The organism is Chryseobacterium ginsenosidimutans (genome assembly GCF_039536845.1).
GTDB lineage: Bacteria > Bacteroidota > Bacteroidia > Flavobacteriales > Weeksellaceae > Chryseobacterium > Chryseobacterium ginsenosidimutans_B.
Genome location: NZ_BAAAZJ010000011.1, coordinates 291762 through 407104, shown reverse-complemented (window position 1 = coordinate 407104; position 115343 = coordinate 291762). Strand labels below are relative to the sequence as shown.

119 protein-coding genes and 2 tRNA genes (1 of these 121 only partly in view) are annotated in these 115343 nt (G+C 33.9%); 63 read left to right on the top strand and 58 right to left on the bottom strand.

Annotated elements, in window-relative coordinates; translation table 11 throughout:
• The 3 genes from ABD745_RS18275 to ABD745_RS18265 form a co-directional block, all read right to left on the bottom strand.
• Positions 1 to 1337, bottom strand: partial view of a porin family protein gene (locus ABD745_RS18275; RefSeq protein WP_344833493.1) — the 5' portion only. It extends 91 nt beyond the left edge of the window; 1337 of the gene's 1428 nt are visible here — the first part of the coding sequence; it begins with the start codon at positions 1335 to 1337; the stop codon falls past the left edge of the window.
• Positions 1330 to 1896: an RNA polymerase sigma factor gene (locus ABD745_RS18270; RefSeq protein ID WP_344833490.1), complete on the bottom strand. Its 567-nt coding sequence runs from the start codon at positions 1894 to 1896 to the stop codon at positions 1330 to 1332. The genes ABD745_RS18275 and ABD745_RS18270 overlap by 8 nt, the downstream gene beginning before the upstream one ends.
• A gap of 100 nt (positions 1897 to 1996) precedes the next feature.
• Positions 1997 to 2572, bottom strand: coding sequence for a DUF4840 domain-containing protein (locus ABD745_RS18265; protein WP_344833487.1), 576 nt, complete (start codon positions 2570 to 2572; stop codon positions 1997 to 1999).
• A 202-nt stretch (positions 2573 to 2774) separates the two neighbouring features.
• On the opposite strand from ABD745_RS18265, the gene ABD745_RS18260 reads away from it, so the two are divergent.
• The 6 genes from ABD745_RS18260 to ABD745_RS18235 all read left to right on the top strand — a co-directional run bounded on the left by ABD745_RS18260 (position 2775) and on the right by ABD745_RS18235 (position 6656).
• On the top strand, positions 2775 to 3284 hold the full coding sequence (locus tag ABD745_RS18260) for a hypothetical protein (protein WP_047399209.1): 510 nt from the start codon (positions 2775 to 2777) through the stop codon (positions 3282 to 3284).
• Positions 3281 to 3628, top strand: coding sequence for a tRNA-binding protein (locus ABD745_RS18255; RefSeq protein ID WP_344833483.1), 348 nt, complete (start codon positions 3281 to 3283; stop codon positions 3626 to 3628). The genes ABD745_RS18260 and ABD745_RS18255 overlap by 4 nt, the downstream gene beginning before the upstream one ends.
• Before the next feature lie 82 nt (positions 3629 to 3710).
• Positions 3711 to 4415 carry a 3'-5' exonuclease gene (locus ABD745_RS18250; RefSeq protein ID WP_344833480.1) on the top strand — a complete coding sequence of 235 codons (705 nt, stop codon included), beginning with the start codon at positions 3711 to 3713 and terminating at the stop codon, positions 4413 to 4415.
• 3 nt (positions 4416 to 4418) lie between these two features.
• Positions 4419 to 4745, top strand: coding sequence for an SUF system Fe-S cluster assembly protein (locus tag ABD745_RS18245; RefSeq protein WP_047398853.1), 327 nt, complete (start codon positions 4419 to 4421; stop codon positions 4743 to 4745).
• Between the two features lie 206 nt (positions 4746 to 4951).
• A complete protein-coding gene (locus tag ABD745_RS18240; RefSeq protein ID WP_344833475.1) occupies positions 4952 to 5341 on the top strand; it encodes a hypothetical protein in 390 nt (129 codons plus the stop codon).
• 13 nt (positions 5342 to 5354) lie between these two features.
• Positions 5355 to 6656 (top strand): C2 family cysteine protease, encoded by a 1302-nt coding sequence (locus ABD745_RS18235; RefSeq protein ID WP_344833472.1) that lies wholly within the window; start codon positions 5355 to 5357, stop codon positions 6654 to 6656.
• A 70-nt stretch (positions 6657 to 6726) separates the two neighbouring features.
• Here the strand turns inward: ABD745_RS18235 and ABD745_RS18230 are convergent, their stop codons facing one another.
• Both ABD745_RS18230 and ABD745_RS18225 read right to left on the bottom strand, forming a co-directional pair.
• The gene (locus ABD745_RS18230) at positions 6727 to 7563 is read right to left on the bottom strand and encodes a sulfurtransferase (protein WP_344833469.1); all 837 of its coding nucleotides are present in this window, start codon (positions 7561 to 7563) and stop codon (positions 6727 to 6729) included.
• Between the two features lie 161 nt (positions 7564 to 7724).
• Positions 7725 to 8573, bottom strand: coding sequence for a hydroxymethylglutaryl-CoA lyase (locus ABD745_RS18225; protein WP_344833466.1), 849 nt, complete (start codon positions 8571 to 8573; stop codon positions 7725 to 7727).
• A 187-nt stretch (positions 8574 to 8760) separates the two neighbouring features.
• Here ABD745_RS18225 and pepT point away from each other — a divergent pair, with 187 nt between their 5' ends.
• Positions 8761 to 10008 carry a peptidase T gene (gene pepT, locus ABD745_RS18220; RefSeq protein ID WP_344833463.1) on the top strand — a complete coding sequence of 416 codons (1248 nt, stop codon included), beginning with the start codon at positions 8761 to 8763 and terminating at the stop codon, positions 10006 to 10008.
• Positions 10009 to 10050: 42 nt separating this feature from the next.
• On the opposite strand, the gene ABD745_RS18215 is transcribed toward pepT, so the two are convergent.
• From ABD745_RS18215 to ABD745_RS18205, 3 genes are all read right to left on the bottom strand, one after another.
• Entirely contained in the window at positions 10051 to 11046 is a 996-nt protein-coding gene (locus ABD745_RS18215; RefSeq protein WP_344833460.1) for a hypothetical protein, read from the bottom strand.
• 1 nt (position 11047) lies between these two features.
• A complete protein-coding gene (thiL, locus tag ABD745_RS18210; RefSeq protein WP_344833457.1) occupies positions 11048 to 12109 on the bottom strand; it encodes a thiamine-phosphate kinase in 1062 nt (353 codons plus the stop codon).
• Positions 12110 to 12191: 82 nt separating this feature from the next.
• Positions 12192 to 12683 (bottom strand): acyl-CoA thioesterase, encoded by a 492-nt coding sequence (locus ABD745_RS18205; RefSeq protein ID WP_344833454.1) that lies wholly within the window; start codon positions 12681 to 12683, stop codon positions 12192 to 12194.
• Positions 12684 to 12797: 114 nt separating this feature from the next.
• On the opposite strand from ABD745_RS18205, the gene ABD745_RS18200 reads away from it, so the two are divergent.
• Genes ABD745_RS18200 through ABD745_RS18185 form a run of 4 tightly spaced genes read left to right on the top strand, consistent with a single transcriptional unit; the run spans position 12798 to position 16876 of the window.
• Complete coding sequence (locus ABD745_RS18200) at positions 12798 to 14003, top strand: BaiN/RdsA family NAD(P)/FAD-dependent oxidoreductase (RefSeq protein WP_344833451.1); 1206 nt, start codon at positions 12798 to 12800, stop codon at positions 14001 to 14003.
• 16 nt (positions 14004 to 14019) lie between these two features.
• Complete coding sequence (locus ABD745_RS18195; RefSeq protein ID WP_344833448.1) at positions 14020 to 15315, top strand: alpha/beta fold hydrolase; 1296 nt, start codon at positions 14020 to 14022, stop codon at positions 15313 to 15315.
• 8 nt (positions 15316 to 15323) lie between these two features.
• Positions 15324 to 15962, top strand: coding sequence for a DUF2306 domain-containing protein (locus tag ABD745_RS18190; protein ID WP_344833444.1), 639 nt, complete (start codon positions 15324 to 15326; stop codon positions 15960 to 15962).
• Positions 15959 to 16876, top strand: coding sequence for a YARHG domain-containing protein (locus tag ABD745_RS18185; protein ID WP_344833441.1), 918 nt, complete (start codon positions 15959 to 15961; stop codon positions 16874 to 16876). The genes ABD745_RS18190 and ABD745_RS18185 overlap by 4 nt, the downstream gene beginning before the upstream one ends.
• 10 nt (positions 16877 to 16886) lie before the next feature.
• On the opposite strand, the gene ABD745_RS18180 is transcribed toward ABD745_RS18185, so the two are convergent.
• The 3 genes from ABD745_RS18180 to ABD745_RS18170 form a co-directional block, all read right to left on the bottom strand.
• The gene (locus ABD745_RS18180; protein ID WP_344833438.1) at positions 16887 to 17285 is read right to left on the bottom strand and encodes a ribosomal maturation YjgA family protein; all 399 of its coding nucleotides are present in this window, start codon (positions 17283 to 17285) and stop codon (positions 16887 to 16889) included.
• Between the two features lie 84 nt (positions 17286 to 17369).
• Positions 17370 to 18026: a thioredoxin family protein gene (locus ABD745_RS18175; protein ID WP_344833435.1), complete on the bottom strand. Its 657-nt coding sequence runs from the start codon at positions 18024 to 18026 to the stop codon at positions 17370 to 17372.
• A gap of 13 nt (positions 18027 to 18039) precedes the next feature.
• A complete protein-coding gene (locus ABD745_RS18170) occupies positions 18040 to 18528 on the bottom strand; it encodes a TlpA family protein disulfide reductase (RefSeq protein ID WP_344833432.1) in 489 nt (162 codons plus the stop codon).
• Between the two features lie 161 nt (positions 18529 to 18689).
• Between ABD745_RS18170 and ABD745_RS18165 the strand changes: the two genes are divergently transcribed.
• A complete protein-coding gene (locus ABD745_RS18165) occupies positions 18690 to 19118 on the top strand; it encodes an energy transducer TonB (protein ID WP_052185951.1) in 429 nt (142 codons plus the stop codon).
• Positions 19119 to 19182: 64 nt separating this feature from the next.
• On the opposite strand, the gene mutS is transcribed toward ABD745_RS18165, so the two are convergent.
• The 4 genes from mutS to ABD745_RS18145 form a co-directional block, all read right to left on the bottom strand.
• Positions 19183 to 21780: a DNA mismatch repair protein MutS gene (mutS, locus tag ABD745_RS18160; protein ID WP_344833428.1), complete on the bottom strand. Its 2598-nt coding sequence runs from the start codon at positions 21778 to 21780 to the stop codon at positions 19183 to 19185.
• 131 nt (positions 21781 to 21911) lie between these two features.
• A complete protein-coding gene (locus ABD745_RS18155; protein WP_344833425.1) occupies positions 21912 to 22400 on the bottom strand; it encodes a hypothetical protein in 489 nt (162 codons plus the stop codon).
• A 51-nt stretch (positions 22401 to 22451) separates the two neighbouring features.
• Complete coding sequence (locus ABD745_RS18150) at positions 22452 to 23336, bottom strand: cupin-like domain-containing protein (RefSeq protein ID WP_344833422.1); 885 nt, start codon at positions 23334 to 23336, stop codon at positions 22452 to 22454.
• Positions 23337 to 23445: 109 nt separating this feature from the next.
• Complete coding sequence (locus ABD745_RS18145) at positions 23446 to 23610, bottom strand: hypothetical protein (protein WP_344833419.1); 165 nt, start codon at positions 23608 to 23610, stop codon at positions 23446 to 23448.
• Between the two features lie 110 nt (positions 23611 to 23720).
• Here ABD745_RS18145 and ABD745_RS18140 point away from each other — a divergent pair, with 110 nt between their 5' ends.
• From ABD745_RS18140 to ABD745_RS18095, 10 genes are all read left to right on the top strand, one after another.
• Complete coding sequence (locus ABD745_RS18140) at positions 23721 to 24617, top strand: bestrophin family protein (RefSeq protein ID WP_344833414.1); 897 nt, start codon at positions 23721 to 23723, stop codon at positions 24615 to 24617.
• Between the two features lie 47 nt (positions 24618 to 24664).
• Positions 24665 to 25195 carry an RNA methyltransferase gene (locus ABD745_RS18135; protein ID WP_344833411.1) on the top strand — a complete coding sequence of 177 codons (531 nt, stop codon included), beginning with the start codon at positions 24665 to 24667 and terminating at the stop codon, positions 25193 to 25195.
• A 185-nt stretch (positions 25196 to 25380) separates the two neighbouring features.
• Positions 25381 to 26028 (top strand): CBS domain-containing protein, encoded by a 648-nt coding sequence (locus ABD745_RS18130; protein WP_344833408.1) that lies wholly within the window; start codon positions 25381 to 25383, stop codon positions 26026 to 26028.
• A 6-nt stretch (positions 26029 to 26034) separates the two neighbouring features.
• A complete protein-coding gene (locus ABD745_RS18125) occupies positions 26035 to 26901 on the top strand; it encodes an NAD kinase (protein ID WP_344833405.1) in 867 nt (288 codons plus the stop codon).
• A gap of 70 nt (positions 26902 to 26971) precedes the next feature.
• Positions 26972 to 28042 carry a class II fructose-bisphosphate aldolase gene (fbaA, locus tag ABD745_RS18120; protein WP_344833401.1) on the top strand — a complete coding sequence of 357 codons (1071 nt, stop codon included), beginning with the start codon at positions 26972 to 26974 and terminating at the stop codon, positions 28040 to 28042.
• Between the two features lie 89 nt (positions 28043 to 28131).
• A complete protein-coding gene (gene accD, locus ABD745_RS18115) occupies positions 28132 to 28986 on the top strand; it encodes an acetyl-CoA carboxylase, carboxyltransferase subunit beta (RefSeq protein ID WP_344833398.1) in 855 nt (284 codons plus the stop codon).
• Positions 28987 to 29040: 54 nt separating this feature from the next.
• The gene (locus tag ABD745_RS18110; RefSeq protein WP_344833395.1) at positions 29041 to 29553 is read left to right on the top strand and encodes a DUF6973 domain-containing protein; all 513 of its coding nucleotides are present in this window, start codon (positions 29041 to 29043) and stop codon (positions 29551 to 29553) included.
• A gap of 185 nt (positions 29554 to 29738) precedes the next feature.
• Positions 29739 to 31142, top strand: a complete 1404-nt coding sequence (locus ABD745_RS18105; RefSeq protein WP_344833392.1) for a nucleoside recognition domain-containing protein — start codon at positions 29739 to 29741, stop codon at positions 31140 to 31142.
• Positions 31143 to 31151: 9 nt separating this feature from the next.
• Entirely contained in the window at positions 31152 to 31862 is a 711-nt protein-coding gene (locus ABD745_RS18100) for an ATP-grasp domain-containing protein (RefSeq protein WP_344833389.1), read from the top strand.
• 42 nt (positions 31863 to 31904) lie between these two features.
• Positions 31905 to 32297 carry a hypothetical protein gene (locus ABD745_RS18095; RefSeq protein WP_344833387.1) on the top strand — a complete coding sequence of 131 codons (393 nt, stop codon included), beginning with the start codon at positions 31905 to 31907 and terminating at the stop codon, positions 32295 to 32297.
• A 14-nt stretch (positions 32298 to 32311) separates the two neighbouring features.
• Here the strand turns inward: ABD745_RS18095 and ABD745_RS18090 are convergent, their stop codons facing one another.
• From ABD745_RS18090 to ABD745_RS18075, 4 genes are all read right to left on the bottom strand, one after another.
• A complete protein-coding gene (locus ABD745_RS18090; RefSeq protein WP_344833385.1) occupies positions 32312 to 33193 on the bottom strand; it encodes a ferric siderophore ABC transporter substrate-binding protein in 882 nt (293 codons plus the stop codon).
• A 34-nt stretch (positions 33194 to 33227) separates the two neighbouring features.
• A complete protein-coding gene (locus ABD745_RS18085; protein ID WP_344833382.1) occupies positions 33228 to 33626 on the bottom strand; it encodes an ExbD/TolR family protein in 399 nt (132 codons plus the stop codon).
• A gap of 9 nt (positions 33627 to 33635) precedes the next feature.
• Positions 33636 to 34340, bottom strand: coding sequence for a MotA/TolQ/ExbB proton channel family protein (locus ABD745_RS18080; RefSeq protein WP_047398886.1), 705 nt, complete (start codon positions 34338 to 34340; stop codon positions 33636 to 33638).
• A 176-nt stretch (positions 34341 to 34516) separates the two neighbouring features.
• Positions 34517 to 34978: a hypothetical protein gene (locus ABD745_RS18075; protein ID WP_344833379.1), complete on the bottom strand. Its 462-nt coding sequence runs from the start codon at positions 34976 to 34978 to the stop codon at positions 34517 to 34519.
• A gap of 276 nt (positions 34979 to 35254) precedes the next feature.
• On the opposite strand from ABD745_RS18075, the gene ABD745_RS18070 reads away from it, so the two are divergent.
• The 3 genes from ABD745_RS18070 to ABD745_RS18060 all read left to right on the top strand — a co-directional run bounded on the left by ABD745_RS18070 (position 35255) and on the right by ABD745_RS18060 (position 38192).
• Positions 35255 to 37051, top strand: a complete 1797-nt coding sequence (locus ABD745_RS18070) for a DUF885 domain-containing protein (protein ID WP_344833376.1) — start codon at positions 35255 to 35257, stop codon at positions 37049 to 37051.
• A gap of 91 nt (positions 37052 to 37142) precedes the next feature.
• On the top strand, positions 37143 to 37694 hold the full coding sequence (locus ABD745_RS18065; protein WP_344833373.1) for a hypothetical protein: 552 nt from the start codon (positions 37143 to 37145) through the stop codon (positions 37692 to 37694).
• A gap of 48 nt (positions 37695 to 37742) precedes the next feature.
• Positions 37743 to 38192 carry a DinB family protein gene (locus ABD745_RS18060; RefSeq protein WP_344834052.1) on the top strand — a complete coding sequence of 150 codons (450 nt, stop codon included), beginning with the start codon at positions 37743 to 37745 and terminating at the stop codon, positions 38190 to 38192.
• Positions 38193 to 38288: 96 nt separating this feature from the next.
• Here ABD745_RS18060 and ABD745_RS18055 read toward each other — a convergent pair whose 3' ends face one another.
• On the bottom strand, positions 38289 to 38909 hold the full coding sequence (locus ABD745_RS18055; protein WP_344833371.1) for an endonuclease III domain-containing protein: 621 nt from the start codon (positions 38907 to 38909) through the stop codon (positions 38289 to 38291).
• A 33-nt stretch (positions 38910 to 38942) separates the two neighbouring features.
• On the opposite strand from ABD745_RS18055, the gene bcp reads away from it, so the two are divergent.
• Positions 38943 to 39392, top strand: coding sequence for a thioredoxin-dependent thiol peroxidase (gene bcp, locus ABD745_RS18050; protein WP_344833369.1), 450 nt, complete (start codon positions 38943 to 38945; stop codon positions 39390 to 39392).
• A 142-nt stretch (positions 39393 to 39534) separates the two neighbouring features.
• Here the strand turns inward: bcp and ABD745_RS18045 are convergent, their stop codons facing one another.
• From ABD745_RS18045 to ABD745_RS18025, 5 genes are read right to left on the bottom strand one after another with little or no spacing between them, the layout of a single operon-like run.
• Positions 39535 to 40077, bottom strand: coding sequence for a GNAT family N-acetyltransferase (locus ABD745_RS18045; protein WP_344833367.1), 543 nt, complete (start codon positions 40075 to 40077; stop codon positions 39535 to 39537).
• Positions 40037 to 40711, bottom strand: coding sequence for a hypothetical protein (locus tag ABD745_RS18040; protein ID WP_344833365.1), 675 nt, complete (start codon positions 40709 to 40711; stop codon positions 40037 to 40039). The genes ABD745_RS18045 and ABD745_RS18040 overlap by 41 nt, the downstream gene beginning before the upstream one ends.
• Positions 40712 to 40744: 33 nt before the next feature.
• Entirely contained in the window at positions 40745 to 41830 is a 1086-nt protein-coding gene (locus ABD745_RS18035) for a mannose-1-phosphate guanylyltransferase (protein WP_344833362.1), read from the bottom strand.
• A 2-nt stretch (positions 41831 to 41832) separates the two neighbouring features.
• Complete coding sequence (locus ABD745_RS18030; RefSeq protein ID WP_344833360.1) at positions 41833 to 42423, bottom strand: SprT-like domain-containing protein; 591 nt, start codon at positions 42421 to 42423, stop codon at positions 41833 to 41835.
• Between the two features lies 1 nt (position 42424).
• The gene (locus ABD745_RS18025) at positions 42425 to 43747 is read right to left on the bottom strand and encodes a TolC family protein (protein ID WP_344833356.1); all 1323 of its coding nucleotides are present in this window, start codon (positions 43745 to 43747) and stop codon (positions 42425 to 42427) included.
• 97 nt (positions 43748 to 43844) lie between these two features.
• Here ABD745_RS18025 and ABD745_RS18020 point away from each other — a divergent pair, with 97 nt between their 5' ends.
• The 3 genes from ABD745_RS18020 to ABD745_RS18010 all read left to right on the top strand — a co-directional run bounded on the left by ABD745_RS18020 (position 43845) and on the right by ABD745_RS18010 (position 45315).
• On the top strand, positions 43845 to 45089 hold the full coding sequence (locus tag ABD745_RS18020) for a bifunctional folylpolyglutamate synthase/dihydrofolate synthase (protein ID WP_344833353.1): 1245 nt from the start codon (positions 43845 to 43847) through the stop codon (positions 45087 to 45089).
• A 41-nt stretch (positions 45090 to 45130) separates the two neighbouring features.
• A tRNA-Val gene (locus ABD745_RS18015) sits at positions 45131 to 45205 on the top strand.
• Positions 45206 to 45240: 35 nt separating this feature from the next.
• Positions 45241 to 45315: transfer RNA gene (locus tag ABD745_RS18010), tRNA-Val, on the top strand.
• A 65-nt stretch (positions 45316 to 45380) separates the two neighbouring features.
• On the opposite strand, the gene ABD745_RS18005 is transcribed toward ABD745_RS18010, so the two are convergent.
• Entirely contained in the window at positions 45381 to 45545 is a 165-nt protein-coding gene (locus tag ABD745_RS18005; RefSeq protein WP_344833351.1) for a hypothetical protein, read from the bottom strand.
• A 152-nt stretch (positions 45546 to 45697) separates the two neighbouring features.
• Between ABD745_RS18005 and ABD745_RS18000 the strand changes: the two genes are divergently transcribed.
• From ABD745_RS18000 to ABD745_RS17980, 5 genes are read left to right on the top strand one after another with little or no spacing between them, the layout of a single operon-like run.
• Positions 45698 to 46678, top strand: coding sequence for a hypothetical protein (locus ABD745_RS18000; RefSeq protein ID WP_344833349.1), 981 nt, complete (start codon positions 45698 to 45700; stop codon positions 46676 to 46678).
• Between the two features lie 53 nt (positions 46679 to 46731).
• Entirely contained in the window at positions 46732 to 47202 is a 471-nt protein-coding gene (locus tag ABD745_RS17995; RefSeq protein ID WP_344833347.1) for a DUF4280 domain-containing protein, read from the top strand.
• Positions 47202 to 50258 carry a hypothetical protein gene (locus tag ABD745_RS17990; RefSeq protein ID WP_344833344.1) on the top strand — a complete coding sequence of 1019 codons (3057 nt, stop codon included), beginning with the start codon at positions 47202 to 47204 and terminating at the stop codon, positions 50256 to 50258. The genes ABD745_RS17995 and ABD745_RS17990 overlap by 1 nt, the downstream gene beginning before the upstream one ends.
• Positions 50248 to 51225: a hypothetical protein gene (locus tag ABD745_RS17985; protein WP_344833341.1), complete on the top strand. Its 978-nt coding sequence runs from the start codon at positions 50248 to 50250 to the stop codon at positions 51223 to 51225. The genes ABD745_RS17990 and ABD745_RS17985 overlap by 11 nt, the downstream gene beginning before the upstream one ends.
• Complete coding sequence (locus ABD745_RS17980) at positions 51222 to 51647, top strand: DUF3592 domain-containing protein (protein WP_344833339.1); 426 nt, start codon at positions 51222 to 51224, stop codon at positions 51645 to 51647. The genes ABD745_RS17985 and ABD745_RS17980 overlap by 4 nt, the downstream gene beginning before the upstream one ends.
• 26 nt (positions 51648 to 51673) lie before the next feature.
• Here the strand turns inward: ABD745_RS17980 and ABD745_RS17975 are convergent, their stop codons facing one another.
• The 4 genes from ABD745_RS17975 to ABD745_RS17960 all read right to left on the bottom strand — a co-directional run bounded on the left by ABD745_RS17975 (position 51674) and on the right by ABD745_RS17960 (position 54522).
• Positions 51674 to 52648, bottom strand: coding sequence for a glycosyltransferase family 9 protein (locus ABD745_RS17975; RefSeq protein ID WP_344833336.1), 975 nt, complete (start codon positions 52646 to 52648; stop codon positions 51674 to 51676).
• Between the two features lie 2 nt (positions 52649 to 52650).
• Positions 52651 to 53070 carry a SufE family protein gene (locus tag ABD745_RS17970; RefSeq protein WP_047398906.1) on the bottom strand — a complete coding sequence of 140 codons (420 nt, stop codon included), beginning with the start codon at positions 53068 to 53070 and terminating at the stop codon, positions 52651 to 52653.
• A 130-nt stretch (positions 53071 to 53200) separates the two neighbouring features.
• Positions 53201 to 54298 (bottom strand): glycosyltransferase, encoded by a 1098-nt coding sequence (locus tag ABD745_RS17965; protein ID WP_344833331.1) that lies wholly within the window; start codon positions 54296 to 54298, stop codon positions 53201 to 53203.
• Positions 54298 to 54522, bottom strand: a complete 225-nt coding sequence (locus ABD745_RS17960; RefSeq protein ID WP_344833329.1) for a uroporphyrinogen decarboxylase — start codon at positions 54520 to 54522, stop codon at positions 54298 to 54300. Before ABD745_RS17960 ends, ABD745_RS17965 begins: the two co-directional genes overlap by 1 nt.
• A 152-nt stretch (positions 54523 to 54674) precedes the next feature.
• Between ABD745_RS17960 and ABD745_RS17955 the strand changes: the two genes are divergently transcribed.
• A complete protein-coding gene (locus ABD745_RS17955; protein ID WP_344833326.1) occupies positions 54675 to 57212 on the top strand; it encodes an ATP-dependent Clp protease ATP-binding subunit in 2538 nt (845 codons plus the stop codon).
• Between the two features lie 223 nt (positions 57213 to 57435).
• On the opposite strand, the gene ABD745_RS17950 is transcribed toward ABD745_RS17955, so the two are convergent.
• Positions 57436 to 57963 carry a hypothetical protein gene (locus ABD745_RS17950; RefSeq protein ID WP_344833323.1) on the bottom strand — a complete coding sequence of 176 codons (528 nt, stop codon included), beginning with the start codon at positions 57961 to 57963 and terminating at the stop codon, positions 57436 to 57438.
• 117 nt (positions 57964 to 58080) lie between these two features.
• Here ABD745_RS17950 and mnmA point away from each other — a divergent pair, with 117 nt between their 5' ends.
• Entirely contained in the window at positions 58081 to 59268 is a 1188-nt protein-coding gene (gene mnmA, locus ABD745_RS17945; RefSeq protein ID WP_344833320.1) for a tRNA 2-thiouridine(34) synthase MnmA, read from the top strand.
• Between the two features lie 80 nt (positions 59269 to 59348).
• Here mnmA and ABD745_RS17940 read toward each other — a convergent pair whose 3' ends face one another.
• Positions 59349 to 59759: a winged helix-turn-helix transcriptional regulator gene (locus tag ABD745_RS17940; protein WP_344833317.1), complete on the bottom strand. Its 411-nt coding sequence runs from the start codon at positions 59757 to 59759 to the stop codon at positions 59349 to 59351.
• Positions 59760 to 59875: 116 nt separating this feature from the next.
• Between ABD745_RS17940 and ABD745_RS17935 the strand changes: the two genes are divergently transcribed.
• From ABD745_RS17935 to ABD745_RS17920, 4 genes are all read left to right on the top strand, one after another.
• Positions 59876 to 60631 (top strand): SDR family NAD(P)-dependent oxidoreductase, encoded by a 756-nt coding sequence (locus tag ABD745_RS17935; protein ID WP_344833315.1) that lies wholly within the window; start codon positions 59876 to 59878, stop codon positions 60629 to 60631.
• 18 nt (positions 60632 to 60649) lie between these two features.
• Positions 60650 to 61420: an SDR family oxidoreductase gene (locus ABD745_RS17930; protein WP_344833312.1), complete on the top strand. Its 771-nt coding sequence runs from the start codon at positions 60650 to 60652 to the stop codon at positions 61418 to 61420.
• Positions 61421 to 61570: 150 nt separating this feature from the next.
• The gene (locus ABD745_RS17925; RefSeq protein ID WP_344833310.1) at positions 61571 to 61873 is read left to right on the top strand and encodes a hypothetical protein; all 303 of its coding nucleotides are present in this window, start codon (positions 61571 to 61573) and stop codon (positions 61871 to 61873) included.
• Positions 61874 to 61989: 116 nt separating this feature from the next.
• Positions 61990 to 62196 carry a hypothetical protein gene (locus ABD745_RS17920; protein ID WP_344833307.1) on the top strand — a complete coding sequence of 69 codons (207 nt, stop codon included), beginning with the start codon at positions 61990 to 61992 and terminating at the stop codon, positions 62194 to 62196.
• A gap of 59 nt (positions 62197 to 62255) precedes the next feature.
• Here ABD745_RS17920 and ABD745_RS17915 read toward each other — a convergent pair whose 3' ends face one another.
• Both ABD745_RS17915 and ABD745_RS17910 read right to left on the bottom strand, forming a co-directional pair.
• Positions 62256 to 62606 carry a hypothetical protein gene (locus ABD745_RS17915; protein WP_344833305.1) on the bottom strand — a complete coding sequence of 117 codons (351 nt, stop codon included), beginning with the start codon at positions 62604 to 62606 and terminating at the stop codon, positions 62256 to 62258.
• Between the two features lie 12 nt (positions 62607 to 62618).
• A complete protein-coding gene (locus tag ABD745_RS17910) occupies positions 62619 to 63359 on the bottom strand; it encodes a glycine-rich domain-containing protein (protein ID WP_344833303.1) in 741 nt (246 codons plus the stop codon).
• A gap of 114 nt (positions 63360 to 63473) precedes the next feature.
• On the opposite strand from ABD745_RS17910, the gene ABD745_RS17905 reads away from it, so the two are divergent.
• A complete protein-coding gene (locus ABD745_RS17905; RefSeq protein WP_344833301.1) occupies positions 63474 to 64370 on the top strand; it encodes a hypothetical protein in 897 nt (298 codons plus the stop codon).
• Between the two features lie 47 nt (positions 64371 to 64417).
• Here the strand turns inward: ABD745_RS17905 and ABD745_RS17900 are convergent, their stop codons facing one another.
• From ABD745_RS17900 to ABD745_RS17860, 9 genes are all read right to left on the bottom strand, one after another.
• Positions 64418 to 65161: a LytR/AlgR family response regulator transcription factor gene (locus tag ABD745_RS17900; RefSeq protein ID WP_344833298.1), complete on the bottom strand. Its 744-nt coding sequence runs from the start codon at positions 65159 to 65161 to the stop codon at positions 64418 to 64420.
• A 58-nt stretch (positions 65162 to 65219) separates the two neighbouring features.
• Complete coding sequence (locus ABD745_RS17895) at positions 65220 to 65495, bottom strand: 2TM domain-containing protein (protein WP_344833295.1); 276 nt, start codon at positions 65493 to 65495, stop codon at positions 65220 to 65222.
• Positions 65496 to 65527: 32 nt separating this feature from the next.
• Positions 65528 to 65821, bottom strand: coding sequence for a 2TM domain-containing protein (locus ABD745_RS17890; protein ID WP_344833293.1), 294 nt, complete (start codon positions 65819 to 65821; stop codon positions 65528 to 65530).
• 310 nt (positions 65822 to 66131) lie between these two features.
• Positions 66132 to 66701: a methyltransferase family protein gene (locus ABD745_RS17885; RefSeq protein ID WP_344833290.1), complete on the bottom strand. Its 570-nt coding sequence runs from the start codon at positions 66699 to 66701 to the stop codon at positions 66132 to 66134.
• 24 nt (positions 66702 to 66725) lie between these two features.
• Positions 66726 to 67031 (bottom strand): 2TM domain-containing protein, encoded by a 306-nt coding sequence (locus ABD745_RS17880; protein ID WP_344833287.1) that lies wholly within the window; start codon positions 67029 to 67031, stop codon positions 66726 to 66728.
• 5 nt (positions 67032 to 67036) lie between these two features.
• The gene (locus ABD745_RS17875; RefSeq protein ID WP_344833285.1) at positions 67037 to 68359 is read right to left on the bottom strand and encodes a 2TM domain-containing protein; all 1323 of its coding nucleotides are present in this window, start codon (positions 68357 to 68359) and stop codon (positions 67037 to 67039) included.
• A 137-nt stretch (positions 68360 to 68496) separates the two neighbouring features.
• On the bottom strand, positions 68497 to 69147 hold the full coding sequence (locus ABD745_RS17870) for a hypothetical protein (RefSeq protein ID WP_344833283.1): 651 nt from the start codon (positions 69145 to 69147) through the stop codon (positions 68497 to 68499).
• Positions 69148 to 69219: 72 nt separating this feature from the next.
• Complete coding sequence (locus ABD745_RS17865; RefSeq protein ID WP_344833280.1) at positions 69220 to 71457, bottom strand: TonB-dependent receptor; 2238 nt, start codon at positions 71455 to 71457, stop codon at positions 69220 to 69222.
• A gap of 298 nt (positions 71458 to 71755) precedes the next feature.
• Positions 71756 to 72658 (bottom strand): AraC family transcriptional regulator, encoded by a 903-nt coding sequence (locus tag ABD745_RS17860; RefSeq protein ID WP_344833277.1) that lies wholly within the window; start codon positions 72656 to 72658, stop codon positions 71756 to 71758.
• 145 nt (positions 72659 to 72803) lie between these two features.
• Here ABD745_RS17860 and ABD745_RS17855 point away from each other — a divergent pair, with 145 nt between their 5' ends.
• Positions 72804 to 73307 carry a superoxide dismutase family protein gene (locus tag ABD745_RS17855; protein WP_344833275.1) on the top strand — a complete coding sequence of 168 codons (504 nt, stop codon included), beginning with the start codon at positions 72804 to 72806 and terminating at the stop codon, positions 73305 to 73307.
• 69 nt (positions 73308 to 73376) lie between these two features.
• On the opposite strand, the gene ABD745_RS17850 is transcribed toward ABD745_RS17855, so the two are convergent.
• The gene (locus ABD745_RS17850) at positions 73377 to 75503 is read right to left on the bottom strand and encodes a carboxy terminal-processing peptidase (RefSeq protein WP_344833272.1); all 2127 of its coding nucleotides are present in this window, start codon (positions 75501 to 75503) and stop codon (positions 73377 to 73379) included.
• 147 nt (positions 75504 to 75650) lie between these two features.
• Between ABD745_RS17850 and surE the strand changes: the two genes are divergently transcribed.
• Positions 75651 to 76421 (top strand): 5'/3'-nucleotidase SurE, encoded by a 771-nt coding sequence (gene surE / locus ABD745_RS17845; RefSeq protein ID WP_344833269.1) that lies wholly within the window; start codon positions 75651 to 75653, stop codon positions 76419 to 76421.
• A gap of 79 nt (positions 76422 to 76500) precedes the next feature.
• Here surE and ABD745_RS17840 read toward each other — a convergent pair whose 3' ends face one another.
• From ABD745_RS17840 to ABD745_RS17830, 3 genes are read right to left on the bottom strand one after another with little or no spacing between them, the layout of a single operon-like run.
• Positions 76501 to 77904: a radical SAM protein gene (locus ABD745_RS17840; RefSeq protein ID WP_344833266.1), complete on the bottom strand. Its 1404-nt coding sequence runs from the start codon at positions 77902 to 77904 to the stop codon at positions 76501 to 76503.
• 9 nt (positions 77905 to 77913) lie between these two features.
• Positions 77914 to 78147 carry a hypothetical protein gene (locus ABD745_RS17835; RefSeq protein WP_344833263.1) on the bottom strand — a complete coding sequence of 78 codons (234 nt, stop codon included), beginning with the start codon at positions 78145 to 78147 and terminating at the stop codon, positions 77914 to 77916.
• On the bottom strand, positions 78125 to 78961 hold the full coding sequence (locus tag ABD745_RS17830; RefSeq protein ID WP_344833262.1) for a prolipoprotein diacylglyceryl transferase: 837 nt from the start codon (positions 78959 to 78961) through the stop codon (positions 78125 to 78127). The genes ABD745_RS17835 and ABD745_RS17830 overlap by 23 nt, the downstream gene beginning before the upstream one ends.
• Positions 78962 to 79080: 119 nt before the next feature.
• On the opposite strand from ABD745_RS17830, the gene ABD745_RS17825 reads away from it, so the two are divergent.
• Both ABD745_RS17825 and ABD745_RS17820 read left to right on the top strand, forming a co-directional pair.
• A complete protein-coding gene (locus ABD745_RS17825) occupies positions 79081 to 80121 on the top strand; it encodes a GMP reductase (protein ID WP_344833259.1) in 1041 nt (346 codons plus the stop codon).
• Between the two features lie 3 nt (positions 80122 to 80124).
• Positions 80125 to 80859 (top strand): DUF1835 domain-containing protein, encoded by a 735-nt coding sequence (locus ABD745_RS17820; protein ID WP_344833256.1) that lies wholly within the window; start codon positions 80125 to 80127, stop codon positions 80857 to 80859.
• Between the two features lie 21 nt (positions 80860 to 80880).
• On the opposite strand, the gene ABD745_RS17815 is transcribed toward ABD745_RS17820, so the two are convergent.
• The 5 genes from ABD745_RS17815 to ABD745_RS17795 all read right to left on the bottom strand — a co-directional run bounded on the left by ABD745_RS17815 (position 80881) and on the right by ABD745_RS17795 (position 86786).
• Positions 80881 to 82200 (bottom strand): DUF6056 family protein, encoded by a 1320-nt coding sequence (locus tag ABD745_RS17815; protein ID WP_344833253.1) that lies wholly within the window; start codon positions 82198 to 82200, stop codon positions 80881 to 80883.
• Positions 82201 to 82206: 6 nt separating this feature from the next.
• Positions 82207 to 82950, bottom strand: a complete 744-nt coding sequence (gene fabG / locus ABD745_RS17810; protein WP_344833250.1) for a 3-oxoacyl-[acyl-carrier-protein] reductase — start codon at positions 82948 to 82950, stop codon at positions 82207 to 82209.
• 186 nt (positions 82951 to 83136) lie between these two features.
• Positions 83137 to 84612, bottom strand: a complete 1476-nt coding sequence (locus ABD745_RS17805; RefSeq protein ID WP_344833247.1) for a WG repeat-containing protein — start codon at positions 84610 to 84612, stop codon at positions 83137 to 83139.
• A complete protein-coding gene (rsmI, locus tag ABD745_RS17800; RefSeq protein WP_047398936.1) occupies positions 84613 to 85287 on the bottom strand; it encodes a 16S rRNA (cytidine(1402)-2'-O)-methyltransferase in 675 nt (224 codons plus the stop codon). It lies immediately after the preceding gene.
• Between the two features lie 8 nt (positions 85288 to 85295).
• Complete coding sequence (locus ABD745_RS17795) at positions 85296 to 86786, bottom strand: hypothetical protein (protein ID WP_344833243.1); 1491 nt, start codon at positions 86784 to 86786, stop codon at positions 85296 to 85298.
• 61 nt (positions 86787 to 86847) lie between these two features.
• Between ABD745_RS17795 and ABD745_RS17790 the strand changes: the two genes are divergently transcribed.
• From ABD745_RS17790 to ABD745_RS17765, 6 genes are all read left to right on the top strand, one after another.
• The gene (locus ABD745_RS17790; protein ID WP_344833240.1) at positions 86848 to 87438 is read left to right on the top strand and encodes a thymidine kinase; all 591 of its coding nucleotides are present in this window, start codon (positions 86848 to 86850) and stop codon (positions 87436 to 87438) included.
• A 63-nt stretch (positions 87439 to 87501) separates the two neighbouring features.
• A complete protein-coding gene (locus ABD745_RS17785; RefSeq protein ID WP_344833237.1) occupies positions 87502 to 89949 on the top strand; it encodes a bifunctional UDP-N-acetylmuramoyl-tripeptide:D-alanyl-D-alanine ligase/alanine racemase in 2448 nt (815 codons plus the stop codon).
• 2 nt (positions 89950 to 89951) lie between these two features.
• Positions 89952 to 92111 (top strand): patatin-like phospholipase family protein, encoded by a 2160-nt coding sequence (locus ABD745_RS17780; protein WP_344833234.1) that lies wholly within the window; start codon positions 89952 to 89954, stop codon positions 92109 to 92111.
• 4 nt (positions 92112 to 92115) lie between these two features.
• Positions 92116 to 92532 (top strand): rRNA maturation RNase YbeY, encoded by a 417-nt coding sequence (gene ybeY, locus ABD745_RS17775; RefSeq protein WP_344833231.1) that lies wholly within the window; start codon positions 92116 to 92118, stop codon positions 92530 to 92532.
• Between the two features lie 161 nt (positions 92533 to 92693).
• On the top strand, positions 92694 to 94556 hold the full coding sequence (gene mnmG, locus ABD745_RS17770; protein ID WP_344833229.1) for a tRNA uridine-5-carboxymethylaminomethyl(34) synthesis enzyme MnmG: 1863 nt from the start codon (positions 92694 to 92696) through the stop codon (positions 94554 to 94556).
• Positions 94557 to 94669: 113 nt separating this feature from the next.
• Entirely contained in the window at positions 94670 to 95491 is an 822-nt protein-coding gene (locus tag ABD745_RS17765; protein WP_344833226.1) for a class I SAM-dependent methyltransferase, read from the top strand.
• Between the two features lie 574 nt (positions 95492 to 96065).
• On the opposite strand, the gene ABD745_RS17760 is transcribed toward ABD745_RS17765, so the two are convergent.
• Entirely contained in the window at positions 96066 to 97256 is a 1191-nt protein-coding gene (locus ABD745_RS17760) for a phosphoglycerate kinase (protein WP_344833223.1), read from the bottom strand.
• 556 nt (positions 97257 to 97812) lie between these two features.
• Between ABD745_RS17760 and rpiB the strand changes: the two genes are divergently transcribed.
• From rpiB to tsaB, 8 genes are all read left to right on the top strand, one after another.
• Entirely contained in the window at positions 97813 to 98247 is a 435-nt protein-coding gene (rpiB, locus tag ABD745_RS17755) for a ribose 5-phosphate isomerase B (protein ID WP_344833220.1), read from the top strand.
• Positions 98248 to 98585: 338 nt separating this feature from the next.
• Complete coding sequence (gene rnr, locus ABD745_RS17750; protein ID WP_344833217.1) at positions 98586 to 100739, top strand: ribonuclease R; 2154 nt, start codon at positions 98586 to 98588, stop codon at positions 100737 to 100739.
• A 199-nt stretch (positions 100740 to 100938) separates the two neighbouring features.
• Entirely contained in the window at positions 100939 to 101625 is a 687-nt protein-coding gene (locus ABD745_RS17745) for a LysE family translocator (RefSeq protein ID WP_344833214.1), read from the top strand.
• Positions 101622 to 102551, top strand: a complete 930-nt coding sequence (locus ABD745_RS17740; protein ID WP_344833211.1) for a S66 peptidase family protein — start codon at positions 101622 to 101624, stop codon at positions 102549 to 102551. The genes ABD745_RS17745 and ABD745_RS17740 overlap by 4 nt, the downstream gene beginning before the upstream one ends.
• A 2-nt stretch (positions 102552 to 102553) precedes the next feature.
• Positions 102554 to 103042 (top strand): hypothetical protein, encoded by a 489-nt coding sequence (locus tag ABD745_RS17735; RefSeq protein WP_344833209.1) that lies wholly within the window; start codon positions 102554 to 102556, stop codon positions 103040 to 103042.
• 25 nt (positions 103043 to 103067) lie between these two features.
• Entirely contained in the window at positions 103068 to 103439 is a 372-nt protein-coding gene (locus ABD745_RS17730) for a YraN family protein (protein ID WP_344833206.1), read from the top strand.
• 91 nt (positions 103440 to 103530) lie between these two features.
• A complete protein-coding gene (locus ABD745_RS17725; RefSeq protein WP_344833204.1) occupies positions 103531 to 104280 on the top strand; it encodes an SDR family NAD(P)-dependent oxidoreductase in 750 nt (249 codons plus the stop codon).
• A 137-nt stretch (positions 104281 to 104417) separates the two neighbouring features.
• On the top strand, positions 104418 to 105098 hold the full coding sequence (gene tsaB / locus ABD745_RS17720; RefSeq protein WP_344833201.1) for a tRNA (adenosine(37)-N6)-threonylcarbamoyltransferase complex dimerization subunit type 1 TsaB: 681 nt from the start codon (positions 104418 to 104420) through the stop codon (positions 105096 to 105098).
• 17 nt (positions 105099 to 105115) lie between these two features.
• Here the strand turns inward: tsaB and porW are convergent, their stop codons facing one another.
• The 4 genes from porW to ABD745_RS17700 all read right to left on the bottom strand — a co-directional run bounded on the left by porW (position 105116) and on the right by ABD745_RS17700 (position 109658).
• Positions 105116 to 107749, bottom strand: coding sequence for a type IX secretion system periplasmic lipoprotein PorW/SprE (gene porW, locus ABD745_RS17715; protein ID WP_344833197.1), 2634 nt, complete (start codon positions 107747 to 107749; stop codon positions 105116 to 105118).
• An 86-nt stretch (positions 107750 to 107835) separates the two neighbouring features.
• Positions 107836 to 108390 carry a Maf family protein gene (locus ABD745_RS17710; RefSeq protein WP_344833195.1) on the bottom strand — a complete coding sequence of 185 codons (555 nt, stop codon included), beginning with the start codon at positions 108388 to 108390 and terminating at the stop codon, positions 107836 to 107838.
• A gap of 10 nt (positions 108391 to 108400) precedes the next feature.
• On the bottom strand, positions 108401 to 108919 hold the full coding sequence (locus ABD745_RS17705; protein WP_344833192.1) for a KdsC family phosphatase: 519 nt from the start codon (positions 108917 to 108919) through the stop codon (positions 108401 to 108403).
• Positions 108909 to 109658: a Rossmann-like and DUF2520 domain-containing protein gene (locus tag ABD745_RS17700; protein ID WP_344833188.1), complete on the bottom strand. Its 750-nt coding sequence runs from the start codon at positions 109656 to 109658 to the stop codon at positions 108909 to 108911. The genes ABD745_RS17705 and ABD745_RS17700 overlap by 11 nt, the downstream gene beginning before the upstream one ends.
• A 194-nt stretch (positions 109659 to 109852) precedes the next feature.
• Here ABD745_RS17700 and ABD745_RS17695 point away from each other — a divergent pair, with 194 nt between their 5' ends.
• The 4 genes from ABD745_RS17695 to ABD745_RS17680 all read left to right on the top strand — a co-directional run bounded on the left by ABD745_RS17695 (position 109853) and on the right by ABD745_RS17680 (position 112710).
• A complete protein-coding gene (locus ABD745_RS17695) occupies positions 109853 to 110404 on the top strand; it encodes an RNA polymerase sigma factor (RefSeq protein ID WP_344833186.1) in 552 nt (183 codons plus the stop codon).
• A gap of 18 nt (positions 110405 to 110422) precedes the next feature.
• Entirely contained in the window at positions 110423 to 111046 is a 624-nt protein-coding gene (locus ABD745_RS17690; RefSeq protein ID WP_344833183.1) for a hypothetical protein, read from the top strand.
• Positions 111047 to 111051: 5 nt separating this feature from the next.
• The gene (locus ABD745_RS17685; protein WP_344833181.1) at positions 111052 to 111564 is read left to right on the top strand and encodes a hypothetical protein; all 513 of its coding nucleotides are present in this window, start codon (positions 111052 to 111054) and stop codon (positions 111562 to 111564) included.
• A 102-nt stretch (positions 111565 to 111666) separates the two neighbouring features.
• Positions 111667 to 112710 carry a hypothetical protein gene (locus ABD745_RS17680; RefSeq protein ID WP_344833178.1) on the top strand — a complete coding sequence of 348 codons (1044 nt, stop codon included), beginning with the start codon at positions 111667 to 111669 and terminating at the stop codon, positions 112708 to 112710.
• A gap of 42 nt (positions 112711 to 112752) precedes the next feature.
• Here ABD745_RS17680 and ABD745_RS17675 read toward each other — a convergent pair whose 3' ends face one another.
• Entirely contained in the window at positions 112753 to 115041 is a 2289-nt protein-coding gene (locus ABD745_RS17675) for a GH92 family glycosyl hydrolase (protein WP_344833175.1), read from the bottom strand.
• Positions 115042 to 115343 lie beyond the last annotated feature (302 nt).

Genomic DNA, 115343 nt, shown 5'->3' with positions numbered 1-115343 from the left:
TGATACCCAATTCCCGGCTCGGCGTAAATCCCAATGTTTTTAATTACTTTAAGCTGCAATCCGACTGCGGTATTTACCGAAACCTGAACAGGTTTTTCACGGATATCTTCCGTGGTTTCCTCCTTTACTACTCCATCCACGATATATTTTGTTTTAATATCTCCCGAAATGGCTTTTTCAACAACTCCTCCTCCCGTCACATAACCCATAAAAGCTCCTTTCTGAATGACATTATAATTAACCTGCACCGGAATTCCCACATAATGAATATTCTGCTCACTGCTGATAAAATAATCATTGCTTCCGGAAGTAAGTCCCGCCGAAAGTTTTGTGTAGTTAATTCCTGTTCCTATTCCCCATCTTTTTCCAACATTATAGTAAACAGAAGCCCCGAAAGTGATCGGTGTTTTATGCTTAATTGTCGCATCCACTTTTTTATCCTGATTGGCTATAAGTATTGCCATCAAAGGATTTTCCTCATAACCCACGCTCCAAACTTCAGGAAGACTTAGTGTAGTCCCATTTAAAGTAGCATATCCGGGGAACTGGTCGGTCGAATTCGAAGAAGCATTTCCTGTGAGTACTCCTAACATCCAGGTTTTTTTAGATTTATATCCAGCTAACTTCGTTTTTTTCGCTTCCTCAAATTTTTCCTTCCATTCTCTTTCCTGTTTTGTAAGGAGCTCGTGAGTTTCTACTTCTTCATTATTTTTTTGTTTTTCAACAGCAGTACTGTTTTGTTCCTGAGCCAGGTTTTGATTATTTTGGTTAAATAATTTCTCAGCCTGATTTTGTTTTTTGCTTTCAGGAATTTTGTTGGCCCAAAGATCCGTCTCAGGATTTTTTGTTTTATTAAAAAGATTTTCAAAAATATTTTTCTTGAAAACCTGATTTTCTTGTTTTTCTTTATCCGTATTAATTACGTTTACATGATTTCTTTCTTTAAAAGAATTTTCAACAGCCGTATTCTCTTTTTCGATTGGTAGTTTCTGATGATAAGAAATTGCTTCTTGGGATTCTTCTTTGGTTTTACCGACATATTTTGGTTGTTGTAAAGGTTCTTTTTTGCCATTAAAATCAATTAACCTGCCCAAAATAAAGAACATTGCAATCGCCGCCGCAACACCACCAATACGATAAAATAGAGATTTCCGATTACTTTCTTTCACAGTTTTTCCCTGCGCTTTCAGATCATCGTTCATTAAGCCAAGAACAGCGTTCTTCACTTCACCTTCTTCAAATAATTCGTCCCTAATATCTTCCCACAATCCATCAGGAACATCTTCCGAGTGACCTTCCATTTTTCTGCGCAGATCATTCAACCATTCATTATTCATATTGCGCTGCTTTAGACATTTTATATTCTTTTATTTTCTGGGCAAGCATTGATTTTGCTCTGTGAAACTGCGAAGCCGAAGAATTTTCTGCAATTCCCAGTGTTTCTGCAATCTCTTTATGGCTCTTTTTCTCAAAAACATATAAATTAAAAACCGTTCTGTAACCTTCCGGAAGAGAGCGAATCATCATCATGATGGCATCTTGTGAGATTTCTTCAAAATCAGGATCTTCATCATTCAGCTCATCAGGAATTTCAAAATCCTCAGAAGCTACCTTAAAATCAACACTTTGCCTGATGTGTTTTAAAGATTCATTTACCACAATCCTTGTAATCCAGGCTTTCAAAGAACCACTTCCTCTATATTCAAAAGAACCGATCGAACGGAACATCTGTATAAAACTATTCTGCAAGACATCGTGAACATCTTCTCTGTCAATGACATATCTCGAACAGACATAGGTAAGACTGCCTGAATAAGCTCCGAAAAGCTCCTTCCAAGCCGCTTCTTCCTTTTGCAAAAGGCGGTTTACCAAAATCTGCTCCTTATTATCTTTCATTAACTAATGATGTCATCATCCCAACTAACTATCAATTTAACATAATGCAAAGATAGGCAGCCTCAAGTTGAGGCTTAACCTACTTGACAATAACCATTATTTAATTCTTAACACTGATCGGGATTTCATATTTTATGATCTGATAAGGAGTCAAATCCACTCCGTCAACAGTTATTTTTTCTGCTTCCAACCCAAATCTTATAGACCAGTCGTATCCTACAAAGAACCCTTTTTGCTTAGCTGCGAATTTCACTACTGCATTTTTTGTTGTTCCGTTTACCGGAATTTGGAAAGCCAGCATTTTTGGTTCAAAAGTCAGCTCTACTACATTCTGATCCGTATTTAATTTTGATTTATAATCTAATTTATATTCAATTTTTCCGATGTGTGCCAAAGCGCTATCTGCTTTTACAGGATCAGTCACGATTGTTTTTACAATTTCTCTCACAGGAAAATCCTTGAAAGTGATGATTGTATCCTTGGCCACAAAATCAATGATCTTTTCATTAAATTTTCCTCCTTGTGAAGTGATCAATCTTGCTTTGTAATTTCCATTTACATCATTCAGTGTCACGGCAACCGGCTCATATCTTTCATCGTTACAAGACATTAGAGAAAATCCTAAAACTGCAACCATTGCAATCATAAAAGATTTAAGTACTGTTAATTTCTTCATTCTTCTTAAATTTTTAGCATTAAACATTATTCCTTTGAGTACTCACTTATATAAATCCGTTTTTTTGCAAATCTTGCATGAGAATTAACAAAAATGTTTCAAAAAATTAATAACCAATTGATTTTCAATAGTAAAATTTTTATATTTTAAAATGATTTTTAATTTTCATTATTTTAATACATTTGTTAAAACATATTTTAAGATGAATTTCGAACAAGTCAATCTACACCTTGAAGCTTACAAAGAACACGACCAAATCATTGATGCGGCAGAATACTTAATCCGTTCTTTTGATCTGGAACACGAAAACTTCGGCGGATTTGGTTTCCGGGAAGAACTTTCTCCCAACTCGTTACTTTTAACGGCAGAAGGAGAATTGGGAGGCTTACAAAAAGTAATGATTCCCAAAAATTTATTTGATTTTGATCTGAATTTAGTCTTAAATATGGTAGCTCATGAAATGCTCCATGTAAGACAAAAGGCTCCGGGACAGGTGATTGAAGACAAGAATGAAAGAGAGTTCCAGGCATATTACGAGATGCTTTTCCATACTGTTTTTCCTCAAATTCCCGAAGTTTCCAATTTTCATAAAAAAGCGTTTGGAAATAAAGCACTGGAATATTACAAAAGAATGGGCGAAGGTTCTGATCTGCAACAAAAATATGCAGTACAGAAAACAGAAGTAGAACAATTAATCAATTCATTATCATGATCATAAAACCTGAAATCTCATGGACAGATTTTGAAAAAATAGACATTCGATGTGGAACCATCATCTCAGTAAGCGATTTTGACAAAGCCAGAAATCCTTCTTATCAATTAGAAATAGATTTTGGAGACTTAGGCATAAAAAAATCCTCAGCACAAATTACTTCATTATATAAGAAAGAAGAATTAATCGGTCAACAAATTTTGGCTGTCGTTAATTTTCCAAAGAAACAAATTGCTAATTTTTTCAGCGAATGTCTTGTGTTGGGAGTTTATGGTGAAGATAAAAAAGATGTTACGCTTTTATCGCCTTCATTGCCCGTAAAAAATGGAGGGCAGGTTGGCTAAATATTTATTCACTAATAAAACCTAACAGGTTTTTGAAACCTGTTAGGTTTGAGCACGCTACAAATTAAATTCATCAAAGCAAATGATACAAAAAATTCCTTTAGAAAAAATCTTATTTATTGATATTGAAACTGTTCCGGGCTTTGGAATGTGGGAGGATTTATCTGAAACCGAACAAATGCTTTGGGATAAAAAAACGAGATTCCAGAGAAAGGATGAATTTTCTGCTGAAGAATTTTATCCCGAAAGAGCCGGAATTATGGCAGAATTTGGAAAAATCATCTGCATTACCATCGGAATGGTCGAAAAAAACGACACTTTAAAAATCAAAAGCTTCGCGGGTGATGATGAAAAGAAACTGTTGCTCGAATTTGGCGAGATTTTTAACAGTCCGAGACTTCGTGATGTAATCCTTTGTGCCCACAACGGAAAAGAATTTGACTTCCCGTGGATTGCAAGACGTTTTTTAATCAACGGAATCATGCCTCCTACTCCATTTCAGATGTTTGGAAAAAAGCCTTGGGAAATTCCGCATATCGATACGATGGAACTTTGGAAATTCGGAGACTACAAAAGTTTTGTTTCATTGGAATTATTGGCTCATCTTTTCGGAATTCCCACTCCGAAAGACGACATTGACGGTTCAATGGTTTCATCAATCTACTACATAGAAAAAGACTTGCAAAGAATAGTTGACTATTGTGAAAAAGATGTCTTAACTTTGGCAAACATTTTCCGACGGATGCGTCAGGAAGATTTGTTGAAAAGGTACATCAATTTAGATTAAAAAATGAAATTTACAGACGATCAGATTGCCGACATCGGTGAAGAAATCATCACAGTTTTAAAAAGCGTATATGACCCTGAAATTCCGGTAGATATCTACGAATTGGGTTTGGTTTATGACGTACAAATTTCCGATGATGCGGATGTTAAAATCATAATGACACTTACGACTCCGAACTGTCCCGTTGCTGAAACCCTTCCACAAGAGGTAAAAGACAAGGTTGCAGAAGTAGAAAATGTGAAAAGCGTAGACCTGGAACTTACTTTTGAACCTAGCTGGAATAAAGATATGATGAGCGAAGAAGCGAAGTTTGAGCTAGGAATGCTTTAATATTTTAACAAAAGCTTAAAGACACTGTATTCTGTTATTTTCAAATATAGTGCTACAATAAAATTTAATATCACCCTATTAAATAGTTGGCTGTTTCAAAATGAGACAGCCTTTTTCTTTCTCCGTTGTTTCCCCATTACGAATTAGTGTAATCCCTAATACATAGACAATCAGCTTCATATACTTTTGGTGTAAGAAAAAATAGTATGAAAGCAAATAAAGTCATTGTTTCATTTAACAACGGAAGCGTTCCTCCAACATATGCTTACAGGTATGAGATTGTCTTTTCTGAAGAAACAGGAAATGCCGAACTGAAACTTTTTAAGGGATATGATATAAATGAAGAAACGATTTTATCTGAATCAAAGAAATTCAATATTGAAATCCTTCAACAGCTTCTTTCTTTATTAGAAAAAAAAGAGAATTCTGAAAAACCGTCAAATATGACAGGAGGAAGCCAGAGAAGTATCGATATTAATGCTAAAAAAATCATAATCGCCGCCGATGATGAAGCAGGAATTTCCCTGTTCAACCGCTTTCTGTACCTATATAATCCCGATTTTTTAAATCTTATTAATCAAAACATTAACCCTTAAAAAACCAATTATCATGGATCAAGCACCTAAAGAAATGTTCATAGGAGTAATCAATCCTTATGCATTAACCGAAGCTATTACAGGAAGAAGATTTGACTGGAAAGACCCAAAATCTTCCCAAATTCTTGAAGAAGCCCTGGAAACAAACTATTCAGAACTTTTTGATATTAAATACAATTCCCCGCTATATGCTGGTTTGGAACTCAACCGAGACAATACGGTAAAAGCAGTAAAAGTAGAAGATATTAAACTGAGAGCGACAGATAAGCTACAATCTGTGGATCTTTCAAACATCAGAAGCCTTAATGACCTTTCAAATACAGGCATAAAAGACCTCAATAGCATACCTGTAAGAAATGCAAGATTAGACAAAGGTGAAGTAAAAGTTGTATTAAACATTCCAAAACTGAACAATACAATTAATAATAAACTGATTTCTCCTTCTATTAAAAATATTCTTTTCGGAGTTGCAACCGCAACAGGATGGACACCGGCAAACACTTCGTGGAGCGACAGAGGAAACTTTTTCAATGACGTTACAGAATACAACGATCCAATTCAGGGATCTGTGGCTAATTGTTATTTCATCTCTGCTATTGCAGCAATTGCATGGGCATCACCATTTTCTATCGAACATAAAGTGAGAGCAACAGGCACAGGAGAAACAGATCGCACCAATGCCATTCAGTTTTACACAAAAGGTGGCGGAAAAGACGCAGCAAGCAAATTGGTAGAAGTTACCGACAACACAATCATCAATTCTTCCAGTAATCCTGTGTATTGCAGAAGTAATGACGCAGGAGAAATCTGGCCTGCAGTTTATGAAAAAGCCTTCGCAAAATGGATCAACAACACAAATGATGACAAACCTGATATTTCCAAAACAGCTTATGGAGACCCCGTAAAAGCCGTTGCACAGCTTATCAATAAAACTCCGCTTTATTATTATACTTCCCCAAGAACGGCTCTTGATCTTTTCGGAATTGTAAGAGAAAATTCTATGAGTTTTAAAACAATCAATCCTATGGTTGCGTGGACTTACGGATCAGGAAAAGATTATACAGGATCAAATATTGTTGGAAATCATGCTTATACAGTTTTAGGATGGTCAACTTTTAACAATAAAAATTACATCATTCTGAGAAATCCGTGGGGAGTAACCGAACCGAATGGACTGAATTCTTATCAGGGATTAATCAGCTTCTTTGACGGAAGTTTTTGGAGACCAATTAACATGATCGGAAATGATGGCGTTTTTGCACTGGAAATCAATGCTTTTAAAAATTATTTTGAAGGCATGGGTGTTGCAAAATAACCTAACGATAACATTATAACCACTTTATATTTTTTGCTTTCACAGGTCTTCATGATCTGTGGAAGTTTTTTTATATCTCTTTTGCAATTTCTTTTCCTTCTCTTCTGCTCCATTCGCCCCAAGAACCTACATATAAATTCGGGATTTTTAACCCTGCATAATCCAGCGCTAAAATCGTATGACAAGCCGTCACTCCCGAACCGCAGTGAATGATTAAGTTCTGTGGTTTACCCAGTAACAATTTAGAATATTTTTCTTTTAAAATTTCCGGTTTAAGGAAATTCCCGTTTTCATCAAGATTTTCAGAAAAAGGAATATTGATGGCTCCGGGAATATGACCTGCAACCAAATCAATGGGTTCAGATTCACCTTTATAACGATAAGCATCCCTTACATCAATTACAGTGGAAGAATTGTTTGTTAATTCATTTTCAACAGTTTCCAGGCTTGAAATTGGAAGAAACCAATCATCTTTTTTAATTAATTCAGCTTTTTCAAAAATTTCTTCTCCCGATGAAAATTCCAATCCTTCTGCTTCCGCAGCCTGAAATCCTCCATCCAAAACCTGAACCTTTTCAAATCCGAAAGATTTCAGCATCCACCAAGCTCTCGCCGCAGCATTTGCCCCATTTTTATCATCATAAATAATGACATGAGAACCTTCCGAAATTCCAAGATTTGAAAGCGTTCTTGCGAATTTCTCAACATCAGGAAGCGGATGTCTCCCTCCAAAAGCTGCATCTTCTCCAATTTCCGCCAAATCTTTATCCAGATCAATGAATCTTGCGTTTTTAATGTGCTTATTCAAATAAATTTGATGAATATCTTTTCCCACTCTTGCATCAAGGATGATAAGGTTTTCGGTTGGGAGATTTTTTAATTGGGAAGGTGAGATTATTGGAAGCATTTTGTTGATTTTTTGGTTGATTTAAATCTATTTTGGCTAAAGCCTATAATTGGCTTTTGAATATTAAAGCGGGCTTTAGCCCGCTCCTATTGATGTTTTTATTTAAGATCCTTCGACAGGCTCAGGATGACATCGCTGATATTATCCGGATATTTGTACTATTAAAAATGAAAAATATCTTTCGCTTTGTTATAAGAACTTTCGAAGTTTAGCAAATTCAGTTTATGATCTGCTTTTTCTACGCTCATGAAGTTGATTACCTGTTCGGTCGGCATATTTCCCACCAAATCATCTTTTGCCATCGGGCAACCACCGATTCCTTTTATGGCGCTGTCAAATCTTCTGCAACCTTGGTCATAAGCTGCTTTTAATTTTGAATAAGAGTCTTCATAACGGTTATGAAAATGTCCTCCGAAATTGATTTCAGGATATTTTGAAGGTATTTTTTCAAATAAAAGAGAGATCGTTTCCGGTGTTGCAACTCCCGTTGTATCAGAAAGTAAGATATCCTTAACTCCAATTTCAGAAAACCTTTGAGCCCAAAAATCTACATCTTCCCATTTCCACATTTCGCCATACGGGTTTCCGAAAGCCATTGAAAAATAGATGTTTAATTGTCTGTTTTCACTTTTTACCAGCTCAAGCATTCTTACAATTTCATTAAAAGCCTCTTCCTGATTTTTATTGGTATTTCTATGCTGAAAAGTTTCAGAAATAGAAAACGGAAAGCCAATAATATCTACCGACTGATGTTTGAGAGCCTTTTCAGCTCCTTTATAATTTGCAATAATTGCAGAAACTTTTGTATTGGAACGCGATTTATCAATATTTTCGGCAACCTCATCAGAGTCAGCCATTTGCGGAATCGCTTTTGGAGATACAAAACTCAGACAATCCAATACATCAAAACCAACATCCATTAGAGAGTTGATATAATCTATTTTTTTATCTGTCGGGATAAATTCTCCCCAACCCTGCATTGCATCACGTGGACATTCAGTAAGAAACATTTTTACTTTTAGATTTTCTCAAATATAATAAAACTAAACAAGTTTAGTCACCTAACGTACAAATCTACCACTATTTTGATTATCAAATATTTATAATGCATTTAAAATTTCAATAACTGATATTGGATTACAAATAAATTATTCTGAAGATCAAAATTATTAACTTTGCCGGAAATTTATACTAATAATGAGTGCAATAGAATTCAACCAATTGTGGAAAGAAAAGTTACTGAACCGTTTTCTTAATTATGTAAAAATATATTCAACCAGTGATGCAGAAAGCGAGACAACACCGTCTACAGAAAGACAGTGGGACATTGCAAAATACATCGCAGAGGAATTAAAAACCATTGGTTTAGAAAATGTTTCGATTGATGACAACGGTTATATCATGGGTTACGTGCCTTCAAATCTTGAAAATGATGACAAACCTACTATTGGATTTATTTCGCATTATGATACTTCACCGGATTTCAGCGGGGAAAATGTAAAACCTCAGGTTTGGGAAAATTATGACGGCGGTGATTTGGTTTTAAACCAGACAACAGGATTTACTTTATCTCCTTCAAAATTTGAAAGTTTAAAACAATATATCGGTCAGACATTAATTACAACCGACGGGAATACACTTCTTGGAGCAGATGACAAAGCAGGTTGTGCGGAAATCGTAACGGCTGCAGAATATTTGATCGCTCATCCTGAAATCAAGCATGGAAGAATTGCTGTAGGATTTACCCCCGATGAAGAAATCGGAAGAGGAGCACATAAATTTGATGTGGCTAAATTCGGGGCAGAATTTGCTTATACTATGGATGGAAGTGAAGTTGGAGAATTGGAATATGAAAACTTCAACGCAGCAGGAGCCGTTGTGAAAATCCACGGATTGAGTGTTCATCCCGGTTATGCTTATGGAAAAATGATAAACGCTGTTTTATTGGCTTCCGAATTTGCTCAATCTCTTCCAGCAAATGAAACTCCGGCAACAACGAAAGGTTTTGACGGATTTTATCATTTAATGGATCTTAATGCAGATATTTCTGAGGCTAAACTTCAATACATCATTCGTGATCATGATGCTGATAAATTTGAAGCCAGAAAGAAATTCATGGAAGAAAAAGTGGCTGAATTTAATCAAAAACACGGCGCAGGAACAGCTGAAATTGAGATCAAAGAACAATACCGTAATATGAAGCAGCAATTTGAAGGCAAAATGCACATCATTGATATTGCAGCAGAAGCTATGAAAGAAGCCGGAATTGAGCCCAAAATCAAGGCTATCAGAGGAGGAACAGACGGAGCGCAATTATCTTACATGGGATTACCTTGTCCAAATATTTTTGCAGGCGGAATGAATTTCCACGGACCTTATGAATATGTGGCTTTGGAGAGCATGGAGAAGGCAACTGAGGTGATTATTAATATTGTGAAAGCGTAAGACTTTATAAAATAAAAATCCAGCTCAATTGAGCTGGATTTTTTAATTTTTATCTGGAATTAATCCTGTAGACATTCCACTATTATTTTCATACTCAATAATGGATTTCATTTTTCTTTTTTCTATAAATTTTCCTGTCCATGGATTGAAGACGTAGACATTGTATCGCGAAAGTCTTCCTTTTCTATTATTATGCTTATAATTCTCTTCACTTATAAGTTCAGAAATACAATAAATAAATCTCCCACTGTAAAATTGTTTCGGATTTATTTTTTCCCAATCTAAAAAATGACCCAATACATTATTATTGTTAAGACCATTTTGAATTGCAATTTGAATTGAATTAGAATAATCGATAAAAAATTTTTTATATTTCTCTTCAACCTTTTCAAACCCATAATTATTTACAACATCTTCATTAATAACATAGTTTCCAACTTTATCCAATTTAATTCCAATTATATCACTTTTCCATTCAGAATCGGATATTTTAACAGCATATTTAAATATTAATTCATCAGGATTTTCTTTAAATGGTTCTGTCCAAGATCCTAAATATTTTGAATAGAAATCATTTTTACTATCTTTAATACTTTGCTTTTTATATGCTAAACCATCACATTCAAATCTCACATAATTAGAAAAAAACTCAATCCCATATTCTTTTATAATTAATTCATCAGCCTTCTTCTTCATTTTTTCAAATAATAAATACTTCGGAAAAAGAAATTTATTAATTGAGCACTCACCGGTTTTATAATTTCGAGAATATAACCATTCTCCATTTTCAGTATATTCTTTCCAAGAAATTGTCCGATGCTGTTTGTCCATGACTCCTTCAGAGCTAACCATTGCAGTGTCTTGAATAAGCCACGATTTATGAATGATATAATCTTTATTATCAAATATTTCTTCTCGAACTTTGTACTTGGAATTTTTGATAATTACAATTTCAGAAGAGTCTGTCTTAATTTTCTTTTCTGAATATTGAGAGAGGAAAAATTGGCTAATAAAAATAAAAAATATGAAAAGTTTCATTTTAAGAACCTTGATTTCCCAAAAAAGCATCCCAACCCTGCGCCGTTAAAGCAACCAACTGATTAGAACCTCTTGCAATCATAAAATTTCCCTCTTCTTTTTCAACCGCATGTCCGATAATCGTGAAGTCAGGATGGTTTTTAATTTTATCAAAATCATTTGGAGAAATGGTGAACAATAATTCATAATCTTCACCCCCACTTAAAGCCGTCATGACAGGATTTAAATTAAATTCATCCGCCGTTGTAATCGTCAGATTATCCATCGGAACTTTCTCTTCATACAATCTGAAACCAACTTTCGATTGGTCAGAAAGATGTAAAATTTCTGAAGCCAGACCGTCAGAAATATCAATCATAGATGTTGGTTTGATATCCAATTGTTCTAAAATAGCTTTCACATCAGTTCTTGCTTCTGGTTTTAACTGTCTTTCTAGAATATAGTCGTAGCCTTCCATTTCAGGCTGCATATTCGGATCTGCCAAGAAAACAGCATGTTCTCTTTCCAAAATCTGAAGTCCCATGTAAGCTCCACCCAAATCTCCTGTTACCACAAGAAGATCGTTTGGTTTTGCAGTACTCCTTTTTACTATATTCTCATCATTTTCGATTCCAATTGCCGTGATGCTCATTACAAGTCCTGCATTTGAGCTTGTTGTATCTCCGCCTATCAAATCAACTTTATAACGACCGCAAGCTGCCTGAATTCCTGAATAAATTTCTTCCAAAGCTTCCACCGGAAAACGGTTGGAAACCGCCAGAGAAACCAAAATCTGCGTCGGAGTCGCATTCATTGCTGCAATATCACTAAGATTCACAACAACAGCCTTATATCCCAAATGCTTCAACGGAACATATCCCAAATTGAAATGAACACCTTCTGCCAAAACATCCGTCGTCAATACAACTTTTTTATTTCCCGGATTGATAACTGCCGCATCATCTCCCACTCCAAGCTCCGAAGACTCATTGGATAACGGGAAATATTGTGTAAGATGTTTTATTAAACCAAATTCTCCTAATTTCGAGATCGGCGTCAATTCCGGTTCTTTATCTTCAAACATAAATTTTAAATTATAAGTAATGTGTAATTGGTAATAAGCAATGTTTGAACGCTAAACATTAAACTTTGAAATCTAAATTAAATTAAACAAATTTTTCCGGATCAATATTTTCCGGACGGAAAGGAAGCTTTTTAAAATCTTCTCTTGTTAAGATCACTGTTTCGGGTGATTTGTATTTATTCATTGCTTCTACTACATCATCCGGCGGTGTTGTCATCTTTCTCAACATCGTATCAATCCAGACACCTGTTGCTTCCGAGGTTGCACAGTGCTCACCTTCAGGAGTATAAAATTTGTGTACAAAACGATAAATGGAACAGTCTTCTGCACATCCGTCAATTTCCAGACTTACGATAACGGTCTGATCTGCAAATATTTCTTTAAAAAAAGAAAATCTTTCATGCATGATTACAGGACCAATTCCCCATCGGCTCATTTGGGTAACACCCATTTTTTCCTGCTTCATAAAAGCCATTCTGGTTTGTGCACAGTATTGAACGTAAGAGGAGTTTGCTAAATGTTTGTTGGCATCAAGATCACTCCAACGAACTTCGAATTTATGGTAAAAAATCATTTGAAAATCAGTTTTAGTATAATTAAATTATATTCTTCAAAATTACTCAAATAAGATGGTTTATAAAAATTGTACTTTTGGAAAAATAATCTTGAGCATAAGATTAAAATAATTATGAAGCAAATTATCATTATCGGAGGCGGTGCAGCAGGCTTTTTCGCGGCATCAAATCTTGACGAAAAGAAATATAAAATTACAATTCTCGAGCAAAATTCAGATGTTCTACAGAAAGTTAAAGTTTCCGGAGGTGGACGCTGTAATGTAACTCATGCGTGCTTTGATCCGAGAGAGCTGGTTCAGTTTTACCCTCGTGGAAATAAGGAACTGTTGAGTGTTTTCACCAAATTTCAGCCGGGAGATACAATGGACTGGTTTGATCAGCGAAAAGTCTCATTAAAAATAGAAAATGATAACAGAATCTTTCCTGAAAGCAATTCTTCACAGACGATTATCAATACTTTTTTAAATGAAATTCAGCAGAAAAATGTTGAAGTAAAGACAAAATGTTCTGTCAAGGAAATCGAAAAACATGACGAAAAATATGTTGTTAAAACAAGTTTGGGAGATTTCGAAGCAGATTTTGTGATTTACACAACCGGAAGTTCTCCGAAATCTTTAAAAATGATTGAGAATTTAGGTCATAAAATCATTGATTTGGTTCCGTCGCTTTTTACATTCAATATTAAAGATAATTTACTGAAAGATTTAGCCGGAACCAGTTTTGAAATGGCTGAAACATCAATTCCAAAGTTGAAAACAGAAGAGAGCGGACCGTTATTAATTACGCATTGGGGTCTTTCAGGACCTGCAATTTTGAAAATCTCTGCTTGGGAAGCAATTAATTTAGCCAAAGTGAAATACAATTTTGAAATTGAGGTTAATTTTATTTCTAAAGATATTGACGACGCGGAAGAATTATTCCAAAACTTTAAACAATCAAACCCCAAAAAGACCATCGGACAATCGAAAATCTTTGATATTACGAATCGTTTTTGGCAGAGAATTCTGGAAGTTTCAAAAGTTGATCTGAATAAGCAGGTTGCTCAAATTTCGGGAAAAGAAATGCAGACAATTCTTGAAAATTTGTGCAAAAAGAAATTTCATGTTACAGGAAAATCAACTTTTAAAGATGAGTTTGTAACCGCAGGAGGTGTTGATTTAAAGGAAATTAACTTTAAAAATATGACTTCGAAAATTTTGCCTAACTTTTACGTTGCAGGTGAAGTTTTAAATATTGACGCAGTGACGGGTGGTTTCAATTTTCAGGCTTGCTGGAGTGAGGCTTGGCTGATTGCACAGGATTTGAATCGTATTGACTAACATAAAAACATACAAAATGAAAAAATTTATTAGCTTTCTTATTTTATCATTCTCTTTTTGGTGTGTAGCGCAAGACAAAGCTGTAGTTTCAGACTGGACTGCAGTTGCACAGTCTGTAAATGTACAAGATAAACAAAATTGGAAATTTCGAGTATCCGCAAAAATCAGAAAGGAAAACGACAATAATGCCAAATGCGCTATTTGGGTCAGAATTGATAAATTAGATAACACGATCGGTTTTTTTGAAAACCAAGCCTATTCAGATATAACAGTAACATCAGAATGGAAAACTTTTACTATAGAAGGAACTATTGACTCTAGTGCAAAAACGTTAAATATTGGTGCTTTTGCTCGAGATAACGGTGATTTTTATTTTGACGATTTTAAATTAGAAGTTACCAATGGAAAATCAAAAAAATGGACGAAAATTGCACTAAAAAATAATGATTTTGAGGAAGATTTAATGTCGAATGATTGGCGTGAAGGTATAAGTAAAGATAAAAAACACATCAAAAATTTCACTGTTCAAACGTCAGAAAATAAACCCTTTAGCGGAAAGAAATCCTTATTAATAAAAGGTGAAAACATTATTGGAAATATGCCTCACGGAAAGTTTGCAGAGGTAAATGGCATCAAAATGTATTATGAAACATACGGTGAAGGCGAGCCTCTTTTGATGCTTCACGGAAACGGACAATCAATCAGCGCATTTATGAATCAGGTTGAGGATTTTTCTAAAAAATATAAAGTGATTATTGTTGATTGCAGAGAAAGAGGAAAATCGACTTATGATAAAACAAAAGAGCTTACTTTTGATATTCAGGTTGAAGATCTTAAACAATTTCTGGAGCAGCAAAATATCAAAAAAGTAAAGATTCTTGGTTGGAGCGATGGTGGAATTCTTGCGATTTTAATGGCTTTAAAACATCCTGATCTGGTTGATAAAATTGCCTGCTCCGGAGCCAATATATTTCCTGAAGGAATTACTGATAAAGACCTTGAAGACATGAAAGAAACCTTAGCAAAACTTATCAGAGAAAATAAAAATGGCAAAAATGATGTTTATATCGATCTGTATAATCTGGATTTAAAATATCCTAACCTTAAATATGAAAACTTGAAAGCCATCCAATGTCCGTCATTAATTATTGCTGGTGATAAAGACGAAATAAAAACAGAACATACTGTAAAAATTGCTGAATTTATTCCAAAAGGTCAGTTGGCAATCATTCCGAATTCCAGTCATTATGTTCCTGAAGAAAAGCCGGAGCTTTTCAATTCTTTGGTGATGGATTTTTTTGAAGGTAAATAAAAACTAAAATGCTTTCAACTAAAAAAAATATTTCGAACTCATTTAAAATCCTTTTAATCATCGGATTTGGATATTTCTTTTGGCTGATGCTGAAAATTACTTTAGAATATATCCCTTTAAAAACAGATGTAAGTTTTTTAATGATTAAGCAAACGGAAGTTGGGCAAAGATCAGAATATCTCTACTTTTTCTACACCCACGTTTATACAAGTATTTTTGTTTTATTGAGTGGATTTTTAGCGATTCTCAGGAAAGATTTCGGATTAAAAAATTTCCATAAAAATGCGGGAAAAGTTTATATTTTTCTTATTCTGTTTTTTTCAGCTCCATCAGGAATTTACATGGGAATTTTTGCCAATGGCGGAATTTTATCTAAGATCTCATTTGTTATTTTGGGCTGTTTGTGGTGGTTTTCAACTTTTAAAGCGTATCAGTTTGCACGACAGAAAAAATTTAAAGAACATAAACAATGGATGTGGCGCAGTTTTGCACTGACTTTATCTGCTGTCACTTTAAGAATGTGGAAAGTAATTATTGTATATTTATTCCATCCGAATCCGATGGATGTTTATCAGATTATTGCATGGCTTGGCTGGATTCCTAACTTATTATTGATTGAATATTTAATCGCAAAAAAACATATATGAAAATTTTAAAATTAACGTTAATCTCTTTATTTACAATTAGTTTAGTTGCCTGTAAGAAAGATGCAAAAACAACAGATTCTTCAAAAGACAGTCTTACGGCAAAAAAAGATTCTGTCATCGCTCCTGAAATCTATAAAGAATATTATGGAATTTACATGGGCGACTTTGCAGGAAAAGGTATGGTTACCTCTGAAGATGGTGAAGAATATGAAGGTGAGATCTACAAGAAAATTTCTTTAAAGATCAACAGAATTACGAAAGACAGCGTATACGGACAAAGTATTGTGGAAGGAAATCAACGTCCGTTCCGGGGTGTTTTTAATGAAACGACGAGATCTTTTGTTCTGGATGAACCCGGAAATAATAAAACCGACGGAAGATTTGAGGTCAAATTAAATAATGACAGCCTAACAGGAAATTGGAACGCCTTCAATAAATCGGCTGTAAAAGCACCTTTGAAAACTTTAAAACTGATAAAGAAAGAGTTTGTGTACAATCCCAATTTTATGCTGAACGAAAACAACGATCTGATCGATTGGGAAAATCCGAAAGATTTTATTGAAAAATATACAGACGAAGAAACAGGGAAAACAGAAACTTACACCGCTTCTAAAAACAGAATTGCTTCTGATGCTGTTTTCAAAATCAATGCTTCCAAGCAGAAATTAACGGAAAAAGACCTTAAAAATCTTAGAAAACTGGATATGGAAATTATTAAAAACTCTGTTTTTGCGAGACATGGTTATTCTTTCAAAAAAGCTACTTACAGAAATTTCTTTGAGCAGACAGATTGGTATATTCCCGTATCAAATAATGTAGATAAGGATCTTTCGCCAATGGAAAAGGAAAATGTGGCTTTACTGAACCGTTTTATCAAGTATGCAGAAGATAAGTATGACCAGTTTGGAAGGTAGTTTAAAATAACTATTTGAGATTAAATTGAATATTATTTTTCTGCAGTTTCACAAAAAGAAAAAGCAATAAACATCCGGCCGCATAACACAGAATATCGATCCACGAAAACGAATTTCCGATCACGATATACATCAGGCTTCCCTCCCGGAAGCCTAATTTGTCTGCAATATTGAAGTACTGTGCAAATTCAACCAAACAGGAAAAAATGAGAATCCCGAAAATGAGTTTTTGGTTGTCATTAATTTTAAAGAAAATTTTGATAAAAGTATAGATTAATATTACGACAATAACGTCTCCAAGATAAGCACGGACGAAGAAAATACCTTTGAGTTTTGTTGCAATCAATACCTCGATTAAGAAAATCGCGATCGTTAGAATGAAATATTTGAGATTAAATTGAATTTTCATATTTATGTTTGGCTAAAGCCGAATGATTTTGTTATTAAAAAAACGGGCTAAAGCCCGTTCCTAGTGATATATTTTGCAAATATATTATTTCTTCACTTTTACTGTACATCCGATGGCAACAGTTTTTGTCATTTTTATTGGTTCGTTTTTAATCAGTGCATTCACCGCATCCTGAACATAATATTCTGAAACATCATTCGGATTTTCGTAATTATTATCGATGGCACCAATGTATTTTACGATATTTTTACCGTTTTCCTTTTGTAAAAGAAAAACATGAGGCGTTTTGGTTGCTCCGTATTGCGGAAAAATTTTCTGCCCCTCATCAACTAAATAAGGAAATGTAAAACCTTTTTCTTTTGCTCTTTCGATCATTTGTTTGTAGCCATCTTCAGGCTGTACAGACGGATCATTTGGATTAATTGCAATAACGGGGTAACCCTGAGATTTGAATTTTTTGTCTAATTCAATGATTCTGTCTTCATATTTCTTGGCATAAGGACAATGATTGCACGTAAAGACAACGATAAACCCTTTCGCTGTTTTAAAATCAGCCAAAGAAATCATTTTTCCGTCAATATTTTTCAGCTTAAAATCTGTAGCCTCGTCTCCTATTTCATAACCTTTTGAAGAAGAAGTATTTTGTTTTTGAGTTTTTTCCTTATCATGATTGATTGCTGTAAAACTCAACAGCCCAAGTCCAATGATAAAAGCTGTTATTAAAATTTTCAGATTTTTCATATTATTTTTTGTTTTAAAGTAAATTTGTAACAATAACATTTTCCAGTTCTTTTTTACCCATTTCCCCATCGTTGAAATATACTTTATCTTCATTTCGGTAAAATAAAGTTACCGGTATATTTCCGTCCCAGTTTTTTTCAAATCTGGGAATCCAGGTGTTCATTCTCTTAATATCGTCCAATAAAATAACCTCTACAGTAAGCTTTTTATTTTTGATAAATTTTATTACTTTTTCTTTATCTGCTAATCTGTCCAGTGAAACCAAAATCATCTTTATGCTTCCTGCATATACTTTATTAACTTCCATAAAATGAGGAAGTTCTTTCACACAGGGTGCACATGTTGTTGACCAAAAGTTGACCACAACAAGTTTATCTCCTTCCTGTTCCTGCTGAATGCGTTTTTCAAGTTCTTCATATTTCACGGAAGGTACTTTTGTCTGTTGTGCATTAGAGATTGTAAAACCTGCAAGCAGAAAAAATATTTTTATTAAATTTTTCATATTCAAAATTAATGATTTATTGAATTAAAAATCCTGTCTTATTTTTTTAAGGATAATTTTTAACTTTATTCTGATCATTACGAATACAATCATTTGTAACATCAAAAACAGCTTCGGCTCTTTTTTTGCTTTTCTAAAAAACATATACTATTTTTGAAAATATGAAGAAGATAATATTTTTTTTAGGCTTATTTTTCAGTATTTCTTTGTTTGCACAAACAGAATTCAATTCCGTTTCAGAGCTTCCTGATTATGCCGTTTTAAAAACAAAAATGAAATTGGATGACGCTGTTACCAAAGCAGACACTCCGGCTGAATTTCCTGGCGGAATGGAAACTTTTAAAAGAAAATTTGCAGAAAGCATGGATGTTATTGATGTAAAATCAAAAAAAATCAACACCCGTGTTTATTTTATTGTTGAAAAGACCGGATATGTAAGATACGTTACTGCAACAGGAGACGACATAAAACATTCGAAAGCTGCAGAAGTTGCAGTAAGAAGGCTTTTTGTAAAATGGAAACCTGCTACAATTAACGGAGAACCTGTAAGATTTCTTTACACTTTTCCTTTGACGTTGAAAAAGTTTTAAACGAAGCGTTTTTTGTATAATAACATCATAAAAAATCTCAAGAGCTTTTCTTGAGATCCTTATTTTATTTTCCAATCATTTTCTTTATCGAATTCAGCTTCATCAAAGCTTCAATCGGTGTCAATGTATTGATATCAATTTTCGTCAGTTCTTCACGGATATTTTCCAAAACAGGATCATCTAATTGAAAGAAAGACAATTGCATATTTTCTTCTGTTACTCTTTTAATTGTTTCGGTTGCGCCGGTACCTTGTCCGCGGCTGGCTTCCAGCGTTTTTAGAATTTCGTTGGCTCTGTTGACTACTTTTGAAGGCATTCCCGCTAATTTTGCTACATGAATACCAAAACTGTGCTCGCTTCCACCAGGAATTAATTTTCTTAAAAAGATAATATTTCCTTTATTCTCCTGAATAGAAACATGGAAATTTTTCACACGCTCAAAATTCACGGTCATTTCATTCAGCTCGTGATAATGTGTTGCAAATAAAGTCTTTGCCTGAGTCGGATGCTGATGAAGATATTCTGCAATCGCCCAAGCTATCGAAACTCCATCGTAAGTAGAGGTTCCACGTCCGATTTCATCTAATAAAATCAAACTTCGCTCGGAAATATTATTTAAAATATTTGCGGCTTCATTCATTTCAACCATAAAAGTAGATTCACCTGCAGAAATATTATCCGTCGCTCCTACTCTCGTGAAAATTTTATCTAAAACTCCGATTTCAGCATGTTTTGCAGGAACAAAACTTCCGATTTGAGCCAATAAACAAACAATCGCAGTCTGACGAAGAATTGCCGATTTACCCGCCATGTTAGGTCCGGTCACCATGATAATCTGCTGAGAATCTTTGTCTAAGAAAATATCATTCGGAATATATTTTTCACCTAAAGGCAATGCATTTTCTATAATCGGATGTCTTGCTTCTTTTAAATCAATCGAAAAAGTTTCGGTTAAAACAGGTTTTGTATAGCTCTCAGAAACAGCCAGTTCCGATAAACCGACAGCAACATCCAACTGCGCAATAATATTAGAATTTTCCTGAATCTGATCGATATAAATCATCGTTTCGGCACAAACCTTTCTGTACAGCTGATTTTCCAGTACTCCGATTTTCTCTTCGGCTCCAAGAATCTGACTTTCGTATTCTTTTAATTCTTCCGTGATGTAGCGTTCGGCATTTACCAACGTTTGTTTTCTCAGCCAATCACTTGGAACTTTATCTTTATGAGTGTTTCGGACTTCAATATAATATCCGAAAACATTATTAAAATCAATTTTAAGACTTGTAATTCCGGTTCTTTCGATTTCTCTTTGGCACATTTCGTCTAAGAAACCACGCCCTTTAGACTGAAGGCCTCTTAATCTGTCCAGTTCCTCGGAAATTCCTTCTTTGATGACATTTCCTTTGGCGAGATTGACGGGAAGTTCATCATTTAAATGATTTTGAAGACATTTAATCAGTTCGTCCTGATCATATAAAGGTTCAAGCCAAGCCAAAACATCAGCATGAGGATGAAGCAGAGCTTTGATTTTATGAATATTAATAAGACTTTGACGAAGATAGCCCAATTCTTTCGGTGAAATTTTTTCCGCGGCCAGTTTTCCCATCAATCGATCCAGATCGGAAATCGATTTTAATAATTGGGAAATTTCGTATTTAAGATGGTCATTTTCGTTTAAAAAATCAATTAAAGAAAGTCTTCTGCCAATTTCACTAACTGATTTTAATGGTAAAATAATTCTCCTTCTCAACAATCTTCCACCCATCGGAGTTGATGTTTTATCAATAATATCCAGTAAAGATTTTCCTTGTGGATTGCTTGGATAAACAATTTCTAGGTTTCTTAGGGTAAAATTATCCATCATCAGAAAATCCTCCTGCGGAATAATCTGAATTTTGGTAATGTGTGCCAATAAGTTATGATGTGTATCTTCAACTAAATAAGCAAAAATTGCTCCCGCCGCGGTAATCGCCAACGGTTGGTTTTCAACTCCAAAACCTTTTAATGAATTGGTTTTAAAATGATTGGTTAGTTTTTCGTAAGCAAAATTATATTGATAAGCCCAGTCTTCAAGTTTGAAGGCATTTTTATTTTTAATCTGTTCCGGAATCTGAACGCTTCTCTGATAAATAATTTCACTCGGATCAAAAGTATTAACAATGTGAAGCAACTTTTCTAAATTACCTTCACTCACCAAAAATTCTCCTGTCGAAATATCCACCAAAGCAATCCCGAATTTTTCCTTTTCTTTATGAAGAGAAAGCAGGAAATTGTTCTTTTTTGAATTTAAAACCTGATCGTTGAACGTCACTCCCGGTGTCACCAGTTCCGTTACTCCCCTTTTTACAATTCCTTTGACCATTTTTGGGTCTTCCAACTGATCACAGATCGCAACCCTCATTCCCGCTCTCACCAATTTTGGCAGGTAAGAATCTACAGAATGGTGTGGAAATCCTGCCAATTCGATATGTCCGTCTCCATTTGCTCTTTTAGTAAGAACAATTCCTAAAATCTGAGAAGTTCTCACAGCATCCTGCCCGAAAGTTTCGTAAAAATCTCCAACTCTGAAAAGCAGAAGCGCATCAGGATATTTCGCCTTGATGGTGTTATACTGCGTCATTAACGGAGTTTCTTTCTTTTCTTTCGTCGCCTTTGCCATTAAAATCTTTCTTAAAAATTAGGATGGTAAAAGTATGAAATAAAACAGAAGGATTAAAATGCTCATTTTATTTTCCCACAGATTTCGCAGATACGCACAGATCTTCAATAATATTGCCTTAAAATAAAAAATTACAATGCGACAATTTGTAAATTACTTTCTACTACCTGAACTTTAGTTTTGTATTTAGTTTCATTTACAATTTCATTAAGATTATTAATTAATTCTGTTTCGTCTTCCAAAGTCATTATTATTTTGGTCGCTGATTTATCATTAGCTTCCAAATTATTAATCATAATTCGCATTATTTCTAAACTAAATTTATCCTCAACTTTCTGAAACTCTTTAAAAACAAAAAGGCAATTGTTATCGGAAATCCAATCAATATGAAAATCCAAAATTCGATTTAAATTATATTTTCTTTTTGTTTCGTAAAATGGAAAAAAGAGTTTTTTAGATTGAATTATATTCAAATAATCAGAAAATGATTTCATAGATGTAGGAAATCTAATACATTCAAGATTAGAATACTTTAGAATGTGTGCTAGACTTTTTTGTCTTTCCATTTCTGTTTTTCCCACAATCAAAATATGTTTTTGAAAAGTAAAATTCTTATCCATCGTTTTTTATAAATCTGTAGCTATCTGCAAATACTTATAAGTGATACTGTATTAAATTTTCTTTTGCTTCATCTCAAATTCCTCCGAAGCTTTCGAACTCTTTTTATATGCCCACTTCTGCTTGTAATTCACCCATTTAGCTTTAAAAAACTTTCGCATCAGCTTATCTGTATATCTCATAATAAAAACATGATACAGCATATTCGCAAAAACACTCGGCTTATTCGGCAACGCACGAAGCGACATTGAAAATCCGGGTTCCAGGTATCTGTTGAAGTGCCAGAAAGCTCCCGGAATAAAAAGGGCATCACCATGCTCCATGAAAATTTCAAAACCTTTGGCATGTTTTAAAGCAGGGAATTTTTCATAATCAGGATTTTCGTAATCCAAATCGTAAATCGTATGAACAGACAACGGAACTTTATATAAAAATGCAGATTGTTTTTGGTCGAATAACAAAATTCTTTTTCTCCCTTCAAAATGAATATGAAGAAAATCTCCTAAATCTACATCATAATGCATTAGAACATGAGCATCACTTCCTCCAAAAAATAAGGTGGGAAGTCGTTTAAAAAACTTCATTCCCAAATCTGGGTACGTGAAGTTTTTCAACAGTTCCGGAAGCCTGTCGGTGATGATATAAAAGAAAATACGAAGATCTGAAGGTTTGCTTTTAATGATATCAATATAATCCTTCATTTTCATTTTGGTAACGGGTGCGTCTGTACTTTTAGAAGCATCGGCAGGTTTATTATCATACAAAGGGACTTCCTGTTCACCTGCTTTTTCACGGATAAAATCGAAATTCCATTTGTCGAAAGCATCCCATCGACTTGCAAAGTTTTTAATCAGAAGAGGCTTATGTTTTTTAAAATAATTTTTCTGAAAATCTTCTTTACTAATATCTGTTACAACATCTACTTTTTCGAGAATCATCTTGATTTGGTATTTGAAATGAGGATTAAAAGTAGTGTTTTTTTGAAATTCAGAAAAATTTTAACATTAATATCCGTTTTTATTTTTTCATAGGGCAAACGGTAAATTTTTAACTTAAAAGATAGAAAAATATCGAAATGGGTCCACCAAAAATAATCACAACACAACCTTTCGGACTTTTGGATCTTCTTTTTCCGCTTCCAAATTTACTCACATAATGTCCGCTCACCCAAGTTCCGTCCCTTTTATAATGCCCTTTTCTGTAATATCCCATTTTGTATTATTTTTTTAACAAAGAAAGAAGGAACGCAGCAGAAAAATTTATGGTTTCCCGTAAAGTCGGGATAAAATGAAAAAATTATATTTGTAGAACTAAGAGAATTTATGAGAGTTTATAACACCAAACATTTCCTGAAAATCCTTTTCAGCCTACATAAAAGTGACACATTAAAAATTCTGTTTCCAAGTATGGTACTTATAGGGCTATATTCCTGGGGAGTTAAATATCTGGAAATCGAATACTTTCATTTAACCACAAAATCAGGAATCAGCAATGTTGGATTGATTCATTCCATGCTCGGTTTTGTGCTTTCTTTACTGTTGGTTTTTAGAACAAATACAGCGTACGACAGATGGTGGGAAGGTAGGAAGCTTTGGGGAAAATTGGTTAATGACACTAGAAATTTCGCCATAAAAATCAATACAATTCTTGAAGATGACAGACAAAATGCAGAACAAATTGCAAGATATTTAAAATTCTTTCCTCATTTTTTGGCAAAACATTTATCAAAAGAATCAACAAGACTGGCTTTGGATGAAGATTACACCGAACTTGAAAATCATATAAAACATCATGGCCCAAGTGAAATTGTAATTTTGATGAGCCACAAATTAAATCAATTAAAAAAAGAAGGGAAAATTTCAGACATAGAATTATTGTATTTAGATACTCAGCTTTCCGGTTTTCTTGAGGTTTGCGGAGGTTGTGAGAGAATTAAAAACACGCCGATTCCATATTCTTATTCTTCATTTATAAAAAAATTCATTATCCTGTATGTTTTTGCCCTTCCTATTGCTTATGTGATTAATATTGGGAACTTTATCATTCCGCTGACGATTTTTATTTATTACGTTTTAATGAGTCTTGAATTGATTGCCGAAGAAATTGAAGATCCTTTTAATAATGATGAAAACGACATTCCTATGGAAACCATCGCTCAAAATATTGAAAAAAGCGTACACCAGATTATGGGATTGAAAAATGATAAAAATCCTTTCTGACTTAAAAATCGTAAATATTTATAGCTATTTTTGACAAAAAAAATAAATTGGTACATAAATTAAAACTGGAAGAGCTCAACAGAATAGATGTAGAAACTTTTAAAACTGTTGAAAAAATTCCATTAATTGTGGTTTTAGACAATATCAGAAGCATGCATAATGTGGGTGCAACTTTCAGAACGGCAGATGCATTTTTGGTTCAGAAGATCATTCTTTGCGGAATTACACCTCAGCCTCCGCATCGTGAAATTCATAAAGCCGCTTTGGGAGCAACAGAAAGTGTTGAATGGAGCCATGAAAATGATATCAACGTGACAATCAGTGATTTAAAATCGAAGGGTTTTGAAATTATCGGTATTGAACAGACCACAAACAGCCAGATGATTTCAGATTTTACAATAGATAAATCGAAAAAATATGCTGTAATTTTAGGAAATGAAGTAGAAGGAATCAGTGATGAAGCATTACCAAACATCGATTCTTTCTTAGAAATTCCTCAATTGGGAACAAAGCATTCTTTAAATGTAAGTGTCTGCGGCGGAATCGTAATGTGGGAGTTTGCAAAAGCCTTAAAATAAAAAAACTGCATGTGCCTAAAAGACAGTGCAGTTTGAAATAAATCTAATAAAAAGTAAAAATGAAAGGCGACAAAGGTACTTTTTTTTTCATCACAAACAAATTTTAGGTTCGTTTTTTTTTATTTTATTGAAAAAAAGTTTGAATTTCAGAAAAGGTTTCATTTAATTTTTTATAAATTAGCACAATGTTTATCAAGGATTATATCTCAAAAGACTTTCCGTGTTTTAGTTTGACTGACTCGATAGAATCAGCAAGAGAAATGTTAGAAGCATTTGGATATTCTCATATTTTCATTAAAAAATCTCACCATTTTTACGGAGCAATTGCACAGGATTTTCTTTACGAAGACGGAATCCTTAAAAATATTGAACACCAGATCGAGCGTTTTGCCATTCTTGAAGATAACAATATTATGGACAGCATCAGATTGTTTCATACATTCAATGCGAACGTCGTTCCTGTTATTAATAAAGTAGAAAAATATCTGGGATATATAAGTTGTGAAGATATTTTCCAGGATTTGTCGAAATATCCGCTGTTTTCAGAATCAGGAGCAATCCTTACGGTAGAAGTTCCTTCCAGAAAATATTCAATGACGGAAATTGCCAAAATTGTGGAAAGTAACAATTCTAAATTTTATGGTGCCTTTATCAGTTTCATGTCCGATGAAGTGATTCAGGTAACAATAAAAATCAGCAATGAAAATCTGAGCTCCATTGATGAAACATTTGACCGGTATGATTATAGAATAGTCGAAAAATATTATTCTGATGAAAAATCGGATTTGTTTAATGACAGATTCGGGTTTTTCCAAAAATTCATAGAAATATAAAAACTAATGAAGGCAGCCATATATTCTCAGAAAAAAGATCTAGATACTTTTTTATATTTAAGTAAATTTATTTCCGAGCTGGAAAACAGAGGTGTAAAATCTGTTTTGTATGATGAAATGGCTGAAGCTCTTCAGTTTTCAAAAATTTTCGAAACTTTTAATAGCAAACAGGATCTTCTGGATAAGAAAGTCGATCTTTTCTTCACCTTTGGAGGTGACGGAACGATTGTAAATTCTTTAACCTTTATTGAAGACCTTGAAATCCCTATCGTTGGTGTAAATACCGGAAGATTGGGATTTTTGGCAAGTTTTACCAAAGAAGAAGCCTTTAAAGAACTGGATTCTATCCTAAAAGGTGATGTTAAAACAAGCCGTCGCTCCGTTATTCAGGTAGTTTCGCCCGAGCTGGAAGATTTTTTCCCGTATGCCTTAAATGATGTTACTGTTTCAAGAAAGGAAACGACTTCGATGGTAACGGTGGATTCTTATATTAATAACGAATTTTTAAATGTTTTCTGGGGAGATGGCGTAATCGTTTCTACTCCGACCGGCTCTACCGCTTATTCTTTAAGCTGTGGCGGACCGATCATTTCTCCGAACAACGAAAATTTTGTTATCACTCCAATCGCTCCCCACAACTTGAACGTAAGACCTTTAGTCGTGAACGATAGAGTTGAAATTAAATTTAAAGTAGAAAGCAGGGTTTCTCAATACTCCCTTTCTCTGGACTCTCGATTGATACACATAGAAACAGATAAAGAAATTGTCGTAAGAAAAGCAAATTTTCAGATTTTGCTGGTTCAGCCAAACAATCTCAGCTTCTATGAAACCATCCGCCAAAAGCTACTTTGGGGAAGAGACAAAAGAAATTAACAATATCTTAAAAATTCTTACCTTTACAGGAATTTTACAAACCCTAATAATTTATATTAAAAAGTAAAACATGAGCAGAATTTTCCCGGCAGGAGTTGCCACAGGTCAATTAGTTACTGATATTTTTCAGCATGCTAAAGAAAACAAATATGCATTACCTGCAGTAAACGTAATTGGTTCAAGCAACATAAATGCAGTATTGGAAACTGCAGCAAAACTAAACTCACCTGTTATTATTCAGTTCTCTAATGGCGGAGCTATTTATAATGCAGGAAAAGGATTAAACAACGACGGACAGAGAGCTGCTATTTTAGGAGCAATTGCCGGAGCAAAACACATTCATACTCTTGCAGAAGCTTATGGAGCAACTGTAATTTTACATACAGACCACTGTGCAAAGAAACTATTGCCTTGGATCGACGGAATTATGGATGCTAACGAAGAATTTTACAAACAGACTGGGAAATCTCTTTACTCTTCTCACATGCTTGATCTTTCTGAAGAGCCTTTAGAAGAAAACTTAGAAATTTCTGCTAAATATTTCGAAAGAATGGCTAAAATCCAGATGACACTTGAAGTGGAGATCGGGGTTACAGGAGGTGAAGAAGATGGTGTTGACAATTCAGACGTTGACAATTCTAAATTATATACTCAACCGGAAGATATCGCTTATACATACGAAAAATTGAAAGCTATTTCTGACAACTTTACAATTGCTGCCGCATTCGGTAACGTACACGGAGTTTATAAGCCAGGAAATGTAGTTCTTACACCGAAAATTCTTGACAATTCTCAGAAATATGTTCAGGAAAAATTCGGAACTGCTGATAAGCCTATCAATTTTGTATTCCACGGAGGTTCTGGATCTACTTTGGAGGAAATCAGAGAGGCTATCGATTACGGTGTAATTAAAATGAATATTGATACTGATCTTCAATTCGCTTACACAGAAGGAGTAAGAGATTATATGGTAAACAATATCGATTATTTAAGAACTCAGATCGGAAACCCTGAAGGAGAAGAAAAACCAAACAAAAAATTCTATGACCCAAGAGTTTGGGTAAGAAAAGGTGAAGAAACTTTCTCTGCAAGATTGGTTCAGGCGTTTGAAGATTTAAATAACATAGATACTTTAAAATAAGAACTGTACAACTGTATTCAATTATAAAGTTTTAATGATAAGATTTTTTAATTGAATACAGTTTACCTTTATACATTAATACAGACAATATGGCATTCGAGTGGTTTAAAAGAAAAGCACAAAATATTACGACATCTACTGATGAGAAAAAAGACGTTCCCAAAGGTCTTTGGCATCAGACTCCATCAGGAAAAGTAGTGGAACATGATGAACTGAAGAGAAATAACTATGTTTCCCCTGAAGACGGATTTCATGTAAGAATAGGAAGTGCAGAATTTTTTGACATCCTTTTTGACGAAGGTAAATTCACGGAGCTTGATGCCAATGTTGAAAGTATTGACATCCTGAACTTCAAAGATACAAAACCTTACGCAGACCGTTTGAAAGAAGTAAGAGCTAAAACAAAACTTACGGATTCTATCAGAAATGCAGTAGGAACTGTAAAAGGAACTCAAATGGTGGTTTCTTGTATGGATTTTGCTTTTATCGGAGGTTCTTTGGGTTCTGTAATGGGTGAAAAAATCAGAAGAGCAATTGATTACTGTATCGCAAATAAGCTTCCTTATATGATCATTTGTCAGTCAGGAGGTGCAAGAATGCAGGAAGCAACTTACTCTTTGATGCAGTTGGCAAAAGTACAGGCTAAGTTGGCTCAGCTTTCAGAAGCAGGGCTTTTATACATCGCTTATCTTTGCGACCCGACTTTCGGAGGTATTACAGCTTCATTTGCAATGACAGCAGATATCATCATGGCTGAGCCAAAAGCGTTAATCGGTTTTGCAGGACCAAGAGTTATCCGTGAAACGATCGGTAGAGATTTACCGGAAGGTTTCCAGACTTCGGAATTCCTTCAGGAGAAAGGATTTGTAGATTTCATTGTGAAAAGAACAGAAATCAGAGATACCGTTGCTAAAACAGTAAATTTATTAGCTGTAAAAGCTTAATAATTTGTAACAAAATACCATAATCTCTCTCTAATTAGGGAGAGATTTTTATTTATGAGAACTTTCAGAATATTTTTTAATACGATCCGAAGTATGAGCTTAAAAAAGATTATGCGTCTTTTATCGCTCATTCTGCCCCATCCTATTTTTTCTTTATTAAGTTTTCACGCTACCGTTCAGGCTTTCACGATTGCACAGAAAAAATTTCCTGAAACAGCTTCTAATAATGGGATAGGAAATGCTTTCAGACACGCGCTCTGGTGTTGTTTTATCGCCATGTACTGTTCTAAAGTTTCCTCTCCTGAAAAAGCACTTGATTTCTGTAAAAGAATCACGGATATGCACGAAGAACTCTTTCCCAACAAACCTTTAGAAACAAAAATGGATCTTCATAACAATAAATTTGGAATGGATTATTTTAAGGAATTGTTACCGGGAGTTCATCGTCAGTTTTTTGAGAAAAGCTTTTTCATTGACGGCCTGGAAAAGAAAATGAAAGATGCAAAAGTATTGAAAAATCTGAATGATGATTTTGAAGGATTTTTGGTTTATTTGGATGAAAAGTAAATTTCAACTTAAACTATTAAGGAGAATTAAGATTTTAAGTGTGATTAAGATAAATCAATCTGATTTTTTTAATTTTTGCCTAATATTCTTAACTTATTATTGAATCTTAATGGCTCAAAAAAAATAAAAGTTTCAACTTTTTCACATTAAATTTATTATCTTTTCTAAAATTTTAATTTAATCAAATGGTTCTCAGCAGAATTTGGTCCGCATTCATTATCATTGCGATTGCGATTGCAAGTATAAAGTACGTTTCGTCAAGCCATTACAAAACCATTTTCAATGATATGGTTGTAGGAAAAGGCGGTGATACTGTGCAGATTGCAACACAGAAAATGAACTCACTCTCGCCTATTGTACGAGACAGCTTGATGAAAAAACAAGATTTTGCAGACAGCAGAATTCATTACAAAACCGATTCTCTGAAACAAGATGTAAAAGTTTACCGAGTTCAGGAAGCAGACGGCGTAATCGGAACTTCTGAAACAGCCGTGAAAATCTGTATTGGTTTAATTGGAATTATGACTTTATTCATGGGATTCATGAGTATCGCAGAAAAAGCAGGCGGAATTAATCTTTTAAGCCGGTTGATCCAACCTTTTTTCTCAAAATTATTTCCCGACATTCCTAAAAATCATCCCGCTTTCGGACATATGCTGATGAATTTCAGCGCGAATCTTCTTGGTTTGGACAATGCAGCAACACCATTCGGTTTGAAAGCCATGGAAAGTTTGCAGACTTTAAACCCGGACAAAGACACAGCAAGCAATTCTCAAATCATGTTTCTCTGCCTTCACGCAGGAGGAATGACTTTGATTCCGGTTTCTATTATTGCAATCCGGGCTTCGATGGGATCAAAAACGCCGACTGATATTTTCCTTCCCTGTATGATTGCGACATTTGCAGCGACTTTAGCCGCAATGATTGTTGTTTCATTATACCAAAAAATAAACTTGTTAAAACCTATAGTCCTGGCTTATGTAGGGGGAATTTCAGCAGTTATTGCTCTATTGGTTTTGTATCTGGTTCAGCTGAACAAAGACGAATTGGATGATTTCAGTAAAGTTTTAAGCAACGGATTGATTCTCTTTATCTTTTTAGCCATTGTTCTTGGAGCTGTTTATAAGAAAATTAATGTGTTTGATGCCTTTATTGAAGGAGCGAAAGAAGGTTTTACAACCTGCGTAAAGATTATTCCGTATTTAGTCGGAATGTTGATTGCCATTTCTTTGCTAAGAACTTCCGGGGTTTTTGATGTCATTATTGATGGAATGAAATGGGTCGCTTACACTGCAAATTTAGACGCGAGATTTGTTGACGGACTTCCGACTGCTTTAATCAAACCCTTATCCGGTTCAGGAGCGCGTGGAATGATGGTTGATACAATGGCAACTTTTGGAGCAGACAGTTTCCAGGGGAAATTAGCAGCAGTTCTTCAGGGAAGTTCAGATACGACGTTTTATGTGATTGCTGTTTACTTTGGAGCTGTAGCCGTTAAGAATACAAGATATGCCGTAATTGCTATGCTTTTGGCAGATTTAGTGGGCGTTATTACTGCAATTGGTCTTGCTTATCTTTTCTTTGCTTAAACTAAATTCATGAAAGCTTATATTCAGGCTGATAAAAACGGTGAGTTTTATAATGTTAATGCCTTTGTAGCTTTTGAAGGTTTTAAAAATTTTGGCTACGAAACAGAGAAATTTATCGATGCAGACGAAATTTCAGATAATAATCCTGAGAATATAGTAGTTGGCGGAATTGGAAATGTAAGAAAAAGACTTCAAAATTTAAATATAATCCGCCTTAATAAAGAAATTGATTATCCCGAGGAATTAAAGCCATTTCTAAAAAGAAGAATCTGGGAATCAACTATTAATGAAGTCTTCAATAAAAAAGAATGGAATATTTTCATTAAACCTCAAACTGAAACAAAATTATTTGCCGGAAAAGTCATCAAAAATGAAATGGATTTTTTAGGTTTAATTAATAAAGAAAATAACACGAAAATCTGGTGCTCCGAATTGATTGATTTTAAAACAGAATGGAGATGTTTCATTCGATATAAAGAAATTTTAGATATCAGAAGATACAAAGGAGACTGGAACACGAAAATAGATTTAAAAACAGTTCAATCAGCAATCGATTCATTTATTTCACAACCCAATTCATTCGCTTTAGATTTTGGGATTAATGAGAATGGAGAAACCATATTAGTAGAAGTTAATGACGGACATTCATTAGGAACTTACGGACTTTCATCGGCTCATTATGCGAAGTTTCTTTCGGCAAGGTGGAGCGAATTGACTTAAACAGAAGATTATTTAAACTTTTAATTAATAAAATATCAAACAATGATCACAGATAAAGAATTCACATTAAGACTAATACGTCAGTTAACTCAAGCCTTAGAAAAACTGATTTTAGATAAACCTGAAGAAAGTTTGATGCAGAAAGAATTAGATTTTGAGACTTTGATGAGAGATATTTTCAAATTTGATTTTACTACACTTTCATCAAAATCGAAAGAAGAAATCATAGAAATCGTCAACGAAAGACAGGAAAGAGATCACAAAGACTATTACGAAATGTTAGGAAATCTTTTCTATTTTACAGGCAGAGGACAAAAAAATAATGATTTTTTAGACAGAGCAAAAACATTCTACGAATTGTACCTTCAAACCAGCGGAATTTTTGCACTTCCCATTATCAACAGAATCAACGAAATAAAAAAAGCACTTGACTAAAGTGCTTTTGTATTTTAGAATGTAATTTTATAAGTTCCGGTAGAAGATGTATTCGCTTTCTCTGCTTTTACATATTTCTTAACCCATGAAACCGCATTTGAACTTATACATGGATCAGATGTTCCTCCAGATCTTCTTGCAGAAACCACGTTTCCGGCTTTATCAACTGTGTAAGCAACCGTAATCGTTCCGCTTGCAGTGCAGCTATTTGCAGGTTGCGATCCGCCTCTTCCCATTGTTCCGGGAATAAACCCGACCAGCTTTCTATCGATTCCTACTTTACTGTCACCATTTCCATCGCCTCCTAAAGGATCTCCATTATTTCCGATTCCCTCTCCATCGCCTTGACTTCCTGCTTTTGTTCCTCTTCCTCTGATAAGGTTTCCGATTGCTGCAGTTCCTTTTCCATCGCCGTTCCCTGTTTTGGAATTCGCGGTTGTAGCGCCGGATTTTTTAGTATTTTTAGTTGCAGAAGTACTTGTAGCAGTTGCTTTATCGGATTTTTTTGATTCTTCTTTTTTTGGAACACTTACTTTAGCGTTGTTTCCAGTGATAATTTTTTCCTTTGCTTCTGTTTTTTTTGTTTCAGGTTGTGGCTCTGGTTTTATCACTGTTTTCGTTTCGGGAACAGCTGTTTCTACAGGTTCGGGAGTCACTTCTGCAACAGCAGCCAAACTTCCGGGTTGATCTGCAGGTTCTTCCACTCCTTTTCCATTCCTGTTATCCCCGAAATTGACCAACATTGTCGTCATCACTTCCGGCTGCTGATCCAGTTCCGGTTTTAATTTATATAAAAAAACAAACAACAGGATGGCAGACCAAATCAGAATAGAAAGCAATGCACTTTTTACCCGGTCTCTGTTTTCCTCGTCTTTGTTTATAATATGACTTCTCATTTTAAAATGATCTTTTCCGATAGTTTCGGAGGTACTATTTATCTTTAACCGTTGCAATGGCGATATTAAATTTATTTTTTTCAGCAATTTCCATTACAAAAACGACATCTTTATGCATCGTGTTTTCATCCGCTCTGATTGTGAAAGATTTGTTGGTTTGGTTTGTTAATTTACTCACAATCGTTTGTTCCAATTCTCCTTTATTCACAGGATTATCATCCACAAAATATGATCCGTCGGGTTTAATGCTTACAACTAACGGATTAGGGATATTATCTTCTACCGCTCCCGCTTTGGGTAAATTAACTTCAATAGCACTTTGATTGGCTGCCGATGAAGTAATCATAAAGAATATCAGCATCAGCAAGATAACGTCTGTCATCGCAGCTAAACTGAATTCCGGATTCGCTTTATTTCTTCTTTGAATTTTCATAAGAAAAAATTATAATGGTTTGTTGATAAGATCTAAAAATTCGCCGGACATATTCTGAGCTCTTAAAACAAATTTATCAATCCTTGTTAAAAGAATATTGTAGAAAAAGTTGGCAGGAATTGCCACCGCAAGACCGACCGCCGTTTGTCCCAATGCCGTATAAATACCTTCAGACAAAGTTTTTGGAGAGAAAGATCCACTTGCATGAGACAGATTAAAGAAAGCAATAATCATCCCGATAACCGTTCCCAAAAGTCCCAACATCGGAGCAATACTCGGAACAACCGCCAAAAGGTTTAAGTTTTTCTCCATATTTGCCACTTCCACCTGTGCCTGAGATTCCATTGCGCTTACAATGTCGGAAACAGGACGTCCCAATCTTGAGATTCCTTTTTCCAAGATTCTTCCTTCCGGTGAATTTTGTCTTTTACAATAATCTGCAGCAGATTCAATTTTACCTTCTTTGATAAAATCTTCAATATTATCCATAAAATTCGAGTCTGTTTTTGAAGTCAGCCTTTTAATAAAGAAAAAACGTTCAAAAAACAGGTAAACGGAAAATACACCCAATGCCAACACGGTTACCATCACTATTTTAGCGAAGGCTCCTCCGTGAAACATGATCTTCCAAAATGAAAATTCTAAATCGTCTGCAGCTACAGCAGGTGCAGCAACCTGTGCAAATAAAATCTGAGTAAGTTCCGTTAACAGCATTAATGTGTATTTTATAAAAGTTTTAACGACAAATGTAGTGGAATATTATGAATAGCTCTCTTAAAAATTGCTTAAAAACAACTTAAAATTGTTATAAAAAGTAAACAGCAAATTTCTTTCCAAAAAATATTTGAAAAGAAATCTACTTATAAAAAAATACCAGGTATAAAGATTTTCTAATCTTCGTCTACCTCAATATCGTCTTGTTTAAATTCGCATTTGAGTCTAAAAGGGATTGGAGTTTCTGACCCTGTGTAAAAATCGTCGATCGTTCCTTTCCAGATTACCTGAAGCACTCCTTCTTCGTTTTTCTCAAACAAAAGCTCATTATCATAGATGAAAGCGTCTTCATCATCGAAAAGATCTACTTCTGTAAAGGTTTCTTCTTCAGAGTCGTTGATTATAATTGTTTTTCCTTCTATTTCCGACGAATCAATGGGAAAATCGAAAACTTCAAGTGAAAGTTGCGGAAAGTTGTACTGTAAAGAATCATCATCAACATGATCCAAACCATCATCCGTGATAATTTCAACTTCTAATAAGTGTTGTTGATTGCTGTAAACCGCTTTACAATAAGTGTTTCTGATATTGTACTTTAGCGTTTCGTCCGGATGGTAAATTTTTAAAATCCCTTTCATTATTTCTTAAAAAAAGAACTGTAATAATATGATTGTTAAACTGTTTCAGCAAAGATAAAAAATAGATTGATTGTGTAAAATTTTTTGAAAATTATTTTCGAAAATTTGAGCATAATTAATAATGCCTTTGGTCAAAAAGTATATTTTTATGATAAATACGTCAAAACCTTTGAGATTTGGAAAAACTATTAGTTGAAAAATCATATACTCTCAATATTCTTTTGCTACTTTTATAGTTTTAATATTTACTTTTGTTTTTATAAAGAATTCTGAAAAATGAAAAACATTTTATCTAAAAGTATTTTAGGTTTAGGCTTGCTGATAAGTCTTACTTCCTGCAAAAAGTATGATTCTCCGCTGACGAAAGTTACCCCTTCCAATATCGATTCTATTGCTTCGAATTATTATGAGCAATATTTAAAATTATATCCTTTGGATGCGACCTCACAAGGAGATTTGAGATATAATGACCAGCTTCCGATTAATATTGATAAAGATTTTATTTCCGGGGAAGTTGCTTTTTATAATTCCGTACAGAAACAGTTGGATAATGTTGATTACAAAAGTCTTTCCGATGAAGATAAGGTTGTTTATGATGTATTGGATTATACTTTGAAAGATAAAATTCAGGCTTATATTTATCATCCTGAATACATTCCTTTCACCCAGTTTGGCGGACTTCCGCTGAATTTTCCGTTGTATGGAAGCGGAGAAGGCAGCCAACCTTTTAAAACAGAAAAAGATTACACCGACTGGCTGAAAAGAATGGAAAAATTTCCTGACTGGATGAACGCTGCTGCCGATAATTTCCGTGAAGGAATTAACAACAAAGTGGTATTACCTAAAAAGCTGGTTGTCAAAATGATTCCTCAGATGAGAGCCGAGGAAATCACAACAACAGATTTAAACAAAAATATTTTCTACGGACCGATAAAAAATTTACCAAAAGGGTTCACTAAAGAGCAAAAAGAAAAATTCACAGCTCTTTATAAAGATGCTATTACTCAGAAAATCATTCCGGCTTATACCAAAATGGGTAATTTCTTAGAGAAAGAATATCTGCCAAAAGCGAGAGATACAGACGGTTACAACAGCCTTCCAAACGGTAAAGAAATTTATCAGTACTACGCCAAAAGCTGGACAACAACCAATAAATCTCCTGAAGAGATCAACAAAATCGGTCTTCAGCAGGTTGCCATGCTTCGCGGAGAAATGGAAAAAGTAAAACAGCAGGTTGGTTTCACAGGAACTTTGGAAGAATTTATCAATTTCGTAAAAACAGATCCAAAAGCAATGCCCTACAAAACATCAGAAGAGGTTTTGGGCGCATTCAATGGAATTTTAGCTAAAATAACGCCGAAGCTGAAAACAATGTTCTCGGTAACCCCAAAAACTAAATTTGAGATCAGACAGACTGAAAAATTCAGGGAAGCAAGTGCGAGTGCAGAATACATTCAGGGAACTCCGGATGGAAAAAGACCGGGGATTTTTTACGTTCCGCTTCCTGATCCATCGAAATTCAATGTGACTTCCGGCATGGAATCTCTTTTCCTGCATGAAGCAATTCCGGGACATCATTATCAGGTTTCTCTTCAGCAGGAAAATACAAAACTTCCGAAATTCATGAGATTTGGCTGGTTTGGTGCTTATGGTGAAGGTTGGGCACATTATTGTGAGACTTTAGGTCCGGAATTCGGGTTGTACACAGATCCTTATCAGAAAATGGGATATCTGAGCGACCAGATGTTGAGAGCCGTAAGATTGGTCGTTGACACAGGTTTACACACCGGAAAAATGACGAGAGAGGAAGCTATAAAGTATTTTTTAAGCAATATTTCTTACGACGAAGCCGGAGCAACTGCCGAAGTTGAACGATATATGGCGATGCCGGGACAGGCTTTAGGCTATAAAATAGGTTCTTTGAGAATCCGTGAATTGAGAGAAAAATATCAGAAAGAATTGGGAAGCAAATTTAATTTGGCTAAATTCCATGATGAAATTTTGAGTCAAGGTTGCCTTCCTTTGGATGTTCTGAACAGGAAAATGGAACTTTGGGCAAAAAAACAGAAGTAATTTAGCAGAAGAAATTCCTCATTAAAATATGAAAGTCACGAATTAATTTTTGTGGCTTTTTTGTTTAGCTTTATCTTTTTAAATTGAAATCATGATAAAAACGTTTTATTTTATTGTAATCTTCGCTTTTGGATTGTGCTTTTTAAGTTGTAAAAAAGGAGAAAAGAATGAAATAGACTTTGAAAAATTCAGTGTAGATAAAGGTCTTCCGCAAAACGATACGATTAAACTTCTTTCAAAACATCCTGAATTAAAATTGTTTAAAGATGAAAAAATAGAAAGCAAAACAAGAACGGCTTATATTATTGAAACAACAAATCTTTTTCAGGTTGACAATTATAAATGTAAAGCTGCTTCTAAAAATGACACTTTAGAAATTTTGTTAAATAATAACAACGGATTTTTTGGAAACGGAGTTTTATTAAAGGTATTTGAAGACCGTTTTTTAATAAAGGATATTGATCCGAAGACATTGCATGGCGAAATAAAATTCATTAAAACAAGACCTGTTTATCAAAAACTAGCATTAAATAAGAGTAATTTTCAGAAAAAAGACAGCATTTACGGATTTATAGATTATGCCACGAAAGTAGATTCATTTACAAAGATTTTCAGAGGATATTTCAAAGCTATTATTAAATAAATTATCTTACCTTTTTACTTTCGATAAAAGGAATTTAAACCTATAAAAATTATGATACAAAGTCTACAATCACTTTTCACAAGAGATTTAAATAAATTAAAAACAGAAATCGAATCATACAAAAATGAAAAAGTCATCTGGGAAATCGATAAAAATATTTTAAACTCTGCAGGAAATTTATCTCTTCATTTGGTTGGAAATATCAATCATTTTATTGGATCAATCCTCGGAAATTCCGGATATATCAGAAACCGCGAACTTGAATTTTCATTAAAAAATGTTCCAAAATCGGAATTAATTCAAAAAATAGAAAATACAATTGAAGTAGTAAATTCTTCGCTTGAAAAACTGTCTGCAGAAGATATAGAAAAAGTATATCCCATTGAACCTTTGAGATATACAATGACCACAGGATATTTTTTAATTCACTTAATTGGGCATTTGGAGTATCATTTAGGGCAGATTAATTATCATAGAAGATTGCTTGATCTGGGGTAATTTTTTAATTATTATTTCTGAACCACCCCGTCAAAAATTCTTTGAATTTTCGCCACCCCTCCAAAGGAGGGGAATTTTGTGGCTGCAATTTGTTTTTTACTTCTCAAACATCATTTTTGTAATAAAATCTTTCTCCCCTTTTCCTCTTGCCGGAGAATATTCTCTTCCGTAAAAAATGATTTGAAGATGTAATTTATTCCAAACACTTTCTTTCCAAATATTTTTGGCGTCTTTTTCTGTTTCTACGACGTTTTTTCCGGAAGTGAGCTTCCATTGCGTCATTAATCTGTGAATGTGCGTATCGACAGGAAAAGCAGGAAACCCAAAACCCTGGCTCATCACTACGGAAGCCGTTTTGTGACCAACACCGGGTAAAGCTTCCAGCTCTTCATACGTTTGCGGTACTACTCCATTATGCCTTTCTAAGAGAAGCTCTGCCATTCTTTTCAGATTCTTTGCTTTTGTATTGGACAGTCCTATTTCCTTGATTAATTCTTTGATTTCTGCGACTTCCAGTTTTGTCATTTTTTCGGGTGTTCCTGCAACTTTAAAAAGATTCGGAGTCACCTGATTTACTTTTTTATCGGTCGTTTGTGCAGAAAGCGCGACAGCAACCATTAAAGTATAGGCATCTGTGTGCTCCAACGGAATCGGAACTTCAGGATATAATTTTTCTAATTCTACCTGAACGAGCTCGGCTCTTTGCTTTTTTGTCATTTAACCATTAAATTTGAACAAAAATAAATTATTATGTTGAAAGTTGGAGATAAATTACCAGAATTTCAAGGAATGAACCAAGACGGGGAAACGATACAATCTGAAAAATTAATTGGAAAAAAATTAGTTATTTTCTTTTATCCTCAGGCAAACACACCAACATGCACTGTGGAAGCGTGTAATTTGAGTGATAATTATTCAAAACTGGAAAAAGCGGGATTTCAATTATTAGGAATAAGTGGTGATTCGGTAAAAAAACAGAAAAACTTTCACAGCAAATTTGCTTTTCCTTACGATCTTATTGCCGATGAAAATCGTGATATTATTGAGAAATTCGGAGTTTGGCAGGAGAAAAAAACTTTCGGAAAAACGTATATGGGAACTGTGAGAACAACCTTTATTTTCGATGAAAACGGAATTTGTACAAGAGTTATTGAAAAAGTAACTTCGAAAAAAGCTGCCGAACAAATTCTGGAAGCGTAAAATAATCTGTTTGGGCTAAAGCCTTGTTTGATTTTCTCTTATTGAAAAAAAACGGGCTAAAGCCCGTTCCTATTGATAAAATTCATTCCTGCAAAATAAAGTTTTAGATTTTTTATTATTCAGAATGATAAGATTAACAATATTATTCTGTTTCGTAATACATTAATTCTTCCGGATCATCGGGAATTGTTACAAATTTCCGGAATTTCAGCCCTAACTTTTCAATTAGTTTCTGGGACGAAAAATTATCTTTCGTCGTTATGGCAGAAATCTTTTTTAAGCCAAAATCATCCATTCCGACAGATTTTATTTTGAAAGCCGCTTCGTAAGCATAGCCTTTTCCTTCGAATTCATCCAGCAAAGAAAATCCAATATCTACAACATCTAAACCTTCTCTTTCAAAGATTCCCACTCCACCGATTTTGTGATTTCCTTCTTTTGTAACCATCAAATAATTACCGTAGCCCAATTTTTCGAATTGAGGAAGAAACCTGCTTGTAATATAATTTTCTGCATCAGAAACCGTTTTTAAATTACGGTCACCAATAAATTGAATAAATTTTGGTCTGTTGTAAAGATCAAGAATAAACTCCCCATCCTCCAAAGAGATGGGACGAAGGATCAATCGTTCTGTTTCGTAGAAATTATCTGCGTTTTGTTGATTTTGTTGATTTTTTAGGCTCATCTTTTGGTTCTTCTTTTTTCACAATTTTTAAAAGCCTCGGATTATTGGTGCATTTTTTATTATAAAGCTCAATATAAGCTCCGTTATCTTTAACGTTGGTAATCGTTCCTGCTGATTTACTGATTGTTAATGTAAAATGTTTTTTCTGATAAGGACATTCTTTTGAAGTAAGCTTTCCCAAATCAAGGTAATAATTCGACTTATCTTCATAATAATTTCCTGCCATATCCCTAAATTCTTCATCAACAATATATCCTTCTGTTGCTGCAAAAATAGCTGCATCCTGAATGTCATCTACCTTTCCTACAAACTTTTTAAGTCCATCAAGATCAGTAACATATTCTGTTTTTACGCCTGAAGAATACACAATATAATAAAATTCATCTTCTTCCGCAATTCCAATATTAAATCCCGAAGATTGAGGGATATAGTCTTTCACAGCTCCAGACTGTTTGATAATATTATCTTTTCCGTAGCTCTTATGAATTAAAACCCATGAATCTGTTTTAATATTCGGAATAATATTCTGTAAAATATTTGAAACATTAGAAAACTGTTTTTTCTCTTGAGAATAAGAAAATATTCCCAGAAATATAAAAACGAATAAACTAAATTTATTTGTAAATTTTACCATAATTCAAAGAACGCAGAAAGCATACCAATTATTTTACATGAACTTGTCTCCTTTTTTGAGATTTTTCAGATCAAGAACATAGTCTTTTATCAGCTGATCGTTATCTCTCGGGCAAATCAGCAAGGCTTTATCTGTATCTACTATGATATAATTCTCCAATCCATCAATAATGACAGCCTTATTCGTATTTTTCAAACGAATAACGTTTCCTTTTGAATTATAAGTAAGAATATGCTGCTTTGGTTTTATAGCATTATGATTATCATCCTTATCTGCATTTTCATAAACAGAAGTCCAGGTTCCAAGATCGCTCCATCCCAGATCGGCAGGAATTACATAAACGTTCTTCGCTTTCTCTAAAATCCCGTTATCTATGGATATTTTCTGAACTTTAGGATAAATAAGATCAATACAGCTTTTTTCACTTTCTGCATTATACTCACAAGCCATGAAATGCTGCGTCATTTCGGGCAGATACGTTGCAAAAGCGTGATGAATACTTTTTACGTTCCAAATAAAAATCCCTGCATTCCACAGAAAATCCCCGCTTTCTAAAAAGCTTTTTGCAATTTCCAGAATAGGTTTTTCCGTAAAGGTTTTTACTTTATAATAATCGGAATTATGCTTGTCTACAAACTGAATATATCCATAACCTGTATCAGGTCTTGTCGGAGTAATTCCTAAAGTAATCAGATATTCATTTTTAGCTGCGATATCGAAAGCAAGCTGTACTTTTTCTAAGAAAGTTTCTTCTTTCAAAATTAAATGATCTGCCGGCAAAACAATCATTGTTGCATCCGGATTGATCTCAGCAATTTTATTTGCCATATAAAGATTACAGGGAGCCGTATTTTTCAATAATGGTTCACCCACAATATTTTCCTGCGGAACTTCCGGTAACTGCTGGTGAGAAAGCTCAATATATTCTTTATTTGTGATTACAAATATATTCTCATTAGGAATAATTTTGCTGATCCTGTCATAGGTCTGCTGAATCATTGTACGACCAACTCCTAAAATATCCTGAAATTGTTTTGGAAATTTTTGCGTACTCATAGGCCAGAATCTACTCCCGATTCCTCCCGCCATAATTACGCAATATCTATCTGATTTTAACATTCTTAAGTACATTTTTCTACCCTTGCCAAAGGTTTGAAAGAATACTTCCTTCCCGTAGCCAGGTTCTTACAAAGATAGTTTTTTTTAATTAGACCTTCTAACAAATACTTTTCATTCCGATAAATAAAGAAGTCCCCTTTTTGTAATTTTTCAATAAACGAAAGGTTATCATCTTGTTTTTCAATATGAAAATATTTAACCAAATCCGGACTCGCCATAAAATTAGCTTTCGGAGATTTTGAAAATCTCACAATGATCGGTCTTAGATTTTCTTCATAAACCTCAAGACTTTGCAATAACATTTGTCTGAATGTTTCTTTCCATTCATTTCCGTGGGGAGAAATTCTTCTTCCATACTTTTCAAATGCTATGAGATGTGCCAGTTCATGAGTCAGCACAAAGAAAAAAAGTTCCGGAACTAAAGTTGAATTTATCGTAATTTCATGAGAATTATCCGGAAGCTTACGATAATCTCCCAACTTAGAATTCCTGTTTTTTGTAACTTTTATATGAATATAATAATCTGCAAACCAGATTTTTAAATATTGAAGTGTATTTTGCGGTAAATATTTTTCTAGCGACTGGATAGACATTTTACAAACTTAGTGGAATTCCTGCATAGAAATTCAACAATTTAAGACTGAAAAGATAATTAAATTTAGCCTGAGCCACAGAACCTTGTGCATTTGCATAATTGTTTCTGGCAACATTCACATCATAAATTGTTGATCTTCCTGCTCCATAACTTTTATCTGCAAAATCCAAAGCCAGTTTTGTGCTCTTTTCTGCCTGAACTGCCGATAAATAAATTTCATAGTTGGCATCAACATCGAACTGAGCCTTCTGAACATTCTGTCTTACAGTCTGTTTCTGTTGTTCTAATGTAACTTTAGCTATACTTTCGTTAATTCTGGATTGTTCTACCTGCAGTTTGGTAATTCCTTTGTTGAAGATAGGAATATTAAGTGATAACCCTGCATTTTGTCCAAACTGATCTTTATATTGCTCAAAAAAAGTTCCTTGTACAACACCAGGAGGAACGTTAAATGATTTATTGTAAAAAGTATTAAGACCGGCACTGGCTGTTAATGTAGGCCAAAAAGCTGTTTTCGAAACTTCTGTTTGTGCCGTTGCAGATTTTATTCTGCTTTCTGCCGCTTTTATCTGAGGCTGTGTTTCATAAGCTGTTGCTAAAACTTCTTCACCGGATTTTAACTGCGCCTCCAATTGATCAGGAACATTTACATCTTCCACATCAAAATCTTTATATTCTTCCAGTTGTAAAAGCTGAACCAGCGCAAATAAACTGCGATCTACATTAATTTCTGCCGTTTTAAGGTTCTGTTTTTCTCTTGCCAGACCAGATTCCGCTTCTGCTAAAACCGTTTGAGCTGTAGTACCCACATTGGTGGTAATTTTTGCTCTGTCATATTGTTTTTGAGCATTTTCAACGGCAGCCTGTGAGATTTTTACAATTTCTTTATTTAATAACGTTGTTAAATATTGTTGTGCAATTTGAAGAGAAATATCATTTTTAATCGTTTCGATATCGTATTGACTTGCTTCTACATCAAATTCCGTTTTTCTAACAGTTTTTTCCAGTCGTCCATTGTTGTAAACCAAGATATCTGCCCCAAGATTGGCACTGTTATTGAACCTGTCGTTTCTATAACTTCCTGCTCCTAATGACCCCTGTCCGAAGCTCACGCTGTTTCCAATACTTGCAGATACAGACGGAAGATAGTTTCTCTTCGCTGTTTTCAGATTAAGATCCTGCATTTGTTTCGAATACTCATTTTGGATCACCTGAAGATTATGTTTGGTTGCATAATCTACACATTCTCTCAAAGACCACTTTTTCTGGGCATTGGCAGCCAGGCAAGATAATCCCAAAATAATAGTCAAAACTTTTTTCATATTAGATTTTTCCCTATTAGACGAAGTAAATATAAAAAAGTTACAGTTTTAAAAAATTATTGTTTCATTTTAATCAAACTTTTGAGAATTTTGTATCATGACAAATGAACAATATCAGGAAGCCGTCGACTGGCTTTTCGTACAAGCCCCGAATTACCAGATTGATGGAGAGAAGGCATATAAACCAGGATTAGATAATATCACGAAACTTTGTGATTTTTTCGGGAATCCTCAGGAAAAAATAAAATGTATTCATATTGGAGGTACAAACGGAAAAGGATCTTCAAGCAATATGCTGGCTTCGGTTTTGCAGGAATCGGGTTATAAAGTCGGCTTATATAATTCTCCTCATCTTATTGATTTTACGGAACGTATCAAAGTCAACGGTAAAAACTGTGATAAAGAATTTGTCTTTAATTTCATTCAAAAACTGAAAGGTCTTCCGGAAGACATCCTTCCTTCTTTCTTTGAATTTACAACAATCATGGCTTTTGAATACTTCCATCAGCAGAAAGTAGATTTTGCTATTATTGAAGTTGGTTTGGGCGGAAGATTGGACTCTACAAATATCATTAAGCCTTTGGTTTCTGCAATCACAAATGTTCAGTTGGATCATCAAAATATTTTAGGAGATACCCTTGAAGAAATTGCAGGAGAAAAAGCGGGGATTGTAAAAAATAACATCCCAATCATTTCAGGAGATGAAAATGAAACGGTAAAAAACATCATTAAAAATAAAGCAGAAAAAGAAAATGCACCTTTTATTGATGCAGCTTTATTAAAAACGGATTTAAAATCTGATTTAAAAGGAAATTATCAGGAAAAAAACATTAAAGTTGTTTTAGCTTTAATTGAAGAATTGAGAAAATTAAATTTTAATATTTCTGATAAAAACATTGAAGAAGGACTTTTGTCTGTTCATAATAATACAGGATTTATTGGGCGTTGGTTTGAGTTTTCACAAAACCCTTTGACAATTTGCGATACTGGTCATAACCAAGCCGGCTTGGAATATGTTTTTACTCAATTAAATTCTATTGATAAACACAAACATGTCATTTTAGGCTTCGTGAATGACAAAAAAATAGATGAAGTAATGGCTTTACTTCCTGAAAATTCTGATTTTTATTTTGCAAAACCTTCTATCAACCGAGGAAGACACCCAAAAGATTATGAAAATTTGTTATTGGATGCAAAAATTTCTTATAAAATTTTCGATTCTGTACAGCAGGCGTATCTTTCTGCAAAAGAGGAATGTACAAATGAAGAAATGATTTTTGTCGGCGGAAGCAACTTTGTAGTGGGAGAATTTTTAGAAAAAAATTTGGAGATTTCCGAATAAGTCGTATATTTGCACCACTCTAAACGAGGAAACAAGTATAGGGGCTCTTAGCTCAGTTGGTTCAGAGCATCTGGTTTACACCCAGAGGGTCGGGGGTTCGAATCCCTCAGGGCCCACTAAAAAGGATACTGAAGCCTTTCAAAAAATTTCAGGGCTCTTAGCTCAGTTGGTTCAGAGCATCTGGTTTACACCCAGAGGGTCGGGGGTTCGAATCCCTCAGGGCCCACAAAACCTCTCAATTTATTGGGCGGTTTTTTTGTTTACAATATTTGTTAATTAGTTTTCATAAAACTATTTATTATGTCCGGGAGCATAATGCTTTGCCGATTTTGCGCCGGTTACCTTTTTTACCTGTCCCGGAGGGAGACCTTTGTTTCCATTCGATTTCAGAGGGACGCAAGAAACCAAAAATAACCCTGCCAGAATTACAGTCCCTACTTTTTTTAGTGTTTTCATTATTACATTCTTTATTTATAATCATTAAAATATTGTGCCAATACAATTATTATAAAGACTTTCAATGTCATTTTTAAATTTTAATCTTTTGTAAACAAATCATTAAATTTGACAACCAAATTTTAATGTTGAATGAAAAAAATGAATCAGCTATGGACATATTAATGTCAAAAAGGGAAATACTGCGAAGACTAAACAGCATTACAATAAAACCTTCAGGCTTAAAGCAAAGGAAATACGGCATTTCTGTAAAATATTTTTCCGATAATGAACAGAACCCATACAAAAGAATCGATTACCAACTTACGACCGATTTAATAATTGATGGTCATGAAGGTGTTTTAACGATTGACAAAAAAGATATTCATTACAATCAACATAAAGCAGACAATATTAATGAAATTCTGGGAAGTTCTATTTCTAAAGCATTTTATCCCGTGAAAACCCATCTTAATGAAAAAGGTTTATGTACAGATGAAATTCTTAATCATGAGGAAATAAAAGAACGGTGGAAAAAAGAAAAATCCATCATCCTCGAAAAATACAACAGCGGATCTTTAGATAATTTTTTTCTTGAAGCTGATAAAAAATTTAGCAATAAATATCATTTGGAACACAGTCTTCAGTTTGACTGGTTTTGGAATTTATTTTTTCATCCAAAATTTATCAATTACGGAGATACAAGGCAAAAAGAAACCGCATTATTTTTGTCGGTTGTTCCGTATCAGTTTCCTCTGAAATTTTCCGGAATTCAGACTATTCATAAAATTCCGACGGATTTTCATTCCTTTACCATAGATTTTCAAAGCAGAGAACAAAAGGCCCATCCTTATTTTATTTCTAAAAAACATAAGGCTTCGAACTCTTTTATGACCTTAAAAGTGGTTTTTGATCTCGATTTATACCATCATTTTCCGATGCATATTTGTGCTGATTTTGAAGTTTTTTCAAAAGACCAGTTCGGAAATAAAATTTCAATAAAAAAAATAAAATATACCCAGTTCCAACAAAATACAGAAGATTTTAAACAGATGAGACTAAGCAATACCAGCCCTTTTATTACTGGAGGACTCATTGTTTCCGAACCTAATAAATGGGGATTCTACAAAAATAAATATGAGAATGACTGGTAAAAATAGATTTGAATAAAAAATGCTAAATTTACACACCACACAAATTTATTAATATGTCTTTAAAAGAAAAAGTAGTACAGGGAGCCTTGTGCCAATGTCAGTTTGGTACTACTCCGGATAAATTAAAGGTACTCACACAACAAAAATATTTCATTAATGACCTTGGAGGCAGTTCAAAACTAGCCGCTACCCATAAAGATATCGGAACCACTTTCGAAAAAAATACTTTCGGATCCTGTAAAAAAATGAATAATGCTCCATGTTCTGCCGTTGTTACAGCGTGGAGTGGTTATTACGAAAAAGAGAAATATTCTCCTCCCGATGGTTATATTTTACTTGAAGACAGCAAGGCAACCTGCCCTATAGGTGGTAAAGACTGCATAAGTATCATCAAAACCGGACAGATCGGAGAACCATCAAACAGTACTATAAAAAATGCTGATGAAGAGCTTCAATCTCACGTAAGCCCCGTAATGGATATAAAAAACTATGATAAACCACTCGAAAACAAGTCTGAACTATAATGGCATCAAGAGGAATAATATATACGAAAATAGAGGAATCTAAGTCTTACAAAGTTGCTGATAGGGATGATTATCATTTTGTAGAATTTGCCAATTTGGGAGATACTATCTCTGTTTTTGTAGATGAAGAGTGTCTCGACAAAGGCACTCTGAAACCTAAAGCAACAATCGATGGTACGCAATGGATCATTATAGAAGAAACTGTTTGGACCAAATTACTGACAGAGCACAATAAAGAAACAGGAAAACAATCGTATGGAGATTCTGCTCTTTTTGAAAAAATTCAGAAGCAGATTTTATGGAAATCAAAAGGCGCAAAAGCGAGTGTAAAGATTTCTGAAATGAAGACGCCTCCAACACCCGGAAATATCTATCTGCTCATGCCTTACACGCATTATCCGGAATTCCGATACAAAAAACAAATTGTAAAACTTGTCTATTTAAAAGAACCTTATATCCGGTACGTCTATGTAGATCCACCTTTACAGGAAAATGCAGACATTCCTTTGGGTAGTGATACAAAGCTTCATTTATACGGAATGCATGCTGAAATCAATATCAGCACCCATCTTATACCCGATTTCCGAAAAAAAGGAAATTTAATTGGAGAAAAAGTTTCGGCGGATATTCATGGTGAGGTTTTTTTCCTGAAAGATGGCAAAGAAACAACCGTAGACAAATTTACCACAACCATAGAAGATGGTGGAAGCGTATACAATCGTTACAAACAGGTAAAAGTATATATTAATCCGGAATGGAGAAACGCCGAAGGTTCTCATAAAGAAAAGCACCAACCGCAGAAATATTATATAAGACTAATGGTGACTGCGAAAAACACTTTTTCTAGTTCCGGTGCCGGAAAACCGTTTGATTTTTCAGATTCTATCCGTGGACTTCTCAATCCTGTAAGTTACAATACCAATACTGATTTCAAAAAATGGTACATATTCGATTCTGAACAGGAAAACTGGATTGAAATGGACATGCAGCCATACATTGAAGTACGATGGGATACAATGGAAATGATTTTTAAGAAATTTGAACAGGAAAAAAACAATCAGATCCAATATATTGGTGACATAGAATACACAAAGAAAGAATATGATCCGTGCGGATACAGTAAAATAACGATAAAAGATGAAGATGACAAGAAACGCGAACCCCTCGTAATATTCGATGAAGAGGCAGCTGTAATAGATAAAACAAGCAGCTATTTTGAAATTACATCCGGTGAAAAACCAAAATCTATTTCTATAAAAGTCGGAAATCTGCATAATCAGGGTGTATATTGCTATGGTTCCATGCTCGATGAAGGACAGAAGCACAGTGATAAGACCAACGTTTTTCAGGTTGAACATGCCGCTTTTTCAGCTCAAAAGGACAATAAAGGAAATTACATTACAGAAAAAGATAAAACCCACGAAGATCAGCTTAAAAAAGCAGGAACTCCCGTAACTAAAGAAAACAAACACGATACAGATCATGTTAAAAACCCTGATAATTCCCAGATAAGACCCGTCACCTCCGTCATGAGGTGGCAGCAAGGAACAGAATACACCTACAAAGGCGAGGACGAAATTACTTTACAGCTCAAGTATCGTTACAACAAGACGTTGACTCTTGCTAATGATGAATTCGATCCTAATTTTGTGGGAAATTTATTTGAAGAAGCCTGGCTTTTCAATTATCTCTGGCTTAATATAGATCAGCAGAAACAAGTTTATTATATCCCGATAAGCACCTGCAGATATCCTAATCAGATAGCGAAGATCAATGTTTTGCCGGATCTCAAATGGACGCTCCTTTTTAAATTAAATTACAAAGACGAAGATTTTAAAAAATTTAAAGAAGAACATAATTATGAGGTTCAGGCATTTTTCGCCCAAGCTTCAGAAACTACAATCACTGCAACCCCAAGCGGAAGTTCTACAACAAGAAGAACCTCCACGGCTGCCGGTGTCCGGTTTACAAGAACTACAACCGTTGTTCCTGTAGAACGAAAAGGGGGCATAAAAAGGCTTATAGAAATCATTAAAAGAATCGAAGTAAGCCTTACCGCAGAGTGGAAAGATGCAGCAGGAAAAAAACAAAGCAAAGACATTATAGAAGGCTTCCTTAAACAGATTTATAATTTCTTTGCAAAAATATCTGATATTGCAAAACTTGTAGGAGATCTTACGGAAGGAGATGCCAATCCGCAGGACACCAACAACAAAAAACAGCTCGATAAAGAAATAGAAAAAATGTTAGGCGGGCGCTCTCTCGACGGAGCATGGAACGCACTCAATAAAAAAACTACAGCCACAGAAGTTCTCTACCCTTCTATTGCCATAGCCGCTTCATGGTATTATGCCGATGCAGATGATCCTAAAAGACCTCAGCTTATGGGCAGAAAATCTTTGCAGATTGATGCCAAAGTAGAAGCTGCACCGATTATCGGTGTTGAAGTAAAATGGAATTTTTTAGAAATGCTGGCGAGAAGACATCCTCTTGCCTTTATCATCAAAAAAGGGATTGATTTGTTACTTTATCTTTCCGATCCTAAAAATAAAATTGATATTACCTTTACATTATCCGGAGAATTGGGTTTAACGGCTAAGTTTAATCATAATATGTTAGCGGGAAATGCTTATTCTAACAGGCGTTCTCCCAAGAAACAGGAACTTATTTCCGGAGGAGCAACCGTAAAAGCAGATCTGCAGGGAAATATTACTTTATACATGACCCAATACCTCATCATCAGTGAATATAAGATGGGAGGAGCTGCCAAAATCGGTGTAAAAGCCGAAGTAGCCAACAAAGTATATTTAGGAGCCGACACAGATGGTCTGTATCTTGCTAACTCAACCTCATTTGATGGTTTTACATTCTACCTTGAGGCAGAAGCGAAAATGGAAGTCACTTTCCTTGGTGCAAAAATAATGGATTGGCAGCCTAAATATGAGCCGGAACCACTTAACTGGGGAAAATGCTCATTGGATAGTGTAAAAACATATTTAAATAATCCTAATAAGAAACCCGAATTTTTTAAATTTAACAGCGGTGATGACGAATAATATAGTTAAGATTTTAATGCTTGGAATTTGCATAAGCCTGCAATCCTGCGCACAAAGTAAAAAAGAAAAAGAAAAAGAAACAGTGACCGAAAATAAAAAAATGGATCAAGTAGAATATCAAAAGGAAGGAATGCTTTTTAGACTAAAATACGAACATGCAGATTGTTCTTATGAAATTTTAATTAATGATATGCCCGTTGCAAGTCATTTCGGATTGGGAGAACGCTCAGGATTGACGGTAAATCTCAATCAGTATATTCTTCAGTCTGGCAAACAAGAGGTTACCATTCGTCTTTATCCTTCTAAAAAGGATGAAAAAGTGTTCGCTCCTTCCCTTTCTCCGAATTCATTTGTTAAGGTCGAAATTTCGAAAAATAAAGAACCTATGTCAATGTTGGATCAGATGAATGCCAAAGATAAAGGTCAGCAATATCAGTGGCAGGTTCTTAGTTATCAGACTCCAAAATTAGATAATAAACCACAAAACTTTGCTGAATACAAAACATCTTTTATCATTGATAATAAAGATATTAACTGGAAAATAGCTGGCTGGAACAAAAGCCAGAATCTTCAAAATTCTGCCAACACCCGAAAAGAAGTGGATGCGTTTTATTCAGATTTCAAAAAAACGCTTGAAGAAGGAAATCAGCAAAAATATTTATCAATGCTGAAGCAAAGCATTCGCGAAGAAGCGGCTTCTACCCCCTGGAATAAGGATGCAGAAAAAGATCTTACCAAATCGATGGCAGATTATGCGGTTGAAAAGAGAAACTTCATCTATCCCTGCACAGATGCAGAATTGAAATTTTATGGCGGAGGAAAAGTCGTTACTTTAGTCTGTAAAGATCCTCAAACCTATGGTTATTCTCCTCTCATTTCTAAAACAGCAAAAAATATGATGCCAAAAGCCCATACTTTTTATCTGCATAAACCTGAAGGCTCAGACAAGCTTGAAATTCTTCGATGAATAAAGACAAACTGACTTCTTTATTATTCCTGATCATAGGTGTAATTTTATTGTTTCCAAGCGTATTTCTTACGTTTAGAAGCATTAAAATTATTTCTTCCTATGAAACCGCACAGGGAAAATTAGTTGATTTTAAAGAGAAATGGAAAAAGAATAAAGATACGGAGGAAGAATATCTCCTATATGCCCCTGTTTTCGAATATCAGGATCAAAATGGAAAAACGTACACCATCAATTCGGGAGAATATTCAAATAGTAAATCGTTAAGTACAATAACTCAAAAAATTTATTACGAAAAAGATCATCCTGAGATTGCCGTTACAGGAATATTTCAGTTATACATTGTCCCGTTAATTGCTGTATTTTTCTGTTTTGTTTGCTTAATCACAGCCTACATCTGTAGAAAACCTGCCGTCATTTAATAAAAAAGCCTTTCAGATCGAAAGGCTTATATTTTATCAATTTTTTCGACAATTTTCTGTATGTTGAGTTCTTCCAGACAAGCCCAGTCACCTCGATAACATTCCTTGTCTCCAAAAACAGAACACGGTCTGCAAGTAAGATCACTAACCTGCACAATATCGTCTTCCCTCTGTCCAAAACCTAAAAATCCGGCATAAGGATGTGTTGAACCCCAAACAGAAACGCATCTTGTGCCCATTAAACTTGCCAAATGCATATTAGCAGAGTCCATTGAAATCATCAATTCTAATTCGGATATCTTTTTTAATTCTTCTGTAAGGCTTAATTTTCCTGATAAACTAACCGTATTAGGGATTTCCTTCTCCCATCCTTCCAATATTTCGGTCTCTTTTTTTCCGCCGCCGAAAAAGTAAATTTTATGTTTTTGAGCTAAAATTCTCGCCAGCTCGTAAGATTTTTCTAATGGAAGCATTTTCCCCTGATGTTGAGCAAAAGGAGCAAAACCAATTCCTGATTTATTGGTAGAAACAGGTCTTAGCTGATGTGATAATTCAACTTTAAAACCCATTTCACGAAAAACATCTGCATAACGTTCAACAGTTCTTCTGAGCTGAACTTTATTCAGGTTCCAAACATCAGTCAGATGTTCTTTTTCTTCTTTTCCCTTATTGATTTTAAATACTTTAAGCCCTCTTCTTCTATAAATTCCATCCAAAATTTTGGTTCTGATAACATCATGAAGATTGGCAATTAAATCAGGTCTGAATTCTTTTATTAATTCATTCGCCAGTTTTGTCAGTCCAAAAAAACCTTTATAATCATCCAGGTTAATTCCTTTGAATATAACATTCGGAATATCAGCAAACAAAGCCTCAAAATTACTTCTGGATACCATTACGATTTCCACATCAGGATTTTGTTCTAAAAATTCACGGAAAACCGGCACTGTCATCGCAACATCACCAAAGGCCGAAAAACGATATGCTAAAATTCTTGTCAAAACTAAGACTTCAGTTGATATGCGACTGCGTAAAACTTAATTTGTTTTGTCATTGCCATCAATCCGTTGGCTCTTGACGGGGAAAGAAACTCCTGTAACCCGATTTCGGAAATAAATTCGAAATCAGAATCTAAAATTTCCTGTGTAGAATGACCACTGTAAATGCTCACTAATAAAGAAACGATCCCTTTTGGTAGAATCCCATCAGAATCAGCATCGAAAAATAATTTTCCATCTTTAAATTCAGCATCGATCCAAACTTTGCTCTGGCAGCCTTTGATCAGATTATCGTCAGTTTTTTTGCTCTCCTGAAGACCTTTTAATTCTTTTCCGAGATCAATGATGTATTCATATTTCTGCTCCCAATCTTCAAGAAACGCAAATTCGTCGATTATTTCCTGCTGTTTTTCTTTAATGGTCATTTCTTACTTTCTTTCTGCAAAGTTAATCAATTTTAAAAAGATAATTTAATATGGATACAATGCGAAATCTATTTATAATTATTCTTAAATGATTTGATTTTTTTATTGCAATCATAAAACTTGATAAAAATTAACGAGAAGCTTTTTCAAAAACCTGCAACAATTTTACCTCCTCATTTTCCCAACACAGCATGTTTGCTGCTTTTTCAAGTTCGGGCTGATAATTTTTTCTTCCTTTATTTAAAATTAAATCAATTGAATTTGCAATATTTTCCGGTTGATGACCTTTGATAATTTCTCCTACATCAAATTGATCTTTAATATTCTGCATCTCAGGAAGACCGGATAAAATCAAAGGAACTCTCGCCTGAACACAGTCCAAAACCTTATTGGGCAAAGAATAGAAATAACTTTCTCCTCCATTTTCCTCAATGCTCATTCCACAATCTGCCGTCAAAGTGATTTTTCTTAAATCTTCCGGCAACAATTTTCCCAAAAACCGAACTTTATTTTGAAGATTTTCTTTAATAACTAATTCTTCATATTCTTTTTTCTTCGGACCGTCACCTGCAATTTTAAAAACAACACCATCTAGATGCTTCATTGCTAAAATTGCCTTATCTATTCCCCGAAACGGATTAATTACGCCCTGATATAAAAGAATTTTAGGACTATTTTCCGGAATTTCAGGATTAAAAGTTAATTTTCTTGGAGCATTTTGAACAACAACAGGATCAATTCCATATTGATTTTTAAACCAATTTGCATAGCCTGAACTTGCCGTAATCATAAATTTTATGTTCGGAACGACAGATTTTTCAAGATATCTCCACAATTTTTGTGACATTTTGCCCTGAATTGCCGGCATCTCAGAAAAAATTTCATGACTATCAAAAACTAAGGGAATATTTAATTTTTTTGCAATCAGGTAATTAGGAAATAAAGCATCTAAATCATTGGCGTGAAGGATCGTATTTTTATCCGCTTTTTTCTTCAATTCATGATATAATTTCCAGTTGAATTCGAAATAAGCAGTTTTTAAATTTTTAGAAATTAACTGTATTCTTGAAAAAGGATACGGTCGAGACATTTCTGCGTCACCTCCCCAATTATTTCCGATTAATTCAATGTCGTAGCCATTTTCATGTAAAGTCCGGCACACCTTTTCAATTCGCTGATCCGTGTATAAATTGCTGAACGCAGAGGTAATAATTTTTTTTCTGCCCATTACTTTTTCTTATTCGCCAAAAGGTGGTAAATTTGTATAAGGCAAATCAGTCCGTTGGGTATAATGATTGGCCAGAGCATTCCGCTGAATATGCCATAAATGACGAAACAGATACATCCGACCATATTTACGATCCTGATTTTTCTAATATCTTTCAATATAAAGCTCAGAACAATGAAAAGAGAAGCGGAATATCCGATATAAGTAGCAAATTCGGGATTCATGAGAAAAAATTTGAGGATAACAAACTTAATCATTTTCAATAAGATAATAAAATTTTTTCTGCCATAAAGTCATTTATTGATTTTTGGTAAAATATTTGTAATTTAGATAATGAATAAACGGCAATGTTGCTTTTATTCTAATGAGATATATTATGGATTATAAGTTTTCACAAGGTTTGAGCCAAGTGTTCAAACAAAGCAAAAGCGAAGCTAAACGGCTGAAAAGTGAATTTCTTAATACAGAACATCTACTTTTAGGTATTATAAAAACAGAAAACTCTGCAAAAGAAATCCTTCAAAACCTTAATGCGGATTTAACACAAATCAGAAGAAAAATTGAAACTCTAAATACAGCAAGTCTTAATCCTATTTCTGAAGAGGTTACCAATATTTCTTTCACCAAGATGGCAGATCATGCGATCAAACGTGCAGAGTTAGAATGCAGACAATATAAAAGTAATGAAATTAATACCGTTCATTTACTTTTAGGCATTCTTTATAAATATGAGGATCCTACTTCAAATATTTTGGGAGCTTACGACATCGACTATGAAGGTGTTTCAAGAGAGTATCAGACGATGCTTAAAAATTCCGGTCAGTCACCACAAAACAGTGCTTATGACGATGATGATGATAGAGAGGAATTTGAGCAAATGAGAAAGCCTACAGGAAATTTAGGTTCTGCAAAAAGTAAAACTCCTACTTTGGATAACTTTGGTAGAGACTTAACTTCTTTGGCGAGAGACGGGAAATTAGACCCGGTAATTGGTCGTGAAAAAGAAATTGAGAGAGTTTCTCAGATCTTATCAAGAAGAAAGAAAAACAATCCGTTGCTTATCGGTGAACCGGGAGTTGGTAAATCTGCCATTGCTGAAGGTTTAGCTTTAAGAATTCAACAGAAAAAAGTTTCAAGAGTTCTTTATGGTAAGAGGGTGATCACTTTGGATCTGGCGAGTTTAGTTGCCGGAACAAAATACCGTGGTCAGTTTGAGGAAAGAATGAAAGCGATCATGACGGAGCTGGAAAAAAACAGAGATGTCATCTTATTTATCGATGAGCTTCACACTATTGTTGGTGCAGGAAGTTCTACAGGAAGTTTAGATGCTTCAAATATGTTTAAACCTGCTTTGGCAAGAGGAGAAATCCAATGTATTGGTGCTACAACTCTTGATGAGTACCGTCAGTACATCGAGAAAGATGGAGCTTTAGAAAGAAGATTCCAGAAAGTAATGGTAGAACCTACCAACATTGAGGAAACCATTCAGATCTTAAATCAGATTAAAGATAAATACGAAGAGCATCACAATGTAGTATATACTCCGGAAGCGATTTTGGCTTGTGTCAATTTGACAGCAAGATATATTACAGATAGATTCTTACCGGACAAAGCTATCGATGCAATGGACGAAGCCGGTTCCCGTGTTTATATTAAAAATATGAAGGTTCCTACTGAGATCATTGATTTTGAAAAACAAATCGAAGATATCAAGGAAATGAAGCAAAAAGCTGTAAAAGCTCAGGATTATCTTGAAGCAAGAAAGTTGAAGGATGAAGAAGAACGTCTTCAGATGGAACTGAATTCTGCTCAGGAGAAATGGGACAAAGATGTAAAAGAGAAAAAAGAAACCGTAACGGAAGAAAATGTAGCAGAAGTGGTTTCTATGATGAGCGGAGTTCCTGTAACGAAAGTTGGCAAAAATGAGCTTGATAAATTAGCTCAGATGGATGAAAAACTGAACGGAAAAGTAATCGGTCAGGAAGACGCTGTGAAAAAAGTTGTTAAGGCAATTCAAAGAAACAGAGCAGGTCTTAAAGATCCGAACCGTCCGATCGGTACATTCATTTTCTTAGGAACAACCGGAGTTGGTAAAACTGAGTTGGCAAAAGTAATGGCAAGAGAATTATTCGAATCTGACGAATCTTTGATCAGGATCGATATGAGTGAATACATGGAAAAATTCGCGGTTTCGAGATTAGTTGGAGCTCCTCCGGGATACGTTGGATACGAAGAAGGCGGACAATTAACAGAGGCTGTAAGAAGAAAACCTTATGCTGTGGTTCTTTTGGATGAGATTGAAAAAGCTCACCCGGATGTATTCAATATCTTGTTGCAGATCTTAGACGAAGGCCACGTTACGGATAGCTTAGGAAGAAAAATTGATTTCAGAAATACAATTATCATCCTTACTTCAAACATCGGTACGAGAGATCTTAAAGATTTCGGAGACGGTGTAGGATTCGGAACTTCGGCGAAGAAAACAAATACAGATTCCAGAGCAAGAAGCACGATTGAAAATGCCCTTAAAAAAGCATTTGCACCGGAATTCTTAAACAGAATTGATGATATCGTGATCTTCAACTCTCTTGAGCAGACTGATATCAAGAAAATCATTGATCTTGAATTGAACAAGCTTTACAGCAGACTTGAAAAATTAGGATATAAAGTTGAATTAACTGAAGAAGCGAAAGACTTTATTTCTGAAAAAGGATGGGATAAAGATTTCGGAGCAAGACCATTGAAAAGAGCGATCCAGAAATATATTGAAGATTTATTAGCTGAAATGCTCGTAAACAAACAATTAAATGAAGGAGAAACTGTAGTTCTTGATGTGAATGAAGCTAAAGACGGTTTGACAGGAAAAACTTCAAAGCCAAAGAAATCAGCGGCTGAAAAGTCTTCTCAATCTTAAGTAAATAATTTAAAATAAAAAAAGCATCGGGAATTTTCTCGATGCTTTTTTGTTTCTATTTCCCCCCGGATTACACAGATTTTTACAGATGATTATATCTAAAAATCAGCGTTATCTGCAAAATCAGCGAGAATATTTTTAAAACACGAATCACACTAATGTTTTTCACAAATAAAAATACAAACATCTGTAAAAATCTGTGTAATCCGTGGGAGAAAAAAAATCAAAGTCCCACAACAAAACCAATATTTGGAACCAATCCGGTTGAAAAAATACTGGAATTTTCTTTCCAAAGAACATTATACATTACTCCGATCTGCATAAAAGAATTATTGCCGATTCTTTGCATATAACCTCCACCAAGATACAATGCATCTTCCTCTTCATTCATTTTATAGTCGTAAAATTTATCTTTATAATTGATAAAATAATGCTGATAATTAGCTCCTAGATAAAAAGTTCGGGCAATATAATAATTCAGAAAAGGCCCGACTCCAAACATTGTTGAACGATAATAATCCGAAGTCTGCCACGAAACACTTCCGACCACTCCTCCTTCCAGATCATCTGTAAGCTTGTAACCAACTCTCGGAGAAGCCTGTAAATAAAATGTGCTTTGGCTTCCAAAACCCACTCCGATCCCACCTCCAAAAGTCCAGCGATTATTATTTTCTGGGGAAGCACCAATTGAAATCTGAGAAAACATCGCCCCTGAAATCATTAAAAATAAAGGAATAATAAACTTTTTCATATTTAAATTGTTTTTATCAATGCTTAAAATTATAACTTTTTTACGAATCTTTTTAATCGTATTTTTGCCGCGTCAAACTAAGAACTCCCGTTAAGAGTTTCGTAAAATTGAAATAAAATGAAAGTAGTAGTAGGATTATCTGGAGGTGTAGATTCCAGTGTTACAGCATATTTGCTGCAACAGCAAGGTCATGAAGTTGTGGCTTTGTTTATGAGAAACTGGAACGATGCTTCGGTAACGTTAGAAGATGAGTGTCCTTGGATCGAGGACAGCAATGATGCTTTAATGGTCGCCCAAAAATTGGGAATCCCGTTTCAGGTGATTGACATGAGCGACCTTTACAAGGAAAGAATCGTTGATTACATGTTCGATGAATATCAGAAAGGAAGAACTCCGAATCCTGATGTTTTGTGCAACAGAGAAGTGAAATTCGATGTTTTTATGAAAACAGCAATGTCTTTGGGTGCAGATAAAGTAGCAACGGGACACTATGCAAGAGTAGATTCTACTTTTGATGAAAACGGAAAGGAAATTTTTCACCTTTTAGCAGGAAAAGACAACAATAAAGATCAGTCATACTTCTTGTGTCAATTGAATCAGGATCAATTGTCGAAAGCGCTGTTTCCTATCGGGGAATTAACAAAACCTCAGGTAAGAGAAATTGCAAAAGAAATCGGATTGGTAACGGCAGATAAAAAAGATTCTCAAGGATTATGTTTTATCGGAAAAGTAAGTCTTCCACAGTTTTTACAACAACAATTAGTTCCGAAAGAAGGTGAAATTGTTGAAATTTTTAAAGATTCTCCTTTATTTTCTCAGGAAAAACCTGAATTTTCATCAAAAGAAGAAGAATTAGAATTTTTAAGTCAAAAAATCAATTATAAAAAAGCTGACGGAAAAGTGATCGGAAAGCATCAGGGAGCCCAGTTTTTCACGATCGGTCAAAGTAAAGGACTAGGAATCGGCGGACATAAAGAAAGCTGTTTTATTGTGTCAAGAGATATGGAAAACAACATTATTTTCGTTGGAGAAGGTCACAGTTTCCCTGGATTGCATAAAAAAGCGTTGAAAGTTGATAATACTGAACTGCATTGGGTTCGCGAAGATTTAAGGCTAAAAAATGGAGAATCTATGGAAGTAATGGCAAGATTCCGTTACAGACAAGAGCTTCAGAAGGCAACAATCTATCAGTTTGAAAATGCTTTTTACATGGAATTTGAACAGCCTCAATCCGCCATTGCAGAAGGACAGTTTGCATCGTGGTATATTGATGATGAATTGATCGGAAGCGGAGTTATTTCATAAATATATATTAAAGACCTTTTAAGAAGGTCTTTTTTTATGACTAATTCTATTTAATAATTTTTAATTGAAACCCGAAGATTCTACAGGTCACTTTTTATTAAAGCAACATCAGAATCTGCATGAATAAAGATTTCGGAATTATTTCCTATAATTTCTTTTCTGTGTTTTATTCCCCAATCCTTCAGATTATTAATAATCGTTTGCAGAGATTTACCATGCTCTGTAAGTTCATATTGAACTGTTATAGGTTGAGTATTTAGAACGGTTCGTTTAATTAATTTATTAATTTCCAGTTCCTTCAACTCTTTGCTCAGCATCTTATTGGAAATCCCGATCACATCATTCAGGATATCAGAAAATCTCCTTTTATTGTAATAACAAATCGAGGATATGATGGATATTTTCCATTTTCCCTGCAATGCATCCATTGAATCCTGAACGGCCATCAAATCTTTTTTATGTTCTTCTGTTCTGATTGGTTTACAATTCATAAGGTTACTTTTATGTTACAGCGTTACTCCGTAGTTACTGTTACTTTTAGTTACAAAGTTACCAAAATAAATTTAATTGTAATAATTTTGCTCTCAAGTTTTTAAATAATAGAACAATGAACAAATTAGAAAATAAAGTAGCTGTAATTACAGGTTCTTCAAAAGGAATAGGAGCATCAATAGCAAAACATTTTGCTGCAGAAGGCGCAAAAGTAGTCGTGAATTATGCATCAAGTAAAGCAGATGCAGAAAAAGTAGTAAAATCTATCACTGATAATGGCGGAACTGCCATTGCCGTACAAGGTGATGTTTCAATAAAAGCAGATGTCATCAGACTTTTTGATGAAACGAAAAATACTTTCGGTACATTAGATATTTTGGTAAACAATGCCGGAATCTACAATTACGAACCTATCGAACAGGTATCTGCAGAGACCTTTCATCAGCAATTCAACATCAATGTTTTAGGATCTGTTTTTGCGATTCAGTCTGCATTAGAATTGTTCGGTGAAAAAGGAGGAAATATCATCAATATCAGTTCAGGAGTAAGCAGATCTCCATTACCTACGGGTTCTGTATATTCTGCAACGAAGACATCGTTAGACGCTTTTACCGTTGCTTTGTCAAAAGAATTTTCCGGAAGAAATATCCGTATCAATTCTATTTTACCGGGAGTTGTGGAAACTGAAGGTTCTCACAGTGCAGGATTCATCGGCAGTGAATTTGAAGCCAAACTTATATCAACTACTCCACTTGGACGTACCGGACAGCCGGAAGATATTGCAAAAGTTGCCGTATTTATTGCTTCAGATGATGCAGGATGGATTACGGGTGAACAAATTGCTGTTTCCGGCGGAATTTATGGTTTATAAAAATTTAATAAATTAAAAATGAACAGATTAAAAAACAAAGTAGCTGTGGTTACAGGCGGTAACAGCGGTATTGGATTTGGCATTGCAGAATCATTTAAAAATGAAGGAGCGGTCGGAACCATTACAGGAAGAAATGAGATGACTTTAAAAATTTCTTCAGATGCTTTAAATAATGAGTTTATCGGAATTAAAGGAGATGTCAATAATCTTGATGATTTAGAAAACGTTTTTAAGAAAACTACCGAAAAGTTCGGAAAAATTGATGTATTGGTGGTGAATGCAGGAGGGGTTGTTGATGGCGTTGCGATGGGCGTTATTGACGAAGTTACAGAAGAGAGTTATGATCAATACATGGATTTAAATTTAAAAAGCTCTTATTTTACTGTACAAAAATCACTTCCCTATCTCAATGACGGAGCTTCAATTATTTTAATCGGCTCAAGTGCAGCCCATCGTGCCGCACCGGGAATGGCAATTTATGCAGCGGCAAAAGCAGCGGTCATTTCATTGGCAAAGGGTTTATCTCTGGACTTACTACCTCGAAAGATAAGAGTGAATGCTCTTTCACCAGGATCAATTGACACGCCGGTTTTCGGGAAAATGATGCCGGAAGAACATCTTGAACAGGTGAAACAGATCTGGAGAGACATCACACCAATCGGAAGACAGGGCTTGCCTTCTGAAATTGGAAATGCTGCTGTGTTTTTAGCTTCAGACGAGTCATCGTTTATCGTTGGAACAGAAATTCTTGCAGACGGAGGTCTTACCAACATCAGTCTGATGAAATAATTTCGTCGTCGTCGATTAAATTTTACCTTCCATCTATAAAAAAGGCTTATACTTCTATAAGTCTTTATTTGTAGCACTTTCAGGCATATCTATTGTTTAGTATTAAATAAGAAAAACAAAATAGATTATCAATCTTAAAATTTAATTATTATGAAAAAGTTAGTTTTAGTAGCAAGTTTATTTATCGCATTCGCTGCAAATGCACAACATAGAAACGACGACAGAAGAAATGACAACATCGAATATCACCAAGGTTCAAGAGGTTTTGAAGGATTGAGGTTATCACCTTTCCAGGAAAAACAGATCAGCATGCTGTCAAGAGAAAGATTAAATCCAAGAGAATATGACATCCGTCTTAGAAAAATTTTAAACAGAGGTCAATACGCTCAATATCAGAAAAATGAATTCAATAAAGACAGAAGAGTTGCCGCAAATCGTGGATTCAGAAATTAAGAACTTATTAATGCTTATTATAAAGTCCGGAAATAAATTTCCGGACTTTATTATTTTTTGTAACATATTTCGAATTGTTATACTTACTTGATAAATAACAATTTAAAATATTAATTATGAAAACTACTTTAAAAAATCAGTATGCTCAAACCAATCAGGTTTTAATTTTTTTAGTATCTATTGTTTTTGGATATAATGTTTATCAGGCGATTGTACATCCCGAAAAATCACACCTTATTTTAAGTTTTATCCTATTGGCAATTACTTGTTATATGTGTAAAGAATATGGTTATAAAGCAAAAAAGGAAAAAGAAGAAAATTAAAAATATATAAGCCCGAAGCATTTTGTTTCGGGTTTATTTGTGAAATAATCAATGTAAAATTATTTCATTTTAAACTTTAATTTAATCGAATTAATAAACAGTAATACAATCAATTCCAAAATTAAAATCATTATTAAAAATCTGACAGGTTTTCCTAGAAATATTCCTCGTATTAATTTTACAATTCCTAAAATAAAAATAGAAATCATAAAGTAAAATGTTGTTTTGGAGATACTTTCTTTGAAAGATTTTAAAACGAAAACCGAACTGTAAAATCCAAGTAAAAGAATCAAATAAAATTTTAGAAAATCAGGACCTTTCAAAAAAATAGGGTTGAAAGTATCTGTATTAATAACAAGCCAGACTAAACTCATTATAACCGGAATCGTGTGAATAATTATCTTTTTCATAGCTTCTTATTTTTATCCGCCGCATCCACCACAACCGCCGCCACATCCTCCTCCGCAGCCGCTTCCACCACTACAACCACTTCCGCCGCCGCCACAACTTCCGCCAGAGTCATCATTCTGCTTTTTATTTTTTAAATCAGACCCGTTATCACCATCAAATATTGATCCTATAACTCCGAAAACGAAGAATAATGCGATTCCTACTGTTATAACTGTAAACAGTGTAGAACCAACCTCATCTGAGCAGGAATTTAATGTCAGTAGGATAATTAGTAAGAAAAAGATTCTGAGATTTCTTAACCAAAATCTTTTAGGCTTTTGTTTTATACTTTTATTTTTCCAAATATCTTCCGGAGCTTCCTGCTGAAAAATTTCTCTGTACTCATCTAATGTATTTGAAAACCAAGCTGTATGTTTATTTTTTTCTTCAAAACCTCCTTTTGACGGATGATGATGAAGTTTTCGTTTCAGAATATCCGGACAAAACTCTTCCCAGTAATTTTGAGTATAGATGAGATGCATATGCCAGACTTTATCTACGATTTCACTCGGTGAAGCTCCATTAGGAAGAATACAGCACAGATAAACAAATTTTTTATACTCTTCTATCGCTTTTGCTGTAAAATCTAAAGTCCAGTTTTCTTCTTTTGCCAGCTTTTTTGAGAAAGGAAAATCAACATTCGGACTGTCTAATGAAAAACTCTGAAGTCTCTTCCAAAGAGAATCATTTTGTAATAACATTTTTGTTTCCATTTGCTTTTAACTTTTATTTCTATTCAAATATGGCATTGATTAAAAATATAAAAGTCTTGCAAAAATCTTTTTTGGTTTTAAAATAATCTTAAATTAGTCTTATAAAATATACCAATGAAAAAAGAAGATATTCTGCATCTGGAAAAATTAATGAATTTCTTAAGTCTGCACTTTTTAAAGAAAAATAATTGGGAAGATGTTTCAAAAACCGAATGGTCTTATATTGTTGCAGAGCTTAATGATTTAATTATCAACGAAAATGCGGAGAAAAAAATAAAGAAAGAGCCTGATTTTTTAGGTTCAAATTATCTTTACGAACATTTGATTATCAATAAATTAAAGAAATATTATCAAAACGAAAAAGCAGTTTTAAGTAAACCAAATCTGGCAAAATTAAGTCTGATTGTCAAAGTTTTAGGCTATTCAAATTATATTGATTTTATTAATTCGAATACAGAATCATTCAATTTCAATGATTTGAGAATTGATATGAATAATGTAAAACAAAACACGGAATTGCTTGACAGACTGGTCGGTTGTTGGTATTCTTACAACAGAAACCTTCCCGACAATCCTCTACAGGCAAAGGATGACCGAATCTGGCGTTCTGCAATGGAAGTCTACAAATCCGAAACTTCAGGCGAATATTTCGTCGAAAGAAGCGGCGGCGACCGTCATAAGTATTTTGGGAAAGTAACTGCCTATTCAGATTATATTTTTATCATCATGAACAGCAATACGTTTATTCGTCAACGCCATTTTATTTCAAGAATAAAAGACATCAAGGAAAAGCTGAAAAATCCAGAATATAAGCTCCATGAGTTGCATTTTATAAGTACGTGTATCAGTTTTAATCAAGAGCCGATCGCTCTTTTCGAAATCTTTCAGAAAGCGGACAGGAAAAACTTTATTCCGGACTCCATAAGCTTTCCGATTGACAGCGATGAGATCCCAAAATCAATTATAAAACAACTTGAAGATACAGAAGCTAATCGTATAGATTACAAATAGTTGATGGTTTTTTGTTGATTGTTGATAGTTGTTTGTCTATAACAAAATTAACTTACCAACCAATCTTTAAAATCTTTCACACGATCTCGGCTCACTGTAATTTCTTCCTGTGGCTGAAACTCCATTTCAACTTTATAATTCGGGGAAGTATGAATATTTTTAATGTAATCTGAATTAATAATAAACTGTCGGTTTACGCGGAAAAATTTCTTTTCATCCAAAACTTCCTCCAGCTCATCTAAAGTGAAATCTGACGGATAAGTCCGTTCCTGAGTCTGCAGGTAAACAATTTTATTTTCGCTGAAAAAACAGCTTACTTCATGCGTCTGAACAATTTTCAGATTATACCCGATTTTGACTAAAATTCTGGAAAGTGTTGTTTTATCTTTTTTAATTAACTGCTTAATTTCATGAGAACTCACAGAATTGTCGGCGGGCAAAAATGACTTGAATTTTTCAATCGCACCACCCAAATCTTCATCCAAAATCGGCTTTAAAAGATAATCGATGCTGTTTAATTTAAACGCTTTTAAAGTATACTGATCAAAAGCTGTCGTATAAATAATAAAAGCTGTCGTAGGAACTTTCTCAAAAATATCGAATGACAAACCGTCTCCCAATACAATATCCGAAAAAATAAGCTGCGGATGTTCGTTTTCAGAAAACCACTGAACGCCTTCTTCTACCGACTCTATTTTTGCAACCACTTCGATTTCAGGAAATTCACTAAGCATTCTTTCTAATTTTCTTGAAGCCGGTTTTTCGTCTTCGATAATGACTGTTTTGATCATTGAGTTCCTGTTTTAGTTTTAAAATTTTGAAATAAAATTAGTCAAAACTTATCAATTTTTAAAACTGAATCGGTTCTTTCGTTTTTCTCATCTCTTTTTCCATTACGTCTTTTTCCCATTCAGAATCCAGAAGAAATAGTTTTACGGCTTTTACTGTCAGAATAATTCCCCAGATTACAAGAATAACGGATCCGTTCCAAAGTGAAAAATTAAAAATTCCTTTTTCAAAAATATCGTCAAAGAAAATAATAAAAGTGACAATTCCGAACCATAAAATGCTTTTGTAGAATCTTTTAAGTTCTTTTACTCTTTGTTGTGCTTGATTGTAGTCCATTGTAATAAGTTTTTAAAGTTAAAATTTGTTGATTAAAGTGTTTTTGTATTTCTTCTGTCCTGATCCATCAATTCTTTGATCTTTTTATCTTCCCAGGCTTTTCCGATTCCGAAAGTATTAACTGCATGAGCGGCAATTCCCATTCCCCAACCTAACATTGGCCATAAAAACCATAAATATTGAGGTGCTGTTAAAAGATTCAATACCGCTAAAAAAGGAATTACCAGACAATATGAAGTCAGATTTCCGTAGAATCCTTTTAATTCCTTTACTCTTCTTGACGCTTTTCTGTAAGCTAAGTCTTCTTTGTTGATTATCGTTTCCATATGTTTTATTTTTGTTTGTTTTTGTTGAGACAAATGTAGGTCAACAATTACCCTCAAATCAATTTTATATGACCGAACCGTAGAATTTGAATACTGAATTGTAAAAATCCCGACTCAACAGAGAATCGGGATTTTTTGTTTTTATGTTTATCTGAATATTCTTACAAATAGAAATAAATTACACAGATTTTATATCATATTTGTCATTCCGTAGGAATCTCGGCAATCATATTAGAATTCGTGCTTAGATTCCTACTGAATGACAAACTTTATTAAAAATTATGCCTAAAAGATTCAAATATCTCTTCTTCTAATAAACAAACGGAATCAATTTCTTTGTTTTTCTTCTGTATTCCAAATATTCTTCACCGAATTGTTCAATCAAAGCTCTTTCCTCAATCGTAATTCTGTAACTGAATGCGATAAACGTAGGAACAAAAGCCAAAACTAATGACAACCAATTGTTTAAATACAATCCAAGACCTAAAGAAGTCAATAAAGAAAAAGCGTAAGAAGGATGTCTCAAATATTTGTAAAAACCTTCTTTTTTGATTTTATGATCTTCCCTTATCGTCACATCAACAGTAAAATATTTTCCTAAAGATCTGATAATGATGAATCTTAAAACAATTCCGATCACAATAAAAACCACTCCCAAATAATAGATCCAAACCCCATCAGAAATCGGAAGTTTTGTGCAATAAGAAATCGTGACAGAACTTAAAATTGAAAAGGGAATGGCTATCCAAAGAAGATTAAGCGTGGATTTATCTTTCCCTTTTTTATCTTTTTCGTTGGATTTTAATATGTTTTTGTAAAGAATTTCACTTAAAAACCAAGCAAACATAGAAATGGTGAAAATAATCTGTACTGTTTTCATTTTTGTAATTTTTTAAATTAACATTTAAAGCTCCTTTTCTTTTTCCATCAGTTCTTTAATTTTTCTTTCTTCCCAATTATTTCCCAACATAAAATTCGGAATAAAAACTCTCATCGCATAAAAAACAACTCCAAGTCCCCAAAAGAATGGAAGTGAAAAATATTTCAGCTGCCATATCGTTTCGTTAGGTTTTAAATTCCTGTAATTCAGGTATAAAATAAAAATATTTACGGCAAAATAAATGAATATAAAAACGTAGAATTTTTTGATTTTTTTTACCTGTCTTTCTGCTTCTTTGTATCTGATGTCATCTTTGTCTATATTTTCCATGATGTTTATTTTAAATGTCTGTTTTGTTTTTCTAAAATTTCTCTGATCTTTTTTTCTTCCCATCTCTTTCCTATCGCAAAAGTGCTCATCCCGTGTGCTGCAAGTCCTATTCCCCATCCTAACATCGGCCAGTAAAACCATATATCGTCCGGATTTGTCATTAAATTAAGAATGATTAAAAAAGGAATTATAATACAATAAGAAATCAGGTTTCCGTAAAAGCTTTTTATTTCCCTCATCCTTTTCTGAGCTCTTTCGTAGGCTTTATCCTTATCTTCCATTTTAACACTGATTTCATTAGGCTTAGATGAAAGAACCGGAAGTATTACTTTAAAATAATCTTTAGATTTCTCAATAAAAACATTTCGTTTTGTAAGTAAAGAATAACGCTGAACAATATTCGATAATCCTATTCCCGAGCTTTCTTTGATCTGTTCTCTTACCTGCAGATTGTTTTCAATGCAGAGCGTGTCATTTTCAGAGAAAATTTTAATAATTAAAGGTTTTGAGGAAGTCGCAAAATTATGTTTGATACAATTTTCCAAAAGCAATTGAAGCGACAACGGAACCACAAATCTTTTGTAATCTTCTTTCTTAACATCAAAAACAAAATCTACGCTGTCTTCAAATCTTGTTTTTAAAAGATCACAATATGTTTTTGCAAATTCCAGCTCATCTTCTACCGTTACCAATTCTTTGTCTTTCTGTTCCAGAACGTATCTGTAAATCTTTGACATTGAAGCAGTAAACTTCTGCGCCTGTTTCGGATTTTCGTCAATTAACGAGCTTAATACATTCAAAGAATTAAACAAAAAATGCGGATCCAATTGATTTTTAAGACTTTCAAATTGTGCATTTGCCGATTTTGCAATTAATTTCTGTTCTACAACTTCTTTCTTGGACGTTTTTTTCAGCTCTTCCATGAAACCTTTTGCATGGAGAAAAGCGGAGATCAACAAAGCAATATTGATCATAAACCAGTTCGAAGTATTGTATTTGCTTGAGAAAAACTCTTCTATTGTCGCTGTTTTCTGGATGACCACAAAATTCATATAGTTGCAGAAATACACCAAAATAAAATTCGCAATCAGGATAGAAACGACACTCAGAATAGCTCTGGTTCTTGTCGCTTCAGACCATGGAAACTTTCTGTTGAGAAAATCATTTATAAATGCGTTTCCGAGTCCCAAAACGAATGAATACATCGTGGAAACCAAAAGGGTGATCGCAAAATTCTTGAAAGTCTTTTCGTCGTTAAAAACAAAAAAGAAAAACAAGGCTGTTCCCAGCGATACCCAAAGTAATATTATAATGCCTTTACGTTTCATTATCAGTTTTCTTGATTCAAAAATAGTTGATATTATAAGTATTTAAAATTATTTTTCGCCGAATCGTCATTTTTCCTGACTGAATTGCATAAAAAAACCTTCCGCAACGGGAAGGCCTTCAGATGAGATCTGTAAAATTATTTTGCAGCACCGCTTACAAAGTATTCTGCTTCTGCTTTTCCCCAATTTGGATCTATGGCAGATTTCGGAGCATAAGTTTTAAATTTTGTTAAAGCATCCTGAAACTGTTCCATCCCTTTTGTTTTGCTTCCACCGTATTGTTCCGGAGTGAAATAAGTATCTTCAGCTTTAATTAAAGCAACACGAGGATTTCCAGGATCAAGACTTTCCGCTTTTTTAAGCTCTTCCATTGCTTTCATTCCGTCTGTCATATATCTTTCCGCAGGATTTTCCATCATTTTTAAAGAAGATGACATTTTTTTCAGCAAATGAATTTCAGCATTGTCCTTTCCTGCGATTGCTTCTGCCTGATCAAGATATTTTTCGGCAGCATTTGCCTGTGTAGAAAGTTCAGACATTTTACCGTCCCTCATTAATGTTCTTCCTTTTTGAATATAAGCGAAAGCGGCGTAATAAGAAGGCAGCCATTGTTTCGTTTCTTTTTTCCCGATTCTGTCGAAATCATTTGCTAAAATCTGGAACTCGTCAACCGATTTGCAGGCTTCAAGTTTTGAGATTTTCTCTTTCATTACTTTTTCGTAATCAGTCTGAGCAAAAGCTGTTAAACTCATAAAAGCTAAAGCAAAACTTAATAGGTATTTTTTCATTTTTTCTAATTTTTTTTTAAGTTGGTATTTGATTTAATAAAGATAGATTTTTAGTTGATTGAAATTATTTTTTTATAAATTATTATTAATGGCGTCCTGAGTTTTATCAACTCCGAAGCTAATGAAAGCTCCTATAAAAACGAAAGTATTTACTGGTGGCACAACCGCAGAATTTCTTGATCCGTCCGTTGAAAAATTATATCCGTAAACATTTTTTGATCCTAAAATATTAGAAACGCTCAACACCAAAACGGTAAATGCTTTTGCATCTTTTTTACCCAGATTAGGAAGATAATTAACACTGAAATTTAATGCATTATAATCTTTCAAGCTTCCTTCGTTTCTTACAAAATATTTTGGCTCTCCATTGACATCTTGTGTTGCGATATCATAATAAGGTCGACCTTTTGCATAGGTATAAGAAAGATTAAAACCCGTTTTCCATTTCGGAACAAATCTTTTGGCAACGGCAGAAATTGTATGCTCAGAAGCGAAATTTGGTTTTAAACTTAAAGGATAATTCAGAAAATCTCTTTTTGAATCCAGGAATGAATAGCTGATCCAGTAATCGATATTTTCGAATGTTTTTTTGTCTCTCCAGAATAATTCCAGCCCTTTTGCATAACCATAACCACCATTATTATCTGCAGTCTGGACGTATTGATTTTGCCCATCTTTATATTCAAGATTTTTAACTTTCAATAAATCATCATATTTTTTGTAAAAAGCCTCAAATCTTAAACTTCTTCTATCCGTAGTTCTCTGTACCTGAAAAATATAATGCTGCGATTGCTGGAAGCCTAAATTTGCAGGTCCGTTGATGTATTTGCTTTCCGGATTTTGATAAAAAAGCCCATAAGCAAATGACGTTGTCCAATCTTTTGCAAAGCGGTAAGCCAAAGCAAAACGCGGTGCAATATTGCTCTTTCCAAGATAAGATGAATTTTCTGCTCTTATACCGATTTTCGCTGATAATTGATTACTGAAACCTAAATCTGTTTCCACAAAAGCAGCAGAAATCAAATCTTTGTAATGTTTTCCCACAAAATCATTGAAGTTTAGTTTTTCACTTGTGCTGTTAAATTCTAAACCGCCCCGTAACGCGCTGATTTTATTGATTTTTCGTTCTAAAACTGTTTTAAAATTGATATAATTTCCGTCCGTCAACAATTTTGTATTTCCGGTTTCCATATCATTTTTTTGTGTTGAAAAATCAAGATCCGATCTGTTGAAAGAGTAAGAAGCTCCTGCGTTCAATAAATATTTTCCGAATTTTTGCTTGAAAGATAAATTGTGATAGGTGTTTTTTCCTTTTAATTTTACCAAAGAAAAATCGTTTTCAGGCTCTAAGCTTTCAACAGTGACTCCCATTCTGTTGGAATCATACATCCCGTAATACTTGAAGAAACCGCCTGATTTTGTTTTAATTCTGAAATTAAAATCACCATTCAAACCTTGCGGAGCATCTGTAAAGTTGGTGTTAAAATTAAAAGCTTCCTGCATTAACTTTAAATTTGAATATCCTAAAGTCGCTCCAAAAGATGAAGTTTTACTGTCACTTAGCTTCTGAAATCCTGCATTTAAAAATATCGGGGAAACTCCAAAATCATAAGAACTTTGATCCGGAAGGTCAACACTTTCCAACATCAACGCTCCGGAAAGAGCCTGTCCATACAATGCAGAATATCCACCACTTGAAAATATATTTCCTTTGAAAAGTGACGTATTAAAACGATCTCTTCCTGCAATTCCCGGAACTGAGCTCGAGAAATAATTGTTAATCAAACTTCCATCCATGAAAATTTTGGATTCTGTTCCTGTTCCTCCTCTTACAAAAAGTCCTTCCGTTTCACCAACTTTCTGAACTCCTGGAAGATAATTTAGTGCTGAAGAAATTTGTCCATCTGCTCCTGCTGTTGTGTAAATATCGATTGGTGTCAAAAGTGCAGTTGCCCTTTTTCTGTCACTCGCTTCAATAGAACCCGCAGAAACCACAACCGCATCGATCTCATTGATCTGTTCTTTTAATTCTGCATTCACAGAAACTTCCTGATTTTCAAGAGTGATTGGTTTTTCAACATCAATATATTTTGGATGGGTGAAAATCAAAGTATGGTTTCCTTTTTCTGAAGTTTCGAAAGAGAAATTCCCGTTGGTGTCTGTTGTCGCACCGTCGTAAGTATCTTTTAATGTGATATTTACCTCTCCTATTCCTTTATTTTTAAACGTGACTTTTCCTGAAATTTTCGTTTGAGCGAAACTCAGCGCAAATGAGAAAAAAGAGATGAGAAATAATAATTTTGTTTTCATAGTCGTTTTATTTCGATTCAAAAATAGGATGAATTTTTGTTGATTTTAAATTTTTGTTACTGAGTTGTAGAATTTGGATTCTGAATGGTTGTTTTTGTTTTTTTGAAGTAAGGAGGAAGACCTTTTTTGCATAAATTTTGCACTAAGTTTATCATCCTGTAAGGATCTAAGCTCTATTTTTAGAATTTAGTATTGGAAAAATTCGTGCCTAGATCCTTACAGGATGACAAACTTCATGGTTGTATTCTTCTTTACTTCTCTACTTTCACCACAATAACAAAATATTGATAATTGATTATTAATTGATTGGAATGCAGAAATCAACGATCATTTTTCCTTCGGGGTGTTCTTTGAAGTTGGTGTGATAAATCTCGAAAGGAAAGGCTTTTCTTATGGAATAATTGTTTTCATTCATCCATAAGAATAATGAAACCCAGCATTGTTCGAAGTCATTTAAGGTAACTTCACCACTTCCGATGATGAATTTTCCGACTTCAATCGTTTCCGGGAAAACTTCGCCTTCCTGCTTCTTTAAAGCTTCATCCAACAGCATACATGCGTGAATTCTGACTTTATCCGGCGGTGTCACTTTAAAACTGTCGTGATAAACGGAAACCATTTTCACATTCTCTCTGGGAAAAAGTTTTTTCTCTTTAGCCCAATCAACTAAAATATTGAAAGAAGGTTCAACATTGGCAATTCCAAGGCTCATAACGGCTGCCAAATTCATTTCAGGGAGATCGGTAACTTTAATTTTTAAATTCATTGTTGTCCAATTTAACAGGTTTTCTATGTTGCAAATGTATTGTTGAAAAACCGTATCAATTTGTCCGTTCTTGCTATGTTTTAATTGAATTTTATGGAATTTTTCTGGAGCTGATTTTCTGAATTCGGAAGGAGATTTTCCGTAATATTTTTTAAAAGTTTTGTTAAAAGCTGAATGATTTGAAAATCCAAGTTCAAGATAGATCTTTTTTAAACTTACCTTCTTTTTTACAGCTAAATAAAAGGCGCTTTTTTCAATTCTTTTCCGAATGATATAGCTTTGAAGTGTTTCATTTGTAATTAACCTGAAAATCCTATGAAAATGAAACGGGGAATATGCTGCGACTTCCGAAACTTTTTCTAAAGAAAGCTCCGTATCAAGATTGTTATCAATGTATTGAATAGCTTTCACCATTCTTTTTTTGTACTCCTCCAAATAAAAAGTGTTTATGACAAAGGTATCAACATCCAATGAAAATGATTTGTCTTTTATTGCTATTTATGAAAAAAGACCAGAATCATAATGCGCTTTGAAAAATGTTGTTTAAATTTAACATAAAATCACTTTAAATCATTTAAAAATGAAAGGTAAAACATTAGCATTATTAGCCGGATGTACGTTATTTGCTGTTTCTTGCGGAACTACAAAGACGTACCAAGTCCTATCTAAAAGCAACACACAGACAGGAGGAATGGCAAAGTTTACTCAAAAAGGAGATGAAGTTATCATGAAACTGGATGTAACAAACCTTACTCCGGGGGTTCATGCCGTGCACATTCATGAAAAAGGCGACTGTTCTGCAGCGGACGGAACTTCAACAGGAGGACACTGGAATCCTGCAAAAGACGACCACGGAAAATGGGGTGCTGAACATTTTCACATGGGAGACATCGGCAATTTGGTTGCTGACCAAACCGGAAACGCAACATTAACTTTTAAGACCAACAAATGGTGTCTTGGATGTACAGACGAATCTAAAAACATCATCGGAAAAGGGATGATCGTACATGCTGCAGCAGATGATTTCCATACTCAGCCAACCGGAAATGCCGGAGGAAGAGTCGGATGTGTTGAGATTAAATAATACAAAAATTTTATTAAAAAAAATACCGCTAATTTTCATTAGCGGTATTTTTATATTTATTACTTAAAATTAAGATTTTACACCCATATCTGCGATGATATTCATTGCTTCCTGAAGATAAAGATCTTTCTTAAGATTTTTGATCCAGATTTCAGATTTTTTCTTAAATGCTTCATCTTTTTTCTCTCTTTCAATTTCGTTTTGATACATTGAGAACTGAAGACCGTTTTCAAATTTTGTTAATGATTTGAATTTTTCGATCTGAGCTTTTCTTTGCTTCATCAAATCATTAAACTTATTGATATTAAGCGTAATTGTCTCTTCTTTATCCAATTGTTCTCTCCATTGAGCCGATTCTAACAACAGCTGATATTTTGCATTTTTTGCCATTCTGTCGTTGCTTGCTTTTTCAAGAGCCTGAATGTTGAAATAGTTTAGCTTTTGGAAGCTTGTAGCAGGAATTTTATCCCAAGCTAAAGCATAATCATCATATCTTTCGCCAACCTCAGCATATGTAAAGAAATCTTTCATCTGAATATCAGAAACAATCCCTTTTCTCTGAGTAGATTCACCTGTAATTCTATAGAACTTCTGAATTGTAAGTTTTAAAGATCCGAAATCATCTTCTGTATTTAAGAATCTGTTTAAATCAACAAAAGTCTGAACCGTTCCTTTTCCGAAAGACTGTGGAGAACCGATAATCATTGCTCTGCCATAATCCTGCATTACACCGGCTAAAATTTCAGAAGCCGAAGCAGAAAGTTCGTTCTGCATAATGACAAGAGGCCCTGTCCAGATCGGAGTTTCATTTTTGTTTTTCAGTGTCTGAATCTTTCCGTTTCCGTCTTTTACCTGAACATACGGTCCTGCATTCATGAAAAGCCCCATAATGTCACCAACTTCCGTTAATGAACCACCTCCGTTATTTCTTAAATCTAAAACAATTCCTTCGATTCCTTGACCTTTCAGCTTAATGATCTCGTTTTTAATATCATCAGAAGCGTTTCTTCCGTTAGGATTTTCAAAATCTGCGTTAAAGCTTGGTAAATTGATGAATCCATATTTTTTACCGTTTGAATTTACTATAATACTTCTTGCGAAAGTATCTTCAATAGCAACTTCTTCACGGATCATTGTAACGTCTTTAGTTGTTCCGTCTTTCTTCTGAACCGTTAAGGTAACCGGAGTTCCTTTTTCACCTCTGATCAAACGTACAGCTTCATCAGAAAGCATTCCTACAACGTTTACGGCATCTTCTTTAGGTTTGGATTTTACTTTTAAAATTTTATCCCCTTCCGAAAGCTGTTTTGATTTCCAAGCCGGGGCTCCTATGGTAAGAGCGCCTAGATAAAGATTTCCTTTTTTCTCTTGAATAATTGCACCGATTCCGATTACTTTTCCTGTAAAATTAGTATCAAAATCTTCTTTATCCTTTGGAGAATAATAATTGGTGTGCGGATCGAAAACTTCAGTATAAGCGTTCATATACACAGTAAACCAATCCATTTTCTTTCTCTTTTTAAATCTCGTAAATGTTTCTTTTACAAGATCTTTCACCTCATCAGTTGCTTTTTTCAACTTCTGATCAGGGTTTAAAGGCTGATATTTGATGGTATCTTTTAAATTATACTTCTGAACAGAGTCTTTTTTTTCTTTCTGAGCTTCTTCTTTACTGTTCATTGATTCAATTTCCTGAAGAATATTGTATTTAATGAACTTTTTCCATTCTGTATATTGTTCCTGTTTGTTGGCAGGTACTTTTTTCAGTTTTGGTTCAAGAGTTAAATTTTCATCTTCTTCCAAATTGATCGGTTTGCTAAAGATGTCCTGAGTGATTTTATCAATCTCATCAACTCTTTGGTATAATCTGTCGATTGTAAGTTTATAGAAGGTAAGATCTCCTTGATTGATATAGTCATCAAGCTTGGTTTCATGCTTTCCGAACTCATCCATATCAGACTGTACGAAGTATCTTTTGCCCGGATCCACCAACTCAAAATAATGCTTGTAAACATCCTTAGAATAAGCATCATTGATAGGTTTTGGGCTGTAATGCAAATAAGAAAGTGTATTTTTTACGCTCACCATTATCGTCTGCATCTTTTCGTCATCATCCTTTGGCGAGTTGAAACAAAACATTAGACTTGTCAATGGAATTAGGAGTAAAAATTTATTTAGCTTAAAATTTTTCCACATAAATCTGTAATGTATTTTATTAATTTTTTTAAAAAGTTATTTTAATTAGTAGTAATTTTTAAATTACTGTTACAAACTATCAAATTTAATACCTTATTTATAAATATCGGATAGTTTTAAGTATTTTTGTTAAAATTAAATTTTAATATGGAAAGACCACTTATTCTGGTTACAAATGACGACGGAATTACAGCACCTGGTATCAGAAATCTTGTAAGTTTTATGAACGAAATCGGAGAAGTTGTTGTCGTAGCACCAAACTCCCCACAAAGCGGTAAAGGTCACGCTATCACTATTAATTCTACTTTAAGTTATGAAGAAGTACATCTTGAAGGTCCACAAACGGATTTTTCGTGCAGCGGAACTCCTGTTGACTGTGTAAAAATGGCTCTTGACAAAATTTTGCCGAGAAGACCGGATATTGTAGTTTCAGGAATTAATCATGGGGCAAATTCTTCAATTAATGTCATTTATTCAGGAACAATGTCTGCAGCGGTTGAAGCAGGTGTAGAGAATCTTCCGGCAATCGGATTTTCCTTGTTAGATTTTAGTTGGGAGGCAGATTTTACCCAGGCAAAAGAATATATTCAAAATATTGTAAAAAGAACGCTAGACAACCCGATGCCAAAAGGAATTGTTTTAAATGTAAATATTCCGAAACTTCCAAAAGAAGATATAAAAGGTATAAAAGTATGCAAACAGGCTAAAGCAAAATGGGAAGAAAGTTTTGATGAGAGAATCAACCCTCATGGTAAAAAATATTACTGGTTAACAGGATATTTCAATAACATGGATGAGTCTGAAGATGCGGATGAAACGGCTTTGGCAAATGGATATATCTCAATTGTACCTGTAAAATTTGATTTAACGGCTTACGAATACATGAATACTTTGCAGGAAGTCATGAATTTTGATTAATTATATTTAAATCATTATAATTTTCCCACAGATTACACGAATTACACAGGTTTTCTGTGTAATTCGTGGGATTTTTATTTTAAAATAAGACTTTATCATCTTTTCTCAACTCCTCAAGATATTCGATTTTATCATCCCTATAAAAAAGATTCATCGTTTCAAAAGGAATAAGTTTTAAATCTTTATTGACGATATGAACGCAGGATTTCTTCACTGCACGAACATCAAAATCATGGGCATCCATGAAATTCATAATAATAATTCTGAAAAGATTATCATAATCCAAATTTGGGGCAGAAACTTCTGGAAGACAACACAATAATTGGTTCACTTTGGGCTGTACTTTATCTACGGAAATTCCAGTGCTGAAAATATCCAAAAGCTGCATTTGTAGTCCTGTATCCTGTTCGTAAACAATGGTGTTTCGGGTTTCATTATTCAGTAAATCAGCAGGATTGATGTATCTTGTTAAAGGAATAATTTCACCTTCTAATTTCAAAATATATCCCATCGCCAATGCATCCGGATTACAGGGAACCGGAATAATATCATCCGAATTCAGAAGCGGAAACTGGTTTAAAATTTCCTGTCTTACTTCCGTCAACGTTATTTTTTCGTGTGCAGAATCATCTCTGTTTCTTCCCGCAATTTCTACAGGCTGAAAAGTAATTCCGCGGACGCATTTCTGTTTTAAAGCAAAATCAATGATCTTTCCTATTTCATCAATATTTTTTCCTTTTTGAAGAACGATAACGAGCGTTGTAGAAAGATTTAAAGCATTTAATTTTTCCAAAGCTTTCATGCGGACATCGGTAAGATCTTTTCCTCTGAAATCCTGTAAAACTTCCGGCTTAAAAGAATCAAACTGAAGATAAATTTCAAATTCCGGAGCATAGGTTGCTAATTTTTCGGCAAACCCGGGATCATTGGCGATTCGTACTCCATTGGTATTTAACATTAAATGTTTGATAGGCTTTGTCTTCGCAATATCCATTATTTTGAAGAATTCGGGATGAATGGTCGGCTCTCCTCCACTGATCTGAACGACATCAGGTTCCCCTTCATTTTTGACAATTATATCAAACATTGCTTCGATTTCTTCCAAAGTTCTGTGACTTCCGTAATGCGGTGAAGACATCGCATAACAGGTAGGACAAGTGAGATTACATCGATCCGTTACTTCCACGATAGAAAGGCAGCTATGTTGCTCGTGATCAACACATAAACCACAATCATAAGGACAGCCGTATTCAACATCAGTTCCAAAATGATGTGGCATTTCCGAAGCTTTATTATAATTTCTGATGTTTTTGTAATAATGAACATCAGAAGCAATTTTTGTTTTGAAAAATCCATGATCCGGACATCTTTTGGTCATGAAAACGGCTTCATCTTCAATAATAATCTTGGCTCCTACTCTTTTCAGGCATTCGGGGCAAAGGCTGATCGTATAATCGTAATAGGTATAATTTCTTACAGGCATAAAAATATTTTATAAATTGAATCCACAGATAAAACCACCTGCAGTAAATATCAAAACCCCAATAAGAATTCCTATTAAGGAAGGTTTAAAATTGTATTTTTTTTCAGAATTACTTGCTGACATGATTCCTAAAATGACAGCAACAATAATAGAAAGAACGAAAATTACAAGTCCAAAGAACAAAAACATAAGTCCTAATCCTGACAAATCTCCACCTAAATTACCTACTTCTAATAATTTCATATTTGTGTATTTTTTGGTGATTTAATAAATAAATATAGTAAATAATAATCAAACAGCAAACAATCTGTATGGTGCTTAAATTTAAAATGATATTATATTTTGGCTTAATAAAATCCAGAAAAAATCTGAATGTAAAGTAACATATCATAAAAACCTGAAATAAAAATCCAGATTTATAGCTAAAATTCCTTTGGATATACCTGATAAAAATAAAAAGTAAAACCAAAAACACTATTTCGTAAATCGCAACAGGATGCCTCTTAAAATTATCCCCTAAATACATTCCGAAAATAGAATCTGTAGGTAAGCCATAAGTTTCTTCAAAAACACCGGTAAAAAAACAGCCAATTCTCCCTATCACCATCGCTACAATTAGCGGAAAAACCATTCTATCTCCAGTGCTTTCTTTTTTTCCTATTATTTTTTTCACGAGCTCTACCCCGATAAGACCACCTGCCAATCCACCAATAATTGTATTATTCAGCCAAATATACACGAGCTTATCTGTCGCCTTTACCAGATCATGAGGCCGTTCTAAAGAACCCAGAATATGAGAACCTAATAAAGCTCCAAAAGTAGCTCCTATAAGTACAAGAAGTGAATTTACGTTACTGAATTTCTCAGCATCTTTTCTTTTTAAAAAAGTGTAATACCGCATTCCCACAAAAATCCCTAAAGACTCTGTTACCGGATGCAGTAAAATTGTTTTACCAAATAATTGAAAAGTGAAAGGAAAATCCATCAATCCAAAAGTATTACTTTTAAATAAAATTTGGGATGTAAAATGCATTCCGTATCCAAAAAATTTATTCATCTACAAAATCAGCAAAAAAATATTCCTGAAATTTATTCTTAAATAATTTATAAAATCTCTTTAAGCCAATTTTTCATCAAATCTTTTCCCTAAATTTATTTAAAATAATCTTCCAAATTATGAGAATAGAATATGAAATAAAACTGGGTTTTAAGGATGTGATGTTTCGTCCGAAACGTTCTACGTTAAAATCCCGTTCAGAAGTTGATTTAGAAAGAGAATTCACATTCAGACATACCAAAAAGAAATGGAAAGGAACTCCCGTCATTGCAGCAAATATGGACACGGTGGGAACTTTCGAGATGGCAGTGGAATTGGCAAAAGACAAAATCATTACCGCTATTCATAAACATTATTCTATTGAAGAATGGGCAGAATTTCTCAACAGTCAGCCGGAAGAAATTCATCAATATATTGCATTAAGCACCGGAACAGGAAAAGCTGATGAAGAAAAACTCAGACAAATCCTTGAAAAACATCCAAAAATCGAGTTTCTCTGCATCGATGTTGCCAACGGTTATTCTGAGCACTTTGTAGATTTTGTAAAGAAAGCAAGAACCAATTTTCCGGATAAAATAATCATCGCCGGCAACGTGGTAACCGGGGAAATGGTTGAAGAACTTCTTTTAGTAGGAGCAGATATCATCAAAGTCGGGATTGGTCCCGGTTCTGTTTGTACAACCCGTGTAAAAACCGGCGTCGGATATCCTCAACTTTCTGCAATTATTGAATGTTCTGATGCGGCGCATGGTTTGGGCGGTCATATTATTGCAGACGGCGGTTGCAAAGTTCCCGGAGATGTGGCAAAAGCTTTTGGTGGCGGTGCAGATTTTGTGATGTTGGGCGGAATGTTTGCCGGTCATGATGAAAGCGGTGGTGAAATGATCGAAGAAAATGGTAAAAAATATAGATTATTTTACGGAATGAGCTCAAAAACTGCAATGGATAAACATTCCGGAGGTGTTGCGGAATATCGAGCTTCTGAAGGAAAAACAGTGAAAGTAGCTTACAAAGGCCCTGTTTCAGAGACTGTGAAAGATATTTTGGGTGGCGTTCGCTCAACATGTACTTATGTCGGAGCTTCAAAATTGAAAGAATTGTCGAAAAGAACAACTTTTATAAGAGTTCAGGAACAAGAAAACCAAATATTTAAAGATTAATAATTGAATAAAATATTTCATATAACAAATGGTGATTATCTCGCCGATCAATTGAAAAAAACAACAATTGAAGGCGAGATAATCATTTGCAGGGAAGCTTTAGTTATCGGCAACTTACAGGCTGATACACTGGAAAATTTCTGGAAAATAAGAGCCCAATCTATTTCGAAAGATTATTCGGTTCAAAAAGAAAGTTATTATAAAAAAGTGGTTTCCGAATTTGAGAAAATCTTACAGATTCCGGAAAAATCTGAGGTGAATCTTTGGTTTGAAGATGATCTTTTTTGCCAGGTAAATATGTGGTTTTGTATTTCTTTATTATCAAAAAACAAAGATGTGAAAATCTACAGAATCTTTCCGCAAACAACAAGAGAAAATAATTGGAAGGGCTTTTCTTCTTCGGATAATTTTGAGCTTGAAGAACCGGCAGAAACAAAGGTATTATTTAATGAAAAAGATATTGAGTTAGGTAATAATCTCTGGAATGCTTATCAAAATAATGAAAGATATTCTTTACAGCAACTTTCAGAAGATCAATCCGATTGCTTTCATTTTTTAAATGAAGTTATCGATTCTTATTTGAATATAAATCCAGAAGTTTTTATTAAAAATTTAATTAAGAGCGGAACAGACGATTTTAATCTGATCTTTGAAAAATTTCAGGATGAATTGGGTATTTTCGGTTTTGGAGACCTTCAGGTGAAGTCGATTTATGATAAAATTTTAAAAGAAAAATAAACTGAAGTATTGTGAAATATTTTATTTTGTTCGGATATATTTCTTATTAAAATACTTTTGAAGCTGATCACTTACAAATCCTTTCGGCTCATTCACAGATCCCATTTCCCCGAAATACAATACTTTCGGAATCGTTTTTATTTTGTCTAAAACTATAGAATCCTGAGCAGAATTTTTCAAGGTATCAACTCTGTTTTCTATCTCCTTATCATATGATCTAAGGTCGGTATACAAGATTTCTTTAACAAGATTATTTAAATTAAAATCAATATTAAAATTCGAATAATTTTTGGGTAAAAAGTTTGTTTTTGGTAAAAAAATAATAATAAAACTGATCCACCAGAATTTTTTAATTTGCTCAAATCTAAACATCACAACAACCGTAAAACTTAGAAGAAAGAAGAAAACAATGTTTTCAAAAGGTCTTCCGATTATATTCGTGATGTATGCTAAAAATAGCAACGGCAGAAAAGAAATCACCCAAACAATCAAAGCTTTTTTTAGGGTTATTTTTTCCTTTATTTTATTTAATTCTTTATTAAAAATTGCAATGAAAAGCGGAAGAATTAAAAATACTTTGAAAAAAATATAAGCCGTATTTGCTCCAAAAAACATTATTCTTCTCAACCAGGTTTTATAAAATGGTTCATCTAAATCCGGCATTCTTTTAAAATTTCCGGGAGCTAAAAAGGTAAATAAAAAGCCAATGAAACCTACGATCAATAAAATTCTTGCTTCTTTTGATTTGTTTTGCGTATTGAAATATGCCAATATTCCTAAAAGAATTAATGCCAGAACTTCATTAGAGCCCATTAAAATTACAGTCAGGAATAAACTCGGATAAAACCATAATTTCTTACCCGTTTCCTGAAATTTGCCCCAAAAGAAAAGTAAAAATCCCGATAAAACTATAGGCAGAAAATATACATTTGACCCCGTAAACCAATAATAATGTTCAGAAATATTGATTAAAATAACTGTATAAAAGAAAAACAAAAGCAATCCTTTTAAAAGTGATTCAAAAAAAGAATATTTAAAATACTGTTTAAAATTTAAAGCCGAAACACCAATAAATGCAAAAAATAGAAATACAGGATAAATTTTGGGCAAAATATTTTCCGGATCTTTGGAAAGAGGTGTAAACATATTAATGGTATATCCGAAATACCTTCCTCCCCAGTTCATGTAAAAATCCTGAATATTCCCTACAATTCCAAGAGTTTTTGTACTATAGGAATATATATAATCATCGGTCTGATATACATTGAAAAAAGAAATGTAAATCAGACCGATACATAATAAAATCGACAAGAATAAAGTGATATTCTGTACTAATTTCATATTTTTTTATGTCAATAAACCACCGTCAACATTCAATGTCTGACCTGTAATGTAATTCGCCATATCGCTTCCTAAAAATATACAAGCATTGGCTACATCCGTAGTTTTTCCTAATTTTTTCATTGGGATGGCTTCGTTCCATTTCTGAGTTGCTTTTTCATCTAAAGCAGCCGTCATTTCAGTTTCGATAAATCCTGGAGCAATCGCATTACAACGGATATTTCTTGATCCCAGCTCCAATGCAACAGACTTTGTAAAACCAATTACACCCGCTTTAGAAGCTGCATAATTTGCCTGTCCTGCGTTTCCGCTGATTCCTACTACTGAAGTCATATTGATGATAGATCCTGATTTTGCTTTCATCATCGGCTTAATAACCGCTTTCGTAAGGTTGAATACAGAATCCAGATTTACTTTTATTACTTTATCCCAATCGTCTTTTGACATTCTTAACAGCAAATTATCTCTCGTAATTCCTGCATTATTGATCAGAATATCAATCTGACCGAATTCAGCCATTACTTCATCTACTAATGTTTGAGCTGCATCAAAATCTGATGCATCGGATTGGTAACCTTTAATTTGAGTTACAGAACTTAAAGTTGCTTCTAATTCCTTGGCTTTGTCTACAGATCCGGCATAAGTAAAAGCTACTTTTGCTCCCTGTTGAGCATACATTTCAGCAATACTTTTACCGATTCCTCTTGTAGCTCCCGTTATTAGCGCTACTTTTCCTTCTAATAGTTTCATATTTATGACAATTATTTTTCTTTACAACTTATTAGCTTTTTGAAAGTTGGCTAATATAACATATTTAATTTTATTTAAATTAAGCAGTGCGCAAAGATATTATAAAATGTTATTCAAAGCATTTCAAATGGCTTTTTTAGCAAAATTTTATAACTGTTTTTTATCATAAAAATGTATTAAATAGCATTAATCAATAAAATTTCTGTCTTTTTGTTCCGTAAAATAGATGAATTCGGTGTCTTTTCCTTTAGTAAGCTTAATTCCTTTTTTATCTGGAAAATATTTATCGAAAATAACTTCTGTCAGAGGTTCGTTTTTATGATTGGTAACCCCAAATTTATTGTCCTTTTTCACTACAAATTCATTGGAACCCAGGAAAGTGGTAATATCATCGTAGATAAACGGGACAACTTCATTTCCATCTTCATCCAAAACGCCGTAGAAATTATTTGTGCTTTTCCCCACCAGCATCGGATATAATTCAGAAATTTTCATTTCCTTAAAACCTTTAAGCTCTTTATATTTTCCGTCTTTCGGAGAAAATTTATAGTGTATATCGTCTTTTCTTAAAATTAGTGTATTAGGAAATATTTTTTCAATTTCATAATCGTTATTTAAAACACTTTTTAAATTTTTATCTAGAAGCGTTTCTTCATCATCTTTTCTTAAATAAAGATATTTTTCACCTGCAATACTTAATCCTTCTACTCTGTCATATTCTTTTGGAAAGACAACCTCTCCATTCAAACGAACAACAGCAGTTTTAAGATTTTTCTGATCCTGAGAAGTTTTAAATAAACCATTAAAAAGAGGATTTACATAATGATAATCAAGATCATACACCTTTCCTTCTTTCTTTGAAAAAATACTTACTTTATCGTCTTTTGTAAGATAAATATATTCTCTGCCCACAAAAGCCTGCTCGTAGATCTCATCTGAAATTACATTTTCTTTGTCATCAACAATTCCATATTTATTTTTCGCCGTATCGAGTGTAACCAAATAAGGAAAAGCATTGATATTGTCGATGTTATGATTGGAAATCGTGCTTACGGTTTTGCCATTATTATCAATAATTTCACCGGATTTTTCACCTTTTGTAAGAAAAGTTCTGCCTTTGTAAAAACGCAGATCGTCTGTAAATTCCCTATCAGAAATCTTTTTTCCGTCAAAATCATAAATTAACCATACCCCTTCATTTTTAACAAAAAGCCGGCTTTCGCTTGCAAATACTATTTTTTCTGAGAAAGGAATAATCTGTTTCCCGTTAAAATCATAAACACAGTCTTTTCCCTGTTTTGAATAAATCATTCTGTCCTTATTCTCCCAAGTCCTGAATTTAAAATTCTCTAAAGGAAGCAATTCCTTCCCTTTTTCGTCAATTAATGCTGTTTTTCCGTTAGAATTCCCTGCTTTTCCTCTTAAAATGAATCTATTCTTCCACAAATGGGAAATTTCACTTTTAAAAGGAGAATCGAAGATAACGTTTCCTAAAGAATCCACAATACCGGTTTTCCCGGTTTTGGAGTCGGTGATCATTCCATAACCTTTCGAATAGGAATGTACTTCTTTGCCCAGTTTTTTTGTTAAAAGTATCTGTTTATACTGATCCGTCTGTCCGAGGCAAACCGACGAAAACAGCACGAAAATTAATTTTTTCAATTAAATAGAATTATTTACAATGAGTACGATCTCACCTTTTAAAGTTTTGCTTTTTGAGAATTCAATTAATTCATTGATTGTCCCGCGTTTAGTTTCCTCAAATTTTTTGGAAATTTCTCTGCTGAGACTTACTTTAGTTTCTTCACCAAAAAATTCTTTGATCTGTTCTAAAGTCGTATTGATTTTATGCGGACTTTCGTATAAAACAACAGTCTTCTTTTCTTCTGCAAGCTGTTTAAGCTTCGTTTGTCTTCCTTTTTTCTGAGGCAGAAATCCTGCGAAAAGAAATTCATTATTCGGTAATCCTGAAACCACTAAAGCCGGCACAAAAGCCGTTGCTCCGGGAAGGCAGATCATTTCAATATTATTATCAGATCCTGCTTTACTTAATAAATAGCCGGGATCTGAAATTCCGGGAGTTCCCGCATCGGTAATAATCGCAATATTCTGACCGCTTTTAAGGTCTGCAATCACTTTTTCAGTCGCCTGATGCTCATTATGCAGATGATAAGATTTCAAAGGCTTGGAAATCTCGAAATGCTTCAAAAGAATTCCGGAAGTTCTGGTATCTTCGCATAAAATATAATCAACCTCTTTCAGTATTTTTACCGCTCTGAAAGTCATATCTTCCAAGTTCCCGACCGGTGTAGGAACAAAATATAGGATTCCGCTCAAAATCTAGTTTATAAAAATTTGTTTTCCACCAATATCCAAAGTCTCTGAGCATATTCATCTACTTTATTCCATTTTTTGTGGTAATAAAGATCACTTAAATATTCTTTTGCATCTTCCAAAGTTCTGAAACTGTTCAGATTATTTATCACCTCATTCATTTCAGACTGGCTTCCTCCGAATAACATTTTTGAAAAAGCAATTCTGTCATTCAGATCAAGTTTAAACTCTGGTTTTGGCTTTCCCGCCTCCATAAAGTTGGTCGGAATATTGGTTTTTAAAATACTTCCTGTATCTTCTTTTTCTACAGGAATTGTTTTTTCTTTAGGCATTTCTCTCTCAAGATGATCGTCGTCAAAAAGTGACTGTACAGCTTTCATCCCTTTGATATTTGCCAGTTTTATTTTTTTCTCGTTCTGATAATCTTCTAGATTTTCGAAGCTTTGATCAGACGCTAATTTCTCTTTTTCAGTCTCAGGAACAGGTCTGTTGATCTCAACAATTTTTCTTCTGTCATTAATTTCCGCCAAAATCGATTGCTCCTGTTTTTCTTCTACAATTGCCTCATTTTTGATTTCGCTTACAATATTTTCAACATTAGAAGTATCTGTTGCCATCTCGCCCTGCTCTATCATTGCATTAGTAATAATGAATCTTTCTTCAGTTTCTTCCACAAGAATTTCTTCATCATCATCTAAAATTTCCGTATCAAAAATACTTGGCATAACTTCAGAAGTTTCTCCTCCATTTTTCACATTAGATTCAAAAACATCCTGAATTTTCTCCTCTTCATCAAAACCATTTACACTTCCCTGATCGTCAGAAATTTCATTTTCAAAGTTATCAATTTCGTTTAATTGATTGTTAAAAATAACCTCTTCTTCCGTTGTTTTTTCATTAAACATTCCTTCATGAATGTCATCATCATTTTCAGGCTCAGAATCTGCTAAAATTCTTTCTTCGTCTACGAAATTCAAAGCACTTCCGCTATAATCAGACGGTTCACTTTCATCAATTTCATTCAACTGATTATTGAAAATTGCTTCCTCTTCCGTTATATCGTTATGAATATTTATTCCTAAATCTTCAACACTTTCGGGTTCAGAATTTTCTTCGGCAAAATTAACTAAAGTTTCGTGAAGTTCACCCTCAACGATTTCATTTAATTGATTATTAAAAATTGCCTCTTCTTCAGTAACTTCACTCGAAGAATATCCCTGCATATTTTTATCAATCCCTATAAATTCATTACCGGAATTCTGAATTTCTACACCAGCAGCTAAAGAAAATTTTGGCGTTTCCGAAACAGATGTAGAGTTTTCGTTCCCGAAATACTCGATGTTTTTCTCAAGCAAATGCAAGAACGAAATCCTGTTGGCAAGCTCATCCACAAGATCCTGCTTGGAAAGTAATTCGTTTACATTACTTATTTTGTCCAAAATACCTATGATATTCTTGGATTCAAAAAAAATCTTTTCCTTTAAATCTTGGATGTTCTGCATATTAAGAATCTTGTTAAAATTGCTTACTTTTGATCTTAAAAATATACGGCTAATTTAACAAATGTTTTTAGAAAATACAATTAATCATTCCAAACAAAGTGGTTGGATGGAAGTTATTTGTGGCTCCATGTTTTCCGGAAAAACCGAAGAGTTGATCCGAAGGCTGAGAAGAGCTGAAATGGCGGGGCAGAATGTAGAGATTTTTAAACCTAAATTGGATACAAGATATTCCGAAGAAGATGTGATTTCTCATAATCAGACTAAAATCCGAAGCACTCCGGTAGAAAATCCCAACGAAATTCTTTTGTTGGCATCTAATTGTGATGTCGTAGGAATAGATGAAGCCCAGTTTTTCGATGAAGGCATTGTAGATGTGGCCAATCAATTGGCAAATAGCGGAGTAAGAGTCGTAATTGCAGGCTTGGACATGGATTTTTTGGGACGCCCTTTCGGACCGATGCCGAATCTGATGGCCACCGCAGAATATGTGACAAAAGTGCACGCTATTTGTAAAAGAACGGGTAACTTAGCTAATTACTCAATGAGGATTTCTCAGGGAAATGACTTGGTAGAACTCGGCGAAACGGAAAGTTATGAAGCAGTCAGTCGTCGTGTTTTTATTGATGAAGTACTTTTAAAGAAGAAAAAATAATTAAATTAGGTCAGGAAAGACAAAATTGCAAATCGCTTTAAAATATAAGCAGAAGGGGCACCAATGAACTATACAGTAAAACAAATTGCAGATATCACCAATGCGCAAATTATTGGAGACAAAGAATTAATTATCAAAAATATAGCTTTTGATAGCAGGATTATTTATTCTACCAAAAACACGGCATTTATTGCCATTAATACTCATAAAAATTCTGGAGAAAAATTCATTGAAGCTGCAATTGACAGAGGAATTACTGTAATTATTTCCGAGCATCAATATTCTCAGTTTGAAAATATAACTTGGATCATTGTTGAGAACTCCGTGGATTTTCTTCAAAAATTAGCCAAATTTCATTTCGAAAATTCTCATTTAAAATCTATCGGAATTACGGGAAGTAATGGAAAAACCATTTTAAAAGAATGGCTGTATCAATGTTTGTGGAACGAGTTTCCTACAGTAAAAAGTCCGAAAAGTTTCAATTCTCAGATCGGACTTCCACTTTCTTTGCTTCAAATTAATAATTCTCACGAATTGGGAATTTTTGAGGTCGGAATTTCCAAACCTAATGAAATGGAAAAACTGGAAAATATTTTCCACCCGCAGATTGGTTTGCTTACTCATATAGGAACTGCCCACCTTGCCAATTTTAGTTCAGAAGCAGAATTGATTGATGAAAAAATAAAGCTTTTCAAAGATTCTGAAGTCATTATTTACAATGGTGATAACTTATTGGTTGACAAAAAAATAAAGGAGTTATATTCAAGTAAAAAATTAATTTCTTACGGTTTTAAAAATAATAATCAGGTTTATTTTAAAAACAATATTTCAAAAAACGAAGATGTTGTTGTACAATATTTTGACGAAGAAATTTCTTTTCCTGTTCATCAGAGAGACGAAGCGACTTTAACTAATGCTTTGGCACTTGTAACGGTCTTGAAGGAGCTGAACATCGAAAATCAAAAGATCGTCGAAAAAATCAACGCTCTTAAAGCCGTTGAAATGAGACTTGAAGCAATTGAAGGAATTAAGAACAATATTGTGATTAATGATTCTTTTAATCTTGATCTCGATTCTTTGAAAACTGCCCTTCAATTTTTGAATGAATATAAAAAATCAAAAAAATCTTTGGTTTTAACGGATATTGTTGGCGTTAATTCAAATTCAAAAGAACTGTATGAGGAAGTTTCTGAGTTGGTGAACGAACAAAAATTTGATTTTGTTTTCTTAATCGGGAATGAAATATCAAAATTTAGTGAATTATTTAAATCTGAAACTTTTACTTTCATTAATACTCAGGAATTAATTGACAGCAAACATCTTACAGAAATTGAAAATCAGATTATTTTATTAAAAGGAGCGAGAAAATTTGAGATTGAAAGACTTAAAGATATTCTTGAACTCAGAAAACATGATACGGTTTTAGAAATCAACCTAAATGCGATTTTACATAACATTAATTATCATAAATCTTTACTGAAACCCACCACAAAAATGATGGCAATGGTAAAGGCAAATTCTTATGGATTAGGAAGTTATGAGATTTCAGAATTCCTTCAACATCATCATATTGACTATCTTGGAGTTGCTTTTGTAGACGAAGGAGTTGAGCTTAGAAAGAAAGGAATTACCATTCCTATCGTTGTCATGAATCCTGAACAGCACAGCTATGAAACCGTGGTTGAATATAATCTGGAACCGGAAATTTATAGCTTCAGGGTATTGGATTTGTTTTATCAGGCTGTCCAAAAATCCGGTTACGATAAAAAATATCCAGTTCATATCAAATTGGAAACAGGGATGCATCGTCTTGGCTTTAAAGATTATGAGCTGGATCAGCTAAGTCAGACTTTAGATCATAAAAATTTAAAAGTTCAAAGTATTTTCAGCCATCTTTCGTCTTCAGATATGCCGACAGAGAAAGAATTTACTTTCCATCAGCTGGAAACCTTTGAAAAAAATTCAAACTATTTGATTGAAAAATTGGGATACACTCCTATCCGACACATATTAAATTCATCAGGAATAGCAAGCTACACCGATCATCAATATGATATGGTGAGAATCGGCATTGGAATGTTAGGAGAATCACCAAATAGTGAAATACAGGCACAACTTCAATCTGTTGTAAGTTTTAAAACAGTTATTTCTCAGATTTCAGTCGTAGACAATGGAGAATCAATAGGTTATAGCAGACGATTTAAAACAGATCATAAAACAAAAATAGCCACAGTTCCTGTAGGATATGCAGACGGAATTCCAAGGTTAATTGGAAACCAGATCGGAAATGTGGGAATTAATAAAACTCTAGCTCCAATTGTCGGAAGTATTTGCATGGATATGATGATGATTAATGTAGACAATGTTCCCAATGTAAAAGAAGGCGATACAGTGACTATTTTCAATGCAAAACCAAGCCTTAAAGAATTCGCAGAATACTGCAAAACCATCACATACGAAGTATTAACCTCTATTTCGCCACGAGTGAAACGGATTTATATAAAAGATTAACTATGAGAAAACTTCTGATTCTTTTATTAGCATTTCAAATGCTCTTGATCCAATCTCAGGTAAAAAAAGATTTGGTGATCCCAAAAAATCCAAGAATCGGACTTTCACTTGCCGGTGGCGGAGCTAAAGGATTTTCTCATATCGGAGTACTTAAAGTATTGGATTCTTTGGGAGTAAAAGTAGATTATATTTCCGGGACAAGTATGGGAGCAATTGTCGGAGGTTTGTATGCTTCAGGATATTCAGGAAAAGAAATCGAAAAAATTGTAATGGACACCGATTTCTATTCTTTGATTATGGATCCGAAAGCAAAACGCCAGGAAACCACTTTTTACAACAAATCCATTGACAAATATCTTTTATCCATTCCTTTAAAAAACGGAAAAATCACATTACCCTCTTCCATCAGCTCTGGTCAGAAAAATGTTTATCTTTTGAAGGAACTTTTTAAGAATGTTTCGAATATTGATGATTTTTCAAAACTCCCGATTCCTTTTATGTGTGTTGCTACCAATCTAGAAAGCGGTAATATGCAGATATTTGAGAAAGGAGATTTGGTACAGTCGATCATGGCAAGTTCTGCGTTTCCTTCTTTGATGGATCCTGTGAAAATCGGAGACAGTATTTATATCGACGGCGCAATGACGGTAAATTATCCTTCAAAGCCATTAAAGGACAAAGGAATCGATATTGTAATCGGTGTGGATCTTAATCAGGATCTATCTACAAGAGAAGATCTAAATAATATTATTTCTATTTTAAATCAGGTCATAGATTTTGGAATTAAAAAAGATACGAGAAGACAATACAGATATACCGACATTAATATCAAGCCGAATTTAAAAGGTATGACCGCCACAAGCTACGATGATAAGAAAAAAATTCTCGACAGCGGCTATGTAGAAGGTCTAAAATATGTCAATATTCTGGATCAATTACCCAAACGCCCGTTTGACCGCATTAGACAGCGCATAAATCCAATATATTCTAATGTTTATAAGATTGACAGTGTTTCAATAGAAGGAGGCAGAATTTACGGTAAAAACTATGTTCTGGGAAAGATGGGATTACGGCTTCCCTCCATGCAAACATATGGAAGCATTAATAAAAAGATTGATAAGCTCGTTGCTACGAATAATTATAAATTCATCAACTATGATATTATCTCGCAAAATGAAGCCAATTATCTCAAACTTTATGTAACTGAAGATGATGCAAGACATTTCTTAAAATTCGGATTGCATTACGACGAAGTTTTCAAAACGGGTTTACTGTTAAATTATTCAGCAAAACGTCTTTTATTTAGAAATTCAAATCTTTCACTGGATGTAATTATTGGTGACAAACCACGATATTATTTAAATTATTTTATCGATAACGGATACATACCTGGTTTGGGAATTTATTCTTCGGGAATGAGCTTTAATGTAAAGGACATAAACAACTATGACATAGATAAATGGGATTGGCTAAGAAATGAAGCTTACATCCAATCGATCTGGAAAGATAAGTTTGCAATAGGTGGTGGAATAAGTCATGATTACTTCGAAGCTGAAACCAATGGGAATAATAAAAGATACAGTCGTTTTCTGAATCCTTATATATTCTTAAAAAGTGACACTCAGAACGATAAAGACTTCCCTACCCGCGGAATTTATATTAATGCAGAAGGAAAGGTTATAGATTTGATGAAATCTGAAGTTGATAAAAGACTGGTTCAGGTAAAGGCAGATATTAGAATAAATATTCCTTTGACTAAACAATTTACTTATCGATTGAATCTTTACGGAGGAATTACGATTGGAGAAAATCTTCCTCAATTTTATCAATATAGATTGGGTGGAGTGTTCGAACAAAATGTTGTTAATTTCAAAAGCTTTTCAGGATTTTATTTTGGGCAGTTAAATACAAATAACGTTGTTTTAATTTCAAATGATCTTCAGTTTAAGTTTAATAAAAACTATTTTGTAAGTGGTACTTTCTCTTTTGCAAACCTTTCAGACGATTTGACCTTTGAAGAAACTGCAAAATTAAATTACAGTTCTGTAGGACTTAATGTAGGATACAAATCTCCTTTCGGACAAATCAAAATCAACTTCAGTCACTCACTTAAAAATAATCAAAAAGGCATATTCAGTGTTATTTTAGGACACTGGTTTTAATACAATGATACAATTCTTTTACGAAAACCTACCAAAATCTGTAAATACAGACTACACAGCATGGCTGGAAGATATCATTCTTTCAGAAGGAAAAAAGCTTGGAGAAATCAATTATATATTCTGTGACGACGAATATTTATTGAAAGTAAATCAGGATTATTTGCAGCATGATTACTATACAGACATCATTACTTTCGACTATGTGAAAGGCAAGACAATAAGCGGAGAGATTTTCGTATCTTTGCAGCGAATTTTAGACAACGCTTCTACTCTATCTAAAGAATATGAAGAAGAACTGAGAAGAGTTTTAGCTCACGGTATTCTTCATCTTTCAGGATATAAGGATAAAACCAAAGAAGAAGAACAGCTAATGCGAAGTAAAGAAGATTTTTATTTAAATGAATTTAAAAGTAAGAATTAAGAAATTTTAAAAAATTTCAGTTCAATTCTGAGTTTTGAAACTATTAATAATAATCCAAAACTGCAATACAAGCCATTTTAGCTTGTTAATTTAAATAATGTTTCACGTGAAACATTTACAAAAAAGATTAAAATTTAAGGCTTAAAATAAGCAATAAAGAAATGATTTCAGAAATATATGACGTAATTGTAGTCGGTGCCGGTCACGCAGGATGCGAAGCTGCAGCTGCAGCAGCCAATTTGGGTTCGAAAACCCTGCTTGTTACAATGAACATGCAGACCATCGGACAGATGAGCTGCAACCCCGCGATGGGTGGAATCGCAAAAGGACAAATTGTACGGGAAATCGATGCAATGGGAGGTTATTCAGGAATAATAGCCGATAAATCGGCTATACAATTCAAGATGCTTAATCTTTCCAAAGGTCCTGCAATGTGGTCTCCAAGAACACAGAATGACAGAATGCTTTTCGCAGAAGAATGGCGTTTAGCACTAGAAAATACACCTAATCTTGATTTCTTTCAGGATATGGTAAAACAGCTTATTATAGAAAATAATAAAGCAGTAGGAGTAGTTACTTCATTAGGAATTGAGATAAGATCAAAGTCTGTAGTACTTACAAACGGAACTTTCCTTAATGGATTAATCCATGTTGGGGATAAGCAATTAGGTGGCGGAAGAATGGGTGAACCAAGAGCTTTTGGAATCACTGAACAATTGGTTTCTCTAGGTTTTGAAGCAGGAAGAATGAAGACAGGTACTCCACCGAGAGTAGATGGAAGAAGTCTCGATTATTCTAAAATGGAAGAACAGAAAGGAGATGAAAATCCTCAAAAATTCAGCTATTTAGATACACCTAAGTTAACCAAACAATTAAGTTGTCATATTGTTTATACTAATGAAACCGTACACGATATTTTACGTGAAGGATTCGACAGAAGCCCAATGTTTAATGGTACAATTCAGAGTTTAGGACCTAGATATTGTCCAAGTATTGAAGATAAAATTAATCGTTTTGCAGAAAGAACAAGACATCAGCTTTTCGTAGAACCTGAAGGCTGGAGAACCGTAGAAATTTATGTAAATGGTTTCAGTTCTTCTCTTCCAGAGGATGTTCAAATCAAAGCAATGAAGCATATTCCTGGATTTGAGAACGTAAAGGTGTTCCGTCCGGGCTATGCCATTGAATATGACTACTTCCCTCCTACTCAATTAAAGCATACATTAGAGACAAAATTGATCGATAATTTATACTTTGCCGGACAGATTAATGGTACAACAGGGTATGAAGAAGCAGCTGGACAAGGTTTAATTGCAGGTATCAATGCTCACAACAAAGTAAAAGAAAAAGATGAGTTTATCCTTAACAGAGATGAAGCTTATATTGGTGTTTTAGTAGATGATTTGATTACAAAAGGAACTGAAGAACCTTACAGAATGTTCACTTCAAGAGCAGAATACAGATTGCTTTTAAGACAGGATAATGCAGATATCAGATTAACAGAAAAAGCTTTCGAACTTGGTTTAGCAAAAGAAGACAGATTAAAAAGAGTACAGGAGAAAGTAGCTAAAAGCCAAGAACTTGAAGCCTTTTTACGAGAAACTTCTTTAAAACCAGGATTAATTAATCCTATTCTTGAAAGTATAGAAAGTAATCCTGTAGATCAGGCTTACAGAGCTTCCCAATTCCTTACAAGACCGAATATCACGCTGGAAAAGCTGGAAAATATTGATTCTATTAAAGAATTTACTTCTCAATTCGATGATGAAGTAAGAGAACAAGCGGAAGTAAATATTAAATACAAAGGCTATATAGAAAAGGAAAAAGAAAACGTAGCAAAACTAAATCGTCTGGAAAATATCAAGATTCCGGAAGATTTCGATTATAAAAGCATATCAAGTCTCTCTGCAGAAGCAAAACAGAAAATGTCTAATGTAAGACCAAAAACGATTGCTCAGGCAGGAAGAATCAGTGGTGTTTCACCTGCCGATATAAACGTTTTACTAGTCTTTTTAGGACGTTAATCTTAAAATGTTTCACGTGAAACATTTGTAAAATAAAAGCAAAAATTAAGGTATTTAAGAGATTATTTATAACTCTGAATATCTTAATTTTTAATTTAAAAGAAACAAATTCAATGAAAATAAAAGATCATTTTCTTTCTCAGGAAATATTTGAAATTAAAGAAACAGAAACAAAAGGTGTTTTCAAGACTTCCCCTATTCCATCAAATATTTCTAAATATTACGAAAGTGAAGATTACATTTCCCATCATCAGGATTCAGGAAGTTTAAAAGAAAAGCTTTACAAATTTTTACAATCCTTCAATTTGCAGTACAAAAAAACTATTCTTCTGGATAGAATAAATAAAGGTTCAAGAGTTTTGGATTATGGTTGCGGAGCTGGAGAATTTGTAAAATTTATAGAAAACGATTTTGAAACTTTCGGATTTGAACCTGATGCAGATGCTAGAAAAGCAGCACAGACAAAAATTTCAAAAGCCACAATTTTAGATAATATTAATCTTATTGAAGATAAAAGTTTAGATGCAATTACCCTTTGGCATGTATTCGAGCATGTGGAAAATCAAGATGAAATGCTTCAGATTTTCAATAGTAAATTAAAAGAAAAAGGATTATTAATTATCGCCGTTCCCAACCCTACTTCTTATGATGCAAAACATTATAAAGAATATTGGGCAGCTTATGATGTACCGAGACATATTTATCATTTTTCTAAAAAAGGAATGGAAAATTTAATTTCAAAGAAACCAAACTGGAAAATGAGAAAAATCAAACCTTTGGTTCTTGACTCGTATTACATCTCTATGTTGAGCGAAAAATATAAGAAATCACCTCTTTTTTGGCTAAAAGCAACGATCTACGGAACGATTTCTAACGTAAAAGCCCTTTTTTCGAGCGAATTTTCAAGTTTGATATACATTATCGAAAAAAAGTAAAAAATCGATTTTTGAAGCATTTATAGCGGTCAATTTTCTCTATTTTCTCACAAAAAATAAAAACTCGGGATCATTTCTCGAGTTTTTTGTTTCCGACTAAATCATTACTACATTATTAATTTTCATAAATTTTTTAGAAAAATTCAAAATCAGAAAAAAATAACTGATATCTTCATTAAAAATGTTAGTAAAAAGTTAGTAAGCTTTTCAATAAAAAAGAATCCTTTAAAATGAAATAAAAAGTAATAAAAATTATTTCTAAATTTTTTCTCAAAAAGCATAAATCAGCTAAAATTAGTATTTCAAAATTTAAATTTCAACAAAAACGTATCATTTTAAGCCTTAATTTAAATTTACAGCTTAATACTCGGAAAATTATTGTTTTTTAATTTTAAGTATAAATCTAAAAGCCAATTTTAACCGTTTTTCAGAAATTTATTATTTTCCAAAAGATTTCGTTAATTTGGAGAATTGCAATAAAGATAAATTTTCCATCACAAATTAGAATTTATTCTAAAAACAAAAGCCTACTGAAAAGATCAGCAGACTTTAAAATTTATAAAAATAAAATTTCTTAATTATTAATGGCAGCTACTCCGGGAAGTTCAAGACCTTCCAGACTTTCAAGCATCGCTCCACCTCCGGTAGAAACATAACTTACTTTTTCACCATAACCGAATTGTTTTACAAAAGCAACACTGTCTCCTCCCCCAACTAAAGAGAAAGCTCCTTGTCTTGTCGCTTTAGCAATACTTTCACCAAGAGCAATAGTTCCGGCAGCAAAGTTAGACATTTCAAAAACTCCGATCGGACCGTTCCAAAGAATTGTTCTTGAATTTAAAAGGACATCATTAAACTGGTCTCTCGATTTCGGACCTGCATCCAATCCCATCCATCCTTCAGGAATTTCGTAAATATCAACTTCTTTTCTATCTGCATCATTACTGAAATTCTCAGCGATGATTGTGTCAGACGGAAGATAAACTTTTACCTTATGTTCTTTTGCCTTTGCCAAAATTTCTAAAGCCAGAGGTAACTTATCTTCTTCAACTAATGAATTCCCTATTTTACCACCAAGAGCTTTAACAAAGGTAAATGCCATTCCACCACCAATAATTAAATTATCTACAGCAGGTAAAATATTTTCTATAATGGTAATTTTAGTTGATACTTTTGATCCACCAAGTATTGCAGTTACAGGACGTTCTCCTGATTTTAAAACTTTATCAATTGCCTGAAGTTCTTTAGCCATCAATAAACCGAAAAACTTAGTCGAAGGAAAAAACTTAGCAATTACAGCCGTAGAAGCATGTGCTCTGTGAGCTGTACCAAAAGCATCATTCACATAAGCATCAGCAAGCTTAGAAAGTTGCTCAGCAAAAGCTTCGTCACCCTTCTCTTCTTCGTTATGAAAACGTAAATTTTCTAATAAAAGGATTTCTCCGGGCTTAAGTTCAGAAGCAGCATGTTCAGCTTTCTCTCCGATACATTCTTCAACGAATTTTACTTCCTGACCCAATACATTAGAAACTTCTTCAGCAATATGCTTAAGTGAAAACTCATCTTTCACCTCACCTTTTGGTCTTCCCAAGTGAGCCATTAAAATTACAGAACCTCCATCTTTAAGAATTTTATCAACTGTCGGCTTTACCGCAACAATTCTTGTGTTGTCTGTAACTTTCAGCTGGTCGTCCTGCGGAACATTGAAATCGACTCTTACCAGAGCTTTCTTGTCATTAAAATTGAAATCATTGATTGTTTTCATAAATATCGTTGAATTTTCGTTTCACAAATGTAAGATTTTAAAATTTTTGAAAAGCCGCAACCCGATAAAAGTTTTTGAAAAGTTTCCCCCAGACTCAACATTCATCTATCAACAATTTTCTTTTCTATTAAAAAAAAGAATATGGTATTGTTGTTGAGTGTTTGTTAGTAACGGGGATAAATTTTATTAAAATACTTTATCACATTTAATTTTTATGTAATTAACAATTTATAGACAATATAATCTATTGTAAATATGATTTTTATATTCGTTACTAACAATTATGGATAACTTTTCCCCAATTCCCATTATTAATAAGTTATTTATGGAAAAAGTATAGAATTCTCCCCAACAACTTTTTTGAAATTGTGAGTGAAAAATTTGGAGGTGCTTTCCATTACAAAAATTTCTAATGTTACGAAAGGTTTACTTTCAAACATTTCTCCACATTTACTAACAATACTTTTCACAATTAATTCGCAAAAATTTAAGAGTTATCCACATTATACTTACATTTGTGTGGAAATAAATCTAAAAAAGGCTTAATACAAGAATTATGAAAAGAAAAATCGCTATTGCTGCTGACCACGCTGGTTTCGAGTATAAGGAGATTGTTAAGAACTATTTATCAGAAAACTTTGAGGTTCAGGATTTTGGAACGTTTTCCACAGACAGTGTGGATTATCCGGACTTTGTACACCCTGCGGCAACGTCTGTTGAGAAAGGAGAAAATGAATTGGGAATTTTATTTTGCGGAAGCGGAAACGGTGTTCAGATCACGGCGAACAAACATCAGAAAATTCGTTGCGCTCTTTGCTGGATGCCGGAGATTGCGACACTGGCAAGACAACATAATGATGCAAATATGATTTCAATTCCTGCAAGATTCATATCTAAAGAATTGGCAATTGAAATTGTAAATCAATTTCTTTCAACAGACTTTGAAGGTGGCAGACACCAGAACAGGGTTGATAAAATTGCATTTTGCTAATATATAAAGGCTTGTAAATCAAATTGCAAGCCTTATTTATTTTTTATTTTGTATCTTTGCACCGTCCAATAGAATTTACCATTCTATTATTTCCATTTAAACCTGTAGAAATATTAAAAACATATTTAATAAAAGGTTTTTCTCCACTCTTCTCCATATTTGTATTAAATTTATACAAAACTAAATCTTCCGTTGTGAAATATGGAAGGAAAATTGATGTTGTAGAATTTAAAGTAAGCTTTGGAATACAGAGGAAAATTATCTTTATAAATAGTTAAGATAATTTTCAATAGTTTTAATCAAATATTAAAGCTATGACTAATTAAGAATAGATTAAAATGGCAAAAAAAAGAAAATATATAAGTCAGAAAAATGATCATAAAATCATGGAAATCGGAAGATTAATCCTGCGTTTTATGAATGAAAATTCCACTAAAATTTATAATTATAAACAAATTTCAGATGGAATAGATTATAAAAATCCAAGACAGAGAGAGCTTGTAATTCAGGCTTTGCATAAACTTCAGGCTTCTGAAAGAATTAAGGAAACTGATAAAGGAAAATACATTATCAACCTGAATATTGCAGGAACTTTAACCGGAGTTATCGATTTCAACCAGTCAGGAAATGCCTACGTGAAGGTTGAAGGTATGGAAGATGACATCTTCATCCACTCCAAAAACGTGAAAGATGCTTTGCAGGGGGATAAAGTTTTAATTGTAACTTATACTTACAAAGGAAAAAAACTGGAAGGTTCTGTTTTGGAAGTTTTGGAAAGAACGAGAACAGAATTTGTGGGAACTTTACAAATGGTTACCCATAAAGATTTCGGATTTGTTGTTTGCGATAAAAAATCAATCAATACGGATATTTTTATTCCGAAAGGAAAATTCGGAGGTGCTGAAGACGGTGATAAAGTTATCGTAAAAATGACGGAATGGAGACCGGGAGACAAAAATCCTGAAGGTGAAATTATCCAGGTTTTAGGTGCTCCGGGAGAACATGAAACTGAGATCCACTCTATTCTTGCCGAATACGGTTTACCTTACGAATTCCCTGAAGAAGTTGAAAGAGATGCCGATAAAATCGACAGAACGATCAGCGATGCAGAAGTGGCAAAACGTTGGGATATGCGTGATGTTCTTACATTTACGATTGACCCTAAAGATGCTAAAGATTTTGATGATGCATTGTCTATGAGGAAGTTAGATAATGGAAACTGGGAAATCGGTGTCCATATTGCGGATGTTTCTCATTATGTAGTTCCGGGAACTATCTTGGATGATGAAGCGTATCAGAGAGCAACTTCGGTTTATCTTGTAGACCGCGTTGTACCAATGCTTCCGGAAGTTTTGAGTAACGATGTTTGTTCACTTCGTCCAAATGAAGATAAATTTACCTTTTCAGCCGTTTTTGAACTGAATGATAATGCAGAAATTCAGAAGCAATGGTTTGGAAGAACGGTAATTCATTCTGATAGAAGATTTACTTATGAAGAAGCTCAGGAAAGAATTGAAACAAAAGAAGGAGATTTAGCAGAAGAAATTTTGGTTCTGGATAAACTGGCGAAAATCATGCGTCAGGCGAGAATTAAAAACGGAGCAATTACTTTTGACAGAAGCGAAGTTCGATTTAACCTGGATGAAAACAACCAGCCGATCGGTGTTTACTTTAAAATAAGCAAAGATTCGAATCATTTGATTGAAGAATTTATGTTGTTGGCGAACAAAAAAGTATCTGAATTTGTTTCCTTAAATAAAAGAGGAGATATTTCTCAAAATACCTTTATTTACAGAGTTCACGACGATCCGGATCCTGCAAAATTAGAATCTTTAAGAGATTTTGTTTCCACTTTCGGATATAAAATGGATCTTGCCAATACCAAAAAAGTGGCGGAATCTTTAAACAGATTATTGCATGACGTGAAAGGTAAAGGTGAAGAAAATATGATCGAAACTTTAGCAATGCGAAGTATGAGTAAAGCGGTGTATTCTACAGAACCAATCGGTCACTATGGTCTTGGTTTCGAATATTACAGCCATTTCACCTCTCCTATTCGCCGTTATCCCGATTTGCTTGCCCACAGACTGTTGCAACATTATCTGGACGGAGGAAAATCTCCAAGCAAGGATGAATTGGAACAAAAAGCAAAACATTGCAGTTCAATGGAAAGACTAGCTGCAGATGCGGAAAGAGATTCCATCAAATATATGCAGGTGAAATTCATGGAAAAACACTTGGGAGAAACCTTTACAGGCGTTATTTCCGGAGTTGCAGAGTTTGGTTTCTGGGTTGAAATTCCTGAAAATGGTGCTGAAGGCTTAATTAAATTGAGAGATTTGATGGACGATTCTTATACTTATGATAAAGCTACCCATGCTGTTTATGGATCAAGAACAGGAAACAGATATCAATTGGGAGATCAGGTGCAGATCAAAGTGGTGAAAGCCAATTTGATTCAAAAACAATTGGATTTCAAGATTGTCGATTAAGAATAATAAAATATACTTATGGAAAGCTGCTATTAATAGTGGCTTTTTTATTTTTAGTATGTGATAAAATGATGATCTCATAAAAAATTATGAATATGCTTCTGTACAGTGAGATTGATTTTCTTATTGATTAATTAAAACATAAAAGTTAACTTTGTATAAATGGGATGAAATTTTTTTTCATTTAAAAAGCTATTTAATGTTTGAACTCATACTATCTGCCGTTGTTTTAGGCTTTATGTTAAGCTTGGTTTTCATAGGACCAATTTTTTTCCTTTTAATTGAAACCAGCTTTTCCAGAGGACCGAAACATGCTTTGGCACTGGACATTGGAGTAATTTCCGCGGATCTTTTGTGTATTTTGGCAGCTTATTATGCGAGTGCAGATATTGTAACGTTAATCGACAAACATCCTGGCTTTTATAGAATTACGTCCATCCTTATTTTTGTTTACGGAATTGTCATGCTGGTCACGAAAACCAAAATGCACATGCCCGGCGAAGAAAAAATCATCAATCAGAATTATCTGAAAACTTTTATGAATGGTTTTTTATTCAATCTTTTAAATGTAGGAGTTATTCTTTTTTGGCTGGTAACGGTGATTTCAGTGAGAAATCAATATCCGGATACCGGCAATTTTATTTTATACATCGGGATTGTAATCGGGACGTACCTCTTTATTGATCTCATTAAAATCTTTTTGGCAAAACAATTTCACGATAAATTAACACAAACATTAGCCAACAAAATCAGAAGAATTGTTGGCGGAATTCTTATCATATTCAGTTTCTTTATCTTTTTACAAAGCTTTAAAAAATTCAATCAGTTTGATAAACGATTAGAAGAAGCCGAAAAAACTGAAGTAAAATATCAAAAAAACAAATGAAAAAAATAATCTTTCCAAAATCACTTAAAAAGGGTGATAAAATAGCTGTGATTTCTCCTGCAGGAGCCGTTGACACCACTCAACTTGAAAAGGGAATAGAAATGATAAAAAGTAAAGGCTATGAACCTGTTTTGGGTGAACATCTTTATACAAAATTTTCCAATGGCTACAATTATGCAGGAACAGAGCAGGAAAGAATAAAAGATATCAATTGGGCCCTTAATGATAATGAAATCTCTGCAATCTGGGCTTCAAGAGGTGGTTACGGTTGTCAGCATTTGATTGAACATTTAGATCTTAAAAACTTTATCAAAAATCCGAAATGGTACATTGGATATTCTGATAATACGGTAATCCAAAGTTATTTACTGAAAAAAGGTTTTGCTTCGATTCACGGACAAACCGTTAAAACATCAAGCTTTGGAGTGACTGAAGAAAGCTATACGTTGATTTTTGATATTTTAAAAGGAAAAAAGCCAAAATACAGCCTTAAATCAAATCAATTTAATAAACCGGGGATTATTGAAGGAGAATTGGTTGGAGGGAATTTAGCCCTGATTTATGCCCTTCTGGGAACCAAATATTCTTTTGACTTCAAGGATAAGATTTTATTCATCGAAGATATTGGTGAAAACTTCTATGCGTTGGATCGAATGATAATGAGTCTTGAATTAGCCGGAGTTTTCAATAAAATTTCAGGATTAATTATCGGTGGAATGACCAATATGGGCGATGAAAAGGAGAATAAACAATATGAAGAGAGCTTTGATGAATTCGCTTATCAATTAATTTCAGACAGAATTTTAAAGTATAATTTTCCAGTAGTTTTTGGTTTTCCGAATGGTCATATTAAAGACAACCGACCTTTGATTATCGGAGGAAATGTGAAATTAAAGGTTGAGGATAAGGTTAAGATTGAGTTTTAAAAATGGAAAATATTTTAATAGAATACAACTACTTTCCTTCATTAGCAGGAAAACTGAGAACTGTTGACATATACATTTATGAAAACTTTGATTTTAAATTTGAGATTTTTTATCATAAAAAACCAGACAATAGACCTTTTGACGAACAATATTATAGATCTTTAAGAACATTAAAAAAATTGGAGGACAAACTTCCTATGGCAATTCAAAATAATATTAAAAGGCTTTTATCTTTTGAAAGATTTGAAATAAAAAGAACATATCCAGAACTGACGGAAGAAGAAAAACAGCAGTATGAACCTAGTGATATTGGAAATGAATTTTATACATTTTATATTTCCGGTAAAAAATATTCTGTAAATGCAAATCCTTGGTATTTTAATAAAGAGCTTCTGAAAACAGAACAAGAGTTGTCTTTTTTAGACTTTCATTTAAGTATCTTAGATTTCATCGATGAGAAACACAATAGCTTAATCAGTGAAGAAAATTAATTTTTCTTCCATCATTTAATTCAGGATGGCACAGCATAACGACCTCGGAAAAAAGGCAGAAGATTTAGCTGCAGAATTTCTATTGAAGAACGGATACAAAATTTTAGTAAGAAACTTTAGATACCAAAAAGCAGAGATTGATATAATCACCGAAAAAGATAGTTTAATTGTTGTTATTGAAGTAAAAGCGCGTTCAACAGATGCTTTTAATCTTCCGCAGGAAGCTGTCAATAAAAGGAAAATTAAATTATTAGTTTCCGCTGCAGACCATTATCTGGAAGAATTTAATAAAAATCTGGAAGTAAGATTTGATATTATTTCTGTCCTCCCCGACGAAAAAGGAAATTTAGTTATTGAACATATAATCAATGCTTTTGAAGCGTTTGATGCTAACTGATATAATGTAACAATTATAAATAAATGTAACGGTTTACCAATTTTATATTTCATCATTTTTAAATTTTTACATTAAATAATTTACAATTTTTATGAAGACAATATTAATTACCGGAGCCACTTCCGGAATAGGAAAATCAACGGCAGAACTTTTTGCAAAACAAGGTAACAGAATCATCATTTGCGGAAGAAGATCTGAGGTTTTAGAATCTCTGAAAACAGAACTTTCTAAATTAACCGAAATATTTAGTTTAAAATTTGATGTAAGGAATCTGGAAGAAGTTGAAGCTGCCATCAATTCGCTTCCTGAAGAATGGAAAAACATTGATGTCTTGGTTAATAATGCAGGAAACGCACATGGTTTAGATCCTCTTTCTGCAGGAAAAACTGATGACTGGGATTCTATGATCGACGGAAATGTGAAGGGACTTTTATACGTTTCCAAAATGATCATTCCAATCATGAAAGAAAGAAATTCCGGACATATTATAAACATTAGTTCTATAGCTGCAAGACAGACTTACGCAAACGGAGTTGTTTATTGTGCAACAAAAAAAGCAGTTGACGTGATTTCTGAAGGAATGAGAATCGAATTGACGGAATTTGGAATCAAAGTAACCAATATCCAACCGGGAGCTGTAGAAACAGATTTTTCTATGGTAAGATTTAAAGGTGACAGTGAAAGAGCTTCAACGGTTTACGCAGGTTATGAACCTTTGAAAGCTGAGGATATCGCAGATTCTATTGCCTATTGTGTAAATGCTCCCAAGCATGTCTGTGTTTCTGATATGACGATTTATCCGACGGCTCAGGCAGAACCGAGAACGATTTACAGAAAGTAATTTAAAAGGATTAAATTTGTAAAAAATAGTCATACAATTTGGCATCCTGAAACCTTAAACTCAATGTAGTCAAAGCATTTACTGTGTTGGGATTCTTACGGAATGACAAATTAAACGGATAGATTTAATTATTAAAAATGAAAATTTTATACATCGAAACTTCCTCAAAAAACTGTTCAGTTGCCATTTCGGATAATGAAAAGTTATTATGTTTAACTGAAGAAGTTTCTGAGAACTATAAGCAGTCTGAAAGTCTTCACACTTTTGTAGAATGGGCTTTGGAAGGAGCAGGAATTTCAATTAAAGAAATTGAAGCAATTTCTTTGGGAAAAGGTCCTGGTTCTTACACAGGTTTGAGAATTGGTGCTTCTTCTGCAAAAGGGTTTTGTTATGGACTAAAAATACCATTGATAGCAGTCAATTCTTTGGAAAGTATGATTGAGCCTTTTTTAGGTGAAAACTATGACTTTGTAATACCTTTGATTGATGCAAGGAGAATGGAGGTTTATACGGCTGTTTATGATGGTAAAACGGGAGAAGAACTGTCTGAGACGGAAGCCAAAATTTTAGATGAAACTTCTTTTGAAGAATTTAAAGATAAAAAAGTAATATTTGTAGGAGACGGAGCGAAGAAAGCAAAAGAAATTTTACAGCTTCCAAATGCTGATTTTAATGAAACGATCTACCCTTCTGCACAATATTTAATTAAGAAAAGCCTTGAAAAAATTGATAAAAAAGAGTTTGAAGATATTGCTTATTTCGAACCGTTTTATCTCAAAGATTTTCATGGGGTAAAGAAAAAGAAAAGCGAAGATTAGTTCTTCGCTTTTTTATTTTATTGTGGTTTTGCAGGAACTGATTGTGTTGGCTGCAAATTATTATTTGGCTTTCTGGGTGCTTTATTGCTATTGCCACTTGATGGCTGTTGAGGATTGCTCATCATTTGGTTTGTCGGCTGTTGTGGCGGTGTGCCTGTCGCATTGAACTGTTGAGCAGGCTGCTGTGGAACATTATTGCTCATATTGCCGGGGTTTTGAGGTATAGAATTTCCTTTATTATCTGTTGCCTGGAAAGACAGGTCGGATTTCAAATAATTCAGCATTTCTTTGGCTTTTTCGCCTTCCGGAGTTTTAGCATAATTTAAAACGATTTGTTCCAGCTGAAGAATCATGACCTCTTTCCCACTCGATTTTCCTGAATTAAAAGCATTTAATAAATATAATTTCGGAACTAAAGCATCTTTAGGGTATTTCTGAATGGTCTGTTCAATAATATCTTTACTTTCCGCGAATTTTTCGGTTTCATACAAAGCAAAAGCCTGCTTGTATTGATTTTCAACATCTTCAGAAGATTTTACAAAAGTTTTATTCTTAGGATTTCTCGCAAATTCTGCATAAGAAGTATAAGGATAATCTGTCAGTAATATTTGTTTTGCTCTCTCCGATGCCTGCGGATTTTTCTCATAATTCATTGCAAAAATCTCGTATAAAGCCTGCAGCATTACTTTTTCTTCGGGTTTTACATCTACAAGATCATACAGAGTTTTTGTAGCTAAAGGAGTATTTGTGAAGTAGTTCTGATACATTACGCCCAATCCTAGAGAAGCCGTGTCTCTGTCTTTCTTTAGTTGATCTAATTTCGCAATATCGGTAGGAATCTGTTCGATATAAAAAGCAGGTTCAAAACGTCTTGGATTCGGTGCTGTATTAGTTCCTAAAGCATCACTTTTCAAATCCTCGATCGTTGCCATTTTCTTGGAAAAGCGCCAGTTATCGACCAATGCTCTTTCACCCCAGGTTTGCTTAAAGGTAGAAGTTCCTTTAGAAACCGTTCCTATGTTTGAGAAATAAAAACCTTTTGTTGCTACTCCAAAATCTTCAAAAGTGTTTGAGCTGTTTGCGAAAATTGATTTCGAGTTATAATCTCCGGTATCAAAGCCTTTGCTTCTTTCCGCACGTTTTCTTTCTAATTCCTCTCTTTCCTCTTTTACCTTGATTTTTGCTATATATTTTGTGAAAAAGTCGGTTTTCTGTTCCGGAGTCATTTTGGCTAAGTTCAGAATACTGTCATTTTTCTTGATTAAATAATAGTTTTTAGAAATCTTTTTAATGTAAACAGACTGGTCTGCCAAAAGAACTTTAGAAGGTTCATATGTCATTACAGCCAATGCTGAATCATAATAAGTTCCTGCCCCGATATAATCGTTCTTATCTAAATATCCCTTCCCTATTTCATAATAAGCCAAACCACGGATCTGCCCATCTGAAACCTTTTCTTTCAGAGATTTTCTGAAGTATTCCTGAGCTTCATCTTTTTTACCTGCTTTGTTTGCCATTAAGCCTAAAGCATAATAAAATTCATTCTTTCTTGATGTGTAAGTACCTTTTTTACTGATGTCTTCAAGATATTTTCTGGCACCGTTGTAATCACCATTTCCGTTGAAAGTTTTTGCAATTTCTATCTGAGATTTTACTTCAAATTCAAAATCGTTGGCGTATTTATAAGCTGCCATGAAACTTTCTCTGGCTTTTTCATTTTGATTAAGATTTTCTAAAATCTGTCCTCTCAGGAAAGCAATTCTGCTTTTCAGTTTTCTGTTGCTGTTCAGCTCAAAAGCACGGTCAAGCTCTTTTACAGCTTCTTCTTTTTTGCCGTTATCCAAATAAGCTTCAGATTGATAAATGCTTAAAAGTTTATCATAATTTTTACTGATTTTTTCACTTTTAAGTTTAGAAAAAACTTCCTGTGCTTTATGATAATTTTTGATTTCGGCGTAAGCTAAACCTTGATAAATTCTAGCTAAAGGAATTCTTTTGTCATCCTTCATGTGTGTGAAAACGTAGTTTAAGGCATCCAGAGCTTCCAAAGATTTTCCTCTGTAAATTCTTGCCTGTGCAAGGATCATATAAGCATCAAAAATCTGTTTGTTTTGTTCTTCACCATGTCTGATAACGGAATATTTATTAATTGCTTTTAAAGCTTTTGCTTCTGCAATTTCCAGCGTTGTAGCGCCTTTTTGTTCCTGTTCACCTTCTGAGCCTTTGCCTAATCCCATTTTATCCATTGCTCCGTTTACAGCACCTGATAAGGAAGGCATTCCTGTTCCGCCTGACGTTTGATTTCCCGGCATTCCCGGAGGTCCCCCTCTTCCATTGTTGTTTTGATTGGGTCTGTTTACTTCTGCCATCTTCATAGAATTTTCTGCGAAAGCGGCAGATTGTCCCAGATCACTTCCCAAAGGCTGATCTTCGTAGGTAAGGATAGGAATAAACGGCGCATAAAAATTGTCTTTATGTGCTTTATCCCTCGTTTCAAACTCGTTATTTAATGCGTCTTTTGCATTAAAAAGGGTGTTGTAATATGTTGTAAACCCTTTCATGAACTTCGAACGCTGCTCCGGCCTCTTGGTTTTGGTGGCACAAGAAACAACTATACAAAGCACTAAAAGGAATAAAATATTTTTTTTCATTATTCAATATAACTCGCTAATCTACTTTTTATTATCAGTAGGTTTGATGATTTTGTAAAAATAATAAAATTTTATATGGAAACTCATTATATTTCTTTCAAAATTTTGTAAACCAAATGGGTAGGAAGTCCCATTATTGTATAAAAGCTGCCATTTATTTTTTTTATTTTGGACATTCCAAGCCATTCCTGGATTCCATAGCTTCCTGCTTTATCAAAAGGTTTGTAATTCTTAATGTAATATTCTATTTCAGTATCTGAAATTTCATCAAATTCTACGTCTGCAACATCAGTTTCTGTAATCGTTTTATCTAAAGTTTTAATGGTAATTCCCGTGTAAACCTGATGTGTTTTTCCTGAAAGAAGTTTCAGCATGTTCTTTGCATCATTTTCATCCTGAGGTTTTCCAAGAAACTGACTGTCAATCGCTACAACAGTATCGGCGGTTAATAAAACTTCACCTTCTTCCAGTTTTCGGAAGGCATCTGCTTTTAATTCAGAAAGATAAGCTGCAGACTCTCCTACTTTAATGTGTTCAGGAACAATTTCTTCACAATCGATTTTTACAACTTCAAATTCGAAGCCTAAACTTGATAATAATTCTTTTCTTCTTGGGGATTGTGATGCTAATAATAATTTCATTTTCAATTAATTAAACAGATTGTGTATTATCATCATGCCAATTTCCCTGAACTTTCATTACCTGTTCAATCACATCACGCACTGCTCCACTTCCACCTTTTATCGGCGAAATATAACTGGCAATTCCTTTTACTTCAGGAACTGCGTTTTCAGGACAGGCCGCAATTGCAGAATTTTCCATGATATGAATGTCCGGTAAATCGTCTCCCATTGTTAAAATTTCTTCATTCTTAAGATTATATTTTGCTTTAAAAGCTTCAAAATCAACTAATTTATTATGAGATTTTGGATAATAATCCTGAATTCCAAGATAATTGATTCTGTGTTTTACCATTTCGTCATTTCCTCCTGTGATTACTCCGATTAAATAATTGTTTTTTAAAGCTTTAACAACTGCATAACCATCCAGAACATTCATTACTCGGGACATATTTCCTCCGGGCATAAGATAAACGCTTCCGTCTGTGAAAACTCCGTCTACATCAAATACAAATGCTTTAATATCTTTTAATTTTTCTTTATAACTCATACATTTTTTGAATTGAGTGATTCATTGTTTTATAAATCTCAAGACTTTCATCTTTTAATAATTGCTCATGTAACTCCAGAATTCTTTTATCGTTTCTTACTGCGGGTCCTGTTTGTGCTGATTTGGGTTCAATTTCATGAATTTTTTGAACTGTTTCATCAATTAACGGTAAAAAATAATTAAACGGAATTTCCTGAGAATCCGAAATTTCTTTGGCTCTTGAAAAAAGATGATTCACAAAATTACAGGCAAAAACTGCCGTTAAATGAATATATTTTCTTTTTTCATGGGTGCTCTCCATTACGTTTTTTGAAATTTTAGAGACTATTTCAAAAAGAATTTTCGTATCAGCTTCATTTTCTGTTTCAATAAAGAATGGAATGTTGGAATAATCCAGCTCTTTTGATTTTGAAAAAGTCTGCAAAGGATAGAGACTTGCCTTTCTATATTCTCCTGCTAACACTTCTTTAGGTAAAGAGCCTGAAGTATGGGCAACCAGAGCATTTTTATTAGTAATCAATTGAGAAACACTTTCAACAGAATTATCACTTACACAAATAATATATAAATCTGCATCGACTAAAAAATTAGTTGAATAAGGAATGTTTAATTCTTCAGAAATTTTATTTAACTCATTTTCGTTCCTACCAAAAATCTGTGCCAAAGAAATATTATTCTGAACAAAAGCTTTTGCCATGTGATAGGCTACATTTCCGGAACCGATAATTACAATTTGCATATAACAAAGATAAGGTTTTAACTTTAGTTCGAAAGGATAGTTCGAATATGGAAGTTTTTATAAATGTGCTTATTGTCCTTTCAGTAAAGGTTACAGCATAACTATCTGATAATATTTTTAATATTTGGACTAAAAATTGAATAAGTAATTTAACTTTCAGCTATTTTTGTAATCCAAAACAATGAAAGCATCTTATGAAGATTAAGGACACGGAAATTATTTCGTTGATGCAAAATCCACGAACTCTAGAGCAGGGAGTTCGCGCCTTGATGGATGCTTATCAAAGTAGATTGTATTGGCACATAAGAAGAATTATTGTAGACGGAGATCTTGCTCAGGATACATTGCAGGAGACTTTTATTAAAGCTTATCAGAATTTTCACCAGTTCAAAAACGATAGCCAACTGTACACATGGCTGTACAGAATTGCTACCAACGAAGCATTACAGCAGGTAAATAAAATGAAGAAAATGCAGAAAACTGATGAAGATCCTGAATATCATATGCAGAATTTAGTCGCCGACAATACAGAAGGTGATGCAGAGGAAATACAAATTCTACTACAGAGCGCTATACAAAGCCTGCCCGAAAAGCAGAAACTGGTATTTATGATGCGGTATTATGATGACCTGCCTTATGAAGAGATATCAAAAATTGTAGATATGTCGGTAGGAACGTTGAAAACGAATTATCATTATGCCAAACAGAAAATAGAAGAATATATCAAAGAGAATTACGAAAGATAATTTTTGAGAAACAACAACATGAAAGACTTTGATCTAGAAAAATTAGAACGCAAAAACATCTACAAAGTCCCTGAAAATTTATTTGAAAATATTCAGGGGAAGGTATTGAGCGGACTCAATGATTTTGATCTGGAAAAATTAGAACGTAAAAATATTTACACAGTTCCTGAAAAATTATTTGAGAATATTCAGGAAAATGTATTGAAAAATGTATTGCCTGCCAAAAAAGCACCAATTTTCAAGCTGAATTGGGCTTATGCAGCGGCGGCATCATTAGCTCTGATTTTTGGAGCGACTTTTGTCTTCAACAATGATAGCCCAAAAGGAGAATATTCGCAGACAACAGTTGCTTCGAGTAACCAGGAGCCAAAAACAGAAAGTGAGATCGCTTATGAAACTTTAAAATCGGATTTAACTTCTGTAGAAAATAACAATCAAACAGTTGTAAATCAGGATGCTAATAAGTCTTTTGCGGAGGATGAGCAGAATGAAGAACAAAAGACAGCAACGAAAACAGTAAAACCTGTTTCGAAAAAAGAAGAAACTCAGGTAAACGAATATTTGGATTCTTTCTCTAATTCTGAAATTTCAGAATTGGCAAGTAATTCTACTCAGGACGTTTATTTGGATTTATATAATTAAAAAAGATGAAAAAGATATTATTTACACTTTTTATTATTTATGGTTTTGGCTTGAATGCCCAAAGGACGGATTACGACTGGAAAAAAATGGACCCTAAACAAAGAAAAGAGGTAATAAACAATCTTTCTCCTGAAGAAAGAAAGACGCTTCTTACTAAGTTCAGGAACAATATGGTAATGGATAATCTGAATATTGATCCAAGCGATAAAACTGAATTTACAGAAATTTATAACGAATATCTGGACAGTCAGAAGCAGATAAAAAGTCAGTTTAATTCCAATTTTAATCCTGAAACTTTATCAGATGATGAAGCCAAAGCCAAGCTACAGCAAAGCTTTGAAGTAGGACAAAAACTGTTAGATAACAGAAAAAAATATGCTGATAAGATGCAGCAGATAATACCTTGCCAGAAAGTCTTGAAGCTGTTTCAATCTGAGGGAATGATGAGAGATAAGATGAATGAAAGAAAACCTCACGGAAGCAACAATAATGCTGCAAGACCAAAGCAAGACCCATAATAGTTTATTTTTTTAATGTTGGACGACTCTTACAAATCTTTTTTGTGAGAGTCGTTTAATTTTAAACCAAATTCATATTTTTGAGATGAAATTTAATATTAAATGAAAAAAATATTCCAAATCACTTTTATTTTAACTTCAATTATTTGCTTTTCGCAAAATCAGGAAATTATTAAAGAAAGAGGAAATCTTTCAAATCCAAAAGGGAATATCTACAAATCTCTCGAAGTAATCGACCAAAGAGAAGACAAGAAAATAGGAGAGATGACTTTTGGTGATGCTAAAGAAATGAAAGAAGTTGTTTTTCCGACAACAGTAAATAATTTTCTAAGTCAATGGTATACAGATAGTAATCATAAAGGCGGAAAAAACGAAATGGTTCTAGTCTTAAAACATCTGAAAACTTATATAGGTGAAACAGTAGGAAAGGAAACAGAAGGAGAGATCGAATTTTCTGCACAGACTTTCCTGAAAGAAGGAGATACTTATAAATTTTTATATAAAAAAGATACTGTTTACAGCTTCAGAAGTAAAAATATTTCTGATGTGATGATGAAAAATATTCCAGTGGTTTTTGCCATGTTTTTAAAGAAAACATATACTCTGAAACCTAAAGAAAACGCTGTAACGATCGATGCTCTTACGGACTATGAATCATATGTAAGAAACAATTCTGAAGCATATAAAAATCAAGCGCTGAAAGATGGGGTTTATCTTAATCACAATGCATTCATGAATCAAACTCCGGAACAGGGAAATTATGTTCTTGAAAAAAATGGAAAAGGCGCAGTTTTAAGAGCAATTAAGGAAGAAAACGGTAAGAAAGATAAAATTTCTACAAATGAAATGTTTGCTTATGTAGAAAACGGAAAGGCTTATAGAAAAACATATTCAGGATTTTTAGAACTGAATAAAAATGACAAAGGATTTTATCTGATAAGCAACAGGGGATATCTCTTACCGGCTCAGAATTCTACAGTTTTTGTAAATGTAGGAGGAACAAATGGCGGAATGTATGGAGGTGTCGCCGTAGGTCTTGTCGGGATACTGGAAAGAGGACTAAGGCAGAATAAAATGAAAAAAGAAGAAAAATTTCCTATTTATATTGATCCTTTAACGGGAGAATATGATTTTTCAGAGGAATAAATTTTACAAGCAAAAAGAGAGACAAATCGTCTCTCTTTTGCTTTATTTTTTGTCCGTGGAATAGGAATAAGGAAAATCTTTTTCGTTTGTTCCGCGGTTCTTATTGGGCTTGTTATCCATGTTAAACTGTAGAATAGCACCTTTCATTAATTCCGCGTGACTAAGCCAGTTTTTAGAATAGTTTTGACCATTCATATTTAATGATTTCACATATCGGTTTTCATCACTGTTATTATCAGATTTAATTTCCAGAGTTTTTCCGTTTTCTAAATGAATGGTTGCTTTTTTAAAAAGAGGAGCTCCCAAAACGTATTGATCAGTCGCCGGAGTTACCGGATAAAAACCAAGCGCCGAGAAAATATACCACGCCGAAGTTTGTCCATTATCTTCATCGCCACAATATCCGTCTGGAGTTGGCTGATACAAACGATTCATCGTTTCACGCACCCAATATTGTGTTTTCCAAGGCTCTCCGGAATAATTATATAAGTAAATAATATGTTGAGCAGGCTGATTTCCGTGAGCATATTGTCCCATATTGGCATTCACCATTTCCTGAATTTCATGGATTGTTGAACCATAATAACTGTCATCAAAAACAGGAGGCATTTCAAAAACCTGATCTAATTTTTTCGAAAACTCTTTTCTGCCGCCCATCAATTTTGCCAATCCGTCAATATCCTGAAAAACCGACCAAGTGTAATGCCATGAATTTCCCTCTGTAAAAGCATCACCCCATTTAAAAGGATTAAAAAGAGTTTGAAAACTTCCATCCTGATTTCTTCCGCGAGCTAATTTTGTCTCAGGATCAATTACTTTTTGAAAATTTTGTGAACGTCTGTAATATTCTACCCATTCAGATTCGGGTTTTCCGAGAGCTTTTCCTAATTGGGCAATCGCGAAATCATCGTAAGCATATTCCAATGTTCTTGCCGCGTTTTCATTGATTTTAACATCGTAAGGAACGTAGCCTAATTTTTTATAATACTCAATTCCCAGTCTTCCGGTTGCTTGCGGACCCTCATTATTGGCGCCGTGAAGCAAAGCCTGATATAATGTTTCAATATCATAACCTCGAAGACCTTTCATATAAGCATCTGCAACCACAGAAGCAGAATTATTTCCAATCATAATATCAGAATACGACGGACTTGACCATTCCGGCAACCAACCGCCTTCTTTATAATCACTGATTAATCCTTTCTGCATTTCAACATTGATACTTGGATAAACTAAGTTTAAGAAAGGGTAGAGTGCCCTGAAAGTGTCCCAAAAACCGGTTCCTGCAAAACGATAACCCGCTTCCGTTTTCCCGGAATATGGACTGTAATGAATAACTTCTCCAGCTTTATTGATTTCGTACATTTTATGTGGAAAGCAAAGCATTCTGTAAAGAGAAGAGTAGAACGTTCTCATCTGGTCGATTGTTCCGCCTGCGACTTCAACTCTTCTTAATTTTTCGTTCCATGCTGATTTTGCCTTTTTGAAAGTATCATCGAAAGAATCTCTACTCAATTCTCTTTGTAAATTTAGTTCTGCCTGTTCTAAACTAATGAAAGAAGAAGCGACTCTTAAGTTCACTTTTTCATCTTTTTTGGTGGCAAAACCAACGACAGCTCCGCAATGATCTCCAGTGATTTCCAGGGCATCTTTTACGAAATCCTTATCCTTCCAGGTTGAATATTTCGTGAATGGTTTGTCTGCATAAATCACAAAATAATTTTTAAAACCGACCAGTTTTCCACGGGAATATTTTGTTGAATATCCCACAATTTTATTTTCAGAAGGAATAATGGTAATGCTTGAGCCTTTATCAAATGCATCCACAACAAACCAAGAATCATTCGAATCAGGATAAGTTAAACGCATCTGTGCGGCTCTTTCAGTTGGAGTAATTTCTGCAGTTATATTATGATCTGCCAGATAAACGCTGTAATAATATGGTGTTGAAACCTCTGATTTATGGGAAAACCAACTCGCTCTTTCATCTTCATTAAAACGCATTTTTCCCGTCACAGGCATAATGGAAAACATTCCGTAATCATTCATCCAGGGAGAAGGTTGATGCGTTTGTTTGATTCCACGAATTTTATCGGCGTCGTAAGTATATTGCCATCCATTTCCATTTTTTCCGGTTTGGGGTGTCCATAGATTCATTCCATGAGGGACTGCGACGGCTGGATATGTATTTCCGTTTGAAAGTGAAGGCTTTGAAAGTGTCCCGATCAACGGGTTGACAAATTCTTCAGGATTTTCCGGTGCTTTTTCAACCCACTGCGATTTGAAATGAGCGAAAGAAATAATTAATAAGAGTAAAAGAACTTTTTTCATGAGTAAAAGTAATTTGGCTTTCGATAAAGATTTTTAAGATGAAAAGTTAAAGATTTTATCAGGAATAGAAGTGTTTTTTTTGATTTTCGCAGATAAGAATGTAATTTGTCATTCTGAATGAAAAGGAATGGTATGAAGAATCTCTAAAAATAAAGCTGAGATTCTTCCTTTGCTCAGAATGACAAACATTATGTTGATTTTATTGTAATGATTTTCCACTCCGTTTGTCATCCCGTAGGGATCGGATCTAGGCAAAGTTATTAGAGATTAATTTGGAAAGATTCGTGTTTAGATCCCTACGG

What these genes read in the sequence shown, in the direction of transcription:
- ABD745_RS18270 (WP_344833490.1), bottom strand. Translation starts at nt 1,896, where the DNA reads ATGAAAGATAATAAGGAGCAGATTTTGGTAAACCGCCTTTTGCAAAAG.
- ABD745_RS18265 (WP_344833487.1), bottom strand. Translation starts at nt 2,572, where the DNA reads ATGAAGAAATTAACAGTACTTAAATCTTTTATGATTGCAATGGTTGCA.
- ABD745_RS18260 (WP_047399209.1), top strand. Translation starts at nt 2,775, where the DNA reads ATGAATTTCGAACAAGTCAATCTACACCTTGAAGCTTACAAAGAACAC.
- ABD745_RS18255 (WP_344833483.1), top strand. Translation starts at nt 3,281, where the DNA reads ATGATCATAAAACCTGAAATCTCATGGACAGATTTTGAAAAAATAGAC.
- ABD745_RS18250 (WP_344833480.1), top strand. Translation starts at nt 3,711, where the DNA reads ATGATACAAAAAATTCCTTTAGAAAAAATCTTATTTATTGATATTGAA.
- ABD745_RS18245 (WP_047398853.1), top strand. Translation starts at nt 4,419, where the DNA reads ATGAAATTTACAGACGATCAGATTGCCGACATCGGTGAAGAAATCATC.
- ABD745_RS18240 (WP_344833475.1), top strand. Translation starts at nt 4,952, where the DNA reads ATGAAAGCAAATAAAGTCATTGTTTCATTTAACAACGGAAGCGTTCCT.
- ABD745_RS18235 (WP_344833472.1), top strand. Translation starts at nt 5,355, where the DNA reads ATGGATCAAGCACCTAAAGAAATGTTCATAGGAGTAATCAATCCTTAT.
- ABD745_RS18230 (WP_344833469.1), bottom strand. Translation starts at nt 7,563, where the DNA reads ATGCTTCCAATAATCTCACCTTCCCAATTAAAAAATCTCCCAACCGAA.
- ABD745_RS18225 (WP_344833466.1), bottom strand. Translation starts at nt 8,573, where the DNA reads ATGTTTCTTACTGAATGTCCACGTGATGCAATGCAGGGTTGGGGAGAA.
- pepT (WP_344833463.1), top strand. Translation starts at nt 8,761, where the DNA reads ATGAGTGCAATAGAATTCAACCAATTGTGGAAAGAAAAGTTACTGAAC.
- ABD745_RS18215 (WP_344833460.1), bottom strand. Translation starts at nt 11,046, where the DNA reads ATGAAACTTTTCATATTTTTTATTTTTATTAGCCAATTTTTCCTCTCT.
- thiL (WP_344833457.1), bottom strand. Translation starts at nt 12,109, where the DNA reads ATGTTTGAAGATAAAGAACCGGAATTGACGCCGATCTCGAAATTAGGA.
- ABD745_RS18205 (WP_344833454.1), bottom strand. Translation starts at nt 12,683, where the DNA reads ATGATTTTTTACCATAAATTCGAAGTTCGTTGGAGTGATCTTGATGCC.
- ABD745_RS18200 (WP_344833451.1), top strand. Translation starts at nt 12,798, where the DNA reads ATGAAGCAAATTATCATTATCGGAGGCGGTGCAGCAGGCTTTTTCGCG.
- ABD745_RS18195 (WP_344833448.1), top strand. Translation starts at nt 14,020, where the DNA reads ATGAAAAAATTTATTAGCTTTCTTATTTTATCATTCTCTTTTTGGTGT.
- ABD745_RS18190 (WP_344833444.1), top strand. Translation starts at nt 15,324, where the DNA reads ATGCTTTCAACTAAAAAAAATATTTCGAACTCATTTAAAATCCTTTTA.
- ABD745_RS18185 (WP_344833441.1), top strand. Translation starts at nt 15,959, where the DNA reads ATGAAAATTTTAAAATTAACGTTAATCTCTTTATTTACAATTAGTTTA.
- ABD745_RS18180 (WP_344833438.1), bottom strand. Translation starts at nt 17,285, where the DNA reads ATGAAAATTCAATTTAATCTCAAATATTTCATTCTAACGATCGCGATT.
- ABD745_RS18175 (WP_344833435.1), bottom strand. Translation starts at nt 18,026, where the DNA reads ATGAAAAATCTGAAAATTTTAATAACAGCTTTTATCATTGGACTTGGG.
- ABD745_RS18170 (WP_344833432.1), bottom strand. Translation starts at nt 18,528, where the DNA reads ATGAAAAATTTAATAAAAATATTTTTTCTGCTTGCAGGTTTTACAATC.
- ABD745_RS18165 (WP_052185951.1), top strand. Translation starts at nt 18,690, where the DNA reads ATGAAGAAGATAATATTTTTTTTAGGCTTATTTTTCAGTATTTCTTTG.
- mutS (WP_344833428.1), bottom strand. Translation starts at nt 21,780, where the DNA reads ATGGCAAAGGCGACGAAAGAAAAGAAAGAAACTCCGTTAATGACGCAG.
- ABD745_RS18155 (WP_344833425.1), bottom strand. Translation starts at nt 22,400, where the DNA reads ATGGATAAGAATTTTACTTTTCAAAAACATATTTTGATTGTGGGAAAA.
- ABD745_RS18150 (WP_344833422.1), bottom strand. Translation starts at nt 23,336, where the DNA reads ATGATTCTCGAAAAAGTAGATGTTGTAACAGATATTAGTAAAGAAGAT.
- ABD745_RS18145 (WP_344833419.1), bottom strand. Translation starts at nt 23,610, where the DNA reads ATGGGATATTACAGAAAAGGGCATTATAAAAGGGACGGAACTTGGGTG.
- ABD745_RS18140 (WP_344833414.1), top strand. Translation starts at nt 23,721, where the DNA reads ATGAGAGTTTATAACACCAAACATTTCCTGAAAATCCTTTTCAGCCTA.
- ABD745_RS18130 (WP_344833408.1), top strand. Translation starts at nt 25,381, where the DNA reads ATGTTTATCAAGGATTATATCTCAAAAGACTTTCCGTGTTTTAGTTTG.
- ABD745_RS18125 (WP_344833405.1), top strand. Translation starts at nt 26,035, where the DNA reads ATGAAGGCAGCCATATATTCTCAGAAAAAAGATCTAGATACTTTTTTA.
- fbaA (WP_344833401.1), top strand. Translation starts at nt 26,972, where the DNA reads ATGAGCAGAATTTTCCCGGCAGGAGTTGCCACAGGTCAATTAGTTACT.
- accD (WP_344833398.1), top strand. Translation starts at nt 28,132, where the DNA reads ATGGCATTCGAGTGGTTTAAAAGAAAAGCACAAAATATTACGACATCT.
- ABD745_RS18110 (WP_344833395.1), top strand. Translation starts at nt 29,041, where the DNA reads ATGAGAACTTTCAGAATATTTTTTAATACGATCCGAAGTATGAGCTTA.
- ABD745_RS18105 (WP_344833392.1), top strand. Translation starts at nt 29,739, where the DNA reads ATGGTTCTCAGCAGAATTTGGTCCGCATTCATTATCATTGCGATTGCG.
- ABD745_RS18100 (WP_344833389.1), top strand. Translation starts at nt 31,152, where the DNA reads ATGAAAGCTTATATTCAGGCTGATAAAAACGGTGAGTTTTATAATGTT.
- ABD745_RS18095 (WP_344833387.1), top strand. Translation starts at nt 31,905, where the DNA reads ATGATCACAGATAAAGAATTCACATTAAGACTAATACGTCAGTTAACT.
- ABD745_RS18090 (WP_344833385.1), bottom strand. Translation starts at nt 33,193, where the DNA reads ATGAGAAGTCATATTATAAACAAAGACGAGGAAAACAGAGACCGGGTA.
- ABD745_RS18085 (WP_344833382.1), bottom strand. Translation starts at nt 33,626, where the DNA reads ATGAAAATTCAAAGAAGAAATAAAGCGAATCCGGAATTCAGTTTAGCT.
- ABD745_RS18080 (WP_047398886.1), bottom strand. Translation starts at nt 34,340, where the DNA reads ATGCTGTTAACGGAACTTACTCAGATTTTATTTGCACAGGTTGCTGCA.
- ABD745_RS18075 (WP_344833379.1), bottom strand. Translation starts at nt 34,978, where the DNA reads ATGAAAGGGATTTTAAAAATTTACCATCCGGACGAAACGCTAAAGTAC.
- ABD745_RS18070 (WP_344833376.1), top strand. Translation starts at nt 35,255, where the DNA reads ATGAAAAACATTTTATCTAAAAGTATTTTAGGTTTAGGCTTGCTGATA.
- ABD745_RS18065 (WP_344833373.1), top strand. Translation starts at nt 37,143, where the DNA reads ATGATAAAAACGTTTTATTTTATTGTAATCTTCGCTTTTGGATTGTGC.
- ABD745_RS18055 (WP_344833371.1), bottom strand. Translation starts at nt 38,909, where the DNA reads ATGACAAAAAAGCAAAGAGCCGAGCTCGTTCAGGTAGAATTAGAAAAA.
- bcp (WP_344833369.1), top strand. Translation starts at nt 38,943, where the DNA reads ATGTTGAAAGTTGGAGATAAATTACCAGAATTTCAAGGAATGAACCAA.
- ABD745_RS18045 (WP_344833367.1), bottom strand. Translation starts at nt 40,077, where the DNA reads ATGAGCCTAAAAAATCAACAAAATCAACAAAACGCAGATAATTTCTAC.
- ABD745_RS18040 (WP_344833365.1), bottom strand. Translation starts at nt 40,711, where the DNA reads ATGGTAAAATTTACAAATAAATTTAGTTTATTCGTTTTTATATTTCTG.
- ABD745_RS18035 (WP_344833362.1), bottom strand. Translation starts at nt 41,830, where the DNA reads ATGTTAAAATCAGATAGATATTGCGTAATTATGGCGGGAGGAATCGGG.
- ABD745_RS18030 (WP_344833360.1), bottom strand. Translation starts at nt 42,423, where the DNA reads ATGTCTATCCAGTCGCTAGAAAAATATTTACCGCAAAATACACTTCAA.
- ABD745_RS18025 (WP_344833356.1), bottom strand. Translation starts at nt 43,747, where the DNA reads ATGAAAAAAGTTTTGACTATTATTTTGGGATTATCTTGCCTGGCTGCC.
- ABD745_RS18020 (WP_344833353.1), top strand. Translation starts at nt 43,845, where the DNA reads ATGACAAATGAACAATATCAGGAAGCCGTCGACTGGCTTTTCGTACAA.
- ABD745_RS18005 (WP_344833351.1), bottom strand. Translation starts at nt 45,545, where the DNA reads ATGAAAACACTAAAAAAAGTAGGGACTGTAATTCTGGCAGGGTTATTT.
- ABD745_RS18000 (WP_344833349.1), top strand. Translation starts at nt 45,698, where the DNA reads ATGGACATATTAATGTCAAAAAGGGAAATACTGCGAAGACTAAACAGC.
- ABD745_RS17995 (WP_344833347.1), top strand. Translation starts at nt 46,732, where the DNA reads ATGTCTTTAAAAGAAAAAGTAGTACAGGGAGCCTTGTGCCAATGTCAG.
- ABD745_RS17990 (WP_344833344.1), top strand. Translation starts at nt 47,202, where the DNA reads ATGGCATCAAGAGGAATAATATATACGAAAATAGAGGAATCTAAGTCT.
- ABD745_RS17985 (WP_344833341.1), top strand. Translation starts at nt 50,248, where the DNA reads ATGACGAATAATATAGTTAAGATTTTAATGCTTGGAATTTGCATAAGC.
- ABD745_RS17980 (WP_344833339.1), top strand. Translation starts at nt 51,222, where the DNA reads ATGAATAAAGACAAACTGACTTCTTTATTATTCCTGATCATAGGTGTA.
- ABD745_RS17970 (WP_047398906.1), bottom strand. Translation starts at nt 53,070, where the DNA reads ATGACCATTAAAGAAAAACAGCAGGAAATAATCGACGAATTTGCGTTT.
- ABD745_RS17965 (WP_344833331.1), bottom strand. Translation starts at nt 54,298, where the DNA reads ATGGGCAGAAAAAAAATTATTACCTCTGCGTTCAGCAATTTATACACG.
- ABD745_RS17960 (WP_344833329.1), bottom strand. Translation starts at nt 54,522, where the DNA reads ATGAATCCCGAATTTGCTACTTATATCGGATATTCCGCTTCTCTTTTC.
- ABD745_RS17955 (WP_344833326.1), top strand. Translation starts at nt 54,675, where the DNA reads ATGGATTATAAGTTTTCACAAGGTTTGAGCCAAGTGTTCAAACAAAGC.
- ABD745_RS17950 (WP_344833323.1), bottom strand. Translation starts at nt 57,963, where the DNA reads ATGAAAAAGTTTATTATTCCTTTATTTTTAATGATTTCAGGGGCGATG.
- mnmA (WP_344833320.1), top strand. Translation starts at nt 58,081, where the DNA reads ATGAAAGTAGTAGTAGGATTATCTGGAGGTGTAGATTCCAGTGTTACA.
- ABD745_RS17940 (WP_344833317.1), bottom strand. Translation starts at nt 59,759, where the DNA reads ATGAATTGTAAACCAATCAGAACAGAAGAACATAAAAAAGATTTGATG.
- ABD745_RS17935 (WP_344833315.1), top strand. Translation starts at nt 59,876, where the DNA reads ATGAACAAATTAGAAAATAAAGTAGCTGTAATTACAGGTTCTTCAAAA.
- ABD745_RS17930 (WP_344833312.1), top strand. Translation starts at nt 60,650, where the DNA reads ATGAACAGATTAAAAAACAAAGTAGCTGTGGTTACAGGCGGTAACAGC.
- ABD745_RS17925 (WP_344833310.1), top strand. Translation starts at nt 61,571, where the DNA reads ATGAAAAAGTTAGTTTTAGTAGCAAGTTTATTTATCGCATTCGCTGCA.
- ABD745_RS17920 (WP_344833307.1), top strand. Translation starts at nt 61,990, where the DNA reads ATGAAAACTACTTTAAAAAATCAGTATGCTCAAACCAATCAGGTTTTA.
- ABD745_RS17915 (WP_344833305.1), bottom strand. Translation starts at nt 62,606, where the DNA reads ATGAAAAAGATAATTATTCACACGATTCCGGTTATAATGAGTTTAGTC.
- ABD745_RS17910 (WP_344833303.1), bottom strand. Translation starts at nt 63,359, where the DNA reads ATGGAAACAAAAATGTTATTACAAAATGATTCTCTTTGGAAGAGACTT.
- ABD745_RS17905 (WP_344833301.1), top strand. Translation starts at nt 63,474, where the DNA reads ATGAAAAAAGAAGATATTCTGCATCTGGAAAAATTAATGAATTTCTTA.
- ABD745_RS17900 (WP_344833298.1), bottom strand. Translation starts at nt 65,161, where the DNA reads ATGATCAAAACAGTCATTATCGAAGACGAAAAACCGGCTTCAAGAAAA.
- ABD745_RS17895 (WP_344833295.1), bottom strand. Translation starts at nt 65,495, where the DNA reads ATGGACTACAATCAAGCACAACAAAGAGTAAAAGAACTTAAAAGATTC.
- ABD745_RS17890 (WP_344833293.1), bottom strand. Translation starts at nt 65,821, where the DNA reads ATGGAAACGATAATCAACAAAGAAGACTTAGCTTACAGAAAAGCGTCA.
- ABD745_RS17885 (WP_344833290.1), bottom strand. Translation starts at nt 66,701, where the DNA reads ATGAAAACAGTACAGATTATTTTCACCATTTCTATGTTTGCTTGGTTT.
- ABD745_RS17880 (WP_344833287.1), bottom strand. Translation starts at nt 67,031, where the DNA reads ATGGAAAATATAGACAAAGATGACATCAGATACAAAGAAGCAGAAAGA.
- ABD745_RS17875 (WP_344833285.1), bottom strand. Translation starts at nt 68,359, where the DNA reads ATGAAACGTAAAGGCATTATAATATTACTTTGGGTATCGCTGGGAACA.
- ABD745_RS17870 (WP_344833283.1), bottom strand. Translation starts at nt 69,147, where the DNA reads ATGAAAAAATACCTATTAAGTTTTGCTTTAGCTTTTATGAGTTTAACA.
- ABD745_RS17865 (WP_344833280.1), bottom strand. Translation starts at nt 71,457, where the DNA reads ATGAAAACAAAATTATTATTTCTCATCTCTTTTTTCTCATTTGCGCTG.
- ABD745_RS17855 (WP_344833275.1), top strand. Translation starts at nt 72,804, where the DNA reads ATGAAAGGTAAAACATTAGCATTATTAGCCGGATGTACGTTATTTGCT.
- ABD745_RS17850 (WP_344833272.1), bottom strand. Translation starts at nt 75,503, where the DNA reads ATGTGGAAAAATTTTAAGCTAAATAAATTTTTACTCCTAATTCCATTG.
- surE (WP_344833269.1), top strand. Translation starts at nt 75,651, where the DNA reads ATGGAAAGACCACTTATTCTGGTTACAAATGACGACGGAATTACAGCA.
- ABD745_RS17840 (WP_344833266.1), bottom strand. Translation starts at nt 77,904, where the DNA reads ATGCCTGTAAGAAATTATACCTATTACGATTATACGATCAGCCTTTGC.
- ABD745_RS17835 (WP_344833263.1), bottom strand. Translation starts at nt 78,147, where the DNA reads ATGAAATTATTAGAAGTAGGTAATTTAGGTGGAGATTTGTCAGGATTA.
- ABD745_RS17830 (WP_344833262.1), bottom strand. Translation starts at nt 78,961, where the DNA reads ATGAATAAATTTTTTGGATACGGAATGCATTTTACATCCCAAATTTTA.
- ABD745_RS17825 (WP_344833259.1), top strand. Translation starts at nt 79,081, where the DNA reads ATGAGAATAGAATATGAAATAAAACTGGGTTTTAAGGATGTGATGTTT.
- ABD745_RS17815 (WP_344833253.1), bottom strand. Translation starts at nt 82,200, where the DNA reads ATGAAATTAGTACAGAATATCACTTTATTCTTGTCGATTTTATTATGT.
- fabG (WP_344833250.1), bottom strand. Translation starts at nt 82,950, where the DNA reads ATGAAACTATTAGAAGGAAAAGTAGCGCTAATAACGGGAGCTACAAGA.
- ABD745_RS17795 (WP_344833243.1), bottom strand. Translation starts at nt 86,786, where the DNA reads ATGCAGAACATCCAAGATTTAAAGGAAAAGATTTTTTTTGAATCCAAG.
- ABD745_RS17790 (WP_344833240.1), top strand. Translation starts at nt 86,848, where the DNA reads ATGTTTTTAGAAAATACAATTAATCATTCCAAACAAAGTGGTTGGATG.
- ABD745_RS17785 (WP_344833237.1), top strand. Translation starts at nt 87,502, where the DNA reads ATGAACTATACAGTAAAACAAATTGCAGATATCACCAATGCGCAAATT.
- ABD745_RS17780 (WP_344833234.1), top strand. Translation starts at nt 89,952, where the DNA reads ATGAGAAAACTTCTGATTCTTTTATTAGCATTTCAAATGCTCTTGATC.
- ybeY (WP_344833231.1), top strand. Translation starts at nt 92,116, where the DNA reads ATGATACAATTCTTTTACGAAAACCTACCAAAATCTGTAAATACAGAC.
- mnmG (WP_344833229.1), top strand. Translation starts at nt 92,694, where the DNA reads ATGATTTCAGAAATATATGACGTAATTGTAGTCGGTGCCGGTCACGCA.
- ABD745_RS17765 (WP_344833226.1), top strand. Translation starts at nt 94,670, where the DNA reads ATGAAAATAAAAGATCATTTTCTTTCTCAGGAAATATTTGAAATTAAA.
- ABD745_RS17760 (WP_344833223.1), bottom strand. Translation starts at nt 97,256, where the DNA reads ATGAAAACAATCAATGATTTCAATTTTAATGACAAGAAAGCTCTGGTA.
- rpiB (WP_344833220.1), top strand. Translation starts at nt 97,813, where the DNA reads ATGAAAAGAAAAATCGCTATTGCTGCTGACCACGCTGGTTTCGAGTAT.
- rnr (WP_344833217.1), top strand. Translation starts at nt 98,586, where the DNA reads ATGGCAAAAAAAAGAAAATATATAAGTCAGAAAAATGATCATAAAATC.
- ABD745_RS17745 (WP_344833214.1), top strand. Translation starts at nt 100,939, where the DNA reads ATGTTTGAACTCATACTATCTGCCGTTGTTTTAGGCTTTATGTTAAGC.
- ABD745_RS17740 (WP_344833211.1), top strand. Translation starts at nt 101,622, where the DNA reads ATGAAAAAAATAATCTTTCCAAAATCACTTAAAAAGGGTGATAAAATA.
- ABD745_RS17735 (WP_344833209.1), top strand. Translation starts at nt 102,554, where the DNA reads ATGGAAAATATTTTAATAGAATACAACTACTTTCCTTCATTAGCAGGA.
- ABD745_RS17730 (WP_344833206.1), top strand. Translation starts at nt 103,068, where the DNA reads ATGGCACAGCATAACGACCTCGGAAAAAAGGCAGAAGATTTAGCTGCA.
- ABD745_RS17725 (WP_344833204.1), top strand. Translation starts at nt 103,531, where the DNA reads ATGAAGACAATATTAATTACCGGAGCCACTTCCGGAATAGGAAAATCA.
- tsaB (WP_344833201.1), top strand. Translation starts at nt 104,418, where the DNA reads ATGAAAATTTTATACATCGAAACTTCCTCAAAAAACTGTTCAGTTGCC.
- porW (WP_344833197.1), bottom strand. Translation starts at nt 107,749, where the DNA reads ATGAAAAAAAATATTTTATTCCTTTTAGTGCTTTGTATAGTTGTTTCT.
- ABD745_RS17710 (WP_344833195.1), bottom strand. Translation starts at nt 108,390, where the DNA reads ATGAAATTATTATTAGCATCACAATCCCCAAGAAGAAAAGAATTATTA.
- ABD745_RS17705 (WP_344833192.1), bottom strand. Translation starts at nt 108,919, where the DNA reads ATGAGTTATAAAGAAAAATTAAAAGATATTAAAGCATTTGTATTTGAT.
- ABD745_RS17700 (WP_344833188.1), bottom strand. Translation starts at nt 109,658, where the DNA reads ATGCAAATTGTAATTATCGGTTCCGGAAATGTAGCCTATCACATGGCA.
- ABD745_RS17695 (WP_344833186.1), top strand. Translation starts at nt 109,853, where the DNA reads ATGAAGATTAAGGACACGGAAATTATTTCGTTGATGCAAAATCCACGA.
- ABD745_RS17690 (WP_344833183.1), top strand. Translation starts at nt 110,423, where the DNA reads ATGAAAGACTTTGATCTAGAAAAATTAGAACGCAAAAACATCTACAAA.
- ABD745_RS17685 (WP_344833181.1), top strand. Translation starts at nt 111,052, where the DNA reads ATGAAAAAGATATTATTTACACTTTTTATTATTTATGGTTTTGGCTTG.
- ABD745_RS17680 (WP_344833178.1), top strand. Translation starts at nt 111,667, where the DNA reads ATGAAAAAAATATTCCAAATCACTTTTATTTTAACTTCAATTATTTGC.
- ABD745_RS17675 (WP_344833175.1), bottom strand. Translation starts at nt 115,041, where the DNA reads ATGAAAAAAGTTCTTTTACTCTTATTAATTATTTCTTTCGCTCATTTC.